Annotated in this window: 112 protein-coding genes and 3 tRNA genes (2 of these 115 only partly in view); 41 read left to right on the forward strand and 74 right to left on the reverse strand. The window is 41.9% G+C overall.

Features of this window, described 5'->3' with window-relative positions; translation table 11 throughout:
- The 3 genes from dapA to A391_RS0103440 all read left to right on the forward strand — a co-directional run.
- A protein-coding gene (dapA, locus tag A391_RS0103430) for a 4-hydroxy-tetrahydrodipicolinate synthase (RefSeq protein WP_019897360.1) crosses the window boundary here: on the forward strand, window positions 1-434 show its end. 442 nt of this gene lie to the left of the window's left edge; the window shows 434 of its 876 coding nt (coding positions 443-876); the start codon falls outside the window, past its left edge; its stop codon occupies window positions 432-434.
- Window positions 435-464: 30 nt separating this feature from the next.
- Window positions 465-1,760: an outer membrane protein assembly factor BamC gene (gene bamC / locus A391_RS0103435; RefSeq protein ID WP_019897362.1), complete on the forward strand. Its 1,296-nt coding sequence runs from the start codon at window positions 465-467 to the stop codon at window positions 1,758-1,760.
- 157 nt (window positions 1,761-1,917) lie between these two features.
- A complete protein-coding gene (locus tag A391_RS0103440) occupies window positions 1,918-2,691 on the forward strand; it encodes an MBL fold metallo-hydrolase (protein ID WP_019897363.1) in 774 nt (257 codons plus the stop codon).
- A gap of 119 nt (window positions 2,692-2,810) precedes the next feature.
- Here A391_RS0103440 and A391_RS0103445 read toward each other — a convergent pair whose 3' ends face one another.
- From A391_RS0103445 to A391_RS0103460, 4 genes are all read right to left on the reverse strand, one after another.
- The gene (locus tag A391_RS0103445; RefSeq protein ID WP_019897365.1) at window positions 2,811-3,032 is read right to left on the reverse strand and encodes a hypothetical protein; all 222 of its coding nucleotides are present in this window, start codon (window positions 3,030-3,032) and stop codon (window positions 2,811-2,813) included.
- Between the two features lie 186 nt (window positions 3,033-3,218).
- A complete protein-coding gene (locus A391_RS0103450; RefSeq protein ID WP_019897367.1) occupies window positions 3,219-4,046 on the reverse strand; it encodes a NolW domain-containing protein in 828 nt (275 codons plus the stop codon).
- A gap of 24 nt (window positions 4,047-4,070) precedes the next feature.
- The gene (locus A391_RS0103455; protein WP_019897369.1) at window positions 4,071-4,568 is read right to left on the reverse strand and encodes a hypothetical protein; all 498 of its coding nucleotides are present in this window, start codon (window positions 4,566-4,568) and stop codon (window positions 4,071-4,073) included.
- A gap of 16 nt (window positions 4,569-4,584) precedes the next feature.
- Window positions 4,585-5,778, reverse strand: coding sequence for a cupin domain-containing protein (locus A391_RS0103460; protein ID WP_019897370.1), 1,194 nt, complete (start codon window positions 5,776-5,778; stop codon window positions 4,585-4,587).
- A gap of 151 nt (window positions 5,779-5,929) precedes the next feature.
- Between A391_RS0103460 and A391_RS0103465 the strand changes: the two genes are divergently transcribed.
- Complete coding sequence (locus A391_RS0103465) at window positions 5,930-8,062, forward strand: molybdopterin-containing oxidoreductase family protein (protein ID WP_029143967.1); 2,133 nt, start codon at window positions 5,930-5,932, stop codon at window positions 8,060-8,062.
- 38 nt (window positions 8,063-8,100) lie between these two features.
- Here A391_RS0103465 and A391_RS0103470 read toward each other — a convergent pair whose 3' ends face one another.
- A complete protein-coding gene (locus tag A391_RS0103470; RefSeq protein WP_019897372.1) occupies window positions 8,101-8,994 on the reverse strand; it encodes a DUF3644 domain-containing protein in 894 nt (297 codons plus the stop codon).
- A gap of 414 nt (window positions 8,995-9,408) precedes the next feature.
- On the opposite strand from A391_RS0103470, the gene A391_RS0103475 reads away from it, so the two are divergent.
- Both A391_RS0103475 and A391_RS0103480 read left to right on the forward strand, forming a co-directional pair.
- The gene (locus A391_RS0103475) at window positions 9,409-10,425 is read left to right on the forward strand and encodes a quinone-dependent dihydroorotate dehydrogenase (protein ID WP_019897373.1); all 1,017 of its coding nucleotides are present in this window, start codon (window positions 9,409-9,411) and stop codon (window positions 10,423-10,425) included.
- Window positions 10,426-10,445: 20 nt separating this feature from the next.
- Window positions 10,446-11,066, forward strand: a complete 621-nt coding sequence (locus tag A391_RS0103480) for a glutathione S-transferase (RefSeq protein ID WP_019897375.1) — start codon at window positions 10,446-10,448, stop codon at window positions 11,064-11,066.
- A 42-nt stretch (window positions 11,067-11,108) separates the two neighbouring features.
- Here A391_RS0103480 and A391_RS0103485 read toward each other — a convergent pair whose 3' ends face one another.
- From A391_RS0103485 to tgt, 8 genes are all read right to left on the reverse strand, one after another.
- Window positions 11,109-11,750, reverse strand: coding sequence for a trimeric intracellular cation channel family protein (locus A391_RS0103485; protein ID WP_019897376.1), 642 nt, complete (start codon window positions 11,748-11,750; stop codon window positions 11,109-11,111).
- Window positions 11,751-11,859: 109 nt separating this feature from the next.
- Entirely contained in the window at window positions 11,860-14,133 is a 2,274-nt protein-coding gene (clpA, locus tag A391_RS0103490) for an ATP-dependent Clp protease ATP-binding subunit ClpA (protein WP_019897378.1), read from the reverse strand.
- A 38-nt stretch (window positions 14,134-14,171) separates the two neighbouring features.
- A complete protein-coding gene (gene clpS, locus A391_RS0103495) occupies window positions 14,172-14,483 on the reverse strand; it encodes an ATP-dependent Clp protease adapter ClpS (protein WP_019897380.1) in 312 nt (103 codons plus the stop codon).
- Window positions 14,484-14,583: 100 nt separating this feature from the next.
- Complete coding sequence (locus tag A391_RS0103500) at window positions 14,584-15,855, reverse strand: HlyC/CorC family transporter (RefSeq protein WP_019897381.1); 1,272 nt, start codon at window positions 15,853-15,855, stop codon at window positions 14,584-14,586.
- Window positions 15,856-16,065: 210 nt separating this feature from the next.
- The gene (gene secF, locus A391_RS0103505; protein ID WP_019897383.1) at window positions 16,066-17,031 is read right to left on the reverse strand and encodes a protein translocase subunit SecF; all 966 of its coding nucleotides are present in this window, start codon (window positions 17,029-17,031) and stop codon (window positions 16,066-16,068) included.
- 47 nt (window positions 17,032-17,078) lie between these two features.
- Window positions 17,079-18,908 carry a protein translocase subunit SecD gene (gene secD / locus A391_RS0103510; RefSeq protein WP_019897384.1) on the reverse strand — a complete coding sequence of 610 codons (1,830 nt, stop codon included), beginning with the start codon at window positions 18,906-18,908 and terminating at the stop codon, window positions 17,079-17,081.
- Between the two features lie 81 nt (window positions 18,909-18,989).
- Window positions 18,990-19,304 (reverse strand): preprotein translocase subunit YajC, encoded by a 315-nt coding sequence (gene yajC, locus A391_RS0103515; RefSeq protein WP_019897385.1) that lies wholly within the window; start codon window positions 19,302-19,304, stop codon window positions 18,990-18,992.
- Between the two features lie 107 nt (window positions 19,305-19,411).
- A complete protein-coding gene (tgt, locus tag A391_RS0103520; RefSeq protein WP_029143968.1) occupies window positions 19,412-20,515 on the reverse strand; it encodes a tRNA guanosine(34) transglycosylase Tgt in 1,104 nt (367 codons plus the stop codon).
- A 179-nt stretch (window positions 20,516-20,694) separates the two neighbouring features.
- Here tgt and A391_RS0103525 point away from each other — a divergent pair, with 179 nt between their 5' ends.
- From A391_RS0103525 to A391_RS0103550, 6 genes are all read left to right on the forward strand, one after another.
- On the forward strand, window positions 20,695-21,345 hold the full coding sequence (locus A391_RS0103525; RefSeq protein WP_019897386.1) for an OmpA family protein: 651 nt from the start codon (window positions 20,695-20,697) through the stop codon (window positions 21,343-21,345).
- Window positions 21,346-21,578: 233 nt separating this feature from the next.
- Window positions 21,579-22,373: a CDP-diacylglycerol--serine O-phosphatidyltransferase gene (gene pssA, locus A391_RS0103530; RefSeq protein WP_029143969.1), complete on the forward strand. Its 795-nt coding sequence runs from the start codon at window positions 21,579-21,581 to the stop codon at window positions 22,371-22,373.
- A 337-nt stretch (window positions 22,374-22,710) separates the two neighbouring features.
- Window positions 22,711-24,249 (forward strand): 2-isopropylmalate synthase, encoded by a 1,539-nt coding sequence (locus A391_RS0103535; protein WP_019897388.1) that lies wholly within the window; start codon window positions 22,711-22,713, stop codon window positions 24,247-24,249.
- Between the two features lie 44 nt (window positions 24,250-24,293).
- A complete protein-coding gene (locus tag A391_RS0103540; protein WP_019897389.1) occupies window positions 24,294-24,950 on the forward strand; it encodes a hypothetical protein in 657 nt (218 codons plus the stop codon).
- Between the two features lie 12 nt (window positions 24,951-24,962).
- Window positions 24,963-25,847, forward strand: a complete 885-nt coding sequence (yedA, locus tag A391_RS0103545; protein WP_019897390.1) for a drug/metabolite exporter YedA — start codon at window positions 24,963-24,965, stop codon at window positions 25,845-25,847.
- A gap of 1 nt (window position 25,848) precedes the next feature.
- Complete coding sequence (locus tag A391_RS0103550; RefSeq protein ID WP_019897391.1) at window positions 25,849-26,556, forward strand: HAD family hydrolase; 708 nt, start codon at window positions 25,849-25,851, stop codon at window positions 26,554-26,556.
- 76 nt (window positions 26,557-26,632) lie between these two features.
- Here the strand turns inward: A391_RS0103550 and A391_RS0103555 are convergent, their stop codons facing one another.
- On the reverse strand, window positions 26,633-27,454 hold the full coding sequence (locus tag A391_RS0103555) for a cytochrome C assembly family protein (protein WP_019897392.1): 822 nt from the start codon (window positions 27,452-27,454) through the stop codon (window positions 26,633-26,635).
- Between the two features lie 216 nt (window positions 27,455-27,670).
- Between A391_RS0103555 and ffh the strand changes: the two genes are divergently transcribed.
- From ffh to rlmF, 3 genes are all read left to right on the forward strand, one after another.
- Complete coding sequence (gene ffh / locus A391_RS0103560; RefSeq protein WP_019897393.1) at window positions 27,671-29,035, forward strand: signal recognition particle protein; 1,365 nt, start codon at window positions 27,671-27,673, stop codon at window positions 29,033-29,035.
- A gap of 179 nt (window positions 29,036-29,214) precedes the next feature.
- Window positions 29,215-29,290 (forward strand) — tRNA-Lys (locus tag A391_RS0103565).
- Window positions 29,291-29,401: 111 nt separating this feature from the next.
- Window positions 29,402-30,349 carry a 23S rRNA (adenine(1618)-N(6))-methyltransferase RlmF gene (gene rlmF / locus A391_RS0103570; protein WP_019897395.1) on the forward strand — a complete coding sequence of 316 codons (948 nt, stop codon included), beginning with the start codon at window positions 29,402-29,404 and terminating at the stop codon, window positions 30,347-30,349.
- Between the two features lie 2 nt (window positions 30,350-30,351).
- Here rlmF and A391_RS0103575 read toward each other — a convergent pair whose 3' ends face one another.
- From A391_RS0103575 to A391_RS13675, 3 genes are read right to left on the reverse strand one after another with little or no spacing between them, the layout of a single operon-like run.
- Window positions 30,352-32,091 (reverse strand): putative bifunctional diguanylate cyclase/phosphodiesterase, encoded by a 1,740-nt coding sequence (locus tag A391_RS0103575; protein ID WP_019897397.1) that lies wholly within the window; start codon window positions 32,089-32,091, stop codon window positions 30,352-30,354.
- A gap of 2 nt (window positions 32,092-32,093) precedes the next feature.
- Window positions 32,094-32,537 (reverse strand): response regulator, encoded by a 444-nt coding sequence (locus tag A391_RS0103580; protein WP_019897399.1) that lies wholly within the window; start codon window positions 32,535-32,537, stop codon window positions 32,094-32,096.
- Window positions 32,509-34,020, reverse strand: coding sequence for a sensor histidine kinase (locus tag A391_RS13675; protein ID WP_019897400.1), 1,512 nt, complete (start codon window positions 34,018-34,020; stop codon window positions 32,509-32,511). Before A391_RS13675 ends, A391_RS0103580 begins: the two co-directional genes overlap by 29 nt.
- 524 nt (window positions 34,021-34,544) lie before the next feature.
- Here A391_RS13675 and A391_RS0103590 point away from each other — a divergent pair.
- Window positions 34,545-36,431, forward strand: coding sequence for an EAL domain-containing protein (locus tag A391_RS0103590; RefSeq protein ID WP_019897401.1), 1,887 nt, complete (start codon window positions 34,545-34,547; stop codon window positions 36,429-36,431).
- A 149-nt stretch (window positions 36,432-36,580) separates the two neighbouring features.
- Entirely contained in the window at window positions 36,581-37,897 is a 1,317-nt protein-coding gene (locus A391_RS0103595; RefSeq protein WP_019897402.1) for a hemolysin family protein, read from the forward strand.
- A 33-nt stretch (window positions 37,898-37,930) separates the two neighbouring features.
- Here the strand turns inward: A391_RS0103595 and A391_RS0103600 are convergent, their stop codons facing one another.
- From A391_RS0103600 to A391_RS0103610, 3 genes are read right to left on the reverse strand one after another with little or no spacing between them, the layout of a single operon-like run.
- Complete coding sequence (locus A391_RS0103600) at window positions 37,931-38,497, reverse strand: flavodoxin family protein (RefSeq protein WP_019897403.1); 567 nt, start codon at window positions 38,495-38,497, stop codon at window positions 37,931-37,933.
- A complete protein-coding gene (locus A391_RS13680; RefSeq protein ID WP_051089066.1) occupies window positions 38,494-38,736 on the reverse strand; it encodes a DUF2798 domain-containing protein in 243 nt (80 codons plus the stop codon). Before A391_RS13680 ends, A391_RS0103600 begins: the two co-directional genes overlap by 4 nt.
- Window positions 38,737-38,777: 41 nt before the next feature.
- Window positions 38,778-39,521, reverse strand: a complete 744-nt coding sequence (locus tag A391_RS0103610; protein ID WP_019897405.1) for an SDR family oxidoreductase — start codon at window positions 39,519-39,521, stop codon at window positions 38,778-38,780.
- Between the two features lie 126 nt (window positions 39,522-39,647).
- Here A391_RS0103610 and A391_RS0103615 point away from each other — a divergent pair, with 126 nt between their 5' ends.
- Together A391_RS0103615 and A391_RS0103620 are read left to right on the forward strand one after the other, a co-directional pair.
- Complete coding sequence (locus tag A391_RS0103615) at window positions 39,648-40,262, forward strand: TetR/AcrR family transcriptional regulator (RefSeq protein ID WP_019897406.1); 615 nt, start codon at window positions 39,648-39,650, stop codon at window positions 40,260-40,262.
- A 221-nt stretch (window positions 40,263-40,483) separates the two neighbouring features.
- Window positions 40,484-43,714, forward strand: coding sequence for a diguanylate cyclase domain-containing protein (locus tag A391_RS0103620; RefSeq protein ID WP_157261320.1), 3,231 nt, complete (start codon window positions 40,484-40,486; stop codon window positions 43,712-43,714).
- A 179-nt stretch (window positions 43,715-43,893) separates the two neighbouring features.
- Here A391_RS0103620 and A391_RS14110 read toward each other — a convergent pair whose 3' ends face one another.
- Window positions 43,894-45,099: a diguanylate cyclase gene (locus tag A391_RS14110; RefSeq protein ID WP_019897408.1), complete on the reverse strand. Its 1,206-nt coding sequence runs from the start codon at window positions 45,097-45,099 to the stop codon at window positions 43,894-43,896.
- A 311-nt stretch (window positions 45,100-45,410) separates the two neighbouring features.
- Here A391_RS14110 and A391_RS0103630 point away from each other — a divergent pair, with 311 nt between their 5' ends.
- The 4 genes from A391_RS0103630 to A391_RS0103640 all read left to right on the forward strand — a co-directional run bounded on the left by A391_RS0103630 (window position 45,411) and on the right by A391_RS0103640 (window position 48,092).
- Complete coding sequence (locus tag A391_RS0103630) at window positions 45,411-46,433, forward strand: zinc-binding alcohol dehydrogenase family protein (protein ID WP_019897409.1); 1,023 nt, start codon at window positions 45,411-45,413, stop codon at window positions 46,431-46,433.
- 204 nt (window positions 46,434-46,637) lie between these two features.
- A complete protein-coding gene (pqqA, locus tag A391_RS14280) occupies window positions 46,638-46,709 on the forward strand; it encodes a pyrroloquinoline quinone precursor peptide PqqA (protein WP_012777389.1) in 72 nt (23 codons plus the stop codon).
- A 174-nt stretch (window positions 46,710-46,883) separates the two neighbouring features.
- Window positions 46,884-47,480 (forward strand): LexA family protein, encoded by a 597-nt coding sequence (locus tag A391_RS0103635; RefSeq protein WP_019897412.1) that lies wholly within the window; start codon window positions 46,884-46,886, stop codon window positions 47,478-47,480.
- 57 nt (window positions 47,481-47,537) lie between these two features.
- Complete coding sequence (locus tag A391_RS0103640; protein ID WP_088177632.1) at window positions 47,538-48,092, forward strand: thermonuclease family protein; 555 nt, start codon at window positions 47,538-47,540, stop codon at window positions 48,090-48,092.
- Between the two features lie 32 nt (window positions 48,093-48,124).
- On the opposite strand, the gene A391_RS14550 is transcribed toward A391_RS0103640, so the two are convergent.
- The 4 genes from A391_RS14550 to A391_RS0103660 form a co-directional block, all read right to left on the reverse strand.
- On the reverse strand, window positions 48,125-50,140 hold the full coding sequence (locus A391_RS14550) for an autotransporter outer membrane beta-barrel domain-containing protein (RefSeq protein WP_019897414.1): 2,016 nt from the start codon (window positions 50,138-50,140) through the stop codon (window positions 48,125-48,127).
- Window positions 50,141-50,381: 241 nt separating this feature from the next.
- Window positions 50,382-50,458: transfer RNA gene (locus tag A391_RS0103650), tRNA-Arg, on the reverse strand.
- A 263-nt stretch (window positions 50,459-50,721) separates the two neighbouring features.
- Window positions 50,722-51,207, reverse strand: coding sequence for a DUF4411 family protein (locus A391_RS0103655; RefSeq protein WP_019897415.1), 486 nt, complete (start codon window positions 51,205-51,207; stop codon window positions 50,722-50,724).
- Window positions 51,204-52,406: an XRE family transcriptional regulator gene (locus A391_RS0103660; protein WP_019897417.1), complete on the reverse strand. Its 1,203-nt coding sequence runs from the start codon at window positions 52,404-52,406 to the stop codon at window positions 51,204-51,206. Before A391_RS0103660 ends, A391_RS0103655 begins: the two co-directional genes overlap by 4 nt.
- Window positions 52,407-52,511: 105 nt before the next feature.
- On the opposite strand from A391_RS0103660, the gene A391_RS0103665 reads away from it, so the two are divergent.
- Together A391_RS0103665 and A391_RS0103670 are read left to right on the forward strand one after the other, a co-directional pair.
- On the forward strand, window positions 52,512-53,105 hold the full coding sequence (locus A391_RS0103665; RefSeq protein WP_019897418.1) for a LexA family protein: 594 nt from the start codon (window positions 52,512-52,514) through the stop codon (window positions 53,103-53,105).
- The gene (locus A391_RS0103670; protein WP_019897419.1) at window positions 53,083-54,375 is read left to right on the forward strand and encodes a Y-family DNA polymerase; all 1,293 of its coding nucleotides are present in this window, start codon (window positions 53,083-53,085) and stop codon (window positions 54,373-54,375) included. The genes A391_RS0103665 and A391_RS0103670 overlap by 23 nt, the downstream gene beginning before the upstream one ends.
- 7 nt (window positions 54,376-54,382) lie before the next feature.
- On the opposite strand, the gene A391_RS13695 is transcribed toward A391_RS0103670, so the two are convergent.
- The 5 genes from A391_RS13695 to A391_RS14415 are packed head-to-tail and all read right to left on the reverse strand — an operon-like array spanning window position 54,383 to window position 56,915.
- Window positions 54,383-55,021 (reverse strand): hypothetical protein, encoded by a 639-nt coding sequence (locus A391_RS13695; protein WP_019897420.1) that lies wholly within the window; start codon window positions 55,019-55,021, stop codon window positions 54,383-54,385.
- Window positions 55,022-55,040: 19 nt separating this feature from the next.
- A complete protein-coding gene (locus A391_RS0103680; protein ID WP_019897421.1) occupies window positions 55,041-55,463 on the reverse strand; it encodes a hypothetical protein in 423 nt (140 codons plus the stop codon).
- 4 nt (window positions 55,464-55,467) lie between these two features.
- Window positions 55,468-55,929, reverse strand: a complete 462-nt coding sequence (locus A391_RS0103685) for a hypothetical protein (protein ID WP_019897422.1) — start codon at window positions 55,927-55,929, stop codon at window positions 55,468-55,470.
- Window positions 55,930-55,977: 48 nt separating this feature from the next.
- A complete protein-coding gene (locus A391_RS0103690) occupies window positions 55,978-56,460 on the reverse strand; it encodes a thermonuclease family protein (RefSeq protein WP_019897423.1) in 483 nt (160 codons plus the stop codon).
- 59 nt (window positions 56,461-56,519) lie between these two features.
- A complete protein-coding gene (locus tag A391_RS14415; RefSeq protein WP_157261321.1) occupies window positions 56,520-56,915 on the reverse strand; it encodes a hypothetical protein in 396 nt (131 codons plus the stop codon).
- A gap of 105 nt (window positions 56,916-57,020) precedes the next feature.
- On the opposite strand from A391_RS14415, the gene A391_RS0103700 reads away from it, so the two are divergent.
- Window positions 57,021-57,356 carry a helix-turn-helix domain-containing protein gene (locus tag A391_RS0103700; RefSeq protein WP_019897425.1) on the forward strand — a complete coding sequence of 112 codons (336 nt, stop codon included), beginning with the start codon at window positions 57,021-57,023 and terminating at the stop codon, window positions 57,354-57,356.
- 189 nt (window positions 57,357-57,545) lie between these two features.
- On the opposite strand, the gene A391_RS0103705 is transcribed toward A391_RS0103700, so the two are convergent.
- The 7 genes from A391_RS0103705 to recA all read right to left on the reverse strand — a co-directional run bounded on the left by A391_RS0103705 (window position 57,546) and on the right by recA (window position 66,307).
- Window positions 57,546-58,139 (reverse strand): recombinase family protein, encoded by a 594-nt coding sequence (locus tag A391_RS0103705; RefSeq protein WP_019897429.1) that lies wholly within the window; start codon window positions 58,137-58,139, stop codon window positions 57,546-57,548.
- A gap of 698 nt (window positions 58,140-58,837) precedes the next feature.
- Window positions 58,838-60,403: a DUF6538 domain-containing protein gene (locus A391_RS0103710; protein WP_019897431.1), complete on the reverse strand. Its 1,566-nt coding sequence runs from the start codon at window positions 60,401-60,403 to the stop codon at window positions 58,838-58,840.
- A gap of 102 nt (window positions 60,404-60,505) precedes the next feature.
- Window positions 60,506-60,599, reverse strand: a tRNA-Ser gene (locus tag A391_RS0103715).
- Between the two features lie 75 nt (window positions 60,600-60,674).
- The gene (locus A391_RS0103720; protein WP_019897433.1) at window positions 60,675-61,901 is read right to left on the reverse strand and encodes an aspartate kinase; all 1,227 of its coding nucleotides are present in this window, start codon (window positions 61,899-61,901) and stop codon (window positions 60,675-60,677) included.
- 269 nt (window positions 61,902-62,170) lie between these two features.
- Window positions 62,171-64,807 (reverse strand): alanine--tRNA ligase, encoded by a 2,637-nt coding sequence (alaS, locus tag A391_RS0103725; RefSeq protein ID WP_019897436.1) that lies wholly within the window; start codon window positions 64,805-64,807, stop codon window positions 62,171-62,173.
- A 23-nt stretch (window positions 64,808-64,830) separates the two neighbouring features.
- Complete coding sequence (gene recX / locus A391_RS0103730) at window positions 64,831-65,286, reverse strand: recombination regulator RecX (RefSeq protein ID WP_019897438.1); 456 nt, start codon at window positions 65,284-65,286, stop codon at window positions 64,831-64,833.
- Entirely contained in the window at window positions 65,279-66,307 is a 1,029-nt protein-coding gene (gene recA / locus A391_RS0103735) for a recombinase RecA (RefSeq protein ID WP_019897439.1), read from the reverse strand. Before recA ends, recX begins: the two co-directional genes overlap by 8 nt.
- A 205-nt stretch (window positions 66,308-66,512) precedes the next feature.
- Here recA and A391_RS0103740 point away from each other — a divergent pair, with 205 nt between their 5' ends.
- Complete coding sequence (locus A391_RS0103740) at window positions 66,513-66,815, forward strand: hypothetical protein (protein ID WP_019897441.1); 303 nt, start codon at window positions 66,513-66,515, stop codon at window positions 66,813-66,815.
- A 4-nt stretch (window positions 66,816-66,819) separates the two neighbouring features.
- On the opposite strand, the gene A391_RS0103745 is transcribed toward A391_RS0103740, so the two are convergent.
- Genes A391_RS0103745 through mog form a run of 4 tightly spaced genes read right to left on the reverse strand, consistent with a single transcriptional unit; the run spans window position 66,820 to window position 69,343 of the window.
- On the reverse strand, window positions 66,820-67,302 hold the full coding sequence (locus A391_RS0103745) for a CinA family protein (RefSeq protein WP_019897443.1): 483 nt from the start codon (window positions 67,300-67,302) through the stop codon (window positions 66,820-66,822).
- Complete coding sequence (locus tag A391_RS0103750) at window positions 67,281-67,778, reverse strand: phosphatidylglycerophosphatase A family protein (protein ID WP_019897445.1); 498 nt, start codon at window positions 67,776-67,778, stop codon at window positions 67,281-67,283. Before A391_RS0103750 ends, A391_RS0103745 begins: the two co-directional genes overlap by 22 nt.
- Window positions 67,771-68,721, reverse strand: coding sequence for a thiamine-phosphate kinase (gene thiL / locus A391_RS0103755; protein WP_019897446.1), 951 nt, complete (start codon window positions 68,719-68,721; stop codon window positions 67,771-67,773). Before thiL ends, A391_RS0103750 begins: the two co-directional genes overlap by 8 nt.
- Window positions 68,722-68,743: 22 nt before the next feature.
- Window positions 68,744-69,343 (reverse strand): molybdopterin adenylyltransferase, encoded by a 600-nt coding sequence (gene mog / locus A391_RS0103760; protein WP_029143974.1) that lies wholly within the window; start codon window positions 69,341-69,343, stop codon window positions 68,744-68,746.
- 63 nt (window positions 69,344-69,406) lie between these two features.
- On the opposite strand from mog, the gene A391_RS0103765 reads away from it, so the two are divergent.
- Window positions 69,407-70,189: a PDZ domain-containing protein gene (locus tag A391_RS0103765; protein ID WP_019897449.1), complete on the forward strand. Its 783-nt coding sequence runs from the start codon at window positions 69,407-69,409 to the stop codon at window positions 70,187-70,189.
- Window positions 70,190-70,274: 85 nt separating this feature from the next.
- Window positions 70,275-71,501, forward strand: coding sequence for an IS256 family transposase (locus A391_RS0103770; RefSeq protein WP_019897450.1), 1,227 nt, complete (start codon window positions 70,275-70,277; stop codon window positions 71,499-71,501).
- 204 nt (window positions 71,502-71,705) lie between these two features.
- On the opposite strand, the gene A391_RS0103775 is transcribed toward A391_RS0103770, so the two are convergent.
- Both A391_RS0103775 and yjgA read right to left on the reverse strand, forming a co-directional pair.
- Window positions 71,706-71,936, reverse strand: a complete 231-nt coding sequence (locus A391_RS0103775; protein WP_019897451.1) for a sulfurtransferase TusA family protein — start codon at window positions 71,934-71,936, stop codon at window positions 71,706-71,708.
- A gap of 107 nt (window positions 71,937-72,043) precedes the next feature.
- Window positions 72,044-72,613, reverse strand: a complete 570-nt coding sequence (gene yjgA / locus A391_RS0103780) for a ribosome biogenesis factor YjgA (RefSeq protein WP_019897453.1) — start codon at window positions 72,611-72,613, stop codon at window positions 72,044-72,046.
- Between the two features lie 66 nt (window positions 72,614-72,679).
- Here yjgA and pmbA point away from each other — a divergent pair, with 66 nt between their 5' ends.
- A complete protein-coding gene (gene pmbA / locus A391_RS0103785; RefSeq protein ID WP_019897454.1) occupies window positions 72,680-74,020 on the forward strand; it encodes a metalloprotease PmbA in 1,341 nt (446 codons plus the stop codon).
- 308 nt (window positions 74,021-74,328) lie between these two features.
- On the opposite strand, the gene A391_RS0103790 is transcribed toward pmbA, so the two are convergent.
- The 12 genes from A391_RS0103790 to A391_RS0103845 all read right to left on the reverse strand — a co-directional run bounded on the left by A391_RS0103790 (window position 74,329) and on the right by A391_RS0103845 (window position 83,566).
- Entirely contained in the window at window positions 74,329-75,063 is a 735-nt protein-coding gene (locus A391_RS0103790; protein WP_019897455.1) for an MlaA family lipoprotein, read from the reverse strand.
- Window positions 75,064-75,283: 220 nt separating this feature from the next.
- Window positions 75,284-76,711: a cryptochrome/photolyase family protein gene (locus A391_RS0103795; protein ID WP_019897456.1), complete on the reverse strand. Its 1,428-nt coding sequence runs from the start codon at window positions 76,709-76,711 to the stop codon at window positions 75,284-75,286.
- 88 nt (window positions 76,712-76,799) lie between these two features.
- On the reverse strand, window positions 76,800-77,057 hold the full coding sequence (locus A391_RS0103800; RefSeq protein WP_019897457.1) for a hypothetical protein: 258 nt from the start codon (window positions 77,055-77,057) through the stop codon (window positions 76,800-76,802).
- A 139-nt stretch (window positions 77,058-77,196) separates the two neighbouring features.
- Complete coding sequence (gene rlmH / locus A391_RS0103805) at window positions 77,197-77,664, reverse strand: 23S rRNA (pseudouridine(1915)-N(3))-methyltransferase RlmH (RefSeq protein WP_019897458.1); 468 nt, start codon at window positions 77,662-77,664, stop codon at window positions 77,197-77,199.
- 96 nt (window positions 77,665-77,760) lie between these two features.
- Window positions 77,761-78,150, reverse strand: a complete 390-nt coding sequence (rsfS, locus tag A391_RS0103810; protein ID WP_019897460.1) for a ribosome silencing factor — start codon at window positions 78,148-78,150, stop codon at window positions 77,761-77,763.
- Entirely contained in the window at window positions 78,151-78,531 is a 381-nt protein-coding gene (panD, locus tag A391_RS0103815) for an aspartate 1-decarboxylase (RefSeq protein ID WP_019897462.1), read from the reverse strand.
- 45 nt (window positions 78,532-78,576) lie between these two features.
- Window positions 78,577-79,428, reverse strand: coding sequence for a pantoate--beta-alanine ligase (gene panC, locus A391_RS0103820; RefSeq protein ID WP_019897463.1), 852 nt, complete (start codon window positions 79,426-79,428; stop codon window positions 78,577-78,579).
- A 21-nt stretch (window positions 79,429-79,449) separates the two neighbouring features.
- Window positions 79,450-80,262, reverse strand: coding sequence for a 3-methyl-2-oxobutanoate hydroxymethyltransferase (gene panB, locus A391_RS0103825; RefSeq protein WP_019897465.1), 813 nt, complete (start codon window positions 80,260-80,262; stop codon window positions 79,450-79,452).
- A gap of 19 nt (window positions 80,263-80,281) precedes the next feature.
- Complete coding sequence (locus tag A391_RS0103830; RefSeq protein WP_019897467.1) at window positions 80,282-80,929, reverse strand: deoxynucleoside kinase; 648 nt, start codon at window positions 80,927-80,929, stop codon at window positions 80,282-80,284.
- A gap of 3 nt (window positions 80,930-80,932) precedes the next feature.
- Entirely contained in the window at window positions 80,933-81,427 is a 495-nt protein-coding gene (gene folK / locus A391_RS0103835) for a 2-amino-4-hydroxy-6-hydroxymethyldihydropteridine diphosphokinase (protein WP_019897469.1), read from the reverse strand.
- On the reverse strand, window positions 81,424-82,866 hold the full coding sequence (pcnB, locus tag A391_RS0103840) for a polynucleotide adenylyltransferase PcnB (RefSeq protein WP_019897470.1): 1,443 nt from the start codon (window positions 82,864-82,866) through the stop codon (window positions 81,424-81,426). The genes folK and pcnB overlap by 4 nt, the downstream gene beginning before the upstream one ends.
- Before the next feature lie 151 nt (window positions 82,867-83,017).
- Complete coding sequence (locus A391_RS0103845) at window positions 83,018-83,566, reverse strand: cob(I)yrinic acid a,c-diamide adenosyltransferase (RefSeq protein ID WP_019897472.1); 549 nt, start codon at window positions 83,564-83,566, stop codon at window positions 83,018-83,020.
- Window positions 83,567-83,675: 109 nt separating this feature from the next.
- On the opposite strand from A391_RS0103845, the gene murI reads away from it, so the two are divergent.
- Entirely contained in the window at window positions 83,676-84,503 is an 828-nt protein-coding gene (murI, locus tag A391_RS0103850) for a glutamate racemase (protein ID WP_019897473.1), read from the forward strand.
- 138 nt (window positions 84,504-84,641) lie between these two features.
- On the opposite strand, the gene A391_RS0103855 is transcribed toward murI, so the two are convergent.
- Window positions 84,642-84,833 (reverse strand): zinc-finger domain-containing protein, encoded by a 192-nt coding sequence (locus tag A391_RS0103855; RefSeq protein WP_019897475.1) that lies wholly within the window; start codon window positions 84,831-84,833, stop codon window positions 84,642-84,644.
- A gap of 54 nt (window positions 84,834-84,887) precedes the next feature.
- A complete protein-coding gene (locus A391_RS0103860) occupies window positions 84,888-85,832 on the reverse strand; it encodes a branched-chain amino acid transaminase (protein ID WP_019897476.1) in 945 nt (314 codons plus the stop codon).
- A gap of 182 nt (window positions 85,833-86,014) precedes the next feature.
- Here A391_RS0103860 and A391_RS0103865 point away from each other — a divergent pair, with 182 nt between their 5' ends.
- Window positions 86,015-86,590, forward strand: coding sequence for an SCO family protein (locus A391_RS0103865; protein ID WP_036316628.1), 576 nt, complete (start codon window positions 86,015-86,017; stop codon window positions 86,588-86,590).
- A gap of 28 nt (window positions 86,591-86,618) precedes the next feature.
- Here A391_RS0103865 and A391_RS0103870 read toward each other — a convergent pair whose 3' ends face one another.
- From A391_RS0103870 to lnt, 6 genes are all read right to left on the reverse strand, one after another.
- Complete coding sequence (locus A391_RS0103870) at window positions 86,619-87,326, reverse strand: M48 family metallopeptidase (RefSeq protein WP_019897478.1); 708 nt, start codon at window positions 87,324-87,326, stop codon at window positions 86,619-86,621.
- Entirely contained in the window at window positions 87,323-88,030 is a 708-nt protein-coding gene (locus tag A391_RS0103875) for a lysophospholipid acyltransferase family protein (RefSeq protein WP_019897479.1), read from the reverse strand. Before A391_RS0103875 ends, A391_RS0103870 begins: the two co-directional genes overlap by 4 nt.
- A 3-nt stretch (window positions 88,031-88,033) precedes the next feature.
- The gene (gene gmhB / locus A391_RS0103880; RefSeq protein WP_019897480.1) at window positions 88,034-88,576 is read right to left on the reverse strand and encodes a D-glycero-beta-D-manno-heptose 1,7-bisphosphate 7-phosphatase; all 543 of its coding nucleotides are present in this window, start codon (window positions 88,574-88,576) and stop codon (window positions 88,034-88,036) included.
- A gap of 203 nt (window positions 88,577-88,779) precedes the next feature.
- On the reverse strand, window positions 88,780-90,891 hold the full coding sequence (glyS, locus tag A391_RS0103885) for a glycine--tRNA ligase subunit beta (RefSeq protein WP_019897481.1): 2,112 nt from the start codon (window positions 90,889-90,891) through the stop codon (window positions 88,780-88,782).
- Between the two features lie 3 nt (window positions 90,892-90,894).
- Window positions 90,895-91,851, reverse strand: coding sequence for a glycine--tRNA ligase subunit alpha (gene glyQ / locus A391_RS0103890; RefSeq protein ID WP_019897482.1), 957 nt, complete (start codon window positions 91,849-91,851; stop codon window positions 90,895-90,897).
- Between the two features lie 64 nt (window positions 91,852-91,915).
- On the reverse strand, window positions 91,916-93,427 hold the full coding sequence (lnt, locus tag A391_RS0103895; protein ID WP_019897483.1) for an apolipoprotein N-acyltransferase: 1,512 nt from the start codon (window positions 93,425-93,427) through the stop codon (window positions 91,916-91,918).
- Between the two features lie 190 nt (window positions 93,428-93,617).
- Here lnt and mscL point away from each other — a divergent pair, with 190 nt between their 5' ends.
- Window positions 93,618-94,040 carry a large conductance mechanosensitive channel protein MscL gene (gene mscL / locus A391_RS0103900; protein ID WP_019897484.1) on the forward strand — a complete coding sequence of 141 codons (423 nt, stop codon included), beginning with the start codon at window positions 93,618-93,620 and terminating at the stop codon, window positions 94,038-94,040.
- 66 nt (window positions 94,041-94,106) lie between these two features.
- On the opposite strand, the gene A391_RS0103905 is transcribed toward mscL, so the two are convergent.
- From A391_RS0103905 to miaB, 6 genes are all read right to left on the reverse strand, one after another.
- Complete coding sequence (locus A391_RS0103905; protein ID WP_019897485.1) at window positions 94,107-94,496, reverse strand: hypothetical protein; 390 nt, start codon at window positions 94,494-94,496, stop codon at window positions 94,107-94,109.
- A gap of 128 nt (window positions 94,497-94,624) precedes the next feature.
- On the reverse strand, window positions 94,625-95,473 hold the full coding sequence (locus A391_RS0103910) for an HlyC/CorC family transporter (RefSeq protein WP_019897486.1): 849 nt from the start codon (window positions 95,471-95,473) through the stop codon (window positions 94,625-94,627).
- A gap of 11 nt (window positions 95,474-95,484) precedes the next feature.
- Window positions 95,485-95,922: an rRNA maturation RNase YbeY gene (ybeY, locus tag A391_RS0103915; protein ID WP_019897488.1), complete on the reverse strand. Its 438-nt coding sequence runs from the start codon at window positions 95,920-95,922 to the stop codon at window positions 95,485-95,487.
- Window positions 95,923-95,931: 9 nt separating this feature from the next.
- Window positions 95,932-96,351 (reverse strand): phosphate-starvation-inducible protein PsiE, encoded by a 420-nt coding sequence (locus tag A391_RS0103920; RefSeq protein ID WP_019897489.1) that lies wholly within the window; start codon window positions 96,349-96,351, stop codon window positions 95,932-95,934.
- Between the two features lie 102 nt (window positions 96,352-96,453).
- A complete protein-coding gene (locus A391_RS0103925) occupies window positions 96,454-97,401 on the reverse strand; it encodes a PhoH family protein (protein ID WP_019897490.1) in 948 nt (315 codons plus the stop codon).
- A 2-nt stretch (window positions 97,402-97,403) separates the two neighbouring features.
- Window positions 97,404-98,732, reverse strand: a complete 1,329-nt coding sequence (gene miaB, locus A391_RS0103930; protein WP_019897493.1) for a tRNA (N6-isopentenyl adenosine(37)-C2)-methylthiotransferase MiaB — start codon at window positions 98,730-98,732, stop codon at window positions 97,404-97,406.
- 116 nt (window positions 98,733-98,848) lie between these two features.
- On the opposite strand from miaB, the gene cysG reads away from it, so the two are divergent.
- A complete protein-coding gene (gene cysG, locus A391_RS0103935) occupies window positions 98,849-100,237 on the forward strand; it encodes a siroheme synthase CysG (RefSeq protein WP_019897494.1) in 1,389 nt (462 codons plus the stop codon).
- A gap of 96 nt (window positions 100,238-100,333) precedes the next feature.
- Here cysG and A391_RS0103940 read toward each other — a convergent pair whose 3' ends face one another.
- Window positions 100,334-101,641 carry a sensor histidine kinase gene (locus A391_RS0103940; RefSeq protein ID WP_019897495.1) on the reverse strand — a complete coding sequence of 436 codons (1,308 nt, stop codon included), beginning with the start codon at window positions 101,639-101,641 and terminating at the stop codon, window positions 100,334-100,336.
- Window positions 101,642-101,722: 81 nt separating this feature from the next.
- Window positions 101,723-102,448: a two-component system response regulator OmpR gene (gene ompR, locus A391_RS0103945; RefSeq protein ID WP_019897496.1), complete on the reverse strand. Its 726-nt coding sequence runs from the start codon at window positions 102,446-102,448 to the stop codon at window positions 101,723-101,725.
- A 331-nt stretch (window positions 102,449-102,779) separates the two neighbouring features.
- Between ompR and A391_RS0103950 the strand changes: the two genes are divergently transcribed.
- The 7 genes from A391_RS0103950 to A391_RS0103980 all read left to right on the forward strand — a co-directional run bounded on the left by A391_RS0103950 (window position 102,780) and on the right by A391_RS0103980 (window position 111,716).
- Window positions 102,780-103,340: a hypothetical protein gene (locus A391_RS0103950; RefSeq protein WP_019897497.1), complete on the forward strand. Its 561-nt coding sequence runs from the start codon at window positions 102,780-102,782 to the stop codon at window positions 103,338-103,340.
- Window positions 103,341-103,503: 163 nt separating this feature from the next.
- Window positions 103,504-103,761 carry a peptidogalycan biosysnthesis protein gene (locus A391_RS0103955; RefSeq protein ID WP_019897499.1) on the forward strand — a complete coding sequence of 86 codons (258 nt, stop codon included), beginning with the start codon at window positions 103,504-103,506 and terminating at the stop codon, window positions 103,759-103,761.
- Window positions 103,762-103,794: 33 nt separating this feature from the next.
- Entirely contained in the window at window positions 103,795-105,669 is a 1,875-nt protein-coding gene (locus A391_RS0103960) for a hypothetical protein (RefSeq protein WP_019897500.1), read from the forward strand.
- On the forward strand, window positions 105,662-108,013 hold the full coding sequence (locus A391_RS0103965; RefSeq protein WP_019897501.1) for a hypothetical protein: 2,352 nt from the start codon (window positions 105,662-105,664) through the stop codon (window positions 108,011-108,013). The genes A391_RS0103960 and A391_RS0103965 overlap by 8 nt, the downstream gene beginning before the upstream one ends.
- A complete protein-coding gene (locus A391_RS0103970; RefSeq protein WP_019897502.1) occupies window positions 108,006-108,623 on the forward strand; it encodes a hypothetical protein in 618 nt (205 codons plus the stop codon). Before A391_RS0103965 ends, A391_RS0103970 begins: the two co-directional genes overlap by 8 nt.
- Complete coding sequence (locus tag A391_RS0103975) at window positions 108,620-109,948, forward strand: site-specific integrase (RefSeq protein WP_019897504.1); 1,329 nt, start codon at window positions 108,620-108,622, stop codon at window positions 109,946-109,948. The genes A391_RS0103970 and A391_RS0103975 overlap by 4 nt, the downstream gene beginning before the upstream one ends.
- Window positions 109,949-110,555: 607 nt before the next feature.
- Window positions 110,556-111,716 (forward strand): IS30 family transposase, encoded by a 1,161-nt coding sequence (locus A391_RS0103980; RefSeq protein WP_019897506.1) that lies wholly within the window; start codon window positions 110,556-110,558, stop codon window positions 111,714-111,716.
- Window positions 111,717-111,822: 106 nt separating this feature from the next.
- On the opposite strand, the gene A391_RS0103985 is transcribed toward A391_RS0103980, so the two are convergent.
- The 3 genes from A391_RS0103985 to A391_RS0103995 form a co-directional block, all read right to left on the reverse strand.
- Entirely contained in the window at window positions 111,823-112,167 is a 345-nt protein-coding gene (locus A391_RS0103985) for a hypothetical protein (protein WP_019897508.1), read from the reverse strand.
- Between the two features lie 634 nt (window positions 112,168-112,801).
- A complete protein-coding gene (gene cptA / locus A391_RS0103990) occupies window positions 112,802-114,493 on the reverse strand; it encodes a phosphoethanolamine transferase CptA (protein ID WP_019897510.1) in 1,692 nt (563 codons plus the stop codon).
- Window positions 114,494-114,770: 277 nt separating this feature from the next.
- On the reverse strand, window positions 114,771-115,343 hold the 3' portion of the coding sequence (locus A391_RS0103995) for a phosphatase PAP2 family protein (RefSeq protein WP_019897511.1). It continues 135 nt past the right edge of the window; the window shows 573 of its 708 coding nt (coding positions 136-708); the start codon falls outside the window, past its right edge — the gene reads right to left on this strand; it ends in the stop codon at window positions 114,771-114,773.

Consider the following 115,343-nt stretch of genomic DNA (forward strand, 5'->3'; position numbering starts at 1 on the left):
TGTTGCGTTTGGCGACACATGCCAATATTGTTGGCATCAAAGATGCTACTGGTGGTATAGAGCGCGGAACAGATTTGCTTTTACGTGCACCCAAAGAGTTTGCTATCTACAGTGGCGATGACGCAACGGCATTGTCTTTGATGTTGTTGGGCGGGCACGGTGTGATTTCAGTAACAGCAAATGTAGCCCCTAAATTAATGCACCAAATGTGCGTATCCGCATTAGCTGGCGACGTAAAAGTTGCCCGTGAAATTAATGCGAAACTCTTTGGGCTACATCAAAAATTATTTGTTGAGGCTAACCCAATCCCGGTTAAATGGGTCTTGTCCGAGATGGGTATGATTAAAACTGGTATTCGATTGCCTATGGTCACTTTATCAACTCAATATCATGAAGTTTTGCGTCAGGCATGTGAGTCTGCACAAATTTTATAACGAACAATAGCGTTTTAAAACGAGGTTTGAATGAAACAAGTTAATTTTAGCTCAGGCGCTTATCGTCTAAGTATGGTGAGTAAAGCAAAGTCTGTAGTGTTGCCTTTATTTTTAATGGTAAGTTTAAGTGCTTGTGACTCTATCCCTTTTATAGATACAACTTCTGATTATAAAGGTGCAGGTCGTTCACGCCCCTTAGAAGTGCCTCCAGATTTAACTGCAAGTCCAGTAAGCGATGCTTATGCCGTTCCTGGAAGCGCAAGCTATTCAAGTTACAGCCAGGCGCAAGAAGGTCAAGAAGCCGGCGTTGAAAAAATATTGCAGTCGCCAGATGGTGTGCGTATGGAAAAGTCGGGTACGCAGCGCTGGTTGGTGGTGAATGCACCAGCAGAAAAAATATGGCCGGTTATTCGTGATTTCTGGACAGAGATGGGCTTTGCTGTTCGTGTAGAAAACCCACAAATCGGCGTGATGGAAACCGAGTGGATTGATTCTGAGGCGATTAAAAAAGATGACAAGATTGGTACACTCGATAAGTTTGATAAATGGTTAGATAAACTATCAGGCTTCGCAGATAAGAAAAAATTCCGTACCCGATTAGAGCATGGTGGCAATACAGGTACGACAGAGATTTTTATGACGCATCGTTCAGTAGTTGGTGCGCCTGACGATGGAAAAAATCGTATCAGAACACAGTTAGGTGAGATTGAAACAGGCTACAAAGCAGAAGCAGCGAGTAACCCTAGAGGTGATGCATTTGATGCGGAGTTGGACGCTGAACTATTACGTCGCTTAATGGTGAAGCTAGGCGTGGAAGAGCAAAAATCCCAAACGATTCTAGCTGATGCCGCAACGATTAAACACGCGGAAGTGGTTAAAGAGTCTGATGGTAGCGCAAGACTATTGCTCACTGATCAGTTTGATCGTGCATGGCGTCGCGTAGGCTTGGCATTGGATCGCGTTGGTTTCGTGATTGAGGATAGAGATCGCTCAAATGGTCTGTTCTTTGTTCGATATGCAGATGTTGATATCGATGATACCCCTAAGAAACAGAAGGGTTTATTTGAAACGCTTAAATTCTGGGGTGACGATGATTCCAAAGAGCCAGAGTCAGCTGCTAAAAAAGAAGATAAGAGCATTGTTGATAGCTTGAAGTTCTGGGGTAGCGATGATAAGCAGAAAACCAATCCAGATCGTCAATATCGTATTAAAGTGAGCGATGGTGAGTCTGGTGCTGTGGTGACGGTTGTCGACAAAGATGGTGCGCGCGTCCGAACGACAACAGCAAATAGAATTATCGCCTTGATGTACGAGCAATTGCGATAAGTAAGAATAGGCGGCTTAGGCCGCCTTTCTGCTAAATAGGTACAAGGAAAGTTGTGATTGTGCAATTCTGTGCTTATCCCTCACTTTTCTGTATTTTGTTGTTCTTGGGCATTCATTAGATTAATGCATGCCCGAGTTTATTTAAGAAAGTCTAAAAATGCGTTTTGCTTCGCTCGGTAGTGGTAGCGCTGGCAACGCGCTAATCGTTGAAGTGAACGATACGCGGCTAATGCTGGATTGTGGATTTAGCATTAAAGAAGCAACGAGCCGCCTAGCGCGCTTGAATTTATGCCCCGAGGGTCTTACAGGTATTGTGCTGACACATGAGCATGATGACCACGCAGGTGGCGCATTCAAGTTTGCTGCAAAACATAATCTCCCCGTTTGGCTAACCTATGGCACGCTCAAGATGGCTGAGCGTTATTTTCCTAATCAACATAACCTGCAACTTCATGTGATTGATAGTCATACTGCGTTTGGTGTGGCGGATGTTGAGGTGCAACCATACCCGGTACCGCACGACGCGCGTGAGCCTGTGCAATTCGTATTTGGTGATGGTCATCATCGCCTAGGTGTATTAACCGACGTAGGGCGTACAACTTTGCATATTGAGCAGCAACTTAGTGCTTGTGATGCGCTGGTACTAGAATGCAATCATGATGGCACTATGTTGCGTAACGGGCCTTATGCCGCCTCTTTAAAGAGGCGTGTAGGAGGTGAGTGGGGGCATTTGGAGAATGCTGCTGCTGCAGAGTTACTCGCTAAGTTAGATCGATCTAAATTACAACACCTGATAGCAGCGCATTTAAGTGCAAAAAATAATACGCCATTCTTGGCTAAGTCTGCTTTGGCTAACGTTTCAGGGTGTGAACTGGATTGGATTGGTGTGGCAGATCAGATGCTGGGGTTTGATTGGCGCCAAATTAGTTAGGTTTTATTAAAGCGTTTGCAGTCTGGCGTTGACGCTGCTCTTGAAATTCTATCGATAACAGGCAAAAAAAAGCCGACTTGCGTCGGCCATTTTTAATACTTTATTGAGTTAACAATAAATTATTGTGCAGCAGCAGGAGCAGCTTCAGCAGCTGGTGCTTCAGCAGGTGCAGCTTCAGCAGCAGGAGCAGCTTCAACTGGAGCAGCTTCAGCAGCTGGTGCAGCTTCAGCAGGAGCTTCAACAGCTGGTGCTTCAACAGCAGGAGCTTCTTCAGCAGCTTTTTCACCACAAGCAGTAACAGCAAGAGCTAACAATGCAGCTAATAAAATAGAACGTGTCATTTTAAATTTCCTTAAGAGTTTAACTGGTTAAAAAACTGTTTTCGATACTACTCAAAAATTGACTAATTAGCTATATCGAGTGGCGCAAATTCTAGCAGGAATTAAAAAAAAAAACACTACATTTCAAAGATTAACCTTAAATATAGTAAAAAAGTTCCTGCTTTTGTTAATGTTTATAAAAAATGCTTATTCAACACGAATAAAAATTTGATTATTTTCGTATGAGCGTCCATTTGTACTGCTTAATATTGTTCGGCTTATTTCATCCTTTTCTTGCATGATGCCGCCTATGTTGACCCATTCATTACGTTCCACCGTCACAGTGGATGTTAGCTGCTCGAACTCTAATATTCCATACTGTTTAAGTTTCGAAAAGGTAGGTGTAATATCAAGCTCGACTTGTCTACCAATACTGCGTGCTCGTACTGTGAATCCTGTGCCTATCTCTATAAACTCAGTATTGGTTTGCTTAACCGCATAACGTTGAGTAAGTAACACCCATTCGCTCGTATATGGCACAGACTCACCAATGCTGATATAGGCAGGTGCGCCATCTGCGACTTGAATAAACTGTTCACTACTCTGTTGTGATCGGGTTTGATTGTTTGCTAAGTTTATATTAACGCCATCTCTTCCATGCCTGGAATCATTACCCGTTACTATTGTTGCGTTACCGATGCGGGTGCGTCCTTTGACAGAAGTATTGTTAGAGGTCTCTATCATATTATTTTGACGCTTAACTCTAATTTTAAAATTCTCACGCACGCTGTCGAGTATCGCGATTGCTTGTTCAACATCTGCCATTGTTTTGCTATCAGTACGGACGATGAGTTGGTTTTGTATGGCAGAAGTCGTGCCATTGTTCCCTACAATAGCTTGAATGTTGGGTAGGATCGCTTCAGCGAAGCGATGGTGTAGCTCGAATATTTTGAACTCTGATGCTGCGTAACTCATGAGTGAAATACAGAGCAAAATCAGCGTGAAAACATGTTTGAGGGTAAATTTCGATATCATGATGGATGTCCTTGCGAAATTACTTCATAAACCTAATGGTGTAATACTCACGACGTCTTCAATCGCTTCTTTTAACTCATCGAATCTTGTTTTTAAAGCTTTAACCGTGGTCACATCATCATAAGCGTATTTAAAGCGTGCTTGATCAATATGTATGCGCTTAATGTAGTGTTTGCCATCAGCTAAAATAAAGCAGTCTTTAGCATGTTTTGCAGACTGATTCGTTACATGCACAGTCATTTTGTGACCAAAGGTTTTAAGTAGGCTAAGAATTCGCGGGCATTTATGATGTAGGTGAGTAGTATCTTGTAAAATAATTGATAAATGACTTGCGATATGTTGACTTAAGAATTGTTGCAATAATTCATAGGTGGCGATGCTAGAAAAGTCACCGTGCGCTAAGTTTTGGTCAAAAATTAATAACTCATGCTCAGCGCTTTGTATCATGAGTCTAATCGCTTCATTATACAAATGCTCCCCGATGATGATTTGATTAGGCGTCAGTGTTTGATTCTCGTCCATGGCTCAGTAGTAGGCGTTATGTTTTATTAAAGTAAAGGTAACCCGCGATATACCAATCATGCAATTGTGCAATGAGTGATGACTCAATCTCACCAAATTGCGCAATATCTTCTACAGCTATTTTTCGGTAATCAGCTAATGTTTTTAGTAATGGCGTCCATTTGGCCGAAACGCTCATAGATTCGCCATTCAAATAAAAACAATGGTCAGTAAATAGCATTTGGCTTTTTAAGTCTAAGCTAATGCCGTAGCGCATCAGGTTTTCATTAAACTTTGGTAAAGACATTTTTTTATTAGGATTAAAAATAACATCTGCTTTGGGTTCTGATAAATAGGTTCCTAAAAAGGCTGCGACTTCTTGCTCTGACCATTGAATGGTTTTTAATATATTAGTCACCTTGCTAATCATGCTGCTGCTGATTTCAGCAGGGTGCGCTTGTAGGGTCAGGTCAGCATCCAGATAAATACCAGGTAAAGCATTGCCTTCTTTATTGAGTGTGTCTTGCATAAAGCCAAGAAACTCTGTGGCTAGTTCTTGCACTTTAGGGGCACGAAAGCCAATGGAATAGGTCATGCAGTCTGTATTACCATCAGATACGGCAATTCCCCAGTGCGCTAGGTGCGGAGGTAGGTAAAGTAGGTCGCCCGCTTCAACTAGCCATTCTTGCGCTGTGTCAAAGTTTTTTAAAATGCGTAGCGGTGCACCTTCTACTAAACTTAAATCGGTTTGCTCACTAATACGCCACAACCTTTTACCTTGACCCTGTAACAAAAAGACATCGTAACTATCAAAGTGTGGGCCTACCCCACCGCCATCTGGCGCGTAACTCACCATGAGGTCATCTAGTCGCGCATGTGGAATAAAGTTGAACTGCCCTAGCAGTTCAGCACCTTCAGGTAAGTGATGGTTCACACTCTGTACTAGCAATGTCCAGCGGTGCTTTGGGTCTGGCTTTTCAGGTAAGTTTGCAAAGTCATCTTCATCAAAAGGACCATGTGTTGCGTGCCATTTTCCTTTGATTTCTTCCACGATGCGTGATTGTACTTCTTCTTCGCATGCTAATCCCGCGAGCTCTTCCGGGCTTAATAGACCTTTAAAGTTTGGAATTGCATTTTTAATCAGTAAAGGTTTTTTATGCCAGTAGTGCGTTAAAAACTCAGTCGCTGTGATGCCGCCGAGTATTTGTAGGGGTAAGTTGTGATTGTTCATGTGCGGTTTTAATTAATAACTCAGTCGATAATTATGCCATTGCATTACTATACAGGTGAGTATATATTAGTAAAAAAATGTAAAAATAAACCAATCTGTTGCAATCTAGTATCTCGAATCATCGCTATATTATTTTTAAGGATTATTAATGATGAACGCTCCTGCTGACTCTTCTGTTCAAACATTTCATGGTGGATGCCCGCATGATTGCCCAGACACCTGCTCAATGGTGTACACGGTTAAAGATAAAAAGCTAATTTCAGTGACTGGTAATAAATCTCATCCGATGACGCGCGGTGGGTTGTGTGTGAAATTAAAAGATTATGAAAAGCGTCACTACCACCCAGACCGTTTACTTTATCCGCTAAAGCGGTCTGGCCCAAAAGGCAGCAAGCAATTTAAGCGTATCACGTGGGATGAGGCGCTAGATGAGATTACGAGCAAGTGGAAAGCGATTATAGATACGGATGGTCCGCATGCCATTATGCCAAATAGTTATTTAGGTAACCAAGGGTTAGTGCATGGGCTAAATGGCGGCGATGCATTTTTTAACCGCATGGGTGCAACGGTGTGTGAGCGTACGTTCTGTGGTGAAGGTTCTTGTACAGCTTGGTTGCTAACGGTAGGGCCTACAGCAGGGGTTGACCCAGAAAGTTTCGCACACGCTAAGTACATTGTGATATGGGCGTGCAACTCAGTGAGTACTAACTTACACCACTGGCACATCATTCATGAGGCACAAAAGCGAGGTGCTAAAGTTGTGGTAGTGGATTCTTACGCATCTAAAACTGCCAAAGAAGCCGATTGGCACGTTGCACCTAAACCAGGTACGGATGGTGCGTTAGCCATGGCCATGATGAATGTGATTATTAGTGAGGGTTTAGTCGACCAAGATTATGTTGATCAGTACACTGTAGGCTACAAAGAGTTGGCTGAGCGTGCTAAAACTAGAACGCCAGAGTGGGCGGCGGAAATTACAGGCATTTCAGCGGACGATATTCGAAAATTTGCACGCGAATACGCGACAACACCGCCAGCAGCAATCCGTCTAGGCGTTGCGCTAGAACGAAGTTACGGTGGTAGCCAAGCGATTCGTGCTGTGACAAGTTTGCCTGCGCTTATTGGTGCATGGCGTCATGTCGGTGGCGGAGCATTACAGTTTCCAGTATGGGAGCATCCTTATAAATTTGACGTGATCTCACGCCCAGATTTAATTCCTGAAGGAACGCCCGTGGTGAATAACCTGCAACTAGGACGCGCACTCACAGGTGAGTTAGACCTTAAAACACCGATTAAATCAATGATGGTATGGAATACTAATCCGCTTACACAAGCGCCTGAGACCGACAAAATAGTCAAAGGTCTTGAGCGTGAAGACCTGTTCTTAGTCGTCGCTGAGCATTTTATGTCTGACACCGCCGCGTATGCAGATATTCTACTGCCAGCTGCAATGGGAGCGGAGATGGAAGACATGGTGCTCTCATGGGGGCATCTGTACCTGACCTACAATGAAAAATGTATAGACCCACCAGGTGAGGCGATTCCGAATAACGAGATTTTTAGACAGCTAGCCAAACGAATGGGCTACACCGATGATAATTTCCAGTGGAATGATACCCAGTGCTTAGAGAATTATGTGGATTGGAACTCACCTACCTGTGATGGTATCGATTTAGATTATTTACGCCAGCATGGTTTTGCCCGATTAAAAGCTTTTGGTGATAAAGATACACGCGCACGTCATGCCAAAGGTGAGTTTCCTACCCCTACAGGCAAATGCCACTTCTTGGTGGAGGGGGCAAAAAACTTTGTCGCAGGACCTTTCCGCCAAATGTATGATGGTTTTCAACCGGGTGAAGATTTAGATAGCTTGCCAGATTACGTACCATCTCGTGAAACGCCAGCAACGAATCCTGAGCTCGCAGCTAAATACCCTTTGAATATTATTTCACCGAAGAGCCATGGATTTTTAAACTCATGCTATGCCAATGTGACAGAAAAAATTAAGGGTCAGGGCGAGCAGTTTGTGATGATTAATCAGCTAGATGCTGCCGCACGTAAGATTAAAGAAGGCGACGTAGTGAAGGTGTTTAATGACCGTGGTGCGTTTGAGGGACTGGCGAGAATATCTGATGATGTGAATGCAGGGATTGTGGTGGCTACACTTGGTTATTGGCGGCAGTTGAATAATGGGACGGTGAATTGTATTAGTTCGGCAGAGTTTGGGGATATGGGCCACTCGACTACGTTTAGTGATAATTTGGTGGAAGTGGTGTTGGCCTAGTCGGTTTTGATTTTAAGTAGCTACAAGCAATACAATAGCTATAAAGAGGCTGTTGTATTGCTACCTGAAGAGTAAATTAAATAGTTGCCATGGTAATGAAGTAATCTAAGAACATATTCACGGATGATATCGTGAATTTTCGCATACATGACAAACTGAGCGTCTGCTGATTTATCCGAAACGCCAGAGTGAATTATATCGTTTCTTAATTTAATAATTTCTTCTAAGTTATTTTCCATACCAATATCTTGAAACATCATGTGTAACAATTCCTTAAAACTATATGTTTCCACCTTCTTACCTGGCTTTAGTGGTTTTATAAATCTACCGCCTACGTAATCTATCGACTTACACCGAGCGAATGTTGCCTTTAAATTTTCTAGGATTGTAAAGGCAATTATTAGTCTTAATTCCGTAGGCTGGTTGCAACGCTCTGCTTGGGTCAAGTAGTCAAAAACTACGTTTAGGTTTCTTGTTTTCTCAAGAGTTACATAACTTGGGTAAGTTTGCTCAATGAAGAATTTAATAGTTTCTCCATCTTTAATTTCTATCGAAGTTCTGAAATATTCAGCAGTTCCAATCGCTGCATTTCTAGCGCCACAATTTGAGCCATCTGGGTAATCATGTCCATAACGCACTACTCGCGAAATGCCTGCAAATGATAATAACCAACAAATTCTATCTAGCTCTTCAAGCGTTGTATTTACCTCATTGGCAGAAACATCTTTTACTAGTACTTCTGAGGTCTCTGCAAAAGTGCCTATAAATTTATTTTGCTGGTTTTTAACGATATAGTCATGTTGAGTAAATATGAAAGTTTTTTCTGCACATTTGAATTCGACAATGTTTCGTGACCAAGAGGTGTCGAAATGGTGTGTAATGGTATGTCCAGCCATAAGGCAATTTGCAACATATGCGCGTAAATCAGCCATATTAAAAACCAAAATATTTAAGTAGTTAGTGTATCTTATTTTAATTGTTATAGTTGCCAATGATGAGTGCTGTCGCTCTCGCGCGACTAGCGAGTTTCTTTCTTTTGCTTAGCCAAAAGAAAGAAACCAAAGAAAAGGCTACCCTCTACCGCTTGTTCCCTCGTATCACATACTTAACAGGGGTAAGCGGAAACTCGCCAATAAAAATTATTGGCTCAAACAGCCGCTTGCCTAAAACTCCTGTTAAGTATGTGATACTCGGCGCGGTAGCAAGAGGGTAACGTCAAAATCAGTGTGGTTTAAGCGCTGCTTATTTTATTTATCAATACTACAATTCCGTCATTCCCGCACACGCAGCAATCCAGTGGCTTTGATGAACTTTGGAGATAGCAGGTAATGCAGTAAAATCACGTTATGAATATTTACTCTCTCGCACGTCCTTTGTTATTTCAGTTTGATGCTGAATCTGTTCACGACTTTACTTTAAAAAGCTTAAAAACTGCTGAGCGGTTTGGGGTTTTAAAGTTGTGTGCATCTCCGCCTATTTGTCAGCCTCGCACGGTGATGGGGATTACGTTTCCTAATGCGGTTGGTTTGGCGGCAGGGTTAGATAAAAATGCTGCGGTGATTGATGGGATGGCGGCATTAGGCTTCGGCTTTATTGAGGTTGGCACGGTGACGCCTAGGCCACAACCAGGTAACCCTAAGCCACGTTTATTCCGCGTGGAAAAAGCGCAAGGCATTGTGAATCGCTTCGGTTTTAATAACTTGGGTGTAGATAACCTGATAGAAAACGTTAAAGCGGCTAAATATAAAGGTGTGCTTGGCATTAATATCGGTAAAAACTTTGATACGCCCAATGAAAAAGCAGTGGATGATTATTTGATTTGCATGCGTAAAGTCTATGCGTATGCGAGTTATATCACTGTCAATATCTCCTCACCTAACACTAAAAACTTGCGGGCTTTGCAAGAAAAAGAGGCGTTGTCAGATTTGCTTGCTACATTAAAAGCAGAGCAGTTGAAATTGGCCGAGCAGTTTGGCCGCTATGTGCCGATTGCTTTGAAAATTGCACCGGATTTAGAGCTTGAGCAAGTGAATGAAATTGCAGATTTGTTGATGGCGCATAAAATTGATGCGGTCATTGCAACCAATACAACACTGTCTCGTGAGGCTGTGCAAGGGCTACCAAATGCTGCGGAAACAGGTGGTTTGTCTGGTGCGCCAGTGCGAGATAAATCGACGGTAGTGATTCAGCAATTATCGCAGCGTCTGCAAGGCGCTTTACCCATTATCGGTGTGGGCGGTATTTTGAGCGGCACTGATGCGATAGAAAAAATTGCGGCTGGCGCTAGCTTAGTGCAGTTATATAGCGGATTAATCTACAAAGGGCCACAGTTAATTCGTGATGCAGCACAGGCGCTTGGTTAGTCATCTAGCTTTTGATTAGTATGACATTGCCTATTTTATATTCTTATCGACGTTGCCCCTATGCCATGCGCGCCCGCATGGCGTTGATGTACGCTGGTATTGCAATAGAAATACGTGAGATATCATTACGAGATAAGCCTGCACACTTATTAGCGGTATCACCTAAAGCTACAGTGCCCGTGCTAGTGTTGCTAGGTGGCGCTGTGCTTGAGCAAAGCCTAGACATTATGCACTGGGCTTTACAGCAACGTGATATTGACGGATGGTTATTAGCCGACAGTGAACAAACGCAGCAACTCATTACAGAGAACGATACAAGTTTTAAACAAGCTTTAGACCGTTATAAATATGCGATTCGGTTTCCTGAGCAATCGATGGAAGATTATCGGTCACAAGGTGAGGCTTTTTTGGCTAAACTGGAACAGCGACTGACTCAAACAAACTTTTTGATGGGTGAGCAAGTTAGTTTAGCCGATATTGCAATTTTTCCCTTTATTCGTCAGTTCTCTGCGGTGGATGCTGATTGGTTTGCATCTACACCTTATGTCAGGCTGAAAGCTTGGCTGAGCTTACTGGTTGAATCTGAGTTGTTTAACAGTATTATGGGCAAATACCCAGTATATTCTGATGCTCCTAATTAGTTCGCAATCCATCATACGACTCATTAATTAGCACTAAGTATATTAATTAGATTCAATTTTCCAGCCGGGCAGACGCCACTCGAAGTAAATCGCTAATATCCGCAGTAACGTCATGAGTGCTGCTGGAATAAAGATACAAATCCAAGGTGCAAGGTTAAATTGGTTAAGTAACAATACTAACAAGCCACCTAGGAATGCAATGACTGCGTATGGTTGATAATCGCTGAATGCTTTGGGGATTTCGTTGCAAAAGATGTCTCTCAGCACACCGCCAAACACCGCAGTCAGCACACCCATCAATGTACAGACAATCACAGGGAGTTGTTGCTGTAAGGCGATTTGGGTGCCTAGTGCCGCGTATAGGCCTAAGCCAAGTGCGTCAGGGATAAGAATAGCACGCTCTGTGAGTTGAATATGCTTATTACGCATAAATAGCATTGCCAACATGCAGATGAGTAGCATCAGCCATATCCAGTTGGCATGCTCCACCCAGAAGAATGGACGTCGATCAAGTAGTACATCTCGCAACGTGCCACCGCCGAACGCGGATACACCTGTTACGACAAATACACCAAAGGCATCTAGTTTTTTTCTAGCACCTGCAATAAGACCAGAAAGTGCAAAAGCAGATGTAGCAGAAATTTCAATCACCACTTGTAGTGTAAATGCGTTGACATCAATCATAGATCAAATGCCTTCATAACAAGTGGTCACATCCGTATGCTTAATGTAAAACAAGCTGTATCGTTTTATATGATTCACGAAACAGCTTGTCGTCGCGTCGCTTATCAGATTAAGTTGTTGCTAAATCCTTAGCTTCGTTTTGATTGTTTTCTTCAAATACAAGCGTAACTTCATCTTTATCATTAATATCAACATGTACACTACCGCCATTGGACAGTTTGCCAAACAGCAACTCGTCAGCAAGTGCTTTCCGAATGGTATCTTGAATCAATCTAGCCATTGGGCGCGCACCCATAAGTGGGTCAAAACCTTTTCTGCCGAGGTACGCTTTCAATGCATCGCTGAATGTTGCCTCAACTTTTTTCTCATGCAATTGATCTTCAAGCTGAATCAAGAACTTATCAACAACACGGATAATAATGTCTTGCGACAACGCGGTGAACGAAACGGTCGCATCCAGTCTGTTTCGGAATTCTGGTGAGAATAAACGTTTGATATCCGCTTGTTCATCTCCAGCTTGTTTCGCTGTCGTAAAGCCCATGTTGGATTTAGACAGACCTTCAGCACCAGCATTAGTGGTCATGATAATCGTGACGTTTCTAAAATCTGCTTTGCGGCCATTATTATCTGTCAACGTACCGTGATCCATCACCTGCAATAATATATTGAATATATCTGGGTGTGCTTTCTCAATTTCATCCAGCAACAACACGCAATATGGATGTTTGGTAATCGCCTCTGTCATTAGGCCGCCTTGCTCAAAGCCTACATAGCCAGGAGGCGCACCAATCAAGCGTGATACCGCATGGCGCTCCATGTATTCACTCATATCAAAGCGAATCAGCTCAATGCCCATAATGTAAGCCAGTTGTTTTGCGACCTCGGTTTTACCTACACCAGTAGGGCCACTAAATAAGAAGCTACCAATCGGTTTGTTGTTTTGACCTAAGCCACTACGTGCCATTTTAACGGCAGAAGACAGCGCCTCGATGGCTTTATCTTGACCAAATACCACGGCTTTTAAGTCGCGCTCTAGGGTTTTAAGTGCGTTACGATCATCAGAAGAAATATTTTTTGGCGGAATACGCGCAATTTTGGCAATAATGTCTTCAATTTCTTTATTGCCAATCACTTTTTTCTGTTTAGATTTTGGCAAAATGCGTTGCGCAGCACCAGCTTCATCAATCACATCAATTGCTTTGTCTGGTAAGTGACGGTCGTTGATGTATTTGGCTGATAATTCAGCAGCAGTGGTTAACGCGGCAGCCGTGTATTTCACGCTATGATGAGATTCAAAGCGTGATTTCAGCCCTTTAAGAATCTCGATGGTCTCGGCAACACTAGGCTCAACCACATCCACTTTTTGGAAACGACGAGATAGCGCGTGGTCTTTTTCAAAAATACCGCGATACTCTTGATAGGTGGTTGCACCTATGCATTTGAGAGAGCCATTAGATAATGCAGGCTTCAGTAAATTACTTGCATCCAATGTGCCACCACTAGCGGAACCCGCGCCAATCAATGTATGAATTTCATCAATAAATAGAATAGCCTCAGGCTTCTCTTCTAATTGTTTCATCACTGCTTTAAGACGTTGTTCAAAGTCACCACGATATTTTGTCCCAGCCAGCAATGCGCCCATATCAAGTGAGTACACCACTGCATTGGCGAGTACGTCTGGGATATCTTTTTCTACAATACGGCGAGCTAAACCTTCTGCAATCGCAGTTTTACCAACACCAGCTTCACCTACAAGTAGTGGATTGTTTTTACGACGACGACATAATGTCTGTACGACACGCTCTAGCTCAGATGCGCGACCAATGAGTGGGTCAATCTTGCCTGCTGCCACTTGTAAGTTCAAGTTGAGAGTGTAGTTCTCCAGCGCCCCATTTGGTGCGGCCTCAGCTTCAGCTTCTTGCTCACCACCTTCTGGCTTAGCTGTCTCACCTACTTTTGAAACGCCATGAGAAATAAAGTTAACGATGTCTAGACGTGTTATACCTTGTTGATGCAGAAAAAACACGGCATGTGAATCTTTTTCACCAAAGATAGCGACTAGCACATTGGCGCCTGTCACCTCTTTTTTGCCAGATGACTGTACATGCAACATGGCACGCTGTATCACACGTTGAAAGCCTAGCGTAGGTTGTGTATCAACATCATCTTGTCCAATAACAGTCGGGGTATGTTCTTCAATGTATTGATTTAATTCGGTGCGTAATGTTTCTAATTTTGCCCCGCATGCGCGCAAAACCTCTGCCGCGGTTGGGTTATCAATCATTGCGAGTAGCAAATGCTCAACCGTGATGAGCTCGTGACGCTTTTGTCTTGCGTCCATAAACGCCATGTGCAAACTAACTTCTAATTCCTGCGCTATCATCTCGGTACCTAACTTTCTTTTATGTATCTCTCTTACATTTATGCCATTTCAATGATGCACTGTAATGGATGTTGCGATTTTCTTGCATGGCTAACAACTTGATTCATCTTTGTTTCTGCGATGTCCTGTGGATATACACCACATACACCAGCGCCCTCAGTATGTACTTTGAGCATAATTTGCGTTGCTTGTTCACGGCTTTTGTTAAAAAAATGCTCAATGACCTCAACAACGAACTCCATTGGTGTGTAGTCGTCATTTAAAAGTAGCACTTTAAACATGGGGGGCAATTTTGGTTTTGCAACTTCAGGCTTAAGTGCTGTGTTACTTTCGTGCGGTTTATTTGCCATAGTATGAATCTATTTTGAGCCAAACTGTAAAAAATTCAAGTGTAATTTGATGTATCTTGATGTGATCGTACTACGTAGTTGCAATAATCAATTGCAGAGACTAAGGGAATATTTTGACGCTTTTTACAATTCTATCTTGAGTTTGCAGTATTTCGAGTCGGTGAGCGCCAATTTTAAAGCTAGTATTAGGCTCAGGAATGTCTTCAAAATGTTCAAGAATCAAACCATTAAGTGTACGTGGCCCATCTAAAGGTAAATCAAGATTTAATTTTTTATTGAGGTCGCGTAATGTGCTGGTGCCATCAGCTAGCCAACTACCGTCTTCTTCTTGATGATAGCCACTGCGACGTGAAGGTAACTGTGTACTAAAGTCGCCAATTACTTCTTCTAAAATGTCTTCCAATGTGACCAAGCCTTTTAGTTCACCATATTCATCAACGACTAGCGCAATACGTTCGTGATTTTCTTGGAACTGTTGAATTTGCGTAAATAGAGGCGTGCCTGATGGTACGAAATAAGAGTCATCTATCACCTCGAGTAAAGCTGCCTTATCAAAATCATCTCGTTGATGATGCTCGCGTAACTGGTTGATGACTTTACGTACTTGCAAAATACCAATGATTTCTTCAGACTCGCCTTGTCGCACTGGTAAGCGTGTGTGCTGTGTGTTTGTGATGTGATTTAAAATATCATCGATCGATGCGTCAAAGTTAATGCTTTCAATCATGGTGTGAGCTGTCATGACATCATCTACCGTAATTTTTTCTAGCTCAAATAAATTTAATAAAATTGTGCGATGCTTCTTGGGCATAAAGTGGCCAGCATCTGTGACTATGCTACGCAGTTCATCCATGGTAAGTGACTGAGTTGGAGCATCGAAGTTAACTTTTACTCTGAGTACACGCAATAAGCCAACAACGAATAAATTAACAAACCATACGATAGGGTAGAGTGCTTTAAGCAGAGGATACAAAATATAGCTGCAAAAGAAAGCAAGTTTTTCTGGGTATGCAGCTGCAATCACTTTAGGAGATATTTCACTGAAGACTAAAATCGCAAATGTCACCGTCATCGTGCCAAACATCAATGTCCACTCACCCTCACCAAACAACTCTACGACGATAATGGTGACTAAGGTGGCCGATGCTGCGTTGGCAAAGTTGTTACAAAGCAAAATGACACCCAAAAGTTTGTCAGTTTTAAGCAACAAAAATGTTGCGAGCCTTGCGCCACGATGTCCTTGATTTGCCAAATGTTTTAAACGATAGCGATTGACAGACATCAGGCTGGTTTCAGCCAGTGAGAAAAATCCAGAAATTAAAAGCAGAACGGCAAGCGCGCCAAGCTGCCAAGAAATAGGTATGTTGTTCAAAGTATTATTTGATGGTTACTACGAAGATGTAGTGTATACGTGATGGGGTATTAGAAGCAAGTGCTGTAATTTTCAGTTACTTCATCTCTGCTTGATGAGTGATGTAGCAGCATCAGTATCTTGTTGTTTTGAATGGTAGGGTAGGTGATTAAATCCGCTACAGCATCTTAATTCAATCAATATTAAGTCGCTGTAGCGGCTGAGTGTTACTTAAGCAAACTCTGATGGGTCTGGTTCAGCAACAGCTTCTTTTTTCTCGCCCTCTTTCTTTTCAACATCACTCATTAAGTTGGCGCGGCTAATACCTAACCACATGGCAATCGGGCAAGCCACCAGTACTGAAGAGTAAATGCCAAATAAAATACCAATGGTAAGTGCTAGTGCAAAGTTATGTAGTACCTCACCACCAAACAATAACATCGATAACACCATGAGTTGCGTTGAGAAGTGTGTAATCACGGTACGAGACATGGTGCGTGTAATCGCGTTATCAATCACTTGCGTTACACCTGCTTTACGCATTTTGCGGAAGTTCTCACGGACTCGGTCAAACACCACCACAGACTCGTTAACAGAGTAACCCAATACTGCGAGTACAGCGGCTAGCACGGTCAAGTTGAATTCCCATTGGAAGAATGCAAAGAAACCTAAGATGATAATCACATCATGCATGTTTGCGATAATGGCCGCAACAGCAAAGCGCCACTCAAAGCGCATGGCTAGATAAATCATGATACCAGCGATTACTAAGAGTAAAGCTAGTGAGCCTTTTTCATATAGTTCAGCACCGACTTGTGGGCCGACAAACTCAATACGGCTCATCTGTACTGAGCTATCTACTGCTTTCAAAGAGCCTAGCACTTTGTCAGAAAGTTGTGCGCCGGTGAGGCCTGCTCTTACCGGTAAGCGAATCAATACATCACGACTAGTACCAAAGTTTTGTACTGTGGCGTCTTTTAAACCGATACCGTCAATTGTTGTACGAATCTTATTGAGGTCAGCCGCATGAGGGTAGTTCACTTCAATCATGGTGCCGCCAGTGAAGTCCACACCAAAATTCAAACCTCTAGTTGCCAAAAAAACGATGGCAAGAATGAATGTGATCATGGAGATGGCCGTCGTTAGGCGGCCATAGCTCATGAACGGGATGTCTTTTTTTACTCTAAAAAATTCCATAGTATCTGCTCTATTTTTTGACTGAGGGCGCTAGTTAACTGGAGCGCTTAACCAATTGAAAGGTGAGTTGTTTTACGACGGCTACCGTAGATCCAGTTAACAATTGCGCGAGAAACGACCACCGCACTGAACATCGAAGTCAGAATCCCAAGCACATGCACGACAGCAAAGCCTTTAACAGGGCCTGAGCCAAATAGGAACAGTGCAATACCTGCAATCATTGTGGTCACGTTAGAGTCTAGAATCGTATCCCAGGCGCGATCATAACCAATATGGATTGAAGCCTGAGGTGTATTGCCGCTGCGTAGTTCTTCCCTGATACGTTCGTTAATCAGTACGTTAGCATCAATCGCCATCCCTAAGGTTAGCGCTACTGCAGCTAAGCCAGGCAAAGTGAGCGTTGCTTGCAACATCGACAATACGGCAACCAATAACAGTAAGTTGATGCCTAGTGCCAATACTGAAATTCCACCAAATGCTACATAGTAAATAATCATGAACACAGCAATCGCTGCAAAGCCCCACAGTGTAGAGTGCATACCGCGCTTGATGTTTTCTTCACCCATACTAGGGCCAACAGTACGCTCTTCAATAATATCCATAGGTGCGGCTAGCGCACCAGCGCGTAATAGAAGTGAAATGTCGGTAGCTTCTTGAGTGTTCGCCATGCCTGAAATTTGTACGCGACCGCCACCGATTTCTTCATTAATCACTGGTGCGGTGACTACTTCGGTGTTGCCTTTTTCAATCAGTAAAATGGCCATGCGTTTGCCCACGTTCTCACGTGTTACTTGTTGGAACACGCGCGCACCGCGAGCATCGAGCGTGACATTAACGACAGATTGTCCAGTTTGATTATTCACGCCAGGGCCTGCATCGGTGATGTAGTCACCTGTGAGTACCACGTTCTTCTTCACTAAGATGGTGCCGCCTTCGCGGTCTTTAAATGCGTCAGTACCCATTGGCGCTTGACCTTGTGCTGCTTTTTCCAAAGTCATGGCATCAGATTTTTCTTCATCAACTAGACGGATTTCAAGCGTAGCCGTGCGACCTAAAATCTCTTTCGCTTTCGCTGTATCTTGCACGCCAGGTAGTTGAACCACTACGCGGTCTGCACCTTGCTGTTGGATAATCGGTTCGGCAACACCTAGCTCGTTAATACGATTATGCAATGTTTGAATATTTTGCTTTAGTGCAAACTCCTGAATGCGTTTTTGTTCAACAGCATTCAATGAGGCACTCAACACCATGTTATCGCCGTCAACACTGTCTTTAAGCGTGAGGTCTGGATATTGATTGCTAATAATTTTCTTTGCTTTAGTAAGTTCAGAAGCGCTAGTAAAACGAATCTGTACGGTTTGTCCTTCACGCGTCACGCCTGCATATGAAACGCGCTCTTTACGTAAAGCTGTTCTAAAGTCACCTACAAAACGCTCAGCAGCTTTGTCTAAAGCTGCTTTCATGTCGACTTGTAGAAGAAAGTGCACGCCACCGCGTAAATCTAAGCCTAAGTACATTGGTTTTGCGCCAATACTACGTAACCATTCTGGTGAGCGAGATAACAGGTTTAGCGCTACTGTGTAGTCACTACTTAAGTTTGCCTGTAATACATCTTTGGCCTTGATTTGCGTGTCGGTATTTGCAAAGCGAGCCTTGACGCCACGTGCATCCAAGTAAATGCCGTCGTATGCGATTTTTTCTTGTTGAAGAATCTGTTCTACTTGCGCTAGTAAAGCAGGGTCAACTTTACTTGTGCTTTTTGCAGGGGTGACTTGAATAGCAGGTGACTCCCCAAACATATTTGGAATGGTGTAAATTAGCCCCATCAGAATCATGAAGACAACAAAAATGTTTTTCCACAGCGGGTAGCGGTTCATAGTCAGACTCTAGTCAACGGTTTGCAATTGCTTTGTAGCAATTGCAAAGTGTTTAATAAATTTGTAGATAGATACTTTGAATTAAATACTTTTAATCGTACCTTTTGGCAATGCACTTTGAATCGCATGCTTTTGAACGGTAATTTCAGTATTCGGTGCAATTTCAACAGTGACAAAAGCGTCGGTGACTTTAGTGATTTTCCCAACAATACCGCCAGAAGTAACGACTTCATCACCTTTTTGCAAAGCGGCAATCATGTTGCGTTGCTCTTTAGCTTGTTTCATTTGAGGGCGAATAATCATGAAGAAGAACAGCAGAAAAATCACGATTAATGGCAAGAAGCTAGTGAAGTCTGTGGCAGGTGCTGTTGCAGCATAAGCATTTGAAATAAACACGATATAACTCTCTTAAAAAATAAACTTAAAATAATCTAAAAATCAGCCTTTAATTCTAGCACATACTGTATGTGAATGCAGATGGTGCGAATATGGACTCAATTAAATCAGGATAAACTCCTGCGTTTTGTAGCAAACTCTTGCTTGAATGTTTCGAATGTGCCTGCTTCAATTGCTTTGCGCATGCCAGTCATGAGTTGCTGGTAGTAGTGCAGGTTGTGTATTGTATTTAGTCGCGAACCTAAAATTTCACCAATTCTATGTAGATGATGCAGATAGGATCGGGTGAAGTTGCGGCAGGTGTAGCATGCGCAATCCGCGTCAAGCGGATTGGTGTCGTTCTTATAACTTGCATTTTTAATTTTAACGTCGCCATACTGAGTGAACAGCCAGCCATTCCGTGCGTTACGTGTAGGCATGACGCAGTCGAACATGTCAACGCCTTGCGAGACGGCTGCCACTAAATCTTCAGGTGTACCTACGCCCATTAAATAACGAGGCTTGTCTTGTGGCATTTTGGGTGCAGTATGCGCCAAAATGCGTAGCATGTCCTCTTTGGGTTCGCCAACTGAAAGGCCGCCAATTGCATAGCCATCAAATCCGATTTGCTCTAAACCTTCACGTGAAATATCGCGTAACTCTTCATGCATGCCGCCTTGTATGATGCCAAACAACGCATTGGGGTTGCCCTCGTGGGCTTGTTTGCTTCGTTTTGCCCATCTTAATGAAAGCTGCATAGAGATATCCGCTTCTTTAAGCGTCGCAGGGTAGGGGGTACATTCGTCAAAAATCATGACGATATCTGAATTGAGTACGCGTTGAATCTTCATGGATTCTTCTGGTGTCAGAAAGCATGAATCGCCATTGATTGGTGAGCGAAACTTAACGCCTTCTTCTGAAATCTTGCGTAAATCGCCTAGACTCCAAACCTGAAAGCCACCAGAGTCTGTGAGTATCGGTTTGTCCCATCCCATGAATTTATGAAGCCCACCATGTGCCGCAATGACTTCTAGTCCTGGACGTAACCATAGGTGGAAAGTATTCCCTAGAACGATGTGCGCATCGATTTCGGTGAGCTCTAGCGGGGACATCGCTTTAACTGTACCGTAGGTGCCAACTGGCATGAACGCAGGCGTTTCTACTTTGCCGTGCGCTAGTTCTAAAGTGCCTCGGCGTGCGAGACCATCTTGCTTGTGTAAGGTAAATTGCATGGTGGTGCTAAAAGTTTTGAATGTCGCGATACTAACATAATATGTTTAGTTTGTAGGCTAGCCAGTTTGTGTGCCTGCATACAAGCTTCAATATTGAGTTGCTTATAATGAGTCTTAGTGAAAACTATTTTAATCGAATATACTCAAAGATTAAGTGTTAAATAAATAACGGAGGATATATGAAAAATACGATGATTTTAGGTTCATGCTTACTGGCCTTTGTGCTTGGGGGATGCGCCAATATGACTGAAACGCAAAAGGGTACTGCTAAAGGTGCTGCGATTGGCGCTGGTACTGGTGCCGTGATCGGTGCGATTGCTGGCAAAGGTAAAGGTGCTGCGATTGGTGCTGCTGTTGGTGCGGGTGTGGGTGCCGTAGCTGGTAATGTATGGACTAAACGCCAAGAAGAACAAAAAAGACAAATGGAAGAAGCAACGGCAGGCACTGGCGTAGGTGTGACGCAAACAGCGGATAACCGTCTAAAACTGGATATCCCTAGCGATATTTCTTTTGACGTGGGTCGTGCTGATATCAAGTCAAATTTCAGAACCGTGCTAGATACTTTTGCGACTAGTTTAGTGAAAAATCCAGCAAGTAATGTAACCGTTATCGGCCATACAGATAGCACTGGTAGTGACGCTGTTAACAATCCATTATCATTGAATCGTGCTGCAAGCGTTCGTGACTATGTTGTCGCACGTGGCGTACAGTCAAGTCGAATAGTGATTGATGGTCGTGGTTCTCGCGAGCCTTTGGTGTCTAATGATACAGCTGCGAATAGAGCAAAAAATCGTCGCGTAGAGATTTTCGTCGCAGAGCCCGCTAATTAACAAACAATTTAATTTATTAAAAAATTGTGATTTAAAGTACTAAACAAAGCCGGCAAATATGCCGGCTTTGTTTTTGAAGTCGATATTTTTAAGAAGGTGATCGGATGTTAAAGTGAGGGCTAAATTGAGATTCTCTAAAGGGTTAACCCAAATTTGATTTCAAGTATCACTACAGGCTTTGTTATACTAATCAAAATTAAAGAATTATCATATATAAAGGTATGATACGAAACATGATTGAATCAAAGCAAAAACCATCTCGTCGTAATTCAGATTCGCCATCTTTGCGTGAGCGAGGCATTTATTTGCTGCCTAATTTATTTACCTCGGCTGCTCTGTTTGCTGGGTTTTACGCGATTGTACAGGCGATGAACGGCAACTTTGAGCTAGCTGCAATTGCAATTTTTATTGCGATGGTGATGGATGGCCTGGATGGACGTGTTGCGCGTATGACAAATACGCAAAGTGCTTTTGGTGCGGAATACGATAGCTTGTCAGATATGGTGTCGTTTGGTGTGGCGCCAGCCCTTATTTTGTATGTTTGGGCACTGAAACCTTTAGGTAAGCTAGGATGGCTGGCTGCTTTTATCTATTGTGCTTGCGCAGCACTTAGACTTGCGAGATTTAACACTAAGCTAGATGATGTTAATCAAGATAAGCGTTATTTCCAAGGCTTGCCTAGCCCTGCCGCTGCTGCTTTGTTAGCAGGTTTTGTGTGGGTGTCTTATGAGTATGGCGTGAGTGGTCGTGATGTGTTTTTTGGTGTACTTAAAATGAAGTGGATGGCGTGGTGTATCACTGTATTTGCTGGGGCTTCTATGGTGAGTGACCTGCGTTATTACAGCGGTAAAGATATTAATTTAAAAGCTAGTGTGCCATTTTTTGTGATTCTAGGCATTATGTTAGCGTTTGTGCTTATTTCATATAGCCCACCAGAGGTGTTGTTTTTGATTATGACTCTCTATGCGCTTTCTGGGTATGCAATGTGGTTACGAGGTAAGTTTACGTCAATGACTGCACCCAAATAACTGGCTATATTACATAAGATTTATTGATCATCATGATAAATAAATTCAAATACTTAAGCACTTGCGAAACGCCTTAAAAAACATTATATTGCTAGTACTATGTTCAATTTAAATATTACATTTACTCAATACGCACTTCATTTTCATGCAAGTGCAGTTCTGCTGCGCAATTTATTTGCGTTACGTCTTCTTAGTTTCCTGCGCTAGTGCGCAGACTAAACACACTCAAAATTTAAGTATTACTTCGCGCATTCACTATTTTAAGTGAGTTGCCAGCTACCAGCCTGTTATTTAAAGCGGTGATAGGCTGAAATAAAATAAAACTAAGGTAATTATCATGACACAAGACCAAATTATAATTTTTGATACGACATTGCGTGATGGCGAGCAAAGCCCAGGCGCAGCAATGACCAAAGAAGAAAAAATCCGCATTGCACGCCAGTTAGAAAAGTTAGGCGTTAATGTGATTGAAGCTGGTTTTGCTGCAGCAAGCCCAGGTGATTTTGATGCGATTCACGAAATTGCAAAAATCATTAAAAACTCAACTGTCTGTTCATTAGCACGAGCTAGCGAGAATGATGTGCGCCGTGCTGGTGAGGCAATTAAGCCTGCCGCTAAAGGACGTATTCATACCTTTATTGCCACCAGCAAAATCCATATGGAAAATAAACTTCGTATGACAGAAGACCAAGTGGTTGAACGTGCAGTGCAGGCGGTGAAATGGGCATTGGAATATACGGATGATGTCGAGTTTTCAGCTGAAGATGCAGTGCGTTCAGAGATGGACTTCTTGATTCGTGTGTTTGATGCAGTGATTCAAGCTGGCGCAAAAACGATTAACGTGCCAGATACAGTAGGCTACTCTATTCCTGCACCATGGGGTGAACGTATGCGTGAGTTGATTGCACGCGTGCCAAATAGTCATAAGGTGGTGTGGTCAACACACTGCCATAATGACCTTGGCATGGCGGTTGCAAACTCATTGGCAGCTGTAATGGGGGGGGCGCGCCAAGTTGAATGTACGATTAATGGCTTGGGTGAACGTGCGGGTAATGCAAGTTTAGAGGAAGTGGTCATGGCGATAAAAACACGCAGTGACATTTTCAATTTGACAACAAGTATTGATACGACACAAATCGTTCCAACCAGCAAATTGGTTTCTTCAATTACAGGGTATCCTGTACAGCCTAACAAAGCGATTGTGGGTGCAAATGCCTTTGCACATGAATCAGGCATTCATCAAGATGGTGTGTTGAAGCATCGTGAAACTTATGAAATTATGCGCGCTGAAGATGTGGGCTGGAATGCTAATAAATTAACCTTAGGTAAATTGTCTGGTCGCAATGCATTTAGAACACGCTTGAAAGAATTGGGTATTGAGCTTGAAACTGAAGACTTGTTAAATGCCGCGTTTGCACGTTTTAAAGATTTAGCAGACAAAAAATCTGAAATTTTTGATGAAGACTTGCATGCTTTGGTGAGTGATGAGTTCGTTTCGGAAGCCACAGAGAATTATAAATTGGTGTATTTGCAAGTCGCATCGCAAACTGGCGAGGTGCCACACGCCTTGATTACAGTGAGCGACAACGGTAGCGAGAAAAAGGCTGAAGCTGATGGCGGTGGCCCTGTAGATGCATCGTTTAAAGCAATTGAGCTTATTGTGAACAGCGGGGCTGAATTGTTACTTTACTCAGTGAATAATATTACTAGTGGCACAGATGCACAGGGTGAAGTGACGGTGCGTTTATCAAAAGGTGGCCGTATTGTTAATGGGCAGGGTGCCGATACTGATATTGTTGTGGCCTCTGCGAAAGCTTATTTGAATGGTTTAAATAAATTACACAGCAAGCTAGAGCGTGCGCACCCACAAGTGTAGTTTGTGAATCTAGATGTGTTGTTGAAGCGAAGTCGGGTGAATCCATGAGTTTGTTAGGGCAAATGAAACTTCAAGCACAACAGTCGCTTGAAGAAAAAAACAATCAAGTCAAACTAAGCGCTGATTCGCTCGCTTTGCGTAATGCAAAGCTTAAAGAGGTATTTGATTATTGGCGCGAGTTCTCTGAGCTCATTAGAGTCATTGAGCCGGATTTTTCGCACGTTATTTCATTACCAAGTATAGGTGATTTGTCTGGACTGAAAGTGTCCGAACCTTTTGCTGAATATCGATACAGGCTTCTGAGTAATGAAACATTCTCTGATGATATTAGCCATGTTTCATTGTTTTATTTTTACAAAGCCCCTCAAGTTTTTAAGTTTGAGCGTGAATTAGGGATTGCACAGCGCATTAAAGATGTATTGTGGCGCTATGGGATCGTGCATACCGCGGAAGACGTAAAAAATGAGCATGCACGTGTTGCGGCTGTGTCTTTTATTATCCCTTGGCAAGTAAAAGGCTCAATATTTGTCACGCCATTGCCTGATTCAAATGTATTACACTTTTCATTAAAGAATATTGCAAAACTAGGCGAGATGGAATTAGAGATGCCGTTTGATCAAGTCGATGCGACATTCTTAGATGAGCTTTCTAAGTTGCTGCTTGGGCAAGAAAACTCTTTCTGGAAGCTTGCTAAGTTTTAGCAGTATGACAATATGCACCTGAATATGAGTCGACAATCACTGTTGATTGTTTTAGCGTTGTTTTGTACCTATTTTATTTGGGGCTCAACATACTTAGCCATTCGCTTTGGGATAGAAAGTTTTCCACCATTTTTGATGGGTGGCGTTAGGTTTACTGTTGCAGGCATCGTTTTATTTGCTGTGATGCGTTATTTGGGGGCGGCAATGCCATCTAAACAAGAGTGGCTTGGTGCCGGCGTGGTTGGCTTGTTATTGCCTGCATTAGGTAACGGGACAGTGTGCTATGTACAACAAACGGTCTCTTCAAGTGTTGCTGCATTGTCTATAGCAACTGCACCTATTTGGATGGCAATCTTTTCTTCTATTTGGGGACATAAAATCACGCCTAAAGAGTGGTTAGGCATTGCTATCGGCTTAGTTGGTATTGTGTTGTTAAATTTAGGCGGTAGTTTTGATGGTGATTTGATGAGCGCTTTTCTGCTGATATTTGCAGCCGCGAGTTGGTCTTTTGGCTCTGTGTGGGGTAAGCATTTAGCGATGCCGGAAGGACTGATGGGGGCTGCTTGTCAAATGCTTACCGGGGGGCTAGTGTTGTTGATAGTAAGCGCTTACGCTGGGGAGTCTTGGCCTGCAGAGGTTTCAGCAAGGTCTTGGGGCGCTTTATTATTTTTAATCGTATTGGGCTCACTAATTGCATATAGCGCATACCAGTACTTGCTAAAAACAGTGCGCCCGTTAGTAGCAAGCAGCAATACTTTTGTTAACCCTCTCGTGGCATTTGCTGTAGGGGTGTGGTTTGCTGCTGAGCATGTGACTATGACTGAAATGATTGCGCTCGGTGTGATTTTAGTGGGTGTTTTTTTAGTACTTTCTGTAACGAACAATAAAGATATTTAATATGAAACAAGACGTAGATTTAAAGCAAAACCTAGATTCAAAGCAAAATCTGGCACTGTTTGACTTAGATAATACTTTGCTTGCTGGTGATAGTGATTATAACTGGGGTTTGTTTTTAATTAATGAAGGTCTGTTGGATGGTAAAACTCATCAGGCGCGTAATGATCAGTTTTACCAAGATTACAAGAACGGTAATTTAGATATTTATCAATTCCTAGAGTTTCAGCTGAAACCGCTAAGTGAGCATCCTAAAACGTTTCTAGATGCTTTGCATTTGAAGTATATGGAAAAAGTCATCCGTCCTATGATGACTCAAAAAGCACAAGAGTTGGTAGATGCACACAAAGCAGCGGGAGATTTATGTGTTGTGATTACAGCAACTAATAGTTTTGTTACCAAACCAATTGCGACTGCGTATGGTATTGAGCATTTAATTGGCACAGACCCTGAAATGATTGACGGGCAATATACCGGAGGTGTGCAGGGTGTGCCAAGTTTTCAAGAGGGGAAAGTGACCCGCATTAACGATTGGCTAAAGGCGCGCGGTCAGCAATTAGGTGATTTTAGTAAGAGTTACTTTTACAGCGACTCACATAATGATTTGCCATTAATGAAACTCGTGACCAACCCAGTAGCGGTTGATGCAGACCCTACGCTTACTGCTTATGCAATCTCACATGAGTGGCCACAAATTAGTTTGCGAACTTGAACGCGAGCTAAGATTTCAGTTTTTAGTATGAACTTGATTAGTGTAAGTCATACTCACTAATCAAGTGATCAATATGCTAGTGGCCAAGAAGTATTTGTGAAACAAATTTACTACCGATATAGGCTAGTACAAGTAATAAGAAACCAGCTAAAGTCCAGCGGATTGCTTTAAGTCCGCGCCAACCATATTGATATCTGCCAAACAGCAGGCTTGCATAAATAAACCAGCTGGCTATCGAAAAAATAGTCTTATGGTTAAATTGCATTGGTTTGTGAAAAATCTCTTCAGAGAACCACATACCGCTTGCTAAAGTAATCGTGAGTAACACAAACCCAAAGCCAATCATTTTAAATAACAGGCTCTCCATCACCATTAGTGGTGGGAAATTTGGTAGTTTAATCAATGTGGTTTTATGGTGTAGGTTCCGCTCCGCAATGGCCATTAATAGAGCATGAAGTGCTGCGAAGGTGAATAAGCTATAGGCAATCATCGCCACCCAAATGTGAGCGAGAAATAGGTGGTTGCCTGACTCCGGCAGAAAGTGAGTTTCTGTAAAAAAAGCAGGTAGCAGCGAGAAAATGGCGGCAGGAGGAAGCACAAAGGCCTGTAGGCTATAAAGTTGATGGTTGCGGTCTGTGACCCAATACACTAAAACTGTTAGCCATAGAATGGCTGAAATTGATTGATAGAATCCTAAGTTGAACCCTACTGAAAAAATACTTTGATGGAGTAGCCATCCGTGAATTAGCAAGCCTAAAGCAATCATCGCAGAGTGAAGTTTTAACGCATTCAGTCTCACGGAGGCGTTGTTTTCAGGTGTTTTAGCCTCTCGCCAAAAATCAATAGCAACGGCCATGTAAATGAAGGCAACGATGAAGTAAGGGATTAAATTCTGCATAGTGCAATTATGGCGCAATTAGGATGTAAATATAATAGCTGATTTTAATAAATATGGGGTTTGTGTTGTAGGGCTGAGTATTTAGTTATTATCTACTGTCAATATTCGGCTTTAGATTAGGTATTTTCGACTATCTTTGATTTGAAAATGTATTGATAGGATAGGCCTGTCGCTTGATGTAAAATTGAACCTTAGATTATTAGTAAGAGTATAAATATGCTAGAAAATTTGACTGGACGCCTGCAAGGTGTCATTAAAAATTTACGTGGGCAAGCACGCTTAACAGAAGAAAATATTGCAGATGCGATGCGTGAAGTACGTATGGCCTTGCTAGAGGCAGACGTTGCTCTGCCTGTGGTGAAAGATTTTATTGCTGCAGTTAAGTTGCGGGCACAGGGTAAAGAAGTTCTACAAAGTTTAACACCAGGTCAGGCTGTGATTGAGGTTGTGAACGATGAACTGACGTCGCTGATGGGTAAAGCGAACGAAGGTCTGAATTTAGCTGCTGTAGCTCCTGCTATTATTTTAATGGCAGGTTTGCAGGGTTCAGGTAAAACCACCACCTCTGCAAAGCTTGCAAAATTATTAAAAGAACAAAAAAAGAAAGTATTGTTAGCGAGTGCTGACGTGTATCGGCCAGCTGCGATTGAGCAGTTAAAAACGTTGGCCAAGCAGTTGGAGGTTGAGTGTTTTGACAGTAACGCGAATCAAGCGCCACTTGATATTGCCACTGCGACTTTAGATTTTGCCAAACGTGGATATTACGATGTAGTGATTTTCGATACAGCAGGTCGCTTAGGTATTGATGAAGCCATGATGGCCGAAATTAAAGCGTTGCATGCTTTCTTGAATCCGATTGAAACCTTGTTTGTGGTTGATGCCATGCAAGGGCAAGACGCCATTAATACGGCAAAAGCCTTTGGTGATACCTTACCCTTGACGGGCATTGTTTTAACGAAGCTAGATGGCGACTCACGCGGTGGTGCTGCATTGTCGGTGCGTCATGTCACTGGTAAGCCTATTAAATATATTGGCGTCAGTGAAAAAGTGGATGGTCTTGAGCCATTTTATCCGGATCGTATGGCGTCGCGTATCCTTGGCATGGGTGATGTGCTCGGCCTGATTGAGCAGGCGCATAAAAACGTAGATTTGGCTGAGGCGCAAAAACTAGCTGATAAGGTTAAGTCAGGTAAGAATTTTGATTTAGATGACTTTAAAGCGCAAATGTCACAAATGCGAAAAATGGGCGGCATGGGCGTGCTGATGGATAAAATGCCATCGCAGATTGCGGGCATGGCTGCCAAAGTGAACCCAGATGATGCAGATAAGAGCATTCGACGAATTGAAGGCATTATTAATAGCATGACCCCGCTTGAGCGTCGTAAACCTGAAATTATTAAAGCAACACGTAAAAAGCGTATTGCAGACGGTTCTGGCGTGCAAGTACAAGAAGTGAACCGCTTATTGAAGCAGTTTGAAGAAACACAGAAAATGATGAAAATGTTTAGCAAGGGCGGCATGGCAAAAATGATGCGTAGCATGGGTGGCTTGATGGGCGGTAAACTTCCCGGAATGCGTTAATGTCTTAGATTGGATAAATTGGCGAATTTGCTAACTCTTGTTAAAACAGTCTCTTACGCAAAACCGTCAATCTTTTTACAAAATAATTAAGTTATTTGCAAATTTGTCATTGACCATCCCTATAGTTTCTAGCATAATGGCGACCTTTCGTAAGTAGCACAATTAATTACGAAATGAATGGGGTGTTAGCTCAGCTGGTAGAGCAGCGGACTTTTAATCCGTTTGTCGTGGGTTCGATCCCCGCACACCCTACCAAGATATATAAGGCTTAATCAGAAATGATTAAGCCTTTTTCTTTTGTATTGACGCTTCATTGAATATCATTATCTAGTTCTTACAGCTTTTTAATTTGGTTGCTAAACATCAGTGAAACCTGACAATACGAAATCTGAATTGCACCCTCGTAACCCACATCGGGAGCGTTACGACTTCGATCTGCTTGTTCAGGCTAGCTCAGCATTGGCTCCTTATGTGAAATTGAACAAGTATGGTGATGCTTCTATCGATTTTTCTGATGCTAAGGCTGTTAAGGCGCTGAATCAAGCGTTGCTCAAACAGTTTTATCAGGTGCTTGTTTGGGATATCCCTGAGCAGTATCTTTGTCCGCCAATTCCTGGACGTGCAGATTATTTACATTACATCGCAGATTTGCTTGCAAGAGATCATGCTGGTGTTGTGCCGCAAGGGACATCAGTGCGTGTGCTGGACGTAGGTGTGGGCGCCAATATGATTTACCCGCTGTTAGGTACACGCGAGTACCGATGGCGGTTTGTAGGGGCGGATATTGATGCGAAGGCTTTGGATAACGCACAGCAAATTGTGAATGCGAATTCGCTCTCTAACGTGATTGATCTGCGATTGCAACTTTCAAAAGCATCAGTCTTTAAAGGTGTCATTAAGCAAGGTGAGAAGTTTGCACTAACAATGTGCAATCCACCTTTTCATGGGTCTTTAGAAGAGGCGCAAGCTGGCACAGCGCGTAAGTGGCGTGGTTTAGATAAGCATTTTGCTAAACGCGTGTCAAATGAAAAGTCTCCAATGTTGAATTTTGGCGGGCAAAATGCCGAGCTCTATTGCGAGGGTGGTGAAGAGGCCTTTGTTGCTACCATGATAAGTGAAAGTAAGCTGTTCGCAGGACAATGTGTTTGGTTTACTACCTTGATTTCAAAAGCGGCGAATTTGCCGAGTGTTTATCGTGCACTTAACAGAGTGAATGCATTAGAGGTAATCACGATTGAAATGTCACAGGGCCAAAAGAGAAGTCGTATTGTTGCTTGGACATTTTTAAATGCCAGCCAACAACGGGCTTTCTAATTTTATATATTACAGCTTGCTTGAAATAATTCAGGGTGATGGTTTTTCACAAAATTTGCAAAGTCATCTGGGGAGAGCGGTTTAGAGAAGAGGTACCCCTGAAACATATCTGCGCCATACTGACAGCATAGGCGTGCTTGTTCTATTGTTTCAACGCCTTCAACAATCACATCGAGGTCTAGGCTTTTTGCTAGGGTGATAATCGCTTTTAATACGCGACAATCTGGTGGGCTATCGGGTACATTTTGTACAAATGAGCGATCAACTTTTAGGATTGATGCAGGTAGCCATTTTAGATAGGCCATTGACGAATACCCTGTACCAAAATCGTCAATCGCGACGTTGACGCCGAACGTTTTGAGCTTGTTTAGAATAGTGGATGTTTTGTCAAAGTCTGACACTAAAACACCTTCCGTCACTTCTATTGATAGACAGTTGCCAGTTAAGCCTGCGTTGTCTAAATCTGATTTAATTGAGGTCTGAAAGCTTTCGTCTTTTAGCGATTGCTCCCCTGCGTTAATCGCTAAACAGAAGTCTTGATCTACTATGTTATTTGACCGCCACGCGGCTAATTGCTGACATGCTGAACGTCTACTCGCTGAGTCTATTTCAGATAAAAATCCTAGCTCCTCTACATCGTCTAGAAAGGCGATTGGTGCTAGGATGCCTCTTGTTGGGTGATTCCAGCGTAGAAGCATTTCAGCGCCACAAATATTAAAATTTTTCGCATCAATCACTGGTTGGTAATATTGTAATAATTGACGCTGGAGTGTGCCTGACCGTAATTGCTGCTCGAGTGAGATTTTGTTCATCACGCGCTCTTGCAAGCCCTCAGTGAAAAAGTGGAAGCCATTTCTTCCAAGTTGTTTAACGTGATACATCGCTAGATCTGCATGTTTAAGCATGTCTTCAGCAGTTTGTGCGCATTTTGGATAGGTCGAAATGCCAATGCTGCAGGAAATAAAGTGTTGTGTATTTGAGAGCGTAATAGGATTATTTAGACTGTCCTTGATGCGCTGTGCAAGTATGCCTATTGATGTTTCAACTTCTACATCATGAACAAGTATTGCAAACTCATCACCGCCAAGCCTGCATACAATGTCGCCCTCACGGATGACGGTTTGTAATATATTGGCCACTTGTTGCAAGAGTTTATCTCCTACGTCATGACCCAGACTGTCATTGATGAGTTTGAAATTATCGATATCTAGAAAGAGTAGTCCGACTTTGCTTTCAGTACGCTGTGCTCGAAGGATTGCAGTGCGCAAAGACTCTTCAAAAGAGTATCTATTTGATAGACCTGTCATTGGGTCATTTTCAGCTAAGAACTTTAGTCTGGCATATGTTTCCATCAACTGTTGGTTCAGTGCATGACGCGCCTGAGCGTGTACTAAGGCTTTAGTTAAGTGCCGCTGTGATAGCTCTTGTTTCAGTAAAAAGTCTTGTGCGCCTGCAACAATGCAATCTCGTTCAATCATTTCATCATCAGCAATGCCCGTTAAAATAACAACGGCAGCATGTTTGCTGGCATGATTGGTAAGTTTGCTCAATACATCAAGACATTCCATATCTGGCAACCGATAATCAAGTAGCACAACATCGAACGTACTCTCTTCAAACAACTTTAACGCAGAAACAGCGGTGCTTGCATGCACAATATCTTTGATTAGTTTAGGACTTTGTAGCACGCGGACAACAGCCATCCGATCTAGCTCATCATCGTCAACAAGTAGTAATCTCATGTTTACTCCTTAGTTACTGGCAGTTCTACTAATCTCCAGTAATGTTCAATCAAGCCAATCACTTCAAGAAAGTCTCTATCCATGTGCTGTTTGAGTACATAACCTGCAACGTGCTCACGATAGGCTGCCACTAGATCTTCATCAGATTTTGATGTGGTGAGGACAAATACAACGGCATGCGTTAGCAGTGGGTCAGTGCGCAACACTTGCAGAAACTCTAAGCCTCCCATGCGCGGCATGTTTAGATCGAGCAAGATGATGTAGGGGGCAGGAATGACACCGGCGCGAAGCAAATCTAATGCCTCTTGACCATCTCTAGCTCGATGAACTGTATTAAGTAACCTAAGCTTTCGTAGCGCTCGCTCTAAGGCGATGGCATCAATATCATCATCGTCTACTACCAGTAGAGTGACTTCTTTATAGTTTTGCTTGAGCGTTGTTTGCAATGGACACCTTCCCGTCTATTTTAATCGGCCAAGTGAAATTGATGCTAGTACCACGATTACCATCAGACACGATGCTAGTTCGACCACCATAGGTTTCTATAATTTTTTTGACGAGCGCTAGCCCCATGCCACTTCCCTCAACTTCATCCCGAGGTCGCAATGTCTGAAACATAACAAATACACGGTTGTGATATGCGGGTGGAATGCCTGGGCCATCATCTGTTACGCTGAACTCGTAGTAGTCTTTATTTTTAACTTGCCATCCCAAGTGGATGTTGCCAGTTGAGCGGTCATGATGCTTGATTGCATTGGTAAAAAGATTACGAAGCACTTGTTCTAATGGTGTTGCAAGTGTGGTGAAAACAGGGAGGTCGTCAGCGATAGTCAGTTTGAATCCATCGGGAGGCGTTTGCATCTCAAAAATATTTTGAGCCAGCATCCCAAGGTCTATTTGACTAATGCCCCCCTCTAGCCTGCCTGCGCGTGAATAAGCAAGTAAATCATCTAACAGGTGCTCCATTCGTAGTAGTCGCCCGCGCAGTAAATCCATGTGGCTTGGGATAGACGTCGCATTTCCATTGCCTAGATCCTCCTCAATCCATTGTGATATTTGGAAGATACCCCGTAATGGTGATTTAAGGTCGTGTGATGCAACATAGGCAAACGTTGCTAGCTCTTTGTTACTTCGCTCCAGCTCTTCATGATGTTCGGCAAGCTTTTCACTTGCTTTTACGCGCGCAGAAATGTCGGTAATGGCTGACAGCACTTTAATGCCGTCTTCTGTTTCAATCGGATTCAGGCCAACTTCTACTGGAAACTCACTGCCATCCTTGTGGCGACCAAATAAGTCTCGACCAATACCCATTGCTCTTGGTTGTAAATCAGAAAAGAATGAAGCCCGATGTTGCGGGTGGTGATGCCGGAAACGTTCAGGAAGCAGGTAGTCAATGGATTGACCTAATAACTCCGCTCTACTATAGCCAAAGATTTTCTCTGCCTGTGTGTTCACCATTTCTATGAGGCCAGATTTATCCACCATGACCATGGCATTCGGTGCCGCTTCGACTACCAAGCGGAAGCGTTCTTCCATGCGTTTACGCGCTGAGATATCGGTAATGGCTGACAGCACTTTAATGCCGTCTTCTGTTTCAATAGGATTCAGGCCAACTTCTACTGGAAACTCGCTACCATCCTTGCGGCGACCGTACAAGTCACGTCCGATGCCCATTGCTCTTGGCTGTAAGTCTGAAAAGAATGAAGCACGATGCTGTGGGTGGTGATGTCGGAAACGTTCAGGAAGCAGGCAGTCAATCGATTGCCCTAAGAGCTCAGCACGATTGTAGCCAAAGATTTTCTCAGCCTGCGTGTTCACCATTTCTATGAGGCCAGACTTACCGACCAAGACCATGGCATTAGGCGCCGCTTCGACTATCTGACGAAAGCGGTCATCCGTGCGCTTCATATCACGACTATCATTAGTCATGATATAGGCTTCGTTTTATTGTATTTGCTCACCAGATTGCCACTCCTAAACCCCTACCAATGGTATGGGTTTTATTCATGTGAATCATAGGGTTATCATAAAACTTTATTCTTAAATAAGATATAAGATTTAATTGGATACATCATTTTATTTAATTTTTTTTGATATCAAATATGGAATATATCTATATTCAATAGCAAGAGAATGTAGATAACAACACGCTCAATTTTAAGATTAAATCTAGCTTCTTAAGCCTAAATTAAGTAACGCAAAAAGCAAAAATATTGCTAGAGAGTAGGCTTTTGGAAAATTAAGCTGTTGCTAATGCAAAGCTCATCTATTACATAGACGATAAAATCGTAAGTATTATGTAGTAACAAGACTGCGGGTATCACCCATGTGCGGCAATCTGGTTTCGGTAAGGGTGCATGTGTCTAAATTTTTCATGTGCCACTTAATTTAAGTCGGATCAAATCAGTTAATATGTGTCCCCACTACACTTGGCTTGTCTTAAAAGGAATGCAATGTTTTTTATTGAGCTGATTCACAACACCGCTTTGCTCGTCGCGCTCACGGCCATTTATCAAATCACATTATCTCGCAATAAGAAAAATCAATTAACGCATACCTTACTATTTGGGGTTTTATTCGGCATTGCTGGTGTGATTGGCATGATGACGCCTGTTCAGTATGGTAATGGCGTGATTTTTGACGGACGATCAATTATTTTGTTTGTAGTTGGTATGTTCGGAGGTCCAATCTCGGCAATGATAAGTGCCGTGATTATTGGTGGGTTCAGAGTTTGGCTGGGTGGTGCTGGTATGTACGTGGGGGTGACCGTCATTACGGTGGCCACATTAATTGGCGTTGCCTATTACTATTATCGAAAAAGCGTGGGTGGCTCATTAAAGGCTCTTCCGCTACTGGGCGCGGGGTTACTGGTGCACGGCATTATGTTGCTACTGTTCTTATGTTTACCTGATGGCATTGGTCTTCAGGTTGATAAGGAATTGGGGCCAACCATCATGCTGTTTTACCCAGTCGCAACAATGTTGGTTTGTTTGCTCTTTCAGGATTATGAAGAGAAGGAAGTGAGTCGCGGTGAGTTGCATCGATTGGCCTACTACGACTCTTTGACTGGACTACCTAACCGCTCATTGCAGATTGACTGCCTGAATCAATCCTTATCACAATGTAAAAGTGGAGATTGCAAAGGTGCACTGATATTGCTCAATCTGGACCGCTTTAAAACGCTCAATGATGCGCGTGGGCATGCTGTTGGCGATATGTTGCTATGTTTAGTAGCAGACCGCCTCAAGCCTCTGATTGAGGCGGAGGGTGTGCTGGCAAGAATGTCTGCAGATGAATTTGCTGTGTTAATTAAAAACAATACAAGCCATCCCCTTGATATAGATGCTGCTGCACATCAGTTGGCAGATAAGATTCAAATTGCTTTGAAGTTTCCCATTCAGCTAGGTGAAGATGAGATATCAGCTTCCAGTAGCATAGGCATTGCTACCTTTCCAATCAATACAGAAGATAAAGCTGGTGATGTGTTTCGTCGTGCAGATACGGCCATGCATCGAGCTAAGCAGAATGGTGGAAACCAGAGCATTATGTTTGAGCAGTCGATGGCAAGTGTGGCTGAGCAGCGCTTCAAAATCGAGCGTGAACTGCGTATGGCGATACCTGCTGGTGAGTTGATGCTCTATCTACAGTCGCAGGTGAATGCTGCTGGTATGGTTGTTGGTGCAGAGGCATTAGTGCGTTGGCAACACCCTGAACGAGGCTTAGTGCCCCCTTCTTTATTTATTCCTGTGGCCGAAGAGACTGATTTGATTGTAGATGTGGATGTTTGGGTGCTCACTCAAACTTGCCGAATCTTGGCTGGGCAAGATGTTTACAGTTTGCCGCTGAGAATTTCTGTCAATATTAGTCCAAGACATTTCCGCCAGCGTGGTTTTGTTGCCAGCATTAAAAAGATTCTTGCTGACACTGGCGCAGACCCAACACACTTAACGCTTGAGGTAACTGAGGGATTGGTGATTGATAATATTAGTGAAGTGATTTCTAAAATGACGGAACTTACTTTATTAGGGATTCATTTCTCGCTTGATGATTTTGGTACAGGATATTCTTCACTAAGTCATTTAAAGCGCCTTCCGATTCATGAATTAAAGATCGATAAAACCTTTGTTCAGGATGCGCCAACTGACCCAGATGATGCTGCTCTGGTTGAGTCTGTGTTGGCAATTGCTAAACACATGAAATTAAACGTGGTGGCTGAAGGTGTTGAAACTCAAGAGCAGGCTGAATTTTTGAATGCAAGAGCAGAGGTGATTCATCAAGGTTACTTATATAGTAAACCTGAGCCTTCAACAAGCTGGATTAAAAACCTAATTAAACCCTAAATGTGGACTAAACCATCAAATATGGTGTTGATTTGTTGGAAAATCGCTCACATAAATAATGAACTGCCCTTAAAAGTAGGTTAAAAACTAAAAATAGTGCAGAATGTGTCTAGTTTTATATCTAGGTAAATGCCAGTGTTTGGCCATATATGAGTGGTAACTTATTTTTAGTTTTTGTCGCATTTCTTTTAGTAATTCTTAATGGGTTTTTTGTTGCGGCCGAATTCGGCCTGGTTAAGTTACGTAGTACCCGTGTACGAGCTATTGCCAAAAATTTAGGCTGGCGGGGACGTATGCTAGCCAAAGTGCACGGTAGTTTAGATGAGTATCTTTCAGCATGTCAGTTAGGCATTACCCTTGCCTCATTAGGACTAGGTTGGGTTGGTGAGCCAGCCTTTGCGGCGCTGATTGAGCCGGCATTGTCCCAAATTGGAATAACAAGTCAAAAATTGATTCACGGCATTGCCTTCGTCATTGCTTTTTTCACTATTTCATATCTACATATCGTTTTAGGTGAGTTGGTTCCTAAAACGTTAGCGATTCGCATGGCTGAGCGCGTTGGACTCTGGACGGCACCTGCGTTGTATGCTTTTTATTGGATTATGTTTCCAGCGATTTGGTTGCTCAACAAAAGTTCTGCTGTGGTGATTGCCACTTTAAAGCTGAAAGCTAAAGACGGGCATGATGCGCAGTATTCGCCTGAAGAGTTGAAGTTGATACTTAGAAGCTCCCGTCCTACAGAGCAATTTAACTCGACTGAGTGGAAAGTGATAGCGCAGGCTATTGATTTCAGAGCGCTTAAAGTATCAGACTTAATGCACCCATTCCAAGATGCTGCAGTATTGCTAGAAAGCGAGTCTTTTAAAACTAATTTAGCGCGTATTGCACAACATCGTTATAGTCGTTACCCATTTATAGCAAATGATGGTCAAGTAAAGGGAATTGTTCATATTAAAGATCTCTTTATCGCATTAAGCAAGGATGTCAACTTTACTGACATACAAAGCTTACTGCGTCCTGTGAAGTTGGTTTCTCCAGATATTTTCGCCACGGAGTTGTTCCGTCAGCTCCAGCAAGGTGCGCCACATTTAACGATTGTTGCTTATGAAAATAACCCTCCGATTGGATTTATTACCTTAGATAACTTGCTGACTGCATTGGTTGGCGATATTCGCGATGAGTTTAGGCAGTCGCAAAGTGAATGGACAAAGCTTGATGATGGATCGTTGTTAGGTAAAGGCACTATTCCCATTAATACCTTGGAGCGTACGCTGGGCATCGATATTGAGTCGGTAGAAGCTGATACTGTGGCAGGGTTGGTACTTTGGAAGCTTGCAGAGTTGCCTAAAGAGGGTCAGCGCATCGAGTTTGATCAGTTTGTTGTGGTAATCAAAAAAATGGCCGGTCCACGTATTGTGCTCGTAAGGGTTTACCCAAAAAGTGAGTCGCAACAATCAATCCATTAATCTACCTTAATGAGGTTTGGCATTTGCATCTTTTTAGCGTGACTTGGCGAAGTTAAACTTACTCGCCACCTCTGCAATATTTTCACCAAAGAGTTTTGCTGTTTCTAGGTCACCGATATTCACTTCTGCTACGTCAGCATCTGAAGGGGTTTGCATCATTGCGCCAGCAAATGATCCTATATAGTTAACGTCATCCCGCTTTGCGGCTTTTGTGTTCGATGGCATTAACCCTGTGCCGACCCAAATCCCAGAGTGTTGCATTGCTAATGTAATAAAGTAATGAATCGTTGAATGTTTATCACCGTTCATGCTGGCGGAGTTAGTAAAGCCACCGAATATTTTGTTTCTCCATTGCTGTGTAAACCAAGCTTTAGATGAGGCGTCGGCAAACTTCTTGAACTGCCAAGTGACTGTTCCCATGTAGGTGGGCGAGCCAAAAATAATGGCATCTGCCTGATGGAGCGTTTCCCATTCAGCATCTGTGATATTCCCTTCAGCGTCAATGCTAATTAACGTAGCGTTTGCTCCTTTGGCTACCGACTCTGCTTGTTTCATTGTGTGGCCATAGCCACTATAAAACACTACCGCTACTTTTGTCATTTCTTACTCCTTATTTTCAATCTATTTATTTTTTGCGCTTGCAAATCACGATTGATGGATTGATTAACCAATTTATCCAAAATTTTATTAATTTGTGGCGCTATCACTAATATTGATATAAATACGATTGGCCATGCCGTAATAAACGATGAAAGCCATATACTTAAAAAATTAATCATCGACTCCTGTCGAATATAAGTTATTGCTGCCGACACTGTGAGCGCTGTACTGAACGACATCAGTACAGCAAATATTAATCCTCTGTATTGGTTGGAAATGCTTACCAAGGTAAGGTGTCTCCCTCATGGAAAAAGCCGCCAGTAGGGCCATCATTAGGCAATGTAGCTAAGCGCACGGATGTTTTATAGCTGTCCTCGATTTCCATCGGTGCATTTGTGCCGCCTAGCGCTGTTTTAACCCAGCCAGGATGTGCCGAGTTAACTTTTATGCCGCTACCTTTCAACTCGCTTGCTAAGTGAATGGTATATGCGTTCAAGGCAGTTTTTGACGCATTGTAAGCAAATGCTTTTGCAGGATCTATTGGAGAGTTTTCCATGCTATGCAAAGTTAATGAACCTAGGATGCTAGATAAATTAACGATTCGACCAGCATCTGATTTTTTAATTAAAGGTAATAGTTTTTGCGTTAATGAAATAACGGCAAATAAATTAGTATTGAATGTATGGTTAAGTGTCTCTTGGCTGATAGAGCTACTGGTGTTCTTACCCATAATACCTTCAAGAAGAATGCCGGCATTGTTAACTAAAATATCCAATTTTCCATATTGATTATTTAAGTAGTTAAATACTTCGTCATTCGTTGCCTGATCATCAGCATCGTAATGAACAATGTCAGCTTTAATTCCTTGTGCTATCAGTGACTCTAAGGCTATTTGGCTTTTAGACACGCTTCGTACGCCCAACACAACAGTTATTCCTAACTCACCTAACTTTTTAGCAGTTTCAAAGCCAATACCACGATTTGCGCCTGTAATGAATGCAACTTTCCCTTGATGTGATGCCATGATAATTTTCCTTGTTTAAATAATGTAATCCAAGTTACATTATTTCATTCAATTTAACTCAAAGTCAACAATAATATGTAATCCATGTTATATTATTTATAAATACGAAAGAGTAAAGGTAATAAAATGGCGGTAGCAGGGCGTCCAAGAACGTTTAATAAAGATGAGGCTTTAACTAAAGCCATGTATGTTTTTTGGGAAAAAGGCTACGAAGGCACGACGATGGCTGACCTTATTAACGCGATAGGGATGAAAGCCCCCAGCTTATATGCAGCATTTGGCAATAAAGACAGCATTTTTAAAGAAGTGGTATCTAACTACATGCCAATTGTTGTGAATGGCCAGCTTAAGGTGTTAAACACCACGCCAAACATAGCATTAGCGGTTGAAGGAGCACTGCAGGAGTGTCTTAAGCTATTTTCAAGCAATGAAAATCCAAACACTTGTTTAGTAATTACCTCTGCGATTAATACCTCACCAGAACATTCTGAACATGGAGAGCATCTAAAAGAACTCCGTATTGCATACAAGCAAGTTTGGGTAGATCGATTTATAAAGGCTAAGCATGACAATCAACTGAGTGAAGCGGCAGACCCCACTATATTAGCCGAGTACTTCACGACGCTCATACAGGGCATGGCACTGAAAGCGAAAGATGGTGCTTCAAAGCAATCGTTAGAGGAGACTGCCAAGCTTGGGCTGAAATGCATGTATGGATATTGCAGGTCATTAACTAGTTGATGACATCATCAAAAATAAAAGTCATGTATTTGTGGTAATAGCTAACGCAATACACCTTAAATAACAATTTTTAGGATTAGAATTAATCTAGTGTTGTTGACAAAATATGACGGTCATCAAGACATATTGTTATGTAACAACATGGTATTACAATATAATTCTTCTAGCGTAGATTAGTAAGTGCTAAGGCAATATTGCTATCTAAAAAAACAGGAAGAAAATTGATAAGCCCCAAAGTTACAATAGATGAATTAGCGCGGCTTCAAACGTTAGCAGATTATCAGATATTGGACTCTCCCCCAGAGGAGGCCTTTGATAATTTAACAAAGCTTGCTTCAGAGATATGTGGAACACCTATTTCACTGATTTCACTTATTGATGAGTCAAGACAATGGTTCAAGAGCTCCTATGGATTAGCCGCAAGTGAAACCAGTCGAGATATTTCTTTTTGCGGACATGCCATACATGACGATGTGTTGTTTGAGATCAGTGATGCCCTTCAAGATGAGCGTTTTAGAGATAATCCGCTGGTCACTCAAGACCCATATATTCGCTTTTATGCAGGCTTCCCTTTAACTGCTAGTAATGGTAGTAAGTTAGGTACTTTATGTGTGATTGATAAAGTGCCTAAAAAGCTCGATGAAAGTCAGCGTATTTCTCTTGCAAGAATTGCTAAGCAAGTGATGTCTGAATTTGAACATCGAAAAACACTGCTGGAAACTGCAGAGCTTTCTAAAAAGTTAGCCAACTCAACTATCTTTTACGATGCGCTTTTAAATAGTGCAGACGAGTCAATTATTTCAACTACGCCTGATGGTGTGATTACAAGTTTTAATCAGGGTGCTGAAAAGATGCTTGGTTACGATGCTCATGAAGTGGTGGAAAAATTTACACCTGCAATTTTTCATGATCAAGCTGAGATTATTGACTATGCTAAAACACTGAGTAACGAGTTTGGAAAAACAATTAATCCAGGTTTTGAAGTATTTGTACTAAAAGCTAAGTATGGGCATCCTGATAGTCGAAGATGGACTTATATTCGTAAGGATGGGCGCAGAATAACAGTCAACCTTTCAGTGACAGCGTTGATTGATGATTACGGCGTATTGTTAGGGTACATGGGCGTTGCGCGTGATATTTCTGCTGAAATTGAGGCGCAAAACTCGTTAAAGAGTCTCACCTCTATTTTAGAGCTAACCGGTGAAATGGCTAAGATAGGCGGGTGGCAATTTGATCTGGAAGATAACGGGATCAAATGGACAAAAGAAGTTTTTAAAATCCATGAATTAGAGACAATTGATCCGCCTCCACTGGAGCAAGCCATTGAGTTTTATCCACCAGAAGCTAGATCTGCCATTCTTAGTGTCGTTAAAGATAGCATTGAGAATGCATCATCATGGGACCTTGAGTTGCCTTTTATCACTGCCAAAGGCAGATGTATCTGGGTAAGAACTCAAGGCTCTCCAGTCTTGGTGGATGGCAAAGTGGTGAAGCTGATCGGGGCATTTCAAGATATCACGACGCGTAAAAAATCCGAACTTGACCTGGCATGGCTTAACCGAGCGTTGCTGATGTTAAGCAAAACCAATCATGCAATTACTCAAATTAATGATGAGAAAAGACTCATTATTGAGATATGCCGGATTGCAGTAGAGGTGGGTGGGTATCGCATGGCTTGGGTTGGCTATGCGGAGGATGACGAACGTAAAAGCATCAGCCCACAAGCATTTTTCGGTGATTCGGGTAAAAGTTATCTGGAAACAATGAATTTAAGTTGGGCGGATGATGGCTCAATTGATCAAGCCCCTGCAGGTGAGGTGATAAGAACTGGCAAAACACATGTGATTGAAGATTTGCTGTCAGATGAGTCATTCCATTTTAAAGAGTTGGCTAGACATCATGGTTATAGAGGGCTGGTTGTATTGCCACTTAAAGATCGGCAAAAACCAATTGGGACATTAGCCTTATATTCTACTGAAGTCCGGAAGTTTTCAGATGGTGAGATTGAGTTGTTGCAAGAGCTCACCGATAACTTAGGGGCAGGCATTAGTAATATCAGAGCGGAGAAACAACGTCAGCGATTAAGTAATGCAATGGTCAAGGTTGCCCTGAGCGTTAGCAGTGCAACAGGGTCTAACTTCTTTAAAGAGCTTATCAGCGGGATAACGGAAACATTAGAGGCCGATGCTGCATATATAGCGCAATTGCAGTCTGTAAAGCCACTAAAAGCAAACACGCTGGCTGTGGCGTTAGGTCAGGATCTTAAAGATAATTTTGAATTTGAAGTCCCCGATACGATTGCACAGTCCTTCTTTGCTGAAGCTGATTTAGTGATTGTAAAAAACCATGCGGACAAAAATTTTCCTCATTTAAGCATGATGAAGTTTCACCCCTATCAGGCTTTTGCTGGCTTGTATTTATACGACTCTAAGGGGAACGATATTGGATTGTTATTTGTATTTTTTAAGCATGCGATACAAGATCAATCCGAAGATTTGATTAAATCCATTCTTAAAATCTTTGCAGCACGAACAGCCAGTGAGTTAGAGCGGTTGAATGATGATTCAATTATTCAAGAGCAGGCATCATTACTTGATAAAACAAACGATGCTATTGTCATTTACGATATGGACCTCATGGTTAAATATTGGAATAAAGGCGCAGAGGCGCTTTATGGATGGCGCGCAGACGAGGTCTTGAACCACCCAATCCAGAAACGTTTACGCCAAGATCAGAAAGCACTCAAGCAGGCATTAACGGTTTTGCTGAAAGAAGGTGAGTGGAAAGGTGAGGTCACTAAAAGACACAAAAATGGCCATCAGTTGATTATTGAAAGCCACTGGACCTTGATGCGCGATGTTAGAGGTCAGCCAAAATCAATATTTTCTATTAATTCAGATATTACATTGCGTGTGAGCGCAGAGGATGAAGTGCGAAAACTTGCATTTTATGATGCACTAACTGCACTACCTAATCGCAGACTGCTACTAGATCGTATTGAACAAGCGTTATCTTCCTCACGCAGAAAGTTACAGTTTGGTGCTGTCATTTTTATCGACCTAGATAACTTTAAACAATTAAATGACACTCTAGGCCATGACAAAGGCGATATTTTGCTTCAAGAAGTGGCGAAGAGGTTAAAGCAATGCGTCAGAGATCATGACACTGTGGCAAGGTTGGGTGGTGATGAGTTTGTGATCTTAATAGAAGAGCTTTCTGCAGACTTAAACCAAGCAATAGCTTATGTTAGGATTGTTGGAGAAAAGGTATTAGAGGCATTAAATAACACTGTTGATTTTGATGGATATTTACACACTAGCACACCTAGCATGGGTGTCGCTATGTTTAATAGAGACACCAAAAGTGTTGACGAGGTATTAAAGCAGGCAGATATCGCCATGTACCAATCTAAAAATGCAGGTCGTAACCGACTTACATTTTTCATGGAGTAACTCTCTTAAGTATTGGGATGATAACTTCTAGTTACTCATTTCCATCTAGTTTGTCTTTATAGTTTTGGTTGAAAACACTTTAGGTAGCTTAAATGCGAATAGGCATTCATCTAAAGTCTCTTGCGTGTTGCTAATTTCTGATTTATCTAACTGATAGATGTTATTAAACGCATAACTCGCTATTGTGACGCACAGACTTTATTACGACCTGTTTTTTTAGCCTCATAGAGTGCTTTATCAGCTTTGCTAATAAGTACGTCAATATTGTCATCTTTTGAGGTCATGGATGACACCCCAATTGAAATTGTCATTGTTAAAGGTAACCCGCCACTAGGCAGAGGCACTTTTGAGTTTTCGATGGCTAATCTTAAACGTTCCGCAACTTCATAAGCCTGACTTTTGTTTGTTTCAGGCAACAGCACGGCAAACTCCTCTCCACCTAATCTTGCACAAATATCAAAGTCACGCAGGGTGCTTTTCGCTATATCGGCAACACTTTTGAGTGCTATATCTCCCACTTGGTGCCCATGCGTGTCATTAACGGTTTTAAAGAAATCAATATCCAACATTAATAATGAGAGTGGACTGCTAAAGCGATTTGCCCGGTTTAACTCTATCAACGCTTGGTTCATGAACCAGTCTCTACTGTTAAGGCCTGTTAAGTAGTCGTGATTAACCTTATGTTTTAATTCATCTTCTAGTGTTTTTTGTTTTGAAATATCATTTAATAACCAAAGCGATAAATGTTTGTCATAAGAAATGGCGGCACCACTAATATCAATCCAAATCTTACTGCCATCGACTTTCTTCATTTCAAATTGTGTACGGTAGGGTTTACCTACTTTTAGTGGGTATGCGTCTCGTCCTACAGTGTCGAACATTTTCTCATCGGCAAATAGCATCTTGGTTGATGACCCTAATAACATTGACGGTGGGTAGCCAAGAATCCGGCTGACTGCTGTGTTACACCAAACAATTTTTCGGTCTTTGAGCATCATGCCGCCAATCATTTCGTTATCTAGAATGATGCTAATTTCTTCAATATGACGATGTAACCTAGAAATGAAGAAGCCGACAAGGCCTGAGGTAATTGAGAAAAATATGAGTGAAGAATACGTAGTGGCATCGATAGAGAATTGATGATAAGGGGGAATGAAGTAATAAGCGCCAGCAAGTCCTGCACATAACGCTACTAGTAGGCCTAGGTATGCACCACAGAAGTAAAAGCTCAATATAATGGCTGGATAAAATGTGACAAAAGGGCCACCACCACCTTGAGGTAAAATAGTGAAACGGAAAGCAAGTGCGAGCGAGAATAGCAGCAGCGCTAACGCAAACCGGTAACGTAGATCTAGTTTCTTATGTGAGAAATTTAATTTGAGCATGAATGTAAAGTTTATCGCTAACCATCATTTGCATATTTAATTTTACTATATAGCGATATGTTATCGTTCAATGTGCTAGTAAAGAATGTAAGGTCTTAAGTAAGGTTCATATTTAACTAAGTACTAAACAAGCTATTTGTTTGTATGTTAGTTGAAGAATACCGAGTTAACCACCTAACAGGCGCAATGTGGCCGCTTACTCAGGTGTAGATTTATGGTTGGTGCCAGCAAAAAATTGAATGAAAACTTTATTTAGTTGCTACAACTGATTGAATAAGTTCAATGGTCATAGTTTAGTAAAAGGAATTGAGATGAAAGCAGTAGGACTTACCCGATATTTAAGTATTGATCATCCAGAGTCACTCCTAGATTATGAGCTACCCATTCCCGAAGTCAGTGGCAAAGATCTGCTAGTGCGTGTGCATGCTATTGCGGTTAATCCTATTGATACCAAGGTACGCCAACCAAAAGATAAAGTTGAGCTAAATCCAAAGATTCTTGGTTGGGATGCTGCAGGAGAGGTGGTTAAAATAGGGCAGGATTGCACTCTATTTAAACCCGGAGATAAGGTGTTTTATGCAGGAGAAATCACGCGCTCTGGTTCTAATGCTGAGTATCAATTGATTGATGAACGTATTGTTGGGCATATGCCAAAAAGTTTAAGCTATGAACAAGCCGCTGCACTACCTTTAACCTCTGTCACCGCTTGGGAGTCTTTGTTTGAGCGATTGGAAATCTCATTGCAGTCTTCGTCCAATCAAGGTAAGTGCATATTAATTATTGGTGGAGCAGGAGGTGTTGGCTCTATAGCGATACAACTCGCTAGTAAACTGACTGGATTAACAGTGGTGGCCACAGCCTCACGATCAGAGACTAGCCAGTGGGTGCGTGATTTAGGTGCGCACCATGTTGTGAATCATCAGCAAGATCTTGTGCAACAAATGGCCGAAATTGGTATCTCACAGCCTGATTATATTTTCTGTTGCAATGATACCGATGCATACTTCCCTGTGATGGCAGAGCTGATTAAACCACAAGGGCGCATATGTTCTATTGTAGAAACGATGAAGCCTGTAGAGATGAGCCTACTTAAGAACAAAAGCGCCACTTTTGTGTGGGAGATGATGTATACACGCTCTATGTACCAAACTGTAGACATGATAGAACAGCATCATATTTTGGATCGCGTTGCCAAGCTGGTGGATGACGGACAAATAAGAACCACCATTAACGAAACGCTATCACCTATTAATGCAAATAATCTTCGTCAGGCGCATGCTCGGATTGAAGCAGGTGCAGTCATCGGTAAGATAGTATTAAGCGGTTGGAGATAATTGTCATTTACTTTTAGTCGTGATGAGTTTGACGAATCAAGTAGTAGCAAGCCAAACTCTGTGTGAGCGCTTAGCGACACTTCATGATTTTGCTTAAGCCTCATTCATGAACACTGATAGCGTGATACTCGAAATCAGGTACATAATGAACTCACTCGAACAAGACATGATGTCGGTTCAAAAAACAAAACTTTGGAGATTATTATGTGGACAACACCAGCAGCGACAGAAATGCGTTTTGGCTTTGAAGTAACAATGTACGTAATGAACAAGTAATCTTAATTGTTCTCAAGTGCTACAGAACCCAGCTTAGTGCTGGGTTTTTTTATGAACTTATAAAGCAGCTCTTTTTAAAATAGAAAGTCTTGTCATTCCTATCGATTAGATTGATAATAGCAAAGAACGAACGTTTGTTCTTTGGTGGATGAACAATTTAAATAGGATATTGACATGACTGATTTCAACCAAACTCAAGCCTTTGATTTAGAAAAGCTAGGCCAGTTGCGCGATTATTTTGCAAGCTATCACTCCTTACCAAGTTATAGCTACATGCAGCAGCTTCTGAATATGCGCTCTAAAGATACCATTTCTAAGTTGATTGCACGCTTAAAGTTGATGGGTTTTCTTGACGTCGCCCCTGACAAAAAGCTAAGCCCAGGTAGAAGGTTCTTCGAGCGCCCCCTATCCAATAGCACGGTGCAAGCTGGTGCTTTCAGTGCTACGCATCACGAAGGTGGGGATTACATCACTATCGATGAGCATTTGGTTAAAAAACCATCCATTACTGAGCTAATTCCAGTTAGAGGTGATTCTATGAAAGACCTAGGCATTATGGATGGCGATACTGTAGTCGTTGAGAAAAGACCCACCGCGAATATCGGAGATATTGTAGTCGCCATTATTGATGATAAATTCACGATTAAGACGCTTGGAAAAGAAAACAATCAATTTGTATTGATTCCTGCCAATAAAGAATTTGAAACAATCCGTCCTAAAGAGCAGTTTTATATCTATGGTGTGGTCGCTGGGCAGTTTCGCACTTACTAATAATATCAATTTGGTTGATAATAAATAGTGACGTCATAACAGTAGATATTGAATGCGATGAACCTATTTTATTCTGCCAAACAACTTGCGTCTGACTATAGATTGTTTCAGTTGCGACAACAACTCGCTATTTTGTTTTGTCTGATACTAGTAATGCCTCTTAATGTGAGTGCCGAGCTTATTAGTGGGCGTGTCATCGCAGTTGCAAGCGGCGATACCATTACCATATTAAATTCAAACAACACAAAATATAAAATAAGACTGTCTGGGATTGATGCGCCTGAAAAAGCCCAACCCTATGGCATAGCGTCTAGAAAGTCATTATCGGATTTAGTAAATGGCAAGGAAGTTGATGTAGAGTGGTTAAAGCTTGAAAAAAAACATAAACGTGCTGTAGGTAAAGTGCTTCTAAATGGCGTTGATATCAATCTGGAGCAAATTAAATTAGGCATGGCTTGGTTCTTTCTTCATTATCAGAATGAACAGCCATCACAAGATCGCATAGATTATGAAAATGCACAAATCTCAGCAGAAGAAAAGCAAATAGGACTTTGGGTCGATAAAAACCCTACACCGCCTTGGGAGTTTAGAAAACAAGGTAGAATTAATTAGCATAAGCTGATTGCTGAAGCATGGTGTTTTGATTAAAACCCAATCATGTAATTAAAGTAAGCTGTTGTTGACCCAGTACTTTGGAATGGCAATTGTTGGTAATAAACATCACCTAAAATACGTTGATTTTTAGACACTGCATAATAAGCACCTGCAGAAGCTACTGTTCTGGTGCGTTGAATGCTGTCGTTGAAGTTCTCAGAAGTCAGTCCACTAATGCCTGTTGAGGTGCCGGAGTATTTGTCTACGCTATGTTCTAAGTCGTGCTCAATACCCAAGCTTGCCGTTAGCGTAGCTTTAGACGTAAGAGCATAATTGAGCTTTAATCCCACTAGTCCAGTTATTGAGCGATCAGTTAGTGAGGCATAGCTTAAAGGCGTACTAATATCACTTTCAGTGTAAGAATCTTGTTTGATGGAGGTGTGGCGTAATGCAAAATAGGGACGCACCAATGTTTTATCTTTGTAACTAAATGCATAACTTAACTCACCTACATAACTTTGCGTATTCAGGTTCGTAGATCCAGTACCTAATTCTGATGTGCCAATCACATTACGAGTAGTTTTAATGTTTTTGTCTTGATAGGCATTGGCCAGTTTAACCTGATAGCCTAGGCTATTAGCATGTTGGTTCCAAACTACAAATGCACCCATCAAGGGATTCTTATTAGACACTTTGATACCTGTGGGCGCTGTGCTGTTTACATTCTGGTCAAAGAATCCACCAATACGGACATTAGGTGTGGCTTTATAACCTAATACCAATACAGCACTTGTGCTACTTGAATCTGGGTTGTCGACTGCTGTGAATCTGCCACCTCCAGAGATACACATCCCTTTAGAATCAAATAAATTACAGTCATATGTGTTCATGTTTGCAAAGTTGCTGGAGATAGCAGCTGCGTTGAAAACACCCCTTAACTTTTGGGCTGAGTTGCGAATTGAAGCTTGAGTGTCAGTCATTGATGGGCCAGCTAAAAACACCAGTAAGTCCCAACTATTCGCAAGTAATTCATTAGCAACCAAACTATAGCGATAGCCACTATATGTGCCATTGATTCCAGTTACACTAGATAAAGAACTAAAGCCTTTTAATACATTTAAGTAGCGATTTGCTGTAATCGTAGAAGCGTTAACACCAGGCACCAAAGTTGTCCCGGCATTGCCATAAATATTGAAGGCCATTCCACCTAGTTGACTAGGTGCCGATAGTTGGCCATAGGTTGAGGGATTCTGAATAATGATGTTGTAGCTAAGCGGTAAATAACCACTAAGCGTCACTGGAGCTGATAGTGAGCCACTCTGCCCCTGCAAGTTGTTAAACACATTGATCGAAGGTATAGGAGAGGAGTTGTTTCCAATGCTACCAAAGCCACCTGTAATATTCCCGACATTGGTCAGAGAGGTAATTGTTCCCTGGTTAGAGATGCCGTATCTAACCACTCCAGTGATCTGTCCAAAATTGACGACACTGACATTTCCACCTGCCTGATTCCATAACCCCCATTGGTTATAGGTATAAATAGAGCCATTATTGACCAAGGATGCTGATGTGGAAGTGCTCAGCACAACAACTGCTCTACCATTGACGCCAAATCCCGCATCGTTAGAGACAGTGACGCCTGAATTAATAGTGACATCAGCACCGGTGTTCAGCGTGAGGCCTTTTATATTTGAACCATTACAATTTGCAGATACAACTACCGTAGAGGTGACGGTTACTCCTCCATTACATAATGCATAGGCTTGCTCTGTGTGCATGGATGCAAGAAAAGCAAACATCCAAAGATATCTACTATCTGCGTTATTTGTTAGTATTTTGATACTGGCGCCTTGACTTAAAGACAAGCTTAGCGCTTGTGTATGCATTAATGCATGAGTAAACCATTGGGTAAATCTTAATTTATTTGATAATTGGTGATTTAACTTGGACTCAATAACAGCTTGAGACTGGCTTATAGCTAACACTTGATCTTTTAAAGATATCAATTTTTCAATACTGATTTTTCTTCTAGGCTTGGCTATATTACCAAATAGCTTTAACAACATGTTTATCTCCGGAGATGTTGTCAATATACACTTGAATGTAATTTTCTTAATTTAATTTGGCATCTATTTAGTTGTGTGATTCAAAACTATTCGCAAAGACTACTGAAATCTAGTAGATGAGGGGGTATTAAAAGAAACACTGCCACAATAAAAGGCTGCTATGGTGCGTTAGCGCATGCGGTAACAGATAGACGATAAAAAAGTGGGTCACCTGAAACAAGTGCCCACTTCTATATCTGTTTGGTGCGCCCGAAGAGATTCGAACTCCTGACCCCTTGGTTCGTAGCCAAGTACTCTATCCAGCTGAGCTACGGGCGCGAAAGCGTGCATTATACTCGAAGCTGAAAATTTATCCAGCAAAATATTCACACTTTTAAAACTTGGCGGAGAGCGAGGGATTCTTTCGCTACTCATACCAATCAACTACTTACGATAGTAGTGGTGTAACACTTGTAATGCTTTAATGTAACAAGGCGCGAATATTACTACAAAGATTAGCCCTAGTCATCTTCAATTCGCAAATATTTAAGATTTTTAGTGAATATCTATACAAAGAGAATGTTGTTGATAGTAGTTGTGAATCAAAGAATCCAGTTTTCGCGCTGCACTAACTCTACTAGCCTGATACACGTTACCCCCTCCGCTCGACAAACATCAGGAATTTTGGGGCTGCTTACTTTTCCATAATTTTCTTCGCTTATGACGATTAAAGGAGGGTTGTAGCACAATGCGAGTGAAATTACGAAAGGGTCTCCTTCAGACCTACCTTTGGTAGTATCGACGAGTCTAGGGTGTGTACCCATGATGTAAGCGAGCAGCGCTTGTTGATTATCATCAATATCTACCGAAAAGTGACTAGGTAAAGCTGTTGCCCACTTATGAATTGCATCATCTTTTTTCTTCAGCTCATTTATTACCTCTACAGATGCAATGATGACGCCGCTGTTGATTAGCTCTTCGACTCGCTCCCAGAATGAATGAAAGTTCTTTGGTGGATAAGCTCTTAGCCACGCATGAATTATGCTACTAGTGTCTATGCAGTACTTGGCAGTATCGCGCACTATCACCAAGATGCTCCTAGTTTATGACCCAAAGCTAATACATGATTTGTTCTAATGCCTAGATAGCCAGACACTTCGCTGAGAGTCAGTTTATCTTGATAGTAGTTTTGGAATACTAAGTCTATATACCTTCTACCATAATTGCTTAAAGTCTCTTGTGGCATATTGCGTTTGATTGGTGCTGACACATATGAGTGTTTTTCTTGGTCTTTCTTTTCGATATGCTCTTGTCTGTATTGCTCTCGCTTCGTGTTGTAGAAGTCGTTGTTGGTTAGGCCTAAGGTAAGAAGGCGCCTTACAGCTGCTTCTCTGCTAACACCGAACTTCCCAGCAATATGAGCAATTTCAGCATCATCCCAAGTAATTGATTGACCGTGTCGCAGCACTACAGAGTCTAGTTTAAAGATACTTTCAGGCATTAAGGCAGATGCGGCTACTCCATTGCAGAAGGCCTCTAAGGCTTTATCCTCAAGAGGTCTAGGAGAGTCAACCTCTAAATCAGAAACCCCACTCTTACGCAGCCCTAAATGAGCTAACTCATGTAACAGTGAAAACAATCTCCGTACTGGGGCATCTTTGCGGTTAATTACGATTACTGGTAGCTCTGGGTATGCTAAGGCAAAGCCTGATGCTTCTTCTGATGCTATGCGAATGCTCTGGAAAACGAGCACACCAGCTTTCTCAATTAGTTCTCGCCATAATGTGAGACCAGTTCTGCCCGATGTGTCACTCCTGTAAGGCTGTTCCGTTGTTGATAGTCCAAAGTATTCCCTCATTTTTAGGCCAGCTTGCTCTGGGCTGTCCTGAATGCTAATACTAAAGTTGAACGCTATTGACTCCTCACTACCTATATCTGTGAGCATCTCTTTAGCGAGCATGCGACGTTGATTGGCTATCCGAATCTCCTGAGTAAGTTCAGGCGAGAATTTTCTGGGAGACTCAGGTGAGGTTCTGCGAAAGTCGCTAATTACCATGAAGCCCATTGGGACTTCTTGAAGGTAGAAGACACTTAACGGTCTCTTGTAGAGGGTGGCTAGCTCTCTTAATTGCGGAATGGATGGAGCTGAGTCCCCACTCTCCCAAGAAAGAATTGTATCTAAAGTTTGTTTAATAGAAGCCGCTACTGCTTCTTGGGAGAATCCAGCAGACTGTCTAGCCCAAATCAAAATCTCGGGTTTAATGTTTGCGAATATGCGTATTGCCATCAGTTGCTTCTATTGGGCTAAATATTAATAACTTAATAAGTTCCTATCTTACACTTGATATGTTAAATTGAATACTGTTACATAGTTCAAATTGGATAACGAATAATGGCAAGTGGAGGAAAGCGCGAAGGTTCAGGCCCTAAGAAGCCTATGAGTCCATACGGAGAGAAGACCTCTGTTATCAGAGTGCCGAACAGCATCAAGCCTGATGTGTTGGTGTATCTCGAGGCTTTCAAGAATAAACCAGCTAAGCAATCAGAGCCTATGCCTCCAGCACTACAAGCTTCACTTAATCCTATTGCATTAGCTAGGCCTATTTACAGTGCTAAAGTGTCAGCAGGGCAATCTCGTTTCCCTTCACCAGCTCAAGACTACGAACAGAAGTTTTTAGACCTTAATGAGCGATACATCAGCAATCCCCCAGCTACCTTCTTCTTTGAAGTTAAAGGTAACTCTATGGAGGGCGCTGGTGTATTCGAGGGTGATACTGTCATAGTCGATAGAGCAGTCAAACCTAAGTCGTCTAGTATCGTTATAGCAGCTGTAGACGGAGAGTGGATGGTGAAGCGACTGTATAAGCGAGGGAATGTCGTTAAGCTGCTTTCTGAGCATCCAGACCATGCGCCAATTACGTTTTCTGAGGGGCAGGAGCTGACTATCTTTGGTGTCGTGACCTATGTCATTCACCAGCCAAAATAATCGCGTATACGCACTCTGTGATGCTAATTCGTTTTACGCATCTTGTGAGAAAGTATTTAGGCCAGACCTAAGAGATACGCCAGTTGTAGTCCTGTCGAATAACGATGGGTGCGTGATAGCTCAGAGTAAAGAAGCTAAGGCTATGCTGGACCTCTACATGTGCAGACCTTGGTTTGAGATTGAGGAAGAAGCGAAGAAACTAGGTGTAGTTGCGTTCTCATCTAACTATGAGTTGTATGCCAATATGAGCAATCGCTTTATGGCTACCTTGAGACAGTTCACTCCAAGGCAAGAGGTCTATTCGATTGATGAGTCTTTTCTTGACCTCACAGGTATCAAGCGAGACTTAGTCGTTTATGGGCAAGAGATTAAAGACACGGTAATGCAATGGACTGGCCTACCGATATGCGTCGGAATGGGCAGTACAAAGACGCTAGCTAAGCTTGCTAATCATTGCGCTAAGAAGCAACCTCACATGAATGGTGTATGCGACTTCACCAGCATGAGCGAAGCTGAGCTAGACGGCATCATGCAGCAGCTACCTCTATCGAAGGTATGGGGTATAGGCGGCAAGCTAGAGGCTAAACTCAATAAGGTAGGTGTTTATGATGTGCTTAGGCTAAAGCGAGCTAACCCTAAGCGAATAAGGGATGAGTTCGGGCTGCTGCTTGAGCGCACTATCAAAGAGCTGAATGGTGAGTCGTGGCTAGGACTGGATGAGACCTTAGCAGAGGCTAAGCAAGTAATGAGTTCTCGGTCATTCGGTACTAGAGTCACAACCCTACAAGACCTGGAGCAAGCCGTCAGTTATCATGCAACCAATGCTAGTGAACGACTTCGTAAGCAAGGGTTGTATGCTAATGCTGTCTATGTGTTTATACAGAACAGCCCGTTTGATAAGACGGAGTACTACGGAGCTAGCAGGGTAATAGCTTTATCGTCAGCTACAGACTGTACCTTGCAGATTGCGAAAGCTGCGCTATGGTTGCTAAAACGAATATATAAAGAAGGTATCTACTACCAGAAGGCTGGTGTCATGCTGATGGAGCTAGTGCCTGAGAGTGGGCAGCAGACAGATTTATTCAGCAATTATGCTAGTGATACTAAGAAAAGTAACTTGATGGCGACCTTAGATAGTATTAATAGAAAGTACTCTAAAGGCACAATCAAGTTAGCCTCTGAGGGTACGGAGAAGGCATGGGCGATGCGTAGAGGTTACAAGAGTCCTAACTACACAGGTGATTGGTCAGAGTTGCCAATCACAAGTTAAGATATGGTTATTTTATGCGAAAAATTAATGCATCACTCAGTACTCGTGAGAATGTTACAATAACTTTAACTAATGGTGGTAGAGCGTCGATAAATTCATCATCGCTTAGTTTACGGCGATTTGCAGACGAAATTATCTCTCTTAATTGAATCACATATGGACTAGTTGCAATTTCTTCATCAAGTGCATGTAATTTTTTAGATGTGTCATCTGCTAGTTTCAAGGCTTCGTTCAAGCGGCTGTTTTTTGAAATCTCATCTAGTACTTGACTCTCTTGATAAGAGTACTGTTCTTTGAGAAAGAGGGCAAGACTAGCTTTCTTTACTAATAGTGCCATCTCTTGCTTTGTAATTTCTAGGCTGTCAATAGCCTCCCTCGCCTGAGCATGCCTACCCTCAAGAGCTTTGAGTTGCTCTGTCGTTTCTGCCAAAGACTTAAGTGTGCCGACCTCTATTGATTGAATATCTGACTGAGTGATAGCAGGTCTCGTGAGTGATAAAAGCGCAGCTATAGATGCAAATGACCCAACTATTCCTGAATAAGTGAAGTATGTTGCTTCTTGGAATTGCCCATAATGAACAAGCACCCACCCCCCAAGGAAATAGATAAGACTAAGACCAATTACAACTTTATAAAAGTGACGCATTATTAGTACCCTGTTTTTTTTATTGAACTATAACATTAATTTTAGGCCATCTATCGTGTACCCATGCATACTCAATAGGTGTGGCTTCTGTAACAATGTAGATACGCTTCTCTTCTTTGCTTTGCACAATTAAAGCCTCAATCGCTGTACCTTCTCGCAGTTTTATCCAGTGCGATACCTTAGCGGCATCTTTCTCCATAAAGCTATTAACCGCGAGCTTAACGAATACAGGGCTATATCGCTCCCACTTACCTAGCTCAATAGAGTCAGACCTAGCCCACCCACCTTGAACAAAAGGAGCTTGTTCTTCTTTACGTCTGCCCCATTTAATCCACTCTACACTACCATCACTGTTAGCTACGGGTAGGGCAGCCTTAGGGTTAGGGAAGTACACATTCCACTCTTTACCTGATGGCTCCGTATACCTTACGCCTGAACACATAATGTCAGCCTACGAGTGCCATGGCAGCCATCATGATGCGGTCTAAGCCTCTTATTAGGTCAATTGCGCCCCATATGCCGCTAATTATTATTAATGATTCAAACATGAAGTAAAAGAGTTTATAAAATTTACCTTTGAGATATGGACTCCTTCCACTTAGTTGCGGTCGCCATGCAACTTCAGCTATGTAATAGTCCCGTAAGATGATTAGCACTATCATTGAGAAAAATAGAACTGTTGCATAAAAAAGGTAATACCAGCCAGCATGAAGATATGCCACCATTGCTGGTGTTATCTCTGCTTTTGGCTTTGAAGAAAAAACCGTTACAGAAGTGGTGAACGTGCCACCAGCTAATATAAATGCATAATTGACGAGTTGTGTGGCTCTACTCCTATTATCAGCTTGATGTGCATTAAAAGAGTCTAGTTCTTTACGTCTATCATTAGTATCTGCTTCATTCGCCATTAGTAATACCCTTATCAAATTTACAGTAAGGTTGTTTAGATGCTTAATTTATAACCTAATTTGTTTACGCCAATCCCAAGGGGCTACAGGTTTAGGCTCTAGCCATAAGCCTAGCTTGTTAGCCTTAGCTTCTTCTTGAGCATGTAAGTATGTGATTCTATCCTCGAGCGGCTGTTCTTTCTTGTACTTGCTGTAGTGCCAAGCTAGCCCTCGTTTAATTTGCTCTAGGTTGGCATCAAGGCCATTTACCATGACCTTACCTACTAAACGCTCATAACGGTCTCTTTTTGACCAATCAACTTGCACTGCCTTACCATACGCTAAGTCAGACAAAGACTTCTTAGATGCCTGTCCGAAAGGTTGCTTTTTCTCTGGTGCATCTATACCAGCTAGCCTAATCTTGTATTGAGTGTTGTTAGCATCTAGCAAAGTTATAGTGTCTCCGTCAGTAACACCCACCACTCTGCCTTCTAGAGTGTCTGCATAGGCTGCTGAGGTGAAGAGCAGAGCAAGTAGTAGGTATTTATTCATCAACGAATTATCTTACAGTCTCCAGAAAAAAGACATATGTGCTGGCTTTGCTAGACGTTCTAGTAAGCGATTCCTTTTAGAATTCCTGCGTCGCGGTAGATGTTATTAATACCAGTTAAACCTTGTATCAAATCCTTTAGCACAGGACCTGCTTCGTATGTCTGTCCCCCATCTCTAGAAACAAAGGTAGCTAGTCTCGTTTTTTGACCGCCAAAGAAGCCTCTTCCTGCATCAACGTTTGCAAGTATGAAGTGCATTTGTAATGCTTCTGATTGGAGTATTAGTGCGCCAGCTTCCATGTACATATCAAGTGTATTCCATGAAGATGGTAGGTCTAAATCCAGAGAGTTGCGACGTAGCACCTCCGTCCAATTTCGGTAAACAAGGTAGCTGCTCGTTGAAAATGGTACACGCTTGATGGATTCTAGGACTTGGTCAGATGATAGTTTGGACATTTGATTATTATTATTGAGTTAAAGAAGTGCTGTAGGTTAAGTATAACTTAACTCAAAAGCAAGCTGAAAAGTGTAAAAACTAGTTCTTAGTGTTTAAGAGCTAGTATGAAACTGGAAAAAGTATTTGCAGAGAGGATGCGCGAGGCTCGTGAGGCAGAAGGGTTGTCTCAAGAGGCGTTGGGTATACTTGCAGGTATTGATGAAGCTACAGCTAAAGTGCGTATAAATCAGTACGAGAATGCTAAGCATGCTCCACCTCTATCAATGATTAACACGATAGCCAGTGTTCTAAAAAGGCCAGTGACATGGTTCTTATGTGAAGATGATGTTAAGGCTCTTAACTTAGCAATAAATCAACTATCTAAGAGTAAGCGTCCTGAGGCTCTAGTACGCGCAATATCTGTTATTGAGTTGGATAGCAAAACTCAACCAGAGAATTAGTATGTATTCGCTGATACCCTTTAGAATAAGGCTCTAAAGCCAATAGCTCCAGAATAACGAATTACAGAAACGCGCTATAAGCGATTATTCTTGATTGGCCTTAGATTCGGTATCAAGTCAAAAGTCTACACGAGTAAGGCGCTTTAAAATTCACTCTATCGCTATTACCCAATCGCTGAGTAATGTGATTTATACACTTTCTAAGTAGCGATACAAAGAAGTTCTACTTATACCAAACTTATCAGCGAGAGCCTTACGGTTCTTACCGTGATTGGCCTTGTCAAGTGATACTAGCTCTTCAACCTGCTCATCTGACAGAGCATGCTTTCTGCCAAGATAAGCACCTGCTTCTTTAGCTAGGGCGATACCCTCTCGCTGGCGTTCTCTAATAAGGCTGCGCTCGAATTGAGCAAAAGCACCTAGCATCTGTAATGTTAGTTTAGAGAACGGGTCTGCCTCAGATGTTGTGAATACTAGGTTCTCTTTGAGGAACTTAACACTTACACCTCTCGAGTTTAGTTCCTCGACTATATTGAGTAGGTCTACCAGATTGCGAGCTAGTCTGTCTAAGCTATGCACAACAAGAGTATCTCCAGCTCTTGCATACAGCATGGCCTCTTTCAGTGCAGGTCTGTTAGTATCCTTACCACTAGCTTTATCCTCAAACAATCTATCAAGTCCAAGTTGATTTAGTGCTTCTAGCTGTCTTGCAGTGTCTTGTTCAACAGAGCTAACTCTAGCGTAACCGAGAGTGTGTCCTTTAGTGTTTATGATGTTACTCATACTGACTCCTTAACGATGTGTTAATTAAAGTCTAAGAGTTAAAGTTACAAGTGTCAAGTAATTGCGTATGTGACCTATATGGTACATATATACGAGGTATATAAGTACTCGTAGAGTGTAGCGTATGAGTACACTCTAACTTAACAGAGTGTATAACTAGTAGTAGCGCTGAGTACTTATGCTAGTCGTTCTTGATAGCAGTATTTGTAGTATCTTGTAACTACTTAGAGTGCGTAGCTATTGGCACTAGTCTGGATTGCTATAAGAGATTATTCTACAGTTACTAGGGGGTAGTGGGGGTTGTTGGTACTTGCACTAGCTCGAGGTGACTGTACGTACTGCTATTACAATTTTTGGTATCGAGTGATAGGAGCTATTTAAGTCTTATGATTAGTCTCTTTATTTAGTACTTCATTAGTTTCGTGGATTTTACTTTTTGAGTTACATACTAGGTAGCTTCTAGCATCACTTCTATGCTCTGCTACATATGTTATTTTTGGTATTCTAGTGTACTTAGTTGTTTATCAACTTGTTGATAGTACTTAGAGCAAGAGTAGTATTTTTTTTGTGGTGTATTACTCAAGGAGCATCCGCAAGTACTCTGCTAGATATATGCTTATGTTGTATTCTTGCATGCTTCACCCCATTAATTATGAAGATTCTTATCCTATAGCAGGGGCTGAACATTTAAGTGATAGCTATCCTCTGCTAGTTGGCATTGGCAGGACTAACCCTGTTACCTTGTACTTAGTCATAGCTTCAACAAGCGGACGTAAAGGGTACTTGTCTGAACCATAATTATCAGCAACATCACCGCTACTGTGGCCTGTAATTGCGTTGTGTACATCTGAGGGGATACCTGCCATTCGGGCATAGTCCTTGAAATTGTGCCTGAAACTATGGAAGACCATCTTGGTGTCAGCTACTTTGATGGTGTTGCGCAAATAATTACCAAACCACTTTGACCAGTTACCACTCAATGAGCCATAAGCACTTGCGGGCTTGAGGTCTGGGAATACCTGCACACCTTTTTGGGATTGAACGTAGGCTATGAAGCCCAGTGCAATCAAGTTTTGATGAATTGGCACGCGTCTTCGGCTACTGGCATTTTTAAGCTTCTGACCTTCCCCTTCATCTGTGATGCTGAGCACCCACGCCTGTTGAGAGTCCTCGCTCTCATCTTGATAGCTTTCTTGATAAATGTCACCAACTTGCAGCTGGCACAATTCGTCTAGCCTAGCACCAGTATGAAGCGCTAAGAGCGGTAGCCAGAATGCGGCCTCACCTTTACCTCCTTTTGGTCTATCGGAGCTAATGTAAATAGGTGAGTTAAAGATTGCATTCAGCGCTTCCAAATCGAACCCACTTCGCTTCGTTCTGGCTGATACGTTCGTCTTAATTTTTGTGCCTGATGCTGGGTTGGTTTCAATAATTGCTTGAGATGCTGCGTAACCGAGCAGGGTGCTTAGCAGGGATAGATACTGATTGGTATTTGCAATGCTTGAGTCTGCTGCTAGTAGCCCGTCTTTGAATGCAACCACATGCACTTTTTTAATGTCTGTAATCGGCAGCCTGCCTACAATGCTCTCGAAGCGACTGATAACTCTAGTCATGATGTCTACCGTCTTGGGACTAGGCTTGCGTTCATTAGCCCACTTACTAATAAGTTCACTAAGCAACTTACTTGATAGTGTCGATGTAACTTTGGATACAATGTCCTTGCTAGCTTTGAACATTGAATCGGTGAAGGGTATGCTCGTGTTGTTGCGAAGGGAGGTCGCTGCCTTAAGCTGTGCCTCAAGCTTCCACATGGGCGCAGGATTATCCTCGAAAGGATGCTCTCCTGTTCTCAGATACTCCTCAGCATTGCCAATTAGATTCTCTAGGTAGTCATTGAACTGTTGCCAAGAGTTATTAGTGATGGCCTCCTCTCGAAGTAGGCGGAGGCGTTTATTAAACAAGAATGCGTACGTTTCTGCATCATCAATCGTGAGGTCTTCGTAGAGCCTAGGACGCTTTGATTTGATGGTTTGTGTTGCTGGTATTGACTCTGTGCTTTCAGGTGTCTCTTCGAGTGGGGTAAGGGCTGAGATGAAAGCCACATCATAATGCACATCCCACTTATGGACTTTAATTTTGGCGGCATCTCTGTCCTTAGTTCGCAGAGAGAACATTATCTCTTTACCAAAGATTTCGACAAGGTTTACTGGAACTTTACGACGGTAATAGTAAGTGCCATTACGTGGGGTTAAATGTGTACACATAATCTCTCTCGTTGAGGTTGGTGTAACACACACTGGGAAAAAGTAGGTTGTAAGTACCTGATTCTATGATAACTCTAATAAAATCAAGTACTTTATTTGACTTGGCGGAGAGCGAGGGATTCGAACCCTCGATACAGATTTAAGCCCGTATGCTTCCTTAGCAGGGAAGTGCCTTCGACCACTCGGCCAGCTCTCCGTTTACTTCAATTACGCTTCTTACGAGGGCGTGATACTACGCTAAACGCTTTTAAAAATCAACGTTAACTTGCAATTATGCTGCTTCTAATTCAAATGCTTTGTGTAAGACACGTACGGCTAGCTCAAGATATTTTTCATCTACCACTACTGCGATCTTGATTTCAGAAGTTGAGATCATTTGAATGTTGATGCCTTCTTCCGCTAATGTGCGGAACATTTGGCTTGCAATGCCTACGTGTGAGCGCATACCTACGCCTACGATAGATACTTTAGCGATTTTATCGTCGCCATTGATCTCACGTGCGCCAATGTGGCCTTGAACTTTGTCGCGCAAGATACTTAGCGCTTTGTTCATTTCGTTTTTATGTACAGTGAAGGTGAAGTCAGTTGTACCATCCGCACCTGTGTTTTGGATAATCATATCCACATCTACATTTGCTTCAGCGATAGGGCCCAGGATTTGGTAAGCAATACCAGGTTTGTCCGGTACACCTAATACAGTGATTTTGGCTTCGTCGCGGTTAAAGGCAATGCCAGAAATAACGGGTTGTTCCATTGTATTTTCTTCCTCAAATGTGATTAGTGTGCCATCGCCTTCTTCTTCAAAGCTTGATAGCACGCGTAATTTAACTTTATATTTGCCTGCAAATTCAACTGAGCGGATTTGTAGCACTTTGCTGCCTTGTGAAGCTAGCTCTAGCATTTCTTCAAACGTGATTTTGTCTAGGCGGCGTGCTTCAGGCACTACGCGAGGGTCTGTGGTGTAAACACCATCTACGTCTGTGTAGATTTGGCACTCATCAGCCTTTAATGCAGCAGCTAGCGCAACACCTGTGGTGTCAGAGCCACCGCGACCTAGTGTGGTGATGTTGCCATTGGCATCTACGCCTTGGAAGCCCGCGACCACGACCACATAGCCATCATCAAGATCTTGTTTAATATGATGTTCATCAATACTCAAGATGCGCGCTTTGGTGTGCGAGTCATCAGTCAGAATTTTAACTTGTGAGCCAGTGTAGCTTTTTGCTTTAATACCTAGTTCCATCAGTGCTAGCGCTGTCATGCCGATAGTGACTTGCTCACCAGTTGAAACCATCACATCCAGTTCACGTGGATCAGGGTCTGGCATGATTTCTTTAGCTAATGAGATAAGCCTGTTAGTTTCGCCAGACATCGCAGAAACTACGACGACAATTTGGTGGCCTAGCGCTTTATAGCGAGCAACACGTGCCGCCAGACTTTTAATGCGCTCTGGATTTGCGACTGATGTGCCGCCGTATTTTTGTACAATAAGTGCCATAAAATATTCTTTTAACCTTATTAACTGTATTAACTTTGTTTAATTTTAACAGCAACAACCTGTTAGGTAATGCGGTCAGCGCGTTCTCTGGTGATTGAATAGCTTTTTACTGTTATTCAATCAACAAGCCAATCATCACCGACTTGATACAAAATCTATCGTATGTTCAGTGTGTAGGCTGCATAACAACACACTAGGACATTTGTTAGCATTGCTAGTGGCACTGGTTTTTCAAAAATTACTGACACTAGAAAAGCTAAGTATTTCTTTTAAGACGCTTTAGTTTTAACCCAATCAGCTACACTTGCCAGCGCTTGAGGTAATTTGCTTGCGTCAGTGCCGCCTGCCATTGCCATATCTGGCTTACCGCCACCTTTGCCACCTACTTGACCTGCAACAAAGTTGACTAGCTCACCTGCTTTAATCTTGCTAATTAAATCAGCTGTCACACCAGCAGCTAGGCTTACTTTACCATCGCTTACACTGGCTAACACAATCGCGGCTGATTTAAGTTTGTCTTTCAGCTTATCCATCGTTTCGCGTAGTGCGTTTGCATCTGCGCCATCTAATGTTGCAGATAACACTTTGAAACCTGCGACTTCAATGGCTTGCGTTGCTAAGTCATCACCTTGTGAAGACGCTAGTTTCGATTTGAGTCGTGCTAGCTCTTTTTCTAATGATTTTGCATGATCACTTAGTTGTGCAACTTTAGCTGCTAATTCAGATACTGGTGCTTTTAAGTCGTTTGCTAAGCTTGAGATGAGTGATTGCTGTGTGTTGATGAGATTTAGAGCACCTTCGCCAGTGGTCGCTTCAATACGGCGTACCCCAGCGGCTACGCCACCTTCAGATGTAATCTTGAATAGGCCGATATCACCAGTGCGGCTTACGTGAGTACCACCACATAATTCGCGGCTTGAGCCAATGTCTAGTACGCGAACTTCATCGCCATACTTCTCCCCAAATAGCATCATCGCGCCAGTTTTCTGTGCAGACTCTATGTCCATTACACGAGCTTGGCAGACAGCGTTAGCTAATATTTCTGCGTTAACGATTTGTTCAACTTTTGCGATTTCATCATCGGTCATCGGCGCAGTGTGCACAAAGTCGAATCTTGTTTTACCTGTATCGACTAAGGACCCTTTTTGTTGTACGTGCTCACCCAACACTTCACGTAGTGCTTTATGCATCAAGTGAGTAGCTGAGTGATTCCGCATCGTGCTGGTTCTGGCTTGTGTGTTGACACGCGCAGTTACTTGGTCACCAACATTTAATGACCCTGTTTTTAACACGCCATGGTGACCGAATACTGCTGCTTGAATCTTTTGCGTATCTTCAGCTTCAAAAATACCGTTTGCACCACGCAACTCGCCGCAATCACCGATTTGACCACCAGACTCTGCATAGAATGGGGTGTTGTCTAAGACCACAACGCCAGTTTCGCCTTCTTTTAATGTAGAGACTGCGGCGCCATCTTTATATAAAGCGGTAATGTTTGCATTAGTTTCTAGCTTGTCATAGCCATGAAAGCTAGTCGCAACGCCGTCGTATTCAAGGTTGGTTGCCATTTTGAATTTGCCCGCAGCGCGCGCTTGTTCTTTTTGGCGAGTCATTGCTGCGTTAAATGCATCGGTATCAACGGCAACGTTACGTTCACGGCAAATATCTGCTGTTAAGTCGAGTGGGAATCCGTAAGTATCATGAAGTTTAAATGCTGTTTCACCATTAAACACTGCAGCGGTATTGGCAAGCTCAGTTTCTAGAATTGCCATACCATTTTCAATGGTTTCAAAGAAGCGATCTTCTTCTTGTTTTAAAATCTCTGTAATACGTGCTTGGTTGCTTGTGAGTTCAGGATAAGCGCTGCCCATTTCAGCCACTAGATCCGGTACGATTTTGTGGAAGAACGCGCTGCGTACACCAAGTTTGTAGCCATGACGAATTGCACGGCGAATAATACGACGCAACACATAACCACGCCCTTCATTACCTGCAATCACGCCATCCGCGATTAAGAAGCTACAGGCGCGGATATGATCAGCCAGCACTTTGAGTGATGGGCTACTCAAGTCTGCCGTTTTAGTTTCACGCGCTGCTGCTGCGATTAAGGTCTGGAATAAGTCGATTTCGTAGTTGGCGTGTACGTGTTGTAGCACGGCTGAAATACGCTCTAGGCCCATACCAGTATCTACCGATGGTTTTGGCAATGGGTGCATTACACCAGCTTCATCACGGTTGAACTGCATGAAAACGTTGTTCCAGATTTCAATGTAACGATCACCATCTTCATCTGGGCTACCTGGAGGGCCACCAAAATGGTGAGCGCCGTGGTCATAGAAAATTTCGGTACATGGTCCACATGGGCCAGTGTCACCCATCATCCAGAAATTATCAGATGCGTAACGCGCGCCTTTGTTATCGCCGATCCGAATGATGCGCTCTGCAGGCACGCCGATCATGTTATTCCAGATGGCATAAGCCTCATCATCTTCAGCGTATACCGTGACGGTTAGCTTATCTTTAGGTAGTTTGAATACGTCGGTAAGCAGTTCCCATGCGTATTTGATGGCATCTTCTTTGAAGTAATCACCAAAGCTAAAGTTACCTAACATTTCAAAGAATGTATGGTGGCGTGCGGTGTAACCTACGTTTTCTAAGTCATTATGTTTACCGCCAGCGCGTACACATTTTTGGCTTGAAGTGGCACGGGTATATGGGCGTTTATCAAAGCCAAGAAATACGTCTTTGAATTGGTTCATCCCAGCGTTGGTGAATAATAGGGTAGGGTCACCATGCGGTACTAGTGAGCTTGAACTGACAATCTCGTGGCCTTTGGATGCAAAGAAATCAAGAAATGCCTGGCGAATTTCGTTGCTGCTTGGGGTGCTGCTAAGTTGTATGGTCATAAAGTTTAATTTTAATCGCTTGTTTAATCGTTATCATTAACGGTTAGTATTTTTTTAATCAGTTCAAAGCCAAAACCACGGCTTTGTAAAAACCTTGCTTGTTTCGCCCATTCCTCACGATTTTGTGGGTAGGCCTTGAATTTCTTACGCCACACTTCAGTCGCGTTATCCAGTTCTGTCGATTTTAACGTTTCTACTGCATCCGTAATTAATTGGTCTGCAATGCCTTTTTCACGTAATTCATGCGCTATTTTAGCTGACCCAAACTTGGCTTTTCTCGCGTGAATAATTTGCTCAGTAAATCGCTGGTCTGAAAGCCATCCCCTTGCTTTAAAGTCATCTAGTAAAGCAGGGATGTCATCATTTTCGTCTGCATAGGCTTTTAGTTTTTTGCTAAGCTCGATATAAGAATATTCGCGCTTGGCTAAGTAATCTAAAGCGCGCTGACGCAGCGATTTAACGACAAAGGTTTTAGTCATCCTCGCTACGTGGTGCAGTCATTGCTTCGCTTAATGATTTAGCATTAGCACGAATCTTAGCCTCTAGGTCCGCAGCAATTTCTGGATGCTCACGCAAGAACTCTTTTGCATTTTCCTTACCTTGACCAATTTTTTCGCCATTGTAGCTGTACCAAGCGCCTGCTTTTTCAATCAGTTTAATATTAGCGCCAAGCTCGATGATTTCACCAAAACGAGAAATGCCTTCGCCGTACATGATGTCAAACTCAGCTTGTTTGAACGGAGGGGCTACTTTGTTTTTAATCACTTTTACGCGCGTTTCAGAGCCTGTGACCTCATCACCTTTTTTAATCGCGCCAGTACGACGAATGTCTAAGCGTACAGAAGCGTAAAACTTAAGCGCATTGCCGCCTGTTGTTGTTTCGGGGTTGCCAAACATCACGCCGATTTTCATACGGATCTGGTTAATGAAAATCACCAAAGTGTTAGTGCGCTTGATGTTACCTGTTAGCTTACGTAGTGCTTGGCTCATTAGGCGTGCTTGTAAGCCCATGTGTGAGTCACCCATCTCGCCTTCAATTTCTGCGCGTGGGGTGAGTGCTGCCACTGAGTCAACGACTACGATATCTACTGAGCCTGAGCGCACGAGCATGTCTGCAATTTCAAGCGCTTGCTCACCAGTGTCTGGTTGTGAAATTAACAGATCAGGTACATTTACACCTAATTTAGCTGCGTATTGTGGATCCAGTGCATGCTCTGCATCAATAAATGCGGCAACGCCGCCTAGTTTCTGCATTTGTGCAATGACTGAAAGGGTTAGTGTGGTTTTACCTGAAGACTCAGGTCCGTAAATTTCTACGATACGGCCGCGTGGTAGACCACCGATACCTAAAGCAATATCAAGACCGAGGGAGCCAGTTGAAACGGCTTGAATATCTTCGCCGATATCACTATCTCCCATGCGCATGATAGACCCCTTGCCAAATTGTTTTTCAATTTGTGAAAGTGCGGCAGAGAGTGCTTTAGCTTTATTATCATCCATTGGGTTTTTACCTTTATTTTGAAGTGCTTAAATTAGCTTTCAATTATTCCATATTTTACAGTTTAGCGTAAGTCTCATCGGTGCTTAACCATGTGTATTTATGGCAATCATGACGAATAAATAATAATCTTGCTTGTGAAGTCAACGCGATCTTTTGTTATTCGTTATGTGTAAGCGTAGTTGTGTAATTTTAAGGAGAGTGACAATGAAAGTATTTCGTTCATTATTAGTGGCATTAGCGATAGGCGCTGCTACTTTGTCTAGTGCTCAAGCACGTGATTCTGTGAGTTTGTCTATTAATATCGGTGGCCCTGGTTATTATGCATATCCAGCGGTAACGCACTATGTTGCACCGCAAGTTGTGTATTATCCAACGCATCGTATTTATCACGGCGCACCCTATGCCTATCAGCCTTATCCGGCTGTTGTGTACAGAGGTGGACATTATTATTCAGGGCATCGTCACCATCGCGGACATGGTCATCATGGTGGTGGTCATCGTAGATAGTGTGTTAGGCTAGTTTTTCAATAAGCCCTGTTAGTAGAAAAGCGGTGGCTTGTTGCCTAATTTCAGAGCGGCTGCCTGAAAATTGCTGAGTACAAGCGAACATGGGTAACTGAGTGCCTACCCATGCAAAGCATACTGTGCCAACTGGCTTTTCTGGACTGCCTCCATCTGGCCCTGCGATGCCGGTAATGCTAGCTACAATATGGGCATGGCTATTTTTTAAAGCGCCTGTTGCCATTTCAGCGGCAGTTTGTTCGCTTACAGCGCCAAAGGTTTCTAATGTTGTTTTAGAGATGTTTAGCATTTCAATTTTGGCGTTGTTGCTGTAGGTGACAAAGCCTCTATCAAACCATGCTGAGCTCCCTGCAATGCTGGTCACGGCTTGCGCCACCATGCCACCTGTGCATGACTCTGCCAGCGCCAATAGGTAGCCATGTTGCTTAAGCTTAATGCCTAGATTGATTGCTAAAGCTGAGTGGTTATCCATTCCAAGACCTTTAGGCAAAATATAGCGTAGATAGCAGCTAGTAAATCATCCAACATCACGCCCAATCCGCCTTTTACTTGAGCATCGCATTGATGGATTGGAAATGGTTTCCAGATGTCAAACAATCTGAATGATAAAAATGCAACTAACCACCACTGCCATTGATTAATGGTGAAAGTGAGCACTAACATTATAGCGACGATTTCGTCCCAAACAATGCCGCCATGATCTGATACGCCTAGTGCCTGACCTGTTTTCTCGCAAAAATAAATTCCCACTAAAAACAGCAGGGTGATTAATGTTAATTGCGTTGTTAATGTGTAGGTGTGAATCAGCCAAAATAGTGGTAGTCCAACCAATGTGCCAAACGTGCCTGGGGCTTTCTTGGCAAGGCCGCTACCAAACCCTAGTGCAAAAAAGTGGGCAGGATGTGAGATTAACAATTTGAACGTTGGGTGTGAATGCTTGTTAACCAAAATGATCAAATCCTTTTTTAGTAATATTTAATATTTTTTGACAATGCGTAATAATGAGATCTAATTGTGGCGTGGTTTCACCAATTAAACTGAGCGGTAGCTGTAACTGACTACTTAATTGATGAATACAGTCACGTTGCAATTTAGGTGCGGTAAAAAGTAGTTCATAGTCGTCGCCTCCTGCCAATATGCACTGTTGTATGTTGCTATCATTTAGATGTGTACGTAAATAATCGTCACAGTTGATATTTTCCAGAGTAAGCTTCGCACCTAAATTGGATGCCTTAAGTATATGGCTTAGATCTGCGGTTAGGCCATCAGAGATATCAATACAGCTATTGGCAACGCCACGTAATGCTAGGCCTAATGCAACGCGAGGTGTTGGTGCGTTTAGCACATTAATGCAATAAGATAATGTGGGTTCCGTCAGCGCGATTTTGCCTTGAAGGTGAGACAGCCCTAGTGCAGCACTGCCTATCAACCCCGACACCCAAATATCATCACCAATTTGAGCCCCACTACGCTGAATTGCTTTGCCTGTTGGAACTTCCCCCATGATTTGTATGCTTAGGGTTAATGGGCCTTTTGTCGTGTCGCCACCAATTAAGTCAATATCAAAGGCTTGCGCACATGCGAAAAATCCTTTGCAGAACTCTGCAAGCCATGTTTCGTTAACTTCAGGTAAGGCAATGGCAAGCGTTGCCCATTTGGGCAGCGCACCCATGGCGGCCATGTCTGAAACATTAACCGCTAAAGATTTCCAGCCAATATTATAGGCAGGTGCATCGTGAAAGAAGTGAGTGCCCGCTACCAGCATATCTGCTGAAATTGCAAGCTGTTGACCTTGCGCTACACGAATTAATGCGGCATCATCGCCCACGCTCAAGTCTGTATGTTTGGTATTGCGTGTGAAGTATTTCGCAATTAAATTAAACTCGGACATTTTTGTTGTGCAATAGTGTGTGTTAGGCAGTTGGTGCTGATTTGGGTCTGAATGCTTTGACGATAGCTTCATTGGTTTCAATTCTTGGCATTGGGCTATCTGGTGTGCCAAGTAAGTCTATACAGTATGGAACTGCAGCAAATATGCCATGTACTAGCGTGTTTCCGGCCTCATCTTTTAAGCCTTCCAATGTTTGTGCAATCGCTTTAGGTTGCCCGGGCAAGTTAATAATTAAACATTGCTTGCGAATGACAGCAACTTGCCTAGACAATATAGCTGTCGGTACGAAATTTAAGCTTATCTGCCGCATTTGTTCACCAAAACCAGGCATTTCTTTATCGGCTACTGCTAGCGTTGCTTCTGGTGTCACATCACGTAAGGCAGGGCCTGTGCCACCAGTAGTGAGAATGAGCTGGCAATCTTGAAAGTCCACTAAATCTATTAGTGTAGATTCGATCTCGTCTTGTTCGTCTGGGATGAGTCGAGCCTCAAGTGTAAATGGTGAGGTAAGTGTTTGTGTTAGCCATGCACGTAGGCTTGGGATACCTTTGTCCTCATATTCTCCACTACTTGCACGGTCGCTAATTGAAACTAATCCGATTTTAATGAATTCTTTGGTCATTTTTGTGTCACTAGTACTTAAGCAAGACTGAATCATACCATTACCAAACTCAAAGGATATTTTATGCCAGCTATTCGTGCCAAAAAATCATATGGAAATTTAGCAAAGATGATGTTGTTTTCCCTCGCTAGTCTGGGTCTAGTAATGTTTGCTCATCAGCTATATGCCGCGGATCAGAACCCATATGAGCAAAATTATAAAAGGCAGAATATGAATGATTTGAAATCATTGCAAACTAAGCCTGAGACTAAGATTTTTGTAGGTAATCATAAAGATGATGACAATATCACCATGTTAGAAGACGGATATGATTTGATGGGTACCTCAGGCTTTTCGTCAATGGAGGCGTCATCAGACCTAGCCTTGCAACATGCAAAATCAATTAAGGCCGATATTGTCATGGTTTATCAAAAATATGAGTCAGCGCAAGCATCGAGCTCAAAGTTACAACTCATTAAAGAAGCTGCGAATAAAGGTGGAGAAATTGACCCAAAAGATTTGGAAGATGGGCCTACACAATATCTATACCATGCAAGCTATTGGGCAAAATTGCCTATGCCTTTGTTTGGTGTGCATGTTATTAAGCTCAAGCAGTCCAGTGCTGATGAAGATACACCTAAAGAACTGCCTGGCTTAAAAGTGATAGCAGTGATTAAATCATCTCCAGCATCATCAATGGGGCTAGTTCGAGGTGATACACTACTTAAGCTCGGTGATGTTAGCTTAAAAAGCGCTGATGACTTATTTCTAGCAGTAAAGCGTTATGCTGGTCAAAAAGTGCAAGTTGAGTTTCAGCGAGGCGATATTGATATGAAAAATATCGCACAGCTAAATGTTCGCAAATAAAACCAACTTATTAAATTGAGGGTGTAAATAATTTTGTGTAAACGTCATTTTGCAGGAAACTGCTATTTTCAGAAATGGATAAAAAATGACGTTACCAAAAGCCTTACCCAACGATTTAATTGATAGCCTGCTATCAAACTATAAGAAACCAGAAGACCTGATTGGTGAGAACGGTCTTCTCAAACAACTCACCAAAGCATTAGTTGAACGTGCGCTTCAAGCCGAGATGTCAGATCACCTTGGTCACGACAAACACGAGCCAGTCACCAATAGCACCGGCAATGCACGTAACGGTAAAAGCCGTAAAACTTTAAAGGGTGAATTTGGTGAACTGCCGATAGAAATTCCCCGTGACCGTGAAGGCAGCTTTGAGCCACAGCTTATTCCTAAACACCAAACCCGCTGGACAGGCTTTGATGACAAGATCATCTCACTGTATTCACGCGGCATGACAGTGCGTGAAATCCAGGCACACCTCACCGATATGTATGGCACGGAAATATCACCTACACTTATTTCAACTGTCACCGATGCGGTGGTGGATGATGTAAAGCAATGGCAGTCACGGCCACTGGATGCGGTTTATCCAGTGGTGTATCTGGATTGCATCCATGTCAAAGTACGTGATGCCGGTGCTGTCAGAGCGAAAGCAGTTTACCTTGCTATCGGTATCAATATGAACGGCGAGAAGGAAGTGCTGGGGCTATGGATTGCACAGACCGAGGGCGCCAAGTTCTGGCTCTCCGTGGTGACTGAACTCAAGAATCGCGGCGTGCAAGACATCTTCATTGCCTGTGTGGATGGCTTAAAAGGCTTTCCTGAAGCGATTGAAGCCGTTTATCCAAAAGCTGCGGTACAGCTCTGCATTGTGCATATGGTGCGTAACAGCCTGAATTACGTGGGTTGGAATAAGCGTGACCTTGTGGCTGCCGATTTAAAGCGTGTCTACACGGCAGCGACCGAGGCTGAGGCTGAACAATACCTAACTGAGTTTGAAGCAACCTGGGATGATGCTTATCCACCGATAGCGCAATCCTGGCGCAACAACTGGGCGCGCATCATACCGTTCTTTGATTATCCTCCGGAAATACGCAAGATCATCTACACCACCAACGCCATTGAATCGGTGAACATGAGCTTACGTAAAGTGACGAAGAGCCGGGGTTCATTTCCGAACGATGAGTCTGTGATGAAATTGTTCTATTTGGCGCTGATTAACATCAGCAAGAAATGGACGATGCCGTTGCGTGATTGGAAACCTGCATTAAATAGGTTTACTATTCAATTTGAGGAGAGGATGCCTCAGCAGTAATTAACCGACGTTTACACAAAATTCAGGACACCCTCATTAAATTGGACCTGATTCAGTTAGTTTAAGTGACTGAGTGCTTTCGGATATACCACTTTACTAGGCTGAATGAAGATGGCTCTATATGGGATTTTAACTCAGCCTGTGTAATGAGGCTGAGTGGTTTCTAATATTAAACTGAGTGAAATAAATCAGCGCCTATACTGACTATTTTTGAATGAGAAAAACAAAACCTTCTTCATTTTTAAGCTCTTGTAACAATGTGAATTGATTGTTTGCTACTAGCGTACGTATATTACTGATTGTACTTTCTTTACTAGTAATCACTTTGAGTATATCTCCGCTTGGTAAGGCATCTAGTGCTTCTTTTGTGCGGATAGTTGGAATTGGGCTGTCTTCATGGCGTACATCAAGAACGGAATTGAAATTTATAGTCATGATTATTATCACCTTGTTTGCTACATACTGATGCAGATATTAGTGCAACAGTATGCGATGGACTCTAAGTGTTGCGAGATTGCCTAAATATTCAGCAAGTCTAGCGCTTATGCTTCAGACTCGTCTTCATCTTTAGGAGTTTCATTGCTAGTAATGTCACGAAGTAGTTTAAAAATTTCTCTGCTACTTTTAGGAGGTTTGTTTGCGAGATGTTCTTTTTGCGCATTACGAATAAGTGCGCGAAGTTGCTGACTGTCAGTAGTTGGATGCAGTGCCATAAACTCAGATAATGCATTTGCGTCGCTGATAAGTCGATCGCGCCAGCGCTCTAGCCCGTGGAAATAAGCGTTTTCAGCGGTATTTTTGCCTTCCCAACGAGATAGTTGCTCGATAATCGGCGCAGTGTCAACTTCACGCATCAGGCGTCCCAGATATTGACGATGACGGCGTATTGCACCATTTGCAGTAATTTTTTTGGTATCCATCACGGCCGTGAATAGCTCTTCAGGCAGGTTAAGTTTGATGAGTCTATCTTTGGGAAGCTCGGATAAGCGTACACCAAGCGCTTGTTGCGCATCTGCCTCGGCTTTAAGTTTTGTTTTACTCGTAGGCAAGTCTGCATCTAAATTTGCATCGTTGCTTAATTCTGTATCTATTGTTGTCTTTTTAGGTTTCATGCTGAGGTATTATATCAGTTATGCAGTTGAGTTATTAACGTACATTTTTTTATAGTAGAAAGCGTTATGTCAGATTCGGGTTTTAGTTATACATTAGATGAAATTAAGCAGATGTCAGAAGACGTGCTTAAAGTTGCCAAGACACTTGGCGCGAGTCAGGCCGAGGCTGAGTTGAGCTTGAGTATTGGACAAAACGTTTCTGTGCGTATGCAGGAAGTTGAGCATATTGAATATAACCGTGATAAGGGCATGTCGGTCACTGTTTATTTTGGGAAACAAAAAGGTCATGCCAGCACTTCAGACTTGTCTCCACAAGCCCTCAAAGATACTGTTGCTGCTGCTTGTAATATTGCTAAATATACAGCAAAGGATGATTTCTGTGGATTGGCTGATGCTGATTTGATGGCTAGCAATGTTCATGATCTCGATTTGCATCACCCGTGGGATCTGTCTGTTGATGAAGCGGTTTTAATTGCTAAACAATGTGAAGAGGCCGCTTTAGCGGTAGATACACGGATTAACAACTCTGAGGGAGCGAGTGTATCAACAGGCACCGGATTTTTTGCTTATAGCAATAGCCATGGATTCACTGGAGGCTATCCGAGTTCACGCCATGGAATTAGTTGTTCGGTGATTGCTGAGTCCGGCGATAGTATGCAGCGTGATTATTGGTATGCCACAGCACGTGCACCAGAAGACCTGCAATCAGCTATAGAAATTGGTACGCTTGCTGGTGAACGTACGGTTAAGCGTCTAAATTCTCGGAAAATAAAAACTTGTCAGGTACCAGTGCTATTTGAAGCACCGCTAGCAAGTGGTTTAATTTCAACGTTAATTAGTGCAGTCTCTGGTGGTAACTTATATCGTAAATCTTCATTTTTGCTAAACAGCTTAGGACAGCAAATAGCATCACCTTTATTAAACATTAATGAAGAGCCTCATATTAAAAAAGGTCTAGCAAGCAGTCCGTTTGATAATGAAGGTGTGTCGACTATGTCGCGCCAGTTGGTCAAAGATGGCGTTTTACAGGGCTATGTGCTTTCTAGTTACTCTGCTAGGAAGCTGGGCTTGAAAACTACTGGCAATGCTGGTGGTAACCATAATTTAATCGTGCAGTCTGGAGGGCTAGATTTAGCTGGATTATTAAAGGAAATGGGCACAGGCTTGCTAGTTACTGAGCTGTTGGGTCATGGCCTGAATATGGTGACTGGTGACTACTCGCGTGGTGCAGCTGGTTATTGGGTGGAGAATGGCGTGATTGTGCATCCTGTTGAAGAGATTACGATAGCGAGCAATATGGCTGAGATGCTGAAAATGATTGTGGCGGTTGGGAACGATGTACTGATACAAGGTTCGAAACAAGTAGGATCTATCCTAATTGAGCGCATGACTGTGGCGTGTGAATAATGCGCTTCAGCGCATATATTCCACGGACAAGACCCTTGCGGTTTAGGCGTGTGAATAATGTGCTTTGACGTATGAATAATGCGCTTCAGCGCATATATTCTACGGGCAAGCCATATGCGGGCTTAGCACATATATCCACGCAAAACCTTTACCGATTTGAGCCTGTTAGTAGTTCGTTTTCGCATTTCCCTTAGGACTTTATAGTAAGCTGCGATGTCAGATGTTAGCTCTGTAGGCATTTACTTCATTTTCACTCTCCAAAAACTAAAAAGCCCACTACGTAGTGGGCTTTTTAGTTAAGTGACTATTTACTTCTCTTCTTCAAAGAACTCGTCTTTAATCAGATCTGTTGGCACTAAACCATCTTGAATCAGGCTTGCACGTCTTTGTAGATAAGCGTCACGCATGAATGCATATGGGTCAAGGGATGCATCATCAACTAAGTCTTTTGCATCAAGTAGTTCTGTACGTTTGTCTATAAATTGTGCGGTACGTAATTGGTTATGCAGGCGAATCTCACCAATATTGTGTGTATAGGTGATGGGGTCTGATGTTGTTGTATCAACAATTAAGCCAGCCGTATCACGAACGCTCGATGGGCCGACGAACGGCAACACTAAGTAAGCGCCAGATCCAACGCCCCAGTAGCCTAACGTTTGTCCAAAATCTTCTTTGTGAACAGGAATTTTGTCCATACCGGCTACATCAATTAAGCCAGCTAAGCCAAAAGTGCTGTTGATGACAAATCTACCTGTTTCGCTAAATGCGTTGGCAAATTTAAACTGAAACAAATTGTTCAGAATGTTGGTGACTGAACCTAGATTGTTGAAAAAGTTATTAACGCCTGTGCGGACAGGTGATGGTGTCACCGTTTTATAAGCAGTTGCGACAGGTTTGAAAACTGCTTTGTCTGTCACATCGTTAAACTTATAAACACCACGGTTAATGCTTTCTAATGGGTCTTTATTTGCCTGAGATGCGCAACCAGTCACCATCACAATAAGTACACAGGTGGCGAATAAAGAGAATATTTTTTTATGCATTTTTATGTTTCTTATTGAATGACATTATCGAATGTGGGGCCATTATACCAATTTATTTACAACTAAATATGGATAGCTACTCATGCAGATTGTTAACGTTTGTAAATTAAACTATTTGTTACATTTATGCAACAAATATTCAGCGGTCTATTTTGCGCCAAATTCATGATATTTGCGACAATATTACTGCAAATATCTTTTAGATTTATCTTATCAAGCACTAGTTAATTGTCATGTGTTTATATAGCCCCAGTACTCGTTCGCGTTGAGTGGCGTGGTCAACAACTGGTTGGGGATAATCTTGTCCAATGATGATTTTGATCGTGGATTGTCGCTCTGCCGACATAAGCCACGGCGCGTGAATTTCTTTATCATTACAGTTTACTAATTCAGTGACATATTTGCGAATGAATTTACCATTTGCATCAAAGCGCTCACTTTGGGTGATTGGATTAAAAATTCTAAACCATGGCTGAGCATCGCAACCGGTAGAGGCTGCCCATTGCCAGCCTCCATTATTAGCACTGAAGTCAAAATCAATCAGTTTTTCTGCGAAGTAACGTTCACCCCAGCGCCAGTCTATGAGTAGGTCTTTGACTAAAAAGCTGGCAGCGACCATCCTGAGGCGATTATGCATAAAGCCTGTATTATTGAGTTGTCTCATTGCAGCATCTACAAGCGGATAACCCGTTTTTCCTTCACACCATGCAGTAAAGAGATTTGTGTCGTTAGGGAATGGGATAGCCTCAAATTCAGGTTTAAAGGATTTGCCTGTTTGAAGTTGTGGGTGGTGGTGCAGTATTTGGAAGTAAAAATCACGCCAGATGAGCTCCGATGCCCAAGTTTCTGCCCCTAGTCCACCGATTTGTAATGCGGTTCTTGCTAGTTGTCTAATCGAGATTGTGCCAAAGCGCAGATGCACCGATAGATAAGATACACCTTTAATTGCAGGATAGTCTCGTGCTTCTTTGTAATGTTTTATACGATCCACAAAATCTGAAAACAGTGATGCCGCTCCACTCATACCTGTAGGAAGGCGCATATTGGATAAGTTCGTGCGTTGGAAACCTAGTGACTCAAGATTTAGTAAGGTTTCTGGTTGAGTTTTGGCGAGGTTATTTAAGTAGGTATCTACTGGATAAGGTCTAAGATAAAAGTCGTTAACGTTTTTTAGCCACATATTTTTGTATGGAGTGAATACACTATATGGCTTGTGAGCCATCGTTAAGACTTCATCTTTTTCAAAAATAACTTGGTCTTTGTAATGATGGAAATTAATGCTATTGGTTTGTAGTTGTTGTGCTACTTTGTTGTCACGTGTAATCGCACTAGGCTCATAGTCGTGGTTGGTGAATACCGCCTGCACTTCTAAAGTAAGTGCTAATTGCGGAATCTCATTGGCTGCGCTGCCATGCAAGACGATTAAGTCCCCTCCATTTTTTTGAAGTGAGGCTTTGAGCTCTTTGACGCTTTCCCAAATAAACTCTACGCGACGGTCAGCCTTATTGGATAGCTGATTTAATATCTCTGTGTCAAAAATGAAGGTGCAATAGACTTGTTGTGATGCCTTGAGTGCGTGGTAAAGCGCTGCATGGTCATAATCGCGTAGATCACGACGAAACCAAACAAGAGATTTTGAGTATTGCATGCGGGGTAAGCCATTCGTTAAATTACAGTGATTTTACCCCACTTGCAGCTACGCTGTTGAATGACGTTAATGCGCCATTGAGTTTTGTTTAGCTTCTTGCACCCATCATATATTTTCCGGGTGTTGCTGGTTTGGCTTCGTTGCTTGAAGGGGTAAGTAAACCAAGTAACAGCTGTAGATCCAGTGATAAAAGAATTAGTTCCTCATCACCAAGTGCGTCGACCTGCTCAAAAACTTCCGTCGCATATTTTGGGTCTTTAATCAGTTTGGCTGGGTTGACTGCACCAATTATTTTTCTAGCCGCAACAGAGAATTTTGACAATACAACTAAACATTGATTATCCATAATGATCCCAGAGAATTATTCTAAAAAAGTGCTGATCACTCAACAAATGCATTTTTATGGTGCATTTGTAAGTGAAATTAGGCGCTTATATGATTGATACTCTAATCCAAAGCATTAAGCATGCCAGAAGCTTAATGCTTTATTCTCGATGGTAGGGATGATTTTGAATTACGGAGTGTCCACGGTAAAGTTGTTCGCATAGTAGTACGCGGACAAAAGCGTGGGGTAGGGTGAGTTTGGATAAACCCCAAAGCCAATTGGCTTGTTGCTTAAGGCTGGCGTGAATGCCATCTGCACCACCTACAACAATACTGATATCTTTACCTAGTGTTTGCCAAAACTTCATTTTTTCCGCAAGTTGTAGCGTGGTGACCTCTTGCCCACGTTCGTCGCAGATAACTAAGAAGTCTTTGCCGGCGGCTTCAAGAATTCTTTTTGCCTCGGCCTCTTGGACAACCGCACTGTTTTTACCATCTGCGCGTTTATCAGGTTTGATTTCAATCATTTCAATGCTAAGTTCGCGCGGCATGCGCTTAATGTATTCTGCACAAGCTGTTTCTACCCAGCTTGGCATTTTGTGACCTACAGAAATAATCCGAAGTTTCAAGTGGCTTAAGTGATGGCTAGAATATGATGGGGGATAACACTTTGATGCAAGGAACGTGCCTCCCTGCACCAAATGGCACAGGGTGTTTTAAATCACTTACACTGGTTTAATGTGACTGCGGCGTGATTCTGCCTCGCCCCATAATTGCTCAAGATTATAATAAGCTCGGGTAGCAGGTACCATGATATGGACAACGATATCGTCTAAGTCAACCAACACCCATTCCCCTTCTTTTTCGCCTTCAGTGCCACGGATCGCGAAGCCTTTTTCTTTGATTTTTTCTCTGACGTTATCTGCAACAGCTTTGGCCTGGCGGCTAGAGTTTGCTGAAGCGACTATCATATAGTTTGTCATGCTGGTGAGCTTACGCACATCCATGACGCTGATATCAAAACCTTTAATATCTTCAATTGCATCAACTACTGCGTTTTTCATGGCCTCTAAGTCTAAATTCTTAGAAGCGGCTTTCGGGGTGTCTTGTGTCATTTAAGCGGCCTGTGCTGGTATTGCATTGCGTTGAGATTTTATGCGGTTTTCTTGATCCACATAAATTAATGTTGGGGTAAATTTTTCGAGCTCAATTTCACTGTAACTCGCGTAACTTGCGATAATAATAATATCTTTAGGGTCTGCCTTGTGTGCGGCAGCACCGTTCACCGAGATAATGCCAGAGTGGCGTTCAGCACGAATCGCATAAGTAGAGAAACGCTCACCATTGGTGACGTTGTAAATACTGATTTGCTCGTATTCGTGAATGTTTGCCGCTTCTAGCAATTCTTCATCTATCGCACAGCTACCTTCGTAGTGTAGTTCAGAATGCGTGACGTGTACGCGGTGCAACTTAGATTTAAGCATGGTTCTTTGCATGTGCTTAACCGATTTTCAAAAGGGATTGCATTATAGTCTTTTCAATCACTTAGCGCAAAAATCAATATTATCAATGAGTCTTGTGCTCCCTAGTTTCGCAGCAGCTAAGACAATAAGTTCGTTATCTTGGTTCGTTGCGAGCTTTAATGTGCTAGCTGTGCGTACTGATATATAGTCTACTAGCCAGCCTTGTTGCGTGAGTGTTTGTGATGCAGCCTGCTCTAAATCTGTAAAGCGGGTATTGCCTTGTTTGACTGCGTGCACAATGTTAACCAGACACTGGTATAGTTGTGTCGCTTCTGCTTTTTGAGCTGGTGTTAAATAGCCGTTACGCGAGCTCATGGCTAGCCCGCTGGCTTCACGCACTGTGTCGCCGGCAATAATCTGAATTGGTAAATTAAATTGTCTGACCAGCTCTTTAATCACAAAGACTTGCTGAAAGTCTTTTTTACCAAATATTGCAATTTGTGGCATCACCAAATTAAATAATTTCATCACAACGGTGGCTACCCCTGAAAAATGGCCTGGGCGTGAGGCGCCACATAGCTCTGCTGCGACGGGTGGCGGAGTGATGGTCATCGTTTGGTTCAAACGCTCACCATCAAAATCTGGATACATTTCTTGAACACTGGGAATAAATACAATATCTGCACCAGCATCTGTCAGTTTTTTGCAATCCGCTTCTAGTGTGCGCGGATAGTTAGCTAAATCTTCATTTGGGCCAAATTGAAGTGGATTCACAAAGATACTTGCTACTACAAAATCCCCATGTTCTTTGGCAAGGCTAATAAGCGCAATATGACCATCGTGCAAGTTGCCCATGGTTGGGACGAACGCAATGTTATTTTGTGTTTTTAAGGAGCTTCTGAGTTCTTTAACAGTGTGGATGCGTTGCATGGTTCTTTGCTAAGTAATAATTTAGTAACTATGCTCAGGCGTTGGGAATGTTTTGCTTTTGACAGCGTTGACATAATTGCTAACAGCCTGCTTAACACTATTCGTTTCACATAAAAAATTTTTCACAAAACGAGGTGCTTTAAATTCATGAGGTTGTTTGCTGGCTGCGCCATTATAAATACCAAGTAAATCTTGGATAACTAGTACCTGCCCATCACAATCTACACCAGCACCAATGCCAATGGTAAGTGCTTTGATAGATTCGGTGATATGTTTAGCCAACGTAGCTGGTACCATTTCTAGCACAATTAAACTAACGCCGGCATTACTCATGTCGATGGCATCTTGCGTGATTTGATGGGCGCTTTCTTCTGTTTTACCTTGTATCTTGTAGCCGCCTAGTTGATTCACAGATTGCGGCGTAAAGCCTAGGTGCGCACAGACTGGAATGCCTCGATCAATCAGATAACGTGCTGTTTGGACACGATCACCGCCACCCTCAAATTTCACCATTTGTGCGCCAGAGCGGATTAACCATAAGGCATTTTTGTATGCAGCTTCGTTATCGTGCTCATAACTACCCACAGGCATATCTGCAATAATCAAGGCGTTAGGTGCGCCAGCTGCAACACTTTTGGTGTGGTAGGTCATGTGGTGCATGCTGACATTAAGGGTGTTTTCAGCACCCTGTAACACCATGCCGAGAGAGTCGCCCACTAATAAAATATCAACCCCTGCATGCTCCATTAACTTCGCAAATGTAGCGTCATAGCAGGTGAGCATGGCGATTTTCTCGTCACGGTCTGCCATTTCATGTAGCCTAGTTAATGTCATGTACGTTAAGCTCAAAGAATTATTCAAAGTTTGGATTAAAGAACTCGCGTTGTCCTTTAATCTGCATGATGCGATTTAACAGTAAATTGAGTGAGCTGTCATTTTTAAGAATATTTAATTTCTCATTATTGACAACCAGCACTGGTGAGGCATCGTAGTTGTGAAAGAACTCACTGTAGGCATTTGCCAGCCGTTCTATGTACTCTCGTGGAATGTCTTGCTCGTAACTCACGCTACGTTCTTCAATACGCTCCATTAAAGCATCTATTGGTGTTTGTAGATAAATCACTAAATCTGGTTTAGGTGCCTTCAGTTGCAAGTGTTGGTAGATTTGATGGTAGAGCGCGTACTCTTCATCGTCTAGATTTAACCTTGCAAAGATTGGATCTTTTTCTAAAAAAAAGTCTGCCACAATTGGTTTGGCAAACATATCTCGCTGACTCAGGTCTTTGATTTGATTCGCACGCTGAAACAAAAAGAATAGCTGCGTAGGCAAACCATAGCGTTGTGCGTCCTGATAAAAACGAGGCAGAAAAGGGTTGGCTTCTGCTTTTTCAGACAGGTAATCGACTGGAAATTTATCAGCTAACATTTTTGCTAGTGTGGTTTTACCACTGCCAATGGGGCCTTCAACAACAATATATGGAAATTTATTAAAAATGCTCATGTTTTAACTAGAAGATGGTAATTTTTTGATACCTAACAACAGGTCAGGTGTCATGAATGCAGCTATTTTGCCATGATTCGGAATGAAAATATCTGGTGCGATTTCAAATAATGGCAATAAAACAAATCCGCGCGTATGCATGCGAGGATGGGGTAGGGTTAGTTTTTTAGTCTCTAGCGTGACATCTTCATACAGCAATAAATCACAATCTAATACCCGTGGTGCATTAACGTAAGGACGCTCTCTACCTGCTTGATTTTCTATGTCGAGGATGGCATCTAGCAATGCTTCAGGCGCTAGTGAAGTTTCAATTTCGGCCACTGCGTTAATAAAGTCTGGTGCAGTGACAACACAATCAACAGGTGCTGTTTGATAAAGTGATGATTGTTTTATAAGGCGAGTTTCGGGTAGATGGCGTAAAGCGATGAGTGCCTGTTCTACCTGCGCTTTTGGATTTTCTAAATTGCTCCCTAGTGCAACAAATGCCTGTTTCATCATGATTCAGATGGCGCGTTGCCGCTAGGTTTTTTACGATTTCTTTTTCTACGTTTTTTAGGGGCAGTGTCTGCTTCCAACATTGCTTGACGCGTTTCGTTGTCTGCCTCTGCAAAACTTGTCCACCATGTGCCTAACTCTGCTGGTAGTTCGCCTGATTCACAGCGCAATAGTAAGAAGTCGTAGCCTGCGCGATAGCGTGGGTGTGTGAGTAAACCAAAAGGGCGCTTCCCTGAACGCTGTTCAAAGCGTGGTTGCATGCCCCAAATTTCTTTCATCGTTGCAGTATAACGATTATGAATGGCCAGTTTCTCCGCTTGTGAGGCAAGCACTTCGCTCATTGCCATGTGTAGTGCAGGTATCGGTGGGTTGCCATCATTTTTATACACTTCCCAAGTGGCTAAGACCTCATGCCAAAGCAAGGTGGCAAATAAGAAGCTTGGGTTGGCTGATTTGCCAGACAAAATGCGATTGTCTGTGTTTTGTAGCGCAAGCATAACAAAGCGCTCACCCATTGGTTGTTCTAGCACCACATCTAGCATCGGTAGTAAGCCATGGTGCAGGTGTTGCTTCCGCAGTGCTGCGACGCTTTCAATTGCGTGGCCAGATAGAAACAGTTTGAGCATTTCATCAAACAGGCGGCTAGGGGGCACGTCTTCTAATAAGTCTGCCATTTTTGCGATTGGCGCCATCGTGGCTGGGTCAATTTGCAGTCCTAATTTGGCTGATAACCTGACGACGCGCAACATACGCACAGGGTCTTCGGCGTAGCGTGTTTCTGGCTTGCCTATCATGCGTAAAATACCAGCTTGAATATCTGCAAATCCTTGGTGAAAGTCTAGTACCTCTTCGCTGGTTGGGTCGTAATAAAGTGCGTTAGCGGTAAAGTCTCGGCGTGTGGCGTCTTCCTCTAAGCTGCCAAATACGTTATCGCGGATGATGCGGCCGCTTTCGTTGGTATGTGCGTCACCCTTAGCTTCGTGATGGCCGCGAAATGTAGAAACTTCGATTGTTTCATCACCAAACAATACATGTACTAATCTAAACCGTCTGCCAATGATACGTGAACGTCTAAATACACGGTTTACTTCTTCAGGAGTCGCATCAGTTGCTACATCGAAATCTTTAGGAACGCGTTTAAGCAGCAGGTCTCGCACAGCGCCACCAACAATATAGGCTTCAAACCCTGCTTTTTGCAGACCTTCAATGGTTTTTATTGCGGCATTACTTAATAGTTTTCGGTCTATCTGGTGCTTTTTGAGTGCAATGATCGTAGCGCCGTCTGTATTGCTACCTTTTCGTTTGGTTGATTTCTTTGTGCCTAAGATTGGGCGTGTGTTCTGTTGTGATTTTGCGTTCTCTGGTTTAGCTCGAAGCGCTGCTTCATGCTCAGTTTTTGCTAATTTTGGCTTAAAGATTTTGTTGAACAGTTTTCTTATCATGTTGAAATTATAGCTTAACCTAGTATTGAATCTAAAATTATTGATTCTAAAATCAGGAGGATTGATAAATCATCCTGATACAAAAGCGAATGTTATAAAAAGTGCCACTAGATTGAGCATAAGATCCTGTAATTAAAGAATCAATACGGTATTAAGCGTGCTCGTTTTTCCAGAGTACGTCAGTAATGCCGGCTTCTTTGTTAAGAATACGGCACATCACAAATAATAAATCAGATAGGCGATTTAAATATTGCAATGAAATCTCGGTCACTTTCTCGTTACGGTGCAATTCAATTAACTTGCGCTCCGCGCGGCGACATACAGTGCGAGCTAAATGGCAGAAAGCAGCGCTTTTGCTGCCGCCTGGTAATATAAACTCTTTTAATGGGCCTAACTCGCCGTTGAGATTGTCAATGGTCTCTTCCAAACCATCAACACAAGCTTGTTGTAATAATACGTAGCCTGGAATACAGATTTCTCCACCCAGATTAAATAAGTCGTGTTGAATTTTTGTGAGGGCGGCTTGTACGCGTTGAGAGACAGGCTCTGACAAGATTAAACCAATCACTGAATTTAGCTCATCTACATCACCCATTGCATCAACACGGATGCTATCTTTGCTGATGCGGCTGCCATCACCTAGCCCTGTTGTGCCATCATCGCCTGTGCGAGTGTAAATTTTACTTAATCGATTACCCATGATTGAATCCTTTTACGCGTGAGTTTTTGTATATTTGATGCTAAATTTTTGCAAAGTGACATTGAAGATTTAATAATCTCAACGGTTTATAATATGCGCATTGTAACTGATGACCGCCTTAACGATGACCGATCAATCTACCACGCATCACATGAAGCATAGGCCGATAGCTGTATTTGATTCAGGCGTGGGAGGCATCTCAGTGTTGCAGCATATTCATGCGCTGCTGCCTAATGAACAATTACTGTACGTTGCTGACAGCTTACACGCTCCTTATGGCAACAAAAGTCCACAAGAAATTCAATCACGTTGTATAAATATTACAGATTTTTTAATCTCAAAAAATGCCAAAGCAATTGTGGTTGCCTGTAATACAGCGACGGCAGCAGCCATTGATATGATGCGCGAAAAATATACTTTACCTATTATTGGAATGGAGCCAGCGGTCAAGCCCGCTGCAGAGGCTTCACGAAATGGCATTATCGGTGTGCTTGCAACCACAGGTACTCTAAAAAGTGCCCAGTTTGCAGGGTTGCTAGAAAGTTATGGACGCAATGTAAAAGTAGTGACACAGGCATGTGTCGGCTTGGTGGAGTGTGTGGAGCGGGGTGAGTTACAAACCGAGAATACTTTAAGGTTGGTTAAAAAATATTGTCAGCCATTGTTAGAGGAGGGGGCTGATACTATTGTACTTGGCTGTACACATTATCCATTTGTTCGACCATTGATAGAGCGCGTAGTGGGTAACAATGTCACCTTGATTGATACTGGTGCAGCGGTGGCTAAACAGTTGCAGAAACGCTTAGCAGGACTCGACTTGCTTTCTACTAACCCAGTGTTGGCAGATGTGAAATTTTGGACAAACAGCCAGGCATTTGATGCTGAACAGGTAATTGAGGCTTTGTGGAAGCAGAAGGCAGATGTTGGTTTTTTATAACTTGATATCGAGAGTAAGTTAATGATTCTTTTACTTTAACTCACTACCTATTAAGTTAAAGTAAAAGAATATGCATGACCAAGATTTTGATGTCAGAGATATTAAAACTGTTGAGTGTCGATAAAGCACTACTTTAAATTAGTGGTGATGACCAATAACTTCGCCAGCTTTTAATTTGTATTTTGTGCCGCAGTAAGGGCAGGCAACATGACCTGTTTTTGCTACGTCTAGAAACACACGCGGGTGAGATGACCACAGTGCTACCTCTGGCGTTGGACAATGCAGTGGTAAGTCTTTGGCTGAAACTTCGATTTCTTTTATATCAGACATTAAAATATCCTTATTTCACCATTCCCACTTTTGCGGGAATGGTGGTGCTAGTGTTTATACTAAAGTTAACCAATCTGCGTGTTTTGCAGATTTGCCTGTCACTACATCAAAGTATAGTTTTTGTAATTGTTTAGTAATCGGGCCAGCAGTGCCTGTACCAATTGCGCGGTTATCTAGCTCGCGGATTGGCGTTACTTCAGCGGCTGTGCCTGTGAAGAATGCTTCATCAGCGCCATACACTTCGTCGCGAGTGATGCGTTTTTCAATCACTTGGATGCCTAACTCAGTTGCTAGTTGCACAATGGTGTCGCGCGTAATGCCTTCTAGTGCGCTAGTCAGGTCTGGTGTGTATAGTTTACCGTTGCGAACGATAAATATGTTTTCGCCTGAACCTTCTGCAACAAAGCCGTCAACATCCAGCAACAAAGCTTCTTGGTAACCATCTTGAGCCGCTTCTTGGTGAGCCAAAATGCTATTCATGTAGTTGCCGTTTGCTTTGGCTTTACACATCGTGATGTTCACGTGGTGACGTGAGAATGATGATGTCTTAACGCGAATACCATTATCTAGGGCGTCTTGACCCATGTATGCGCCCCATTTCCAGGCAGCTACGATGACATGTGTAGACAGTGTTTTTGCAGAGATACCCATTGCCTCTGCACCGTAAAATGCCATTGGGCGCATGTAAGCGGACTCTAAATTGTTGTCACGTACCGCTGCTTTTTGTGCTTCTATCATTTCTTCTTTGCTGTAAGGCATTTTCATGCCAAGAATATGCGCAGAGCGGAATAATCTGTCTGTATGTTCTTTCAGACGGAAAATTGCAGTACCTTTGTCTGTTTTGTAAGCGCGAACACCTTCAAATACGCCCATGCCGTAGTGCAAAGTGTGTGTTAAAACGTGAGTGGTGGCATCACGCCAGTTCACCATTTTACCGTCATACCAGATTACGCCATCGCGGTCTGCCATACCGCCAGAAGTTGCTGCAGGGTTAGCCATGCTGAGTCCTTAAAATGCTTGAAATTTGCAAAAGTAATATTGTAAACGAGTGCGGACTTGGTTTGCAGTAATTTATAGCATTTACAGATAAATTTATCATGCAAGGTGTTGAATTTATTGTGCATGGTAGAATCTTTATCTATTAATGTTGCTACAAAAGGTGTGATTCAGTGAATAAATTCATGAGATTAATATTGCTTGCGCTTTTCATGGTTGTTTTAGCAGGATGCAACGCGGCAAATAATGAACAAAAGTTTAATGCGACGGATATTACAGGCGTGGATTTTGGTAACACGCTTAACTTGACTGACCATACTGGCAAGCCGAGATCATTAACGGATTTTAAAGGTAAGGTGGTTGCCTTATTTTTTGGCTATACCCATTGCCCTGATGTGTGCCCAACAACACTCACTGACATGAAGCAAGCCATGAAGTTGCTTGGTGGGCAAGCAAATGAGTTACAAGTATTATTTGTAACTTTAGACCCAGAACGCGATACGCAAGCGTTGTTGGCCGAATATGTGCCAGCATTTGATGCAAGTTTTATTGGTTTGTATGGCACGAAAGAGCAGACTGCATCCGTGTTAAAAGATTTTAAAATCTTTGCGGCAAAGGTTGAGAATAAAGGACGTAGCGGCTACACCATCGATCATAGTGCGGGCGTCTATGTGTTTGATAAAGCTGGCAAGATTCGTCTATATATAGATTATGGTACTAAGCCAGATGCGATTGCGAGTGATGTTAAGAAATTATTGTAAAACTAGCTGTAAAACTAATTGAATAGTCTTATATAACGTGTAGCTTTGGCGACCATGCTTTGAGTTCTTTTTCTGCCGCTTTGTAATCGGGGAAAATACTTGCGACTACCGCCCAAAACTTTGCAGAATGATTCATTTCTTTCAAGTGTGCCAGCTCATGACAAACCACGTAATTGATAATGTGAGGTGGCGCTTGCAATAAGCGCCAGTTTAGCCGAATCTCTTTTCTTGAATTGCAACTTCCCCAGCGTGAGCGTGCGTTTGACAGAAATAATGGGGGCGTAGGCACACCTAATTTAGTCGCGAAAAGTGATAAGCGTCTTGAAAAATCAGTGAGTGCTTGTTTTTTATACCACTGCAGTACTTTTCTCTCTATCACCCTTGGTTCATCGTGATTAGGCATCGCTAGTGCTAAAAATCCAGGGGTATATTCAACTGCTCTTGAGCGAATATCTGGTTTTGTCACAAGGATAATTGGGTTGCCCAGTAGTAACAGTTGATTACCATCTTGCCACTGCATCGGTTGTTGTTGATTCGCGCTGCGAGCTTCTAGTTTTTTAAGAATCCAATCCGCTTTCAGTACAATCAGGCTTTCTAAATATGATTGTACGATGCGCTTGGGCGCGTGTATCACCAAGCCATCTTGTGTGATTTTTAGACCAACGGTGCGGCGCTGCCTACGTTCTAGTGTATAGTGAATTTGCTCGCCAGACGGCAACTTAATGGTGTGGCTCATGCGTTAAGCGTTGCCATTTCAGATTCTATCCAATGTTCAACTTGGCTATTTAATGCGTCAGTTTTTACATCGGTGGTTTGAATCGGTTTGCCAATGTGTATCTGAATCACGCCTGGTTTTTTGATAAAAGAGTTTTTAGCCCAGAACTCGCCTGCATTATGAGCCACTGGCACTACCTGCGTTTGCGTATGGCTTGCAAGCCATGCACCACCAATGTGGTATTTGCCACGTTCACCTGGTGCTTTACGTGTACCTTCAGGAAAAATCACGACCCATAAGCCTTTTTCTAATCTTGCTTTACCTTTTGCGACGAGCTTTTTGAGCGCTTCGCGGCCTGCGCTACGATCAATCGCAATCGGTGATGACATGGCTAAGCCCCAGCCGAATATTGGAATCCACAGTAGTTCACGTTTAAGTACGTAAACTTGGGTAGGGAAAATCGCCTGAAAAGCTAGGGTTTCCCAAGCTGACTGATGTTTTGCCAAAATAATGCTCGGGGTGGTGGGGATGTTCTCTAACCCTTTAATTTCATGGCGAATATTACAAGTAATGCGCAGCCACCAAATCATGCTACGCGCCCAGCCTGAGATGAGAGTATTACGTGTTACAGGGTGTAGCGGCATTGAAAGCAATGCAATGAATGTAAAAATTGGCGCAGTAATAATCTGCCCGAGTAAAAATAACGTGGAGCGTAACAGTAGCATGGTTTAAGTGTTTTCTGAAATGATATGTTGCACTGCTTCGCTCAGATCTGCAAAAACGAGGGTGTTGGCAGGTAAGTCATTAGATTTTAACGTATCCTCGCCTTTACCTGTGCGTACCAAAATTGGCTGACAGCCTGCATTGGCAAATGCTTGCAAGTCTCTGAGAGCATCACCAATACCAATGACTTGGCTAAGATCGACAGAGAAACGTTTGCCAATTTCCTTAATCATGCCAGTTTTTGGTTTGCGGCAATTGCAGTTGTCATCAGCGGAGTGAGGGCAATAAAATACCGCATCAATACGTCCGCCTATCATGAGCAGTTCGCGGTGCATTTTGTCATGAATGCTATTGAGGGTTGCCATGTCGAACAAACCACGGCTAACCCCTGATTGGTTAGTTGCAACGACCACCCTAAACCCAGATTGATTCAATAGCGCGATGGCCTCGAGGCTGCCGGGGATTGCAATCCACTCATTAGGGTTTTTAATGAAATTGGCGGAGTCTTGATTAATGACGCCGTCGCGATCAAGGATGACAAGTTTCATATTTACTTACACTCCGTCATTCCCGCGTAGGCGGGAATCTAGGTAATTCAAAAATCTAGTATTCTTACAGTAATCTATCATTCCTGTACTTCACTTTGACTGGATTCCCACCTATCACGTGAGAATAATGCATTTTAATGCATATATTCCACGGGGATGACCTTTACGGTTACGCGGGAATGACGATTCGGAAAATATAGTGATTAACTGGCCAGTTTAGACAAATCTGCAACGCGGTTCATGGTTTGATGCAATGTCGCTAATAAACCTAAGCGGTTTGCTTTTAGTGCCGCATCTTCTGCATTCACCATCACGTTGTCGAAGAAATCGTCGACAGGCGCTTTTAATGCCGCCAGTGCTTTTAATGAGTTGGTGTAGTCGCCAGTTTCAAACTGTTTGTCTGCTTCTGGTTTTACTGATAGCAGTGCGTTATTTAATGCAATTTCCGCAGGCTCTTGTAACAAGCTTATATTTACTTGCGCTTGAATCTCACCTTCCACTTTTTTCAGTATATTGCTGACGCGTTTGTTGGCTGCCGCTAATGCAGGGGCTTCGGCAAGCTCAGCGAATGTGCGTACAGCAGTAAGACGTTGCGGAATCTCACTGAGTAGGGCAGGGTCGAGTGAAAGCACTGCGTCTACTTCTTGAGCTGTCGCGCCATTTTCACGCAAATTAACGCTTAAACGGTCAAAACAAAATTCTTTGATGGCTTGTACGGTTGCTGCGGTATTGGCTGCATCATGCTCAAATGCTGAAAGCACATCTTGAATCAGTGGCTCAAAGGCTAACGATAGTTTGCCCTCAATCAGCATGCGGATGATACCCAACGCTTGCCTACGCAAAGCAAATGGGTCTTTATCGCCAGTAGGTTTTTCGCCAATGCTAAATAAACCAACTAATGTTTCAAGTTTATCTGCCAATGCAACGGTGATGCCTACTTGATTGCGAGGTAAGTCATCGCCCGCAAAGCGTGGTTTGTAATGGTCTTCAATCGCAAAGGCGACTTCGTCATCTAAGCCTTCATGTTGTGCGTAGTAGCGCCCCATAATGCCTTGCAGTTCAGGGAATTCGCCTACCATGTCAGTAATTAAGTCAGTTTTTGCCAATTGTGCGGCTAGACCTGCTTTTGCTGTTAAATCAGCACCCCCCAGTTGTTTGCCGATAGCAATAGCAATAGCACTTACGCGCTCAGCACGCTGACCTTGTGAGCCTAGTTTGTTGTGGTAAACCACTTTTTCTAAGCTGGTGATGCGTGATTCCAGTGTCTTTTTGCGGTCTTGGTCAAAAAAGAACTTGGCATCGGCTAAGCGTGGGCGTACCACGCGCTCGTTACCGCCAATCACTGCAGATGGGTCGGCAGGGTAAATGTTCGACACAATTAAGAACTTATTCGTTAATTTGTCATTGCTGTCTAATAATGGGAAGTACTTTTGATTCGCCTTCATGGTAAGAATCAAACACTCTTGCGGTACTTCTAAATAGATTTCTTCAAACTGACCAAGCAGCACATTTGGACGCTCTACCAATGCAGTCACTTCATCCAGTAATGCATCATCGTCAATTGGTTTAAGGCCTTCTTTAGCGGCCGCTGTCGTGAGTTGGCGTACGATTTCAGCACGACGCTCAGAAAAGCTGGCAATCACTGCGCCTTCTGTTTTAAGTTGTTCTGCGTAGCTGTCTGCGTTTTTAATCACAACATTGGCTGATGCCGCCTCAAAGCGGTGGCCTTGTGTTTGATTGCTTGCATTTAGGCCTAGTACGCTAGTAGCGATGACATCACTGCCATGTAGTGCGATTAAGCCATGTGCTGGGCGTACAAAGTTAACGCTACTCCAGCCATCTGCCAGTTGGTAAGTCATGACTTTAGGAATAGGTAGTTTCTGTATGGCTTCTTCAATGGCTTTTTGTAAACCATCGTTAAGCACAGCACCTTTTTGCGTCACTTCTAAAAACAAGGCTTCGTTTTTGCCATCCATTTGCTTGGTTAGCTGTGAAACTGCGGCTTCGTCTAAGCCCATGCCGTTTAAGCGTTTAATCAGGGCAGGGGTAGCGTTACCGTTGGCATCTAAACCTACGCTCACTGGCATGAGTTTTTGCGAGATTTGTTTATCTTTAGCTTGTGCCTCAATCGCGGTAATATGCGCTGCCAAACGGCGCGGTGTTGCAAAAGAAGTCACTGCGGAACTTTCGGTAGATAAGCCCTGTGATTTCAATGTTTCAAACAAAGTGCTACTGAATGCATCGCCCAGTTTTTTCAGTGCTTTTGGCGGCAGCTCTTCTACAAATAATTCTACAAGTAAGTTTTGTTGTGACATGATTTAAGCAACCTTCTTATCTTTTTCTTGTTTTTCTTTATCAAGCTTGGCTAGCACTTCATCTGCCCAATCTTTTGGCGCCATCGGGAAGCCAAGTCTTGCACGGCTATCTAGGTAGCTGGCAGCAACTGAACGTGCTAAGTTGCGAATGCGGCCAATATAGCCAGCGCGCTCAGTCACAGAAATCGCACCGCGAGCATCAAGTAAGTTAAAAGTATGGGCTGCTTTGAGCACTTGCTCATAAGCAGGTAGCGCTAATTGGTTTTCCATCAAGTGCTTAGCTTGTTTTTCATGCGCATTAAAGGCGGTAAACAAGAAATCAGCATCGGAGTGCTCAAAGTTGTAAGCACTTTGTTCTTGTTCGTTTTGTAGGTACACATCGCCATAGCTTAAGGCTTTACCATTTGAATCCACGGTCCAAGTCAGGTTGTACACATTGTCCACGCCTTGTAGGTACATGGCTAAACGTTCTAAACCATAAGTAATTTCACCAGTAATTGGTTTACAGTCAATTCCGCCAACTTGTTGGAAATAAGTAAACTGCGTGACTTCCATGCCGTTTAGCCAAACTTCCCAGCCTAAGCCCCATGCGCCTAACGTTGGGTTTTCCCAGTCATCCTCCACAAAGCGGATGTCATTCTGGTTTAAGTCAAAACCTAGCGCTTCTAATGAGCCTAGGTACAGCTCCAAAATGTCTGCTGGTGCTGGTTTTAATACCACCTGAAATTGGTAGTAATGTTGTAAACGGTTTGGGTTTTCGCCATAACGACCATCTTTAGGACGACGGCTTGGTTGTACGTAAGCGGCTTTCCAAGGCTCTGGGCCTAACGAGCGTAAAAAGGTGGCAGTGTGCGAGGTGCCAGCGCCAACTTCCATGTCGTAAGATTGCAGAAGCGCACAGCCTTTGTCGCTCCAGTATTTTTGTAGGGTGAGAATAATCTCTTGAAATGTTAAAGCCATGATGTGTTTGTTGAAATTGGCGAAAAGTGCAATTTTACTTGGTTTTGTAATCTTGCAATAGGTTTTATCTTAATGGCGCTCTGTTACGTTGCCATATGAACAACAATAAGCCGAAGCATATGGTCAGAAACAGCCAGTTTCCCCAGTATACATAAGGGGTTGTGCCCGTGTAGCCTTGCGCGTATCCATTGAGTGAAGTTTGCACAAAGTGCGGTGCGTGCGCAGATAGGTAGCCTTTTGGGTCGATAATTGCGGTGGCGCCCGTATTGGTGGCGCGTAACATCATGCGGCCAGTTTCAAGTGCGCGTGCTTGAGAAAACTGCAAGTGCTGGTCTGCCGCGTAAGATTCACCATACCATGCGTCGTTACTGACGTTCACTAATAACGAGGCCATTGGTAGCTGGCGAATGATTTCTTCACCAAATACATCCTCGTAACAAATGTTGACTGCTACTTTTTCGCCAGCAACAGGCATGGGGTGCTGATATCGGTCGCCGCGCGATAAGTCACTTAATGGCATATTGAGCCAATCTCGATATATCCAGCCAAATGCCACTTTAAGTGGAATAAACTCACCAAATGGTACAAGATGCGATTTACGATAAGTGTATGTGCCAGCGTTGCTGTAGCTGAGTACGCTATTAAAGTATTCACCATTTTCACGTTCAACCATACCAACCAGAACATCTCCTTGGTTCTTGTGTGCATGGGCAAGTAGCCTAGTTTTTAAGTCATCAGGAATCTGACTGGCAAGCACAGGCAATGCGGTTTCTGGCAGTACAATTAATTTTGCATCGCTGTTTTCTACCATGGCAAGGTATTGCTGCATGGTGTACTCAGCAGTTTCTGGCGCCCATTTTAGGCTTTGTTCAACGTTGCCTTGTAATAGGCTGACACTCAAGGGTTTATCGGTAGGTGTTGTCCATTCAATCTGTTTTAACAAATAGCCTGATAGTATTACTAATAACACTGCACCAATTGCTTTGCCTTGCCAGACTTTTCTGTTTTGTTGGTTTGCCAGTAAATACCCAATAATGCTGGCGATAAGTGCGGTGAGTAGCGTGACTCCATACACGCCGATAATCGGCATATAGCCTGCTAACGGGCTTGTTGGTACTTGGCTGTAGCCTATCGTCAACCATGGGAACCCTGTAAATATCCAGCTTCTTACCCAATCGGCTAATGCCCAAAACACAGGAATGGCAATGATGAGCAAGACTGGCTGTTGTTTGCACATTTTTTTGCTCAATAATCCGACAATGCCAGGGAATAGAGCCAAAAATGAAGCTAATACAAATGTTGAGAATGCTGCCATCACGCTAGGCATGCCGCCATAGGTATGCAGGCTAATGTAAATCCAATAAATACCAACGCCAAATAAGCCTAAGCCATAAGTAAAGCCTACGATAGCAGATGATTTTGGTGAGTCACTTATTACAATAAAGTAGATAACACCAATTAGCGCCAATATGCTGGCTGGGTAAAAATAAAAAGGGGCAAAACCTAGCACGCTAAAAGCGCCTAATGACAGAAGTGCGGCAGTTTTTAATAATGAGTTTGAGATAAGTAATTGCATGTTGCGAATTGTAGCTTGTTACAGCTAGAGATAACAAAAATTAACATTTAAGTGATGTTTAAAAGTAGCTTATGTTGACATGTTGATTAGATAAAGCATATATTTCCTTCGCTAGTAAAATTTTTTAAACTAATCATACTCATTTAAACATGAGGCATGAATTTATTAACTTGATGACATGGAGAAGTGCATGAGTATTGCGTCGGAATTTAAACAGTTTGCTTTAAAAGGCAATGTCATGGATTTAGCGGTAGGTGTCATCATTGGCGCTGCGTTCGGAAAGATTGTCGATTCTTTAGTGGGCGATATCATTATGCCGCTTATTGGAAAAATAGTGGGTAACGTCGATTTTAGTAATATGTTTATTGCTTTAGCGGCAGTCCCAGAAGGTAACGCAGGCACTTATGCGGCATTAAAACAAGCAGGTGTGCCGATGCTAGCCTATGGTAATTTTTTAACGATAGTGATTAACTTTATTATCTTGGCATTTGTTATTTTTATGCTGGTTAAGCAGATGAATCGTATGAAAAAGGCAGAACCAGCGCCAGCACCTGCACCAACTGCTGAAGATATTATTTTGTTGCGTGAAATTCGTGATGCTTTGAAAAAATAGAAATCAATACTAATTGAATATTCAAATAAAAAGCGCCACAAGTGGCGCTTTTTATTTGATGAAACTCTACTGTTTCAATGGCACTTCATATTGCTGGGTAGCTTCAGGGCCTTCACTACCATCATTCTTTAAAAACGCAACCATCACGACTTTGTCATCAATAAAGTCTAATTCAGTTGTTTCATAATATGAGCCATCTGCCGCGGTATTAATAAAGTGATATAACCAAATAGAGGCCACAATTTTGCCCGTGCCCTTTACTTTTACATCGTCTGCTTTAGCTGGCTCACCAAACTGCTCAATGATTTGTGCTTTTGTAAACTGATTGATTGACTTTACAAAGTCCTGTTCCATTGTTGGTATCACAGTTGTTGCACTTGCCACTTCCTCTGCCACTGCTGTTTGTATCAAGAACGATTGCGCAATAAACAGCCAAACAAATACTAAGTATTTCATAACGAGCTCCAGTAAAATTGGACTAGGGGATTTAAATTCATCACAACATGAAACTATGAAATAAATCTTAGTACTTAGTTCCCTATGTGGTTAATTTTAAATGGAATGTTTTGGCCTGAATTTAGTGTTTATTGAGTAACGCTGGCGCTAACGGGCTCTAAAATGGCTGATACTAAAATGCTGTGAAGACGGCGGCTGTCTGCACGCAAAACTTTGACATGAATGCCGTTAAAACTTACTTCTTCATTGCGTTTTGGTAGGTGGCCGAACTTGCTGACAACTAAACCGCCAATCGTCGAAAACTCTTCGTCGCTGAACGATGTGCCGATAATTTCATTAAAATCTGCAATTTCTGTCAGTGCCTTTACGCGGAACTGACCATCTGCATTTTGAATAATATTGTCCTCATCTTCATCGTAGTCGTACTCATCTTCGATGTCGCCGACAATTTGTTCGAGTACATCTTCAATGGTGACCATGCCTGCTACACCACCGTATTCATCTACTACAATCGCGATATGGTTGCGGCTACTACGAAATTCTTTAAGTAGCACGTTTAAACGTTTAGCTTCAGGAATAAATACTGCTGGGCGTAGCATGTCACGTACTTCAAAGTCATCACCTGCGTAGTAACGTAGTAAGTCTTTTGCAAGCAAAATGCCGATCACATCGTTTTTATTGCCCTCTATCACAGGAAAGCGTGAGTGAGCAGTTTCAATGACATTGGGGATAAAGACTTCAGGAGGGTCGGTGATGTCGATGACATCCATCTGTGAGCGCGGGATCATAATGTCGCGCACTTGCATTTCACTTACTTGCAGCACACCCTCAATCATGGCGAGAGAATCCGCGTCCATTAGGCTGTTTTCGTAGGCGCTGTGTAATAGTCCCACAAGCTGTTCGCGGTCTTCAGGTTCCCGCAATAAAAAATGGCTTAAGCGTTCTAATAAACTGGGTTTTTCCGAGTCGGTTGCCATTAGTTGGCGTCCTATGTAATGAGATAGGGTGAAGCATACCCTAATTTCGTGACAATTGCAGTCTCTAAGCCTTCCATTAGTTCGGCTTGAGGGTCGGTTTCATGGTCATAACCATGTAAATGAAGAATGCCGTGTACTGTTAAATGCGCAAAGTGGGCATCAAGACTTTTTTGTTGCGCTTTAGCTTCAGCTTCAACTACTGGCGCGCAAATAATGATGTCACCCATCAAATGAGGGTCTTCGGTGAGGGGGAATGTCAGCACATTGGTGGCGTAATCTTTGCCACGATAGGTGTTGTTGAGCAGCTTGCCTTCTTCAGCATCCACAATGCGGATTGTGACTTCGGTATCTACTCTTAGGGCAGCTTTTGCCCACTTGCGAAATTGGCTAGCAGTTGGAAGATTGCTAGCCTCGCTTGCATATTGAATGGTGGCGGCTAATTTAGGCATATAGTAAGCTTAATCATTCTTCGATTGTAAATCTGTGCCATCGGTGTACGGAAACTTCACATGTCCATAACGCACCACTAAAATAGCCAATGCAATCAATAATATTGAGCTCGAAAGCGCGAACATCGTCATTGCGTCTAGCTCTTTAATATCAAGTACCAAGAATCGAGCCAACGCGATAATGCCAATATATAGCGGATATCTCACAGGTAGCTTTCCAGCAGTTAGGTAATGGCTAAGCATGGACATTACTTCAAGATATAAGAATAACAGTAGCAAGTCGCCCACGTGGATGCTACGGGCATCCCAAATATTGATAATTGCCTGAAGCACACCCAGTATGGTGGCGAGGCCAATCACAATCAATACTACTTGCTCAACTGCACTCAAACCCTTTTGCATGATTTTGCTATATTTATTAGGTGTCATTTTTTATCCCAAAATTACCTGTAGTTGCATATTGTTTTTTTTAATTATACCTTGCCAAATACTTAGCCAAGTATCACCAGATTTTCTAGGCATCATACCGTATTACTCTCTACGTTGAGATTCGTATTCTTCATAGGCATTCACGATTTTCTGTACCAGCGGGTGGCGGACGACATCACCAGACAAGAAGTGCGTCATTGCAATGCCTTTGATATCTTTTAATACTTTTTGCGCCTCTACTAAGCCACTTTTCTGATGGCGTTGTAAGTCAATTTGGGTGACATCACCAGTAATCACTGCTTTAGTGCCAAAGCCGATACGAGTTAAAAACATTTTCATCTGTTCTGGTGTTGTATTTTGCGCTTCATCCAAAATAATAAAGCTTTGATTTAACGTGCGTCCTCGCATGTAGGCTAAAGGGGCCACTTCAATTGCACCGCGCTCAAACATTTTGTTCACTGTATCGTAGCCAGCTAAGTCATATAACGCATCGTATAGTGGGCGCAAGTAGGGGTCTACTTTTTGGTTTAAATCGCCAGGTAAAAAGCCTAGGCGTTCACCAGCTTCAACCGCTGGGCGCACTAACACAATCCGTTTAACGCGGTCACGGGTCATGGCATCTACTGCACAGGCAACTGCTAGGTAAGTTTTACCGGTACCTGCCGGCCCAATACCAAACGTAATGTCATGGTCTTGTATTTGCTGAAGATAAGCCACTTGGCGTGGCGTACGGCCATGTAAATCGCCACGTCTTGTCATCAGTACTGGCATAGCGGTTGTGGCAACGTCTTCAGGTTTTAGCTTGTCTATTTCGACTAGACCTAGTTGAATATCTTCGAGCTCAATCGGTTTTTTTGCACGGCTGTAGAAGTTTTCAATTAGTTGAGCGGCAAGCCGAACGTTATCAAGCTTGCCACTGAAGTTAAATGTGCTGCCACGGCGATTAATGTTTACCTCAAGCGCAGTTTCTATTTGTTTGATGTTTTCATCAAGCGGCCCGCAGAGGTTAGCAAGACGAACATTATCTTCAGGAGTTAAAGTAATTTCCATGGTTATACGATCTCGCCAATTAAGCGTCTTGGGTTAGAAACGTCGGTAATTTTCACATTCACAAACTGATGAATCAAGTTTGCATCACCTGCGATATCGACCACTCGGTTATTATCTGTCTTGCCAGCTAGTAAGCTAGTATCTTTCCATGATGCACCTTCAATCAGCACGCGTTGTGTGGTGCCTAGCATAGCCTCGGAAATAGCTTTAGCTTGCGCTTCGTTAATTGCTTGCAGCTTGTCTAAACGTGCCAATTTTGTTTCTTGTGAGGTGTCGTCTTTTAAAAACGAAGCAGGTGTACCAGGGCGAGGGCTGTACAAAAAGCTAAAGCTTGCGTCAAACCCTACATCCTGCATGAGTTTTACTGTCGCTTCAAAGTCCGCTTCTGATTCACCAGGAAAGCCAATAATAAAGTCAGACGTAAACGTTAAGTTAGGATTGGCAGTTTTAAGTTTTCGGATAATCGACTTGAATTGCAATGCAGTGTAGTTACGTTTCATCGCCATCAGAATACGATCGCTGCCAGCCTGTACTGGTAAGTGTAATTGCGTAGCAAGTTTTGGTACGGTGGCAAAACAGTTAATCAAGCGCTCATTCATTTCGTTAGGATGGCTGGTAGTAAAGCGAATGCGCTCAATTTGCGGGATTTCGGCAATCGTTTCAATTAACATAGCCAAGTCAGCCTCCACACCATCATATTCTGTGCGGTAAGCATTGACGTTTTGGCCTAGTAACGTAATTTCTTTTACGCCTTGCTCTGTCAGTTGCACTGCTTCGGTCAGAATGTCTGCAAATGGCCGAGAGACTTCTTCCCCGCGTGTGTAGGGCACAACGCAGAAGCTACAGTATTTGCTACAGCCTTCCATAATGCTTAAAAACGCACTTACACCTTCCACGCGCGGTGGTGGCAAGTGGTCAAATTTTTCAATTTCAGGAAAACTGATATCTACTTGAGACGTACCGCTTGCTTGCTTGTTTTTAATCATCTCTGGCAGGCGGTGTAAGGTTTGCGGACCAAATACAACATCTACGTATGGTGCGCGTTTGATGATGTTGTCGCCTTCTTGTGACGCCACGCATCCGCCCACACCAATCACTAGGTTTGGATTTTTCTCTTTAAGTGGAATAAAGCGACCAAGGTGGCTAAACACTTTATCTTCTGCTTTTTCGCGCACAGAGCAAGTGTTCAGCAAAATCACATCTGCATCATCAGGGGTCAGTGTTTCTACCATGCCATCTGACGCAGACAACATATCTGCCATCCGAGATGAATCGTACTCGTTCATCTGGCAGCCGAAGGTCTTAATAAAAACTTTTTTAGGTGTATTCAAGGCGTTATCGTCAAAGCGTAAAACATGATTTTAACGTATTTGCTCACTTGCCTCACGCAAAGTTGTTGACTACAAGGTAAAATGATTAACTTAATGAATAATTAGCTATTTAAAACATGCAAGCACTCCCAATTTTTATCAATATCACTAATCGGTTATGTATTGTGATTGGCGGCGGCGATGTCGCTACGCGCAAAGTCAGCATGTTGTTAAAAGCCAACGCTGCCATCACTTTAGTGTCACCAGAAATCTGTCATGAGTTACAAGCGTTGGTCGATGACGGGAAAATTAAATGCATTCAATCCAACTATCACAAGCAGCAGCTTGAGGGCGCATGTTTGGTCGTCGCTGCGACGGATGATATGACGGTTAACGAAGCAGTCTCCAAAGACTCAAAGGTGCTAGGCATTCCTGTTAACGTGGTTGATGCTCCGGATTTGTGTACGTTTACGATGGGCTCTATTATCGAGCGTAGCCCAGTCGTGATTGCCGTTTCTAGTGAGGGCAATGCCCCTGTATTGGCGCGTTATATCCGCACTAAAATTGAAACCATGCTACCTGCTGGTTATGGCCGTATCGCGGGTATCGCTGGCGAGTTTCGCGATAAAGTAAAGGCAAAATTTACCACCACGCAAGCTCGCCGCCGATTCTGGGAAGATGTACTACAAGGCCCGTTAGTTGAGCGTGTTTTATCAGGCCAAGAACAATCAGCGCGTACTTTGTTGCAAGACTTAATTGATCAAGAAAACGTCACCACGAATAAAGGCGAGGTGTTCTTGGTTGGTGGCGGCCCAGGTGATCCTGATTTGTTAACATTCAGGGCGTTACGCTTGATGCAGCAGTGTGATGTCTGTGTCTATGATAAGTTGGTGAGCCCAGAAGTGATGGAATTGGTGCGCCGTGATGCGGAGCTGATTTACGTAGGTAAATCGCGTGACCAGCATACGCTTCCGCAAGAGGAAATTAATGCTTTGCTTGCTAAGCTAGCATTGCAAGGTAAACGCGTACTTCGTTTAAAAGGTGGCGACCCATTTATATTTGGTCGTGGCGGCGAAGAAATTGAAACGCTGATGGAGCATGGTGTTCCATTTCAGGTAGTACCAGGCATTACCGCTGCGAATGGTGTTTCTAGCTATGCTGGAATTCCGCTGACGCACCGAGACTACGCACAAGCTTGTTTGTTTATTACTGGGCACTTAAAAGATGGTAGTCTAGATTTGGATTGGGAAGCGATGGCTAGACCAAGACAAACTGTTGTCATTTACATGGGTTTAGTTGGCTTGGCGCAAATCTGCGAGCAACTAATTAAGCACGGTGTTTCTCCTGATATGCCGGTTGCCGTGGTGCAGCAGGGCACAACGCAACGCCAAAAGGTTGTGACAGCAACACTGGCAGACCTATTTGAAAAAGTGACTGAAGCGGGGTTAAAACCGCCATGCCTCACGATTATTGGTGAAGTGGTACATCTGCGTGAGAAGTTGGCTTGGTTTGAGCCTGGCGTATAGCTGCTTTATTAACAGAGAATTTTGTTAACTGTCTATCTAATCAAATGGTTAGTTGATTAATTATTAGCTTGGCATGTAAGTGATTTTTGTTGTATGTTAGTTTTTAATCGGGATGCTGAGGCGAGCTTCTAAGCCTCCTTCTGGCCGGTTGATCAGCTCTAACTTGCCATGATGTAGTTTAGCAATACGGTCTGCAATCGCTAGCCCTAAGCCGCTACCCCCGGCATTGCTGCGTGCAGTATCAAGCCGCTCAAATGGGCGCAATATTTTTTCTAAATGGGTTTCTGGAATACCCGGCCCATTATCAAAAACGCTAATCACAATACAGTCTGCGAGGATTTGGCTGCTTACGCGTACTTGTCCGCCCCCATAGTTATAAGCATTGCCAACGAGATTGTCTAGCAGGCGTTGCATAGCAAGCGGTTTAATTGGTACTTTATAAGTGGGTGCTAATTGGATGACTAAATCTCGTCCTGCCCGTTCTTGTCTATCATGTAATCCTTGCAGCAAAGTATTGATATCGACCATCAATGTTGGCTCACCCTCCGTGCCGCGAACAAAGTCTAAGAACTGATGGATAATGTTATCCATGTCTGCAATATCCTGCACCATGCCAGACTTCAGGTAGCCACAATCTTTCTCCGGTAGCATTTCTACCGCAAGGCGCAGTCGCGCTAGGGGTGTGCGAATGTCGTGAGAGACACCAGCAAGAATCAGTGTTCTTTCCGCGTCTAGCTCTGCTAGTGATTCCGCCATTTTGTTAAAAGTAGTGCTTACTTCACGTAACTCCGTCACGCTATCTTCGGGGAGTTTATCAGGGCGCTGGCCTTTACGTAGTTTATCGGCTGCGCTTACTAGTAAATTAAGCGGCTTGTTAATGCGTGCGGCTAGTACATAGCCACCAGCTAGAGATAAACTCAATACTAGGCCAATCCAACCCAGCCATTGCCAAGGAAATGAGCGCTCTACGTGTACGTTTGGGATGACCACCCAAAAGTCATCTTGATCAATGCCAAAACTAACCCATAACCCATCTATGCCATAATGATTGGTTGTAATAATGGTTTGTACACCTAAGCGTTCACGTATTTTATCAGCGACCATATTAATAAATGGGTCGTCTGGCAGTGGAGCAATTTCTTCCATGAAGTCTGCATAATAAATACGCACACCTTCTTTTCCGGTTAATTCTGAAAGTAATGCTAAACGAAGGTTTTCTTGAGATGCAATTAAAGATGCACGCGTATAGTTAACAACAGTGACTGCTTGTAATGCCGTTGCCTGCGCGCGCGGCTCTCGTTCAAAGTATTCAAAAATCTTTAAAGATGCAAACTGACCTATCGCTAAAAGCAGAGCGATGAGCAGCATAATTCTTGAGAGTAGTTTTTTTGGTAAAAGACGCAAGGGTATTGGCTTTGGTAATAAAATTGAGCATTAAATCAGGCAATCCAAGGCATGCAAGAAAGCCTGTTGCCTTGTTTTCGACTAATTATCGGCTTCGCCATCCGGTATAAATACGTAGCCAAATCCCCACATGGTTTGCAAATAGCGAGGGTGAGCAGGATCAGGCTCAATTAGCTTGCGTAAACGCGATACTTGTACGTCAATGCTGCGATCATAAACATCCAGTTCACGTCCGCGCGCTAGTTGCATCAGTCTGTCGCGTGATAAAGGTTGGCGCGGGTGATCCACAAAAACTTTTAGCAATGCAAATTCGCCACTGGTAATCGCAATCGCAGTCCCTTGGCGGCTCAGTGAGCGTGTGGCTGCGTTGAACACAAAGTCGCCAATCGTAATGTTCTCTGCAGCATTCGCAGGTGCGCTAGGCACTAAACGCTCATGTCTGCGCATCACCGCATTGATACGTGCTAATAATTCTCTTGGGTTAAATGGTTTTGGCAAATAGTCATCAGCACCCATTTCCAGGCCGATAATTCGATCTACCTCGTCGCCACGCGCTGTTAGCATCACGATCGGCATCATGGTTGCACTGCCACGCATTCTGCGGCAAATGGATAATCCATCCTCGCCTGGCAACATTAAATCTAGCACTAATAAATCAATAGCATCGCTGTTTAGAATACTATCCATCTCTTTAGCGTCATTTGCAGTTTTGACGGTAAAGCCTTGTTCTGTGAGATAGCGTTGCAACAGTTCACGTAAACGCACATCGTCATCTACGACTAAGATTTTTTTATTTTGGTCTGCCATGATTATGTTTAAACCTTAATTTTTAATAAAATGATATTGAATGTTATTCAAAACAATATTATTTTCAATAACTGTAAAGTGTATGCTAAATTTATATTTATATTCAATATTATGTGATTAAACTTTAAAATTTATTGATTGTCACATGTCACAGATTGTAAAAATTTACAATTTCTTACAATTTCATCGTTAAATGAAACATTCAATTAACAAACGTGCTTCATGATAATGCAACTTAAATTGTAATGCTCAACATTGGAACCTTGATTCTTTGGATTTGATCTTGCTAAACAATATGTCATCGACCAAGTATGCGTGCCTAGTTTTATGCATGGGATTAAGCTTTTCGTTAAGCCTAAATGCTGAAAATAGAAATAGTTTGTCAGCAACCGCTGACAAATCAAAGCGCGTGGTAGAAGATGAACGTTTTGCTGAGGATGACGGCAGAAGCGATGGTTACCAAAAAACGCTTAATTTAAACTTCAGTCCAGAGCGTAGAGAAATGTTGCGTAAGGCGCTTGAAGAGTATGCGCGCTCTATTGATCCGAGTCATGATCAAATTGAAGAGCGCAGACGTGCAATGCAAGAAAGCATTGAGGCACGTTTTTTTGAGGCAGATACCAATAATAACAGCACAATAGACCGGCAAGAGGCGACAGAAAAGCTGCCGCAGATCGCAAGACATTTCAACAGTGTTGATACCAATCAGGATGGCGTCATCTCATTAAATGAGCTAGTTGAGGCGCAAGCAAGAATCCTAGAGCGCCGCAGAGCGGCAGAAGCTGCAATTCAGTTGGAAAAGCAGAAAAGAATGATTGAGGCGGAAGCGCTAGAAGAAGCTAAAGCCAAAAACAAGCAAGCAACCAATATACCGAAAAAGAAGTCACTGTAGCGTTAATTGGTTTCAGTCTTTAACCCACTTCTAGTGTTCGCCGACTATCAGCTGACACTCATGCAGTAATCTATATCCTCAGTTTTTAATTTAGTCTTTATACCTTTGCACTATGCATTCGTGCATAATAAGTATCAATGATTAATCAATCCGGTGTTTTTGTATGGCGTTAAGGCTCGAAGTTGCTGAGAGCATAGCCAATATTCCTGCTGATGCATGGGATGTATTGGCGGGAGGTGTGCCACTACTTAGCCATGCTTTTTTAAGTGCTTTTGAAACGTCAAGTTCTGTAGGCGCTGGTACTGGCTGGCAACCTTGCTTTTTGCTGTTGTACGATGATACCCAACTAATAGGCGCTATGCCGCTATACGTTAAATACCATTCTTATGGTGAGTACAGAATGTTGTGTCGTATACTTTGAAATGTCCAAGTAAAACAATGTCAAAAAAAACTCATGAATACAACAAGAAATCAAAAAAATAATTTGGTTAGAAATACTTGGACAAAAAATAGTGTATTTATAAATACTAAATATAATTCTTATGGAAAGCAGATTTTAGGAAAAGTTGAAATCAACTTTTCAAAACTGAATGTTCAGCGAGGTGGATTTTTAGAGCAAGTTATAAGAGATTTACCTAGTCCGATACATCCATTAATCGCAAGGACTTTTTCAAGTTCACTAGATTTTATAACGTCAGATATTACTATCTCTTCAAAATTAAGTACTTTAGTATCTAGTCTTAACTATTCAGATATTTGGTTGATATATCAACATATAGAAATATATATCAAAACAAAGAATTACAAAGATCCCTACGCTTTATACATTAAAGCTGTACAACCATTTAAAGGTTGCCACTCTACCTTATCAAATGGGCAACTGGTAAGGGATATTCAGTTTAGAACTTCATTTAAATATAATTCAAAAGACACTAGAAAATTAATTAGCGAAAGATATGACGAGGGAATTAATGACTCTGAAATGGCTTACCCTCTTTCATTAATCTTAAATGACAGTAAAGATGACCTTGAACAAAAGAGTGTTAAGCATCTTCAAACACGTCTGGATAGATTATCTGATGTATGCATCGAGGTAATTCAAAGTCATCTTGAAAACGTATCGAAAATTAAGGCATTTAAAAATGAGTCTCTTAGATCGAAATACACATCCGAAAGAATTAAAACGATAGTTTCGAAATATGAAAGCCTTAAAGACAAGAAATTTAGAGTTCCAGAAGCTGATAAGTTAAGTTTATATTTGTCATTGATTGAGGAATATGAGCTTTATAAACATCAAGAGTTAGAGTTTAAATATTCGTTTTCTGACTTAAATTATATTCATGACGACGAGTTTAATAGACTACATCTAAAACCTGTAGACTTTTTGTTAAGTGATTATTATCTTCCGCGTAATGTTGTATTTGCATGTTTATTAATATTACTAATTGAAACAGGATGGAATCCATCAACTTTACTAACTTTGACCAAGGATCGAATTGATACAAGTCTAGTTAATAAAATCAAAGTGGTGGGTATCAAGACAAAAACAGATCAAATACAAGAATATCTTATAGATAAAAATATTAAAGGTGCTGCAGAGTCATGGCCTTACAAATGCGTTCATTTGCTTTTAGATAACTTCAATAATATTGAAAGATTTTCCACTGGACAATTAAACTCAATTTTTTTATGTAAATTGAATAGAACCGGGCTTATTTCGAATGTTTTTGAATCAATATCACATATTGAAAGAGATATCGAAGTTTTCTGTAATTATTCAAAAATCCCCATTTTCAAACTTAAAGATATTCGTGATCAAAAAATCAATCTTGAGTATATGAAGTCTGGGAAGAATCCATATACTGCTATGGTTTTGCTAGGACATAAAGATTTAAGCACTACATCATCTTACTTGAATACAAATATTTTAAGAGTTCTAAGTGAGGCGAATATTAACGAATTCATGCGAAGATTGGGCGATACAATTTTATTTGCAGGTGGAATTGTTGCTAATGGTGATGACTGTACGATTAATGAAAAATTACTATTCCCAGTTAGTTCTTACAGCGATAAATCAATAGCAGATGAGTGGATCAATAGCATTGGTAAACTAAAAATTATTATAGGTCGGCCTGAAATTGAGCATTGTGCAATGCAAATGCAATATTACAAAGAATCTATTCCAAACTTAAAAGACTCAAATAAAGAAAGATTTTTAGAGTTCCACATCCCACGTATTTTGTTTTGTATTGCGATGTATAAGTTCATTCTTGAGAGTGAGTATAGAGGTGTCTTAAGAGCTATAGAAAGGAGCTTGAACAATGGCTAGGGTTCCTCACAAGCATATTGAAAACAATTTCATCGATACAAGCTCGCAATTTGATGAAAAATGGCAATCGGTACTTAAGCACGAAAAGTATATTTCGGACTGGAATGATAATCTAATTATTATTGACACATCGCACCATCAAGAAAGTCAAAAAAAATTAAAGACTATAGATTTGAATAATATCTCTTTAGCTGTTCATGGCAAAAGAAGTATTCACTCTTCTAATATGATGATGTCTGAATTTTCAAATTTATGTGACTTAACAAAACTTTCTATAAATGCAGCTCTTTTCCGATATGAAAAGGGAAAACTATCTGATGCTATCGGGAGACAATTTAGTTTAATACAAAAAGTTTTTATTTGGATGGTTAGAAAAGGGGTGTATAAATTTTCAGATTTAACTTCAGATGATTTCAGAGAGCTCGGATTAGAACTATCAAGAGTAGGTTGGTGGGGCGTTCTTGACTATGACGAAGCATTTAAGATGCTACTTGAAAAAGTTAAATTAAATCCAGATTTACTAAGCAGTTTATTAGGATTAGGTAAGGCTAAATGGTCATCAATTAATTATGAGTTTTTAAAAAGTGAAATTGGTTTGCCATTTCCAGCTACTCAAATACCAATGTATTTTAGAGATGGCTTATCTGAATTACTAGATGACAAAAGACCTAATCCAAAAGGCTCTGGCTTCAAAGTGGGTAATAGCAAAGACTCACTAATTGATAGCTTTTCAGGTATTAATTTATTAGCGCTACATCCCAAAGTTTTTGACAACATCTCATTTTTACCATTTCCCTTCGCTAGTAGAGCTGCTAAGAAGCTAAAACACAATTCAATTTCAAATCGAACCAAAACAATCTCACTACCAGATGCGATCAGTTTATTTAAAGAAGCCACAAAGTGGGTTTATATTTTATCTCCAGGAATATTAAAACTTGCTAAGTCTACAAGAGATCTGATTGAACAACTCTCAAATGAATATGGGTACGATAGTACTGATAACGAGTGGAGTAAATCACAAAAATTAAACACTATCGTCAAAAAATCAATTGAAGAAAACTATAGAGATTTAAAAAATCATTACGATTTCCCATATGAGTCTTTAAGTGCCATACAGGGGCAAAATTCTCTTAAAGGTTTGATACATACATTACAAACATCTCTGTTTATCCTTATTGCAGTTAATCATGGTAGAAGGCTAAATGAAGTAGTTGGTAAAGATCTTCCATATGGACTTTATAAAGGGTGCATAAGTGACTATGGATTTGAAATTCCTAATCATACTATTGAAATTTATATAGAAAAAACAGTACAAAATTTCGCTGACTTCTTTTGTAACCAGGTTGTCGTTGACTGCGTCAATCTATTGGAAAAGCTATATGACTTGCTGAGTCCGTTTGAAGCACAAAATAAAATTCATCCAGAAAATATAATTGATAAACGAAAACAAAAGCTATTTAAATTAAGAAGTTTTTCTATTGCAGGGTTTCAAAGTGATCTAGAAAATTATGATTTTAGCGAAAACTCCAAAGAGTTTTTCAGATTGGCGTCTGTAGAACAAAGTGCTATTAATAATCGTGCGCACCCTTTCCGTAGGTTATTTGCGCTTTTGTACATGAACAGATTTGATCATCCTGAACTTTTAGCTCTCCAAAATCATTTAAGACATATTAGTCCTGAATCTACTCATATTTATGTTTCTCCTGGAAATGGTGAGTTGTCTTACCAAGCTAGTTGCGAGATTGAGGCATTAGCAAATAGAGAGAACACAGAGCTCGGCTTGGAAGTTAATAAAGCATCAGCAGAATATTTGAAAAATAAAGTTTTAGACATCCTGGATGGCCAACTTGTAGGAGGTTATTTTCCCAGATTGGTCAGTAAGTTAATTACAAGGTTAAATTTAGATGCAGAATTTTCAGAAAAAACCTTAGAGGACAAAACTCAAGAGGTTACTGAAAAAATTATAGGTAGGGGTTTTATGCCACTACCAATGAGCAGTGGTGTTTGTATGATTGGCAGTTCAAAACATACACTCAAAATTGCTTCATGCTATGAGAATAACAAGCTAAATCCTTCAAAAGCATCACCAGAAACCTGTTCGAAGTGCGTTAATCATTTATATCCAATAAATACTTCAATACTACTTGACAATGAAATTGAATGTCTCTTATCAAGTAGTAAGGATACTCGGATTCCATTACACATAAGAAATGAACAAGTAAAAGAAGCAAATAGTTTAGCAAAAATAAAAGAGCTAGAAATGAATATAGCTAAAGATAACAAAACGATTTTTGACAACTTTGCGGAGTCATGGAGAAAGAATTTAGAAGGATGTTATGAATAGTAATCATATTTCTGGTCAAAACAGAGAAAAGTCACGAGCAAACATTGAGCACAAAATTAACATACTTAAAAAGTGGTCAAGTGATGGCATACCAATTAAATTAGATAATAATGGTTCTGAGGTACGAGATAAGACTGGAGAGTTGGAGTTTGAGTGGGTTCCTCTTTCAATTTTAGATTTTTCTAAATGGGATGGGTCACAAAACTCATCAATATGTGTTGAATTGATAGGGCAATTTAAAACCGTTAGTAGAGAAACACTTAATAAGGATTACAACAGTGATTTGAGATCTTTATTATTAAATACATTAAAACTTGTTAAAGCTAGACTAGTTCAACAAACTGAGCACTCAAACAAGCTAGGTACAATACAAAAGTTAAACCTAGATTTAAAATACTGGGAATTATTAGCTAAAACTATGGCTACAGATATAGCTCAATTAAAACTTAAGAATAGTGAAACAGAAGGAAAAGTAAAGAAACTCCAGAGGGCTCTCGATAATAATAAAGACGAAACACAAAAATTGATCCAAGCTAAAGAGGAGAGGATACAGTCTCTACTTGCATCACTTAATAAAATTACTAAGTTTAGTGCTCTAAAAAAAGAATGATTGAAGATATTAGTTATGTAGTGCCGAATACTAAAGTAGTTTCAGATTTAAGAAGAAGCTACAAAATCACTTTGATTTGGGGTCAGATAAATGAAGAGTATAAGGTTCCGATTTTTTATGACCATAAGATGACTTTGGCAGCACCGTTTGTAGACTACTGCATATATTTAGCTAAAGATAAAATTGCAGTTCATACTAAACAGCAAGCATATAAATCCTTTATTGAGCCATTATCAACTGCTATCTCAAATTTCTTGGAATTTTTACGAGTTCAAAATATAGATTGGAAGCTCGTAGATGACTCAATTCTGTCTAACTATCTTAACTGGAGTCTTGAAAAAACAGTTTTAAATAGCAGAAGTAGAAACAAGTTAGCGGCAAGTCGAACTGCAAATGACAAGCTTATAAAAATATACGATTTTTATTTTTGGGCGCAAAATCATGCTTTGCTTTTAAGTGATTCAATCGGCTGGAATAACGAAAGAATCAGATCATCACTAGGTAAAGGGCAGAGTGATAAAGTTCAAATCTCACATAGAGATTCATACCCATTGTGTTTTAGAGGTGTTGGAAAAGGATCTAGAGTTAGAGAATCAAAGTATTTGTCAGACAATCAAATAGATAAAGTTGTAGATGAGTTGCTAAGTAATAAGTCTAGTTATTTAAGGAGTAGAAACTTATTAATTTTTAGGATAGCTGAATCAGTTGGTTTTCGCCGAGAAAGTATAGCAAGCTTAAAAAAAGATCAATTTAATATAAACTCCATAAATCGTGCTGTTGAAAGTGACACTAAGTTTTTAGTTGTTCCATCTAAGCAGAAGTTTGGATATCAAAATTCTTTCCAATTTCCAATTGCGCTTGCTCTTAAAATTTCAAAGTATTGCGAAAATGAAAGAAGCCAACTCTTAGCTAAACTAAGTATTGATGAGAAAGTAGCGAATAATGCAGTTTTTCTGTCCGAAACAACTGGTGCACCTATAAAAGCAACAACAATTACGCATGTTATAGGTTCAGCAATAAAAAAGGAAGTTCCAAGTAAAGGTATGGGCCCCCATGCTTTGAGGGATACTTTTACTACTAATCGTATGGCTAAGGAAATATCTTCACGTAAAAGAAATAAATTTTCTTTGGCCCCAGAAGACTTAGCATTAGTATTGGCTGCAGAATTGGGACATAAATCAATTACAAGTCAGGCACCATACACCAGTGCCATGAAGCTTGTAAGTGAATTTGATATTGAGCAAACTCAATCAATAAAAATTCTTGAGCTACAAATGGAGAACGATAGGATCAAACTTGAGTTGCAAAATTTAAAAGCTAAATAGCTAAAAAATACTAAATTACATTATAAGTATATTGAAATGAGGGTGATTAAGTGTTCTAGTTCAGACCTGATCTGACGGTTACCGAATTTTAGGGTACCTGTCAGATTAGATTTGGTTTAGATTTTTCCCATCCCCAATCAATTTCCCACTAAGTTAAATTTTCGATTGGCGTTCTGCCATTGCAAACTTTTCCCTGATGAGTTTGTTCATCGATCTACATATGTTAAGCATTTAAAGGTGAGTTTTTTCGGGTTTGTGGTGAGACTTTTCGTGGTTATGGTGATACTTTTCGGAATGGATTAGTAATATATGCTTAAAGAATAGGCATTTTCTCCCAAAAACTCTCATTATTTCTCGATTTAACTAGTCTATGCACCGAATTTTCTCACCTTTAGATTAGTTGAGCTGACTTTGACTCCCCCAAAGCTCACCTTTAGTCCAGTTTATATCGTCTTAGCTCCGAATCTTCTCACCTTTAAATCTAAATTAATCAATTTTTTGGATGCTGATTCACACTTAATAGGTTTCTATCCGTCAGCTAAATCCCTTGAATTCAACCGGTCGATGCAACACACTAGAAACTGCGTAAGCAGAAGGAGTGTTGCAAATGAAACAACGTCCGAGAATCTATTACACTGATACACAAAAGGCTTTAATGTGGGATCGCTGGCAAAAAGGTGAATCTCTCCAGCAGATTGCCCAGTTATTTGATCGAAACCACTCCTCTATACAACGTATTCTTTCTGAGACTGGCGGTATACGACCGCCTCAGCGGTCTCGATCCAAATTAGCACTGACTTTAGCGGACCGCGAAGAGATTTCGCGGGGTCTGGCAACCGGTCAATCGATTCGTTCTATCGCTAAGCTTCTCGGGCGCCATCCTTCGACCATTAGCCGAGAGATTAAACGCAACGGTGGATCTAAATATTACCGCTCTAGTCAGGCTGACCAAGCCACTTGGGACAGAGCCAATCGCCCCAAGACCTGTAAATTGGTGGAGAATAAAGCTTTGGCGAACCTCGTGGCAAGCAAGCTTCAGTTGCTGTGGTCGCCACAACAGATTGCTGGTTGGCTAAAACAGACTTATCTAGATAACGAGAGCTATCAGGTGTCCCACGAGACTATTTATCGCAGCCTTTTTATCCAAGCCCGCGGGGCCTTGAAGAAGGAGCTGGTGCAGCATTTACGGCGTACGCGAATGATGCGCCGTTCACGTCATCACACTCAGAAGAATGATATTCACGGTAGGATTTTAGACACAGTATCAATTAGAGAGCGGCCAGCCGAGATAGAGGATCGTGCGGTACCAGGCCACTGGGAAGGGGATCTGTTGTTTGGGGATACTCATAGTCAGATAGCTACTCTTGTTGAACGCCAGACGCGCTATGTGATGTTGGTAAAGGTCGCTGGCAAAGATACTGAAACTGTCGTCAATGCACTCATCAAGCACGCACAGAAATTACCGCAGCAACTTTATCAATCGTTAACTTGGGACCGGGGTAAGGAAATGGCAGCCCATAAGCGCTTTACCTTGGCAACCAATGTTCAGGTTTACTTCTGCGATCCTCAGCACCCTTGGCAACGTGGGTCCAATGAAAATACGAATGGTCTATTAAGACAATACTTTCCAAAGGGAATGAGTTTGGCCAGCTACTCACAAGCCAAACTCAATGCAGTAGCGAGAAAGTTAAATGAACGTCCAAGAAAAACACTAAACTACCAAACACCGGCAGAAAGATTTGCCCAATCTGTTGCATCGACCGGTTGAATTCAAGCCACAAAGCTGACACTCAGCTGATACACACTAGTATCCTCAATTTACACAAAACCTAATAGCCTCTACATATGTGCAATTTATTTAATTTTTATAAAAATTACTGATCGTCTGCCCAATGAAACTTATGCATTACCCTATGTACTAAAGGCGCAAGGATGAGTCCAGCAAGCACTATAAATACCAAGCCAGCATAAAGTGCATACAGCCCTGCAAAAATTTTACCTCCATCAGTATGAGGCGCATCTACCGGTCCCATTCCACCCAAAAGCATCGCTGAATTCAAAAATGCACTGCGCCAAGAAAGTTGTTCAAAATACTGATAACCAGCCATTCCAATCACAATTGAAACCAGAAGAATTAAAACTGCAACTGCGACATGTCGCAGGACTCTAATAATGAATCTATCAGGAGATATTGGTGGGTGTAGTATTGGCTCGTACATGAATAAATTCCACTTGTAAGCACAAAGTAAAATTTAGTCTACCATGAAAATATATTAAGATTCATTTGTGATTTGCACCAAACACATTGGAGATGGTGTATTAAACGATGAGGAGGATGTTTTACTGCTGTTAGAGATAGAATAATTGAACTAACATTAAGGTGCCGATGCATTAGCATAGAAATCCTTTTGTTATGAATAGCAAAACTTCATTGAACGACTAAAATGGTGTGTTTTTGAAGTAGACGTGTCAAAGCTATATTACTGGTTTTGTCCTGCATTTACACTGAATCCGCTAAGCGGACTAACAGTTGCAATATCATTCCCACTTCATCGGTGTCAGAATAGTTTGTCTGGCGTAATGCAAAACCCAAAAGATAGCCACTGGTTATCATTCACACCATTGAGTTGTCTTCCCAAGGTGGTATCTACTTGGAAGAAGTTGGGTATGACAGACACCCTTACACCAGCTTGAGCGAATGGGCTTGATTGATGGTCTCCATATGCTTCTAAGACACCTGTAAATCTCTGAGTAGCCCTGAACTCAAACCACATAGCGCACATTGAAAATACATTTTTTACTGATATTTATAGAAAATATTAAATATTATTAAACATACGGAATCTACAAAGCTTATTTTGTTTCAGTTTTCAGCATCTTTAGGCCAGCATTACCATTAGGGTCGCCAATTAGTATTGGAGATTGTTTAAATGCTGAATTTACGATACTTTTTTTAATATCGAGATCATCAAAACTTAAGCCTGCAACGTCAAACCAAGTATGAATGAAATTTGAAAGACTATAGGGCATATTTAGGTTTATATTTAAATTCACATTTGAACTTTGCTGCCATGCTGGTGATGCCCACATGATTAAAGGTGTGGCATACATCGAAAGTGTAGGTTTTCCTTCATTTCGTCCAAGAAAGTCATGCGGTGGAGTGTCATATACATCCTCACCATGATCGGAGAGGTAAGCCATAAAACTTCGCTCTTGTTTAGCTTCTATCATTTTTTTAATAGAAGTGACAATATAATCGTTGTAAAAAACGGCGTTGTCGTATGAGTTAATGACATCTATTTTTTTCTGATTAAGCTCTTTATTTAATCCTTCAGAAGAGTTGAATTTAGCAAAATCGTCTGGGTAGCGATATTTATATTTCATATGCGTACCTAAGAGATGTACAACAATAAATTTCTTATGGGCACTATCATTTAGAGATTTTTGTAAAGGCTCTAAAACATTTTCATCGTATTGTCTTGAATTCTGTGCGCTTGAATTGTTCATATAAAATTGAACATCCATTTGCTTAGAAAAGTTCGTCAACATCGTATTGCGCTTTGTTATAGTTTGCTGGTTGGTTATCCAAAACGTTTTATAGCCAGCTTGATTCATAATGTTCATTAATGTTGGCTTAGTGAGATACAAGTCTGGATTTTCCTGGTCAGCAAAAGTGAGGATTTGCTCTAAAGACTCAATCGTCGATGGCCGAGACGAAAATGCGTTTTTAAATACTGATAGTTCATTTTTCATCGCATCTAACCTAGGTGTGGTTGGACGCTTATATCCATATAAACTCATATGTTGACGGTTGGTAGACTCGCCAATTACCAATACCATCGTGCTATTAAGGTCTCCGTATTTATCCTTAAGATTTTTAACTGGAGGTAAGCTTTTATTCTTCTCAAGCATAGCCTCCATCGTCGCTAATTGTTCACGATAATGTAGATATCCGATAATTAACTGCCATGGTTGAGCAGGCTGTAAACTCTTTTCAATTTTATAAACTACATCACTCCATTGTGCCTTTTTAATCACATAATTCTTTAAAACTGGTATACCAAACAAAAATATTAAAATGAGTAGACTAATGAATAGCGCGCGGTTAAAAGGGATAAATGTTGGCTTAACTTGACGCCACAGTAAAAAACTAAAGATTGTATGACCAACAAATACTGGCAACATCCACCATTTGAAATACTGAGCGATGAACTCATAAGATTCAGCTGGGTTTGATTCAAAAATAATGAAAATTACACTTTGAGAGAATTCTTGTTGATAGATGCAAAAGTAGCCGAGACTAACTAACGATGTAAACCAAAGAATAATACCAATTACACTTGATATTAATTTGGTCTTATTGGGAATCAGTAATGCTGGAATCACCCATAACAAGCTCATATAAATTGCCTGCCTTAGTCCAACAAAAATCGTTGAATCTGTCACTTGTAGCAGAATATGTGTAATGCCTGAAAAATAGAAAAAGAAAAAATAAAGAGTCAGGAATGCTTGCCAATTGGCATTTAGATGAATTTTTTTGATCATTATTATGTTTGGGACTACTTTAGTATTGTTATAAAAATTTAGGCTTGTATTGTGAATATTGACCCTGCACCAATAACCGAGCCAGTCTTAAATAGAATTTTCGGCCTGATGACCTTTTAATTTGCTATCCATTTTCAACTCCGGTAATGATTAATCTATGAACCTTTATATTTACTATAAAGATGAATACTTAACGCTAACTTAAATTGGTAAATGAATTGAAATAATTTATAAACTATGAATTTGATTCAAATTAAATATTTATTTAATCAATGTCTCAATGTTCGTTAATAAGATTAGAAGCTTTAAGCATTAGAAGAAGAATAAAACTTGCAATCCACATTGACCAAAGCGTATGAAACAGAAAATGAGCTCCACGCATTTGCTGTACCCAACCTAAAATAAAGCCAATAAAAATACCTATTGCAAATACATATTTTGCTTTTGTAGGGTTAGTTGGTAACCAAAACACACACAAAGAAGCTAGCCATAAGCCTGTTGAAGCATGACCAGCAGGGAAACAGGCCCCTGCCTCTAATCCTTTTGGCACATAATCTAGCAGCTTCAGGAAAGGTGCACTACCGTTATAACGATCAATATCCCATGGACAATGTAATGCCGAGTATTTCTTTATTAAGCTTAACGTTACTGGAATGACTACTGAGGCGACAGCTACAAACCTTAATCTGAGCCTTAACCAACTATTCATAATACTAAAAGGTTTAAACATATCAATTAGTAAAATTGAGTAAAGCAGAAATCCGAAACTTAATATTAAATTCTTAACATAAACATGCATAAAAACCTTTGCAAACCATGCGGTTTTCCATGGAAATGTTTTTAATGTTGA

Origin of the sequence: Methylotenera mobilis 13 (genome assembly GCF_000384255.1) — a bacterium.
Lineage (GTDB): Bacteria > Pseudomonadota > Gammaproteobacteria > Burkholderiales > Methylophilaceae > Methylotenera > Methylotenera mobilis_B.

What these genes read in the sequence shown, in the direction of transcription:
- A391_RS0103975 (WP_019897504.1), top strand. Translation starts at nt 108,620, where the DNA reads ATGATTGAAGATATTAGTTATGTAGTGCCGAATACTAAAGTAGTTTCA.
- A391_RS0103485 (WP_019897376.1), bottom strand. Translation starts at nt 11,750, where the DNA reads ATGATTGATGTCAACGCATTTACACTACAAGTGGTGATTGAAATTTCT.
- A391_RS0103460 (WP_019897370.1), bottom strand. Translation starts at nt 5,778, where the DNA reads ATGAACAATCACAACTTACCCCTACAAATACTCGGCGGCATCACAGCG.
- A391_RS0103800 (WP_019897457.1), bottom strand. Translation starts at nt 77,057, where the DNA reads ATGGATAATCAATGTTTAGTTGTATTGTCAAAATTCTCTGTTGCGGCT.
- A391_RS0103985 (WP_019897508.1), bottom strand. Translation starts at nt 112,167, where the DNA reads ATGTACGAGCCAATACTACACCCACCAATATCTCCTGATAGATTCATT.
- gmhB (WP_019897480.1), bottom strand. Translation starts at nt 88,576, where the DNA reads ATGAAACTTGTCATCCTTGATCGCGACGGCGTCATTAATCAAGACTCC.
- A391_RS0103905 (WP_019897485.1), bottom strand. Translation starts at nt 94,496, where the DNA reads ATGAAATACTTAGTATTTGTTTGGCTGTTTATTGCGCAATCGTTCTTG.
- glyS (WP_019897481.1), bottom strand. Translation starts at nt 90,891, where the DNA reads ATGTCACAACAAAACTTACTTGTAGAATTATTTGTAGAAGAGCTGCCG.
- A391_RS13675 (WP_019897400.1), bottom strand. Translation starts at nt 34,020, where the DNA reads ATGACTAATGATAGTCGTGATATGAAGCGCACGGATGACCGCTTTCGT.
- A391_RS0103970 (WP_019897502.1), top strand. Translation starts at nt 108,006, where the DNA reads ATGAATAGTAATCATATTTCTGGTCAAAACAGAGAAAAGTCACGAGCA.
- A391_RS0103770 (WP_019897450.1), top strand. Translation starts at nt 70,275, where the DNA reads ATGACGTTACCAAAAGCCTTACCCAACGATTTAATTGATAGCCTGCTA.
- A391_RS0103720 (WP_019897433.1), bottom strand. Translation starts at nt 61,901, where the DNA reads ATGGCACTTATTGTACAAAAATACGGCGGCACATCAGTCGCAAATCCA.
- A391_RS0103870 (WP_019897478.1), bottom strand. Translation starts at nt 87,326, where the DNA reads ATGAGCCACACCATTAAGTTGCCGTCTGGCGAGCAAATTCACTATACA.
- rsfS (WP_019897460.1), bottom strand. Translation starts at nt 78,150, where the DNA reads ATGACACAAGACACCCCGAAAGCCGCTTCTAAGAATTTAGACTTAGAG.
- A391_RS0103830 (WP_019897467.1), bottom strand. Translation starts at nt 80,929, where the DNA reads ATGAGCATTTTTAATAAATTTCCATATATTGTTGTTGAAGGCCCCATT.
- A391_RS0103680 (WP_019897421.1), bottom strand. Translation starts at nt 55,463, where the DNA reads ATGTGTTCAGGCGTAAGGTATACGGAGCCATCAGGTAAAGAGTGGAAT.
- A391_RS13680 (WP_051089066.1), bottom strand. Translation starts at nt 38,736, where the DNA reads ATGTCGTTCAGTACAGCGCTCACAGTGTCGGCAGCAATAACTTATATT.
- A391_RS0103535 (WP_019897388.1), top strand. Translation starts at nt 22,711, where the DNA reads ATGACACAAGACCAAATTATAATTTTTGATACGACATTGCGTGATGGC.
- A391_RS13695 (WP_019897420.1), bottom strand. Translation starts at nt 55,021, where the DNA reads ATGCGTCACTTTTATAAAGTTGTAATTGGTCTTAGTCTTATCTATTTC.
- A391_RS0103665 (WP_019897418.1), top strand. Translation starts at nt 52,512, where the DNA reads ATGGCAAGTGGAGGAAAGCGCGAAGGTTCAGGCCCTAAGAAGCCTATG.
- recA (WP_019897439.1), bottom strand. Translation starts at nt 66,307, where the DNA reads ATGGATGATAATAAAGCTAAAGCACTCTCTGCCGCACTTTCACAAATT.
- A391_RS0103845 (WP_019897472.1), bottom strand. Translation starts at nt 83,566, where the DNA reads ATGGGTAATCGATTAAGTAAAATTTACACTCGCACAGGCGATGATGGC.
- A391_RS0103465 (WP_029143967.1), top strand. Translation starts at nt 5,930, where the DNA reads ATGAACGCTCCTGCTGACTCTTCTGTTCAAACATTTCATGGTGGATGC.
- mscL (WP_019897484.1), top strand. Translation starts at nt 93,618, where the DNA reads ATGAGTATTGCGTCGGAATTTAAACAGTTTGCTTTAAAAGGCAATGTC.
- A391_RS0103865 (WP_036316628.1), top strand. Translation starts at nt 86,015, where the DNA reads ATGAGATTAATATTGCTTGCGCTTTTCATGGTTGTTTTAGCAGGATGC.
- A391_RS0103600 (WP_019897403.1), bottom strand. Translation starts at nt 38,497, where the DNA reads ATGACAAAAGTAGCGGTAGTGTTTTATAGTGGCTATGGCCACACAATG.
- mog (WP_029143974.1), bottom strand. Translation starts at nt 69,343, where the DNA reads ATGACCAAAGAATTCATTAAAATCGGATTAGTTTCAATTAGCGACCGT.
- A391_RS0103615 (WP_019897406.1), top strand. Translation starts at nt 39,648, where the DNA reads ATGGCGGTAGCAGGGCGTCCAAGAACGTTTAATAAAGATGAGGCTTTA.
- A391_RS0103690 (WP_019897423.1), bottom strand. Translation starts at nt 56,460, where the DNA reads ATGAATAAATACCTACTACTTGCTCTGCTCTTCACCTCAGCAGCCTAT.
- A391_RS0103925 (WP_019897490.1), bottom strand. Translation starts at nt 97,401, where the DNA reads ATGGAAATTACTTTAACTCCTGAAGATAATGTTCGTCTTGCTAACCTC.
- A391_RS0103950 (WP_019897497.1), top strand. Translation starts at nt 102,780, where the DNA reads ATGGGATTAAGCTTTTCGTTAAGCCTAAATGCTGAAAATAGAAATAGT.
- A391_RS0103595 (WP_019897402.1), top strand. Translation starts at nt 36,581, where the DNA reads ATGAGTGGTAACTTATTTTTAGTTTTTGTCGCATTTCTTTTAGTAATT.
- panB (WP_019897465.1), bottom strand. Translation starts at nt 80,262, where the DNA reads ATGACATTAACTAGGCTACATGAAATGGCAGACCGTGACGAGAAAATC.
- A391_RS0103455 (WP_019897369.1), bottom strand. Translation starts at nt 4,568, where the DNA reads ATGGACGAGAATCAAACACTGACGCCTAATCAAATCATCATCGGGGAG.
- A391_RS0103450 (WP_019897367.1), bottom strand. Translation starts at nt 4,046, where the DNA reads ATGATATCGAAATTTACCCTCAAACATGTTTTCACGCTGATTTTGCTC.
- A391_RS0103855 (WP_019897475.1), bottom strand. Translation starts at nt 84,833, where the DNA reads ATGTCTGATATAAAAGAAATCGAAGTTTCAGCCAAAGACTTACCACTG.
- A391_RS14415 (WP_157261321.1), bottom strand. Translation starts at nt 56,915, where the DNA reads ATGTCCAAACTATCATCTGACCAAGTCCTAGAATCCATCAAGCGTGTA.
- ffh (WP_019897393.1), top strand. Translation starts at nt 27,671, where the DNA reads ATGCTAGAAAATTTGACTGGACGCCTGCAAGGTGTCATTAAAAATTTA.
- A391_RS0103555 (WP_019897392.1), bottom strand. Translation starts at nt 27,454, where the DNA reads ATGCAGAATTTAATCCCTTACTTCATCGTTGCCTTCATTTACATGGCC.
- A391_RS0103775 (WP_019897451.1), bottom strand. Translation starts at nt 71,936, where the DNA reads ATGACTATAAATTTCAATTCCGTTCTTGATGTACGCCATGAAGACAGC.
- secD (WP_019897384.1), bottom strand. Translation starts at nt 18,908, where the DNA reads ATGAACCGCTACCCGCTGTGGAAAAACATTTTTGTTGTCTTCATGATT.
- A391_RS0103550 (WP_019897391.1), top strand. Translation starts at nt 25,849, where the DNA reads ATGAAACAAGACGTAGATTTAAAGCAAAACCTAGATTCAAAGCAAAAT.
- A391_RS0103860 (WP_019897476.1), bottom strand. Translation starts at nt 85,832, where the DNA reads ATGGCTAACCCTGCAGCAACTTCTGGCGGTATGGCAGACCGCGATGGC.
- ompR (WP_019897496.1), bottom strand. Translation starts at nt 102,448, where the DNA reads ATGGCAGACCAAAATAAAAAAATCTTAGTCGTAGATGACGATGTGCGT.
- A391_RS0103670 (WP_019897419.1), top strand. Translation starts at nt 53,083, where the DNA reads ATGTCATTCACCAGCCAAAATAATCGCGTATACGCACTCTGTGATGCT.
- A391_RS0103440 (WP_019897363.1), top strand. Translation starts at nt 1,918, where the DNA reads ATGCGTTTTGCTTCGCTCGGTAGTGGTAGCGCTGGCAACGCGCTAATC.
- A391_RS14550 (WP_019897414.1), bottom strand. Translation starts at nt 50,140, where the DNA reads ATGTTGTTAAAGCTATTTGGTAATATAGCCAAGCCTAGAAGAAAAATC.
- A391_RS0103875 (WP_019897479.1), bottom strand. Translation starts at nt 88,030, where the DNA reads ATGCTACTGTTACGCTCCACGTTATTTTTACTCGGGCAGATTATTACT.
- A391_RS0103660 (WP_019897417.1), bottom strand. Translation starts at nt 52,406, where the DNA reads ATGGCAATACGCATATTCGCAAACATTAAACCCGAGATTTTGATTTGG.
- A391_RS0103525 (WP_019897386.1), top strand. Translation starts at nt 20,695, where the DNA reads ATGAAAAATACGATGATTTTAGGTTCATGCTTACTGGCCTTTGTGCTT.
- A391_RS0103480 (WP_019897375.1), top strand. Translation starts at nt 10,446, where the DNA reads ATGACATTGCCTATTTTATATTCTTATCGACGTTGCCCCTATGCCATG.
- folK (WP_019897469.1), bottom strand. Translation starts at nt 81,427, where the DNA reads ATGATGAAACAGGCATTTGTTGCACTAGGGAGCAATTTAGAAAATCCA.
- A391_RS0103795 (WP_019897456.1), bottom strand. Translation starts at nt 76,711, where the DNA reads ATGCAATACTCAAAATCTCTTGTTTGGTTTCGTCGTGATCTACGCGAT.
- A391_RS0103470 (WP_019897372.1), bottom strand. Translation starts at nt 8,994, where the DNA reads ATGGCTGATTTACGCGCATATGTTGCAAATTGCCTTATGGCTGGACAT.
- A391_RS0103790 (WP_019897455.1), bottom strand. Translation starts at nt 75,063, where the DNA reads ATGCATAAAAAAATATTCTCTTTATTCGCCACCTGTGTACTTATTGTG.
- A391_RS0103685 (WP_019897422.1), bottom strand. Translation starts at nt 55,929, where the DNA reads ATGGCGAATGAAGCAGATACTAATGATAGACGTAAAGAACTAGACTCT.
- panC (WP_019897463.1), bottom strand. Translation starts at nt 79,428, where the DNA reads ATGCAACGCATCCACACTGTTAAAGAACTCAGAAGCTCCTTAAAAACA.
- A391_RS0103765 (WP_019897449.1), top strand. Translation starts at nt 69,407, where the DNA reads ATGCCAGCTATTCGTGCCAAAAAATCATATGGAAATTTAGCAAAGATG.
- panD (WP_019897462.1), bottom strand. Translation starts at nt 78,531, where the DNA reads ATGCAAAGAACCATGCTTAAATCTAAGTTGCACCGCGTACACGTCACG.
- yjgA (WP_019897453.1), bottom strand. Translation starts at nt 72,613, where the DNA reads ATGAAACCTAAAAAGACAACAATAGATACAGAATTAAGCAACGATGCA.
- A391_RS0103540 (WP_019897389.1), top strand. Translation starts at nt 24,294, where the DNA reads ATGAGTTTGTTAGGGCAAATGAAACTTCAAGCACAACAGTCGCTTGAA.
- bamC (WP_019897362.1), top strand. Translation starts at nt 465, where the DNA reads ATGAAACAAGTTAATTTTAGCTCAGGCGCTTATCGTCTAAGTATGGTG.
- pcnB (WP_019897470.1), bottom strand. Translation starts at nt 82,866, where the DNA reads ATGATAAGAAAACTGTTCAACAAAATCTTTAAGCCAAAATTAGCAAAA.
- A391_RS0103910 (WP_019897486.1), bottom strand. Translation starts at nt 95,473, where the DNA reads ATGGCAACCGACTCGGAAAAACCCAGTTTATTAGAACGCTTAAGCCAT.
- A391_RS0103475 (WP_019897373.1), top strand. Translation starts at nt 9,409, where the DNA reads ATGAATATTTACTCTCTCGCACGTCCTTTGTTATTTCAGTTTGATGCT.
- A391_RS0103740 (WP_019897441.1), top strand. Translation starts at nt 66,513, where the DNA reads ATGAAAGTATTTCGTTCATTATTAGTGGCATTAGCGATAGGCGCTGCT.
- thiL (WP_019897446.1), bottom strand. Translation starts at nt 68,721, where the DNA reads ATGTCCGAGTTTAATTTAATTGCGAAATACTTCACACGCAATACCAAA.
- A391_RS0103705 (WP_019897429.1), bottom strand. Translation starts at nt 58,139, where the DNA reads ATGAGTAACATCATAAACACTAAAGGACACACTCTCGGTTACGCTAGA.
- A391_RS0103745 (WP_019897443.1), bottom strand. Translation starts at nt 67,302, where the DNA reads ATGGATAACCACTCAGCTTTAGCAATCAATCTAGGCATTAAGCTTAAG.
- cptA (WP_019897510.1), bottom strand. Translation starts at nt 114,493, where the DNA reads ATGATCAAAAAAATTCATCTAAATGCCAATTGGCAAGCATTCCTGACT.
- A391_RS0103575 (WP_019897397.1), bottom strand. Translation starts at nt 32,091, where the DNA reads ATGAGATTACTACTTGTTGACGATGATGAGCTAGATCGGATGGCTGTT.
- A391_RS0103700 (WP_019897425.1), top strand. Translation starts at nt 57,021, where the DNA reads ATGAAACTGGAAAAAGTATTTGCAGAGAGGATGCGCGAGGCTCGTGAG.
- lnt (WP_019897483.1), bottom strand. Translation starts at nt 93,427, where the DNA reads ATGCAATTACTTATCTCAAACTCATTATTAAAAACTGCCGCACTTCTG.
- alaS (WP_019897436.1), bottom strand. Translation starts at nt 64,807, where the DNA reads ATGACCATACAACTTAGCAGCACCCCAAGCAGCAACGAAATTCGCCAG.
- A391_RS0103710 (WP_019897431.1), bottom strand. Translation starts at nt 60,403, where the DNA reads ATGTGTACACATTTAACCCCACGTAATGGCACTTACTATTACCGTCGT.
- A391_RS0103955 (WP_019897499.1), top strand. Translation starts at nt 103,504, where the DNA reads ATGGCGTTAAGGCTCGAAGTTGCTGAGAGCATAGCCAATATTCCTGCT.
- pssA (WP_029143969.1), top strand. Translation starts at nt 21,579, where the DNA reads ATGATTGAATCAAAGCAAAAACCATCTCGTCGTAATTCAGATTCGCCA.
- ybeY (WP_019897488.1), bottom strand. Translation starts at nt 95,922, where the DNA reads ATGCCTAAATTAGCCGCCACCATTCAATATGCAAGCGAGGCTAGCAAT.
- A391_RS0103630 (WP_019897409.1), top strand. Translation starts at nt 45,411, where the DNA reads ATGAAAGCAGTAGGACTTACCCGATATTTAAGTATTGATCATCCAGAG.
- yedA (WP_019897390.1), top strand. Translation starts at nt 24,963, where the DNA reads ATGCACCTGAATATGAGTCGACAATCACTGTTGATTGTTTTAGCGTTG.
- A391_RS0103635 (WP_019897412.1), top strand. Translation starts at nt 46,884, where the DNA reads ATGACTGATTTCAACCAAACTCAAGCCTTTGATTTAGAAAAGCTAGGC.
- pmbA (WP_019897454.1), top strand. Translation starts at nt 72,680, where the DNA reads ATGTCAGATTCGGGTTTTAGTTATACATTAGATGAAATTAAGCAGATG.
- tgt (WP_029143968.1), bottom strand. Translation starts at nt 20,515, where the DNA reads ATGCAATTTACCTTACACAAGCAAGATGGTCTCGCACGCCGAGGCACT.
- murI (WP_019897473.1), top strand. Translation starts at nt 83,676, where the DNA reads ATGACCGCCTTAACGATGACCGATCAATCTACCACGCATCACATGAAG.
- cysG (WP_019897494.1), top strand. Translation starts at nt 98,849, where the DNA reads ATGCAAGCACTCCCAATTTTTATCAATATCACTAATCGGTTATGTATT.
- A391_RS0103610 (WP_019897405.1), bottom strand. Translation starts at nt 39,521, where the DNA reads ATGGCATCACATCAAGGGAAAGTTGCATTCATTACAGGCGCAAATCGT.
- glyQ (WP_019897482.1), bottom strand. Translation starts at nt 91,851, where the DNA reads ATGGCTTTAACATTTCAAGAGATTATTCTCACCCTACAAAAATACTGG.
- A391_RS0103960 (WP_019897500.1), top strand. Translation starts at nt 103,795, where the DNA reads ATGAATACAACAAGAAATCAAAAAAATAATTTGGTTAGAAATACTTGG.
- clpA (WP_019897378.1), bottom strand. Translation starts at nt 14,133, where the DNA reads ATGATAGCGCAGGAATTAGAAGTTAGTTTGCACATGGCGTTTATGGAC.
- A391_RS0103590 (WP_019897401.1), top strand. Translation starts at nt 34,545, where the DNA reads ATGTTTTTTATTGAGCTGATTCACAACACCGCTTTGCTCGTCGCGCTC.
- A391_RS0103640 (WP_088177632.1), top strand. Translation starts at nt 47,538, where the DNA reads ATGAACCTATTTTATTCTGCCAAACAACTTGCGTCTGACTATAGATTG.
- A391_RS0103980 (WP_019897506.1), top strand. Translation starts at nt 110,556, where the DNA reads ATGAAACAACGTCCGAGAATCTATTACACTGATACACAAAAGGCTTTA.
- clpS (WP_019897380.1), bottom strand. Translation starts at nt 14,483, where the DNA reads ATGGCAAATAAACCGCACGAAAGTAACACAGCACTTAAGCCTGAAGTT.
- recX (WP_019897438.1), bottom strand. Translation starts at nt 65,286, where the DNA reads ATGACTAAAACCTTTGTCGTTAAATCGCTGCGTCAGCGCGCTTTAGAT.
- A391_RS14110 (WP_019897408.1), bottom strand. Translation starts at nt 45,099, where the DNA reads ATGCTCAAATTAAATTTCTCACATAAGAAACTAGATCTACGTTACCGG.
- A391_RS0103965 (WP_019897501.1), top strand. Translation starts at nt 105,662, where the DNA reads ATGGCTAGGGTTCCTCACAAGCATATTGAAAACAATTTCATCGATACA.
- A391_RS0103920 (WP_019897489.1), bottom strand. Translation starts at nt 96,351, where the DNA reads ATGACACCTAATAAATATAGCAAAATCATGCAAAAGGGTTTGAGTGCA.
- A391_RS0103445 (WP_019897365.1), bottom strand. Translation starts at nt 3,032, where the DNA reads ATGACACGTTCTATTTTATTAGCTGCATTGTTAGCTCTTGCTGTTACT.
- secF (WP_019897383.1), bottom strand. Translation starts at nt 17,031, where the DNA reads ATGGAATTTTTTAGAGTAAAAAAAGACATCCCGTTCATGAGCTATGGC.